Raw genomic sequence first — 115,343 nt, 5'->3', positions numbered from 1 at the left:
CGGATTTGTCCTTGCGGCGCACCGCCTCGCACGCCTTGCCGGTCAGGAGTACGTCCCTGAGTCCGGGCGCGATGGTGGTGGCGAAGTCGATCGCGCCGAGCTTCTTCAGGGCCCGGCCGGCGCCCCCCAGCTTGTAGAACATCTGGAGGTAGTCCAGAAGGGCCAGTTCGGGGTCTATGGCCAGGGCGAACACCTCCCCGCCCCCTGGAGCGACGGCGATCTTCCGCTCCTCATAAGGCAGCGCTTCTGTCTCGAAGAGCTGCGCGATGCCCTGCCTGCCCTCGACCTCGACGAGAAGCGCCCGCTTCCCCTCTGTGGCGAGGGCGAGCGCGAGGGCCGCGGCGACCGTCGTCTTTCCGGTCCCGCCCTTACCGCTGACGACCTGGAGCCTGCTCACGTCTTCGAGCGTAACCAGTCCGCGCCCCGACCAATCGGCAGGCTGTGGATAACCGCGCTCGCGGGCGTCCGTCGGTGCCACCCGCGACAGCGGATACAGTCGGCCCCATGACCAAGTGGGAATACGCAACCGTGCCGCTGCTCGTCCATGCCACGAAGCAGATTCTGGACACCTGGGGCGAGGACGGCTGGGAGCTCGTCCAGGTCGTGCCCGGCCCGAACAACCCCGAGCAGCTGGTGGCCTACCTGAAGCGGGAGAAGCAGGCGTGAGCGCGGTCGAGGCCCGTCTCGCCGAGCTGGGGCTGACCCTGCCGGCGGTCGTCCCGCCGCTGGCCGCGTACCAGCCGGCCGTCCAGTCAGGACCGTACGTCTTCACGGCCGGCCAGCTGCCGATGGTGGACGGCAAGCTGCCGGTCACCGGCAAGGTCGGCGCGGAGGTCACCGCCGAGGAGGCCAAGGAGCTGGCGCGTACGTGCGCGCTGAACGCCCTCGCGGCCGTCAAGTCCGTCGCGGGCGACCTGGACCGTGTCGCGCGCGTGGTGAAGGTCGTGGGCTTCGTCGCCTCCGCGACCGACTTCACGGGCCAGCCGGGCGTGCTGAACGGCGCGAGCGAGCTGCTGGGCGAGGTCCTCGGCGACAAGGGCGTGCACGCGCGCAGCGCGGTCGGCGTGGCGGTGCTGCCGCTGGACGCGCCGGTCGAGGTGGAGATCCAGGTGGAGCTGACGCAGGCGTAAGCGGTCCTTGCACTGGGCCAGGACCCCTGAGCCCCGGACGGATGATCATTGCCCCTCGAACATCCGCTCACTACGGGATAGCCTCGCGCCCATGGCGAATGGGCAGTGGTACCCCGCGGACTGGCCGGACCTCATCCGGGCGCTCGCGGACGGCACGCTCACTCCGGTCACCCCGAAGCGAGCGGCCACCGTGATGCTCCTGAAGGACACCGACACCGGCCCGGCCGTCCACATGCTGCGCAGACGCGCCTCCATGGCCTTCGCCGGAGGCGCGTACGCGTACCCGGGCGGCGGCGTCGACCCCCGCGACGACGACCGCCACGTCCGCTGGGCGGGGCCCACGCGCGCGTGGTGGGCGGACCGGCTCGGCGTCGACGAGACGGCGGCCCAGGCGATCGTCTGCGCGGCCGTACGGGAGACCTACGAGGAGGCCGGCGTCCTGCTCGCCGGGCCCACCCCGGACTCCGTCGTGGGCGACACCACGGGCGAGGACTGGGAGGCCGACCGCGCGGCCGTCGTCGCGCGAGAGACGTCCTTCGCCGAGTTCCTCGACCGCCGAGGCCTGGTCCTGCGCTCCGACCTGCTGGGTGCCTGGACCCGCTGGATCACCCCGGAGTTCGAGCCGCGCCGCTACGACACCTGGTTCTTCGTGGCCGCCCTGCCCGAGGGCCAGCGCACCCGCAACACCTCGACGGAGGCGGACCGCACGGTGTGGATCCGGCCCCAGGACGCGGCCGTCGGCTACGACAAGGGCGAGCTGCTGATGATGCCGCCCACCATCGCCACCCTGCGCCAGCTGAGCGCGTACGGCACGGCCGCCGACGCCCTGGCCGCCGCCCCCGGGCGCGACCTCACCGCCGTGCTGGCCGAGGCCCACATCGAGGACGGCGAGATCGTGCTCACCTGGCCGGGACACGACGAGTTCACCAAGCACATCCCCACGGGCGGAGCCCCCGCATGACGGACGCAGCAGCCCTTCCCGGACAGCCCCGCGGCGGTGTCCTCTCGGGACCGGCCACCGCGCGGGCCGTCAACGTCCTCGCGCCCAACGCCTCCGCGATGACCCTGGACGGCACCAACACCTGGATCCTGTCCGAACCCGGCTCCGAGCTCGCTGTCGTCGTCGACCCGGGCCCCTTGGACGACGGTCACCTCCGCGCGGTCGTCGACACGGCCGAGAAGGCCGGCAAACGCGTCGCCCTGACCCTGCTGACCCACGGCCACCCCGACCACGCCGAGGGCGCCGTACGCTTCGCCGAACTGACCGGTACGAAGGTGCGGGCCCTGGACCCGGCGCTCCGGCTGGGCGACGAGGGCCTCGCGGCCGGGAACGTGATCAGCGTGGGCGGCCTGGAGCTGAGCGTCGTCCCGACACCCGGCCACACCGCGGACTCCCTGTCCTTCCACCTCCCGGCCGACCAGGCGATCCTCACGGGCGACACGATCCTCGGCCGCGGTACGACGGTCGTGGCGCACCCCGACGGCCGTCTGGGCGACTATCTGGACACCCTGCGGCGGCTCAGGTCCCTCACGGTCGACGACGGCGTGCACACGGTCCTCCCTGGCCACGGGCCCGTCCTGGAGGACGCCCAGGGCGCCGTGGAGTACTACCTCGCCCACCGCGCCCACCGCCTCGCCCAGGTTGAGACGGCCGTCGAGGACGGCTACCGCACCCCGTCCGAGGTCGTCGCCCACGTCTACGCCGACGTGGACCGCTCCCTGTGGCCCGCGGCGGAGCTGTCGGTACGGGCCCAGCTGGACTACCTGGAGGAGCACGGGCTCATCTAGGAGCACGGGCTCATCTAGGGCCTGTCGTTTGGATCATCCCGGCGTCGCGGGGTCTGGCACGCACATCTGCCGCGTTGTCGTCGGTTGCCAACTCCCCCACGCTCGGCTTCGCTCGCGCGGGAGGGACCCCCATCGCGTTGACGCCCTCCTCCGCCTTGCAGCTGCACGCACCAGACCCCGCTCGGGTCGGCTGCAAGGCACCGAGCCTTACGGCCGGCCTGATCCAAACGACAGGCCCTAGCTGGGCCGAGGTGCTTTGACACCGTGCACGCGCGCGTACTCCTCGGCGAGCCACGGCCCCAGGTCGTCGACGTAGGACCTGAGCACGTCGGCGTCCCCGGTCGGCTCGTAGCCGCGCACCGCCGCCGCCCGAAGCTGCTCCGCCCGCGCGGGGTAGTACGTGGCGAAGGCGTCGGCCATCTCGCGCAGGTCGCTGGTCCAGCCGTTCCAGCGGGGCATGACGAGCGTGAACGCGGTGCGGACCAGGTGCCGGGACATGAACCGTACGAGCGGCCTCCGTGCCTCCTCGCTGTCCTCGGCGGCGGCGATCCGCTCACGCCAGCGTGGGAGGTACAGCGCGAGGTCGCCGTTGGTCTCCCGGGCAAGCAGGGAGTCCGGTCTGTAGCGCGGCAGGAAGGCGGCCAGGTCCTCACCGAGCAGCGGGGTGCACAGACAGGCGACGAACCAGCCCAGGTCGTGCTTCTCCAGATCGCTGAGCAGCCGCACGCGGCCGAACAGCAGGGCCCCGCCCCCGTCGACCTGCGGGAACTCCTCGTCGACGGCCTCCACCAGCGCGCGGGCGTCGGCCCGGTCGGCGTCGGTCGGCTCCTCGTGCACGGCGATCAGCAGGTCCAGGTCGCTGCGGCCCACGCGCGCGGTGCCGCGCGGTATCGAGCCGTAGAGGTACGCGCTGTGCATGCGCGCACCGAAGACGTCCGCCAGCCGGACCCGCACGGTGGCGACGACGGGGCGGAAGGGGGCGGGGACGCGCGCGACGGAGCCTTCGCGCGCGATGTACCCCTCTGAGTCCAGTCCTGGACGGTTCATGCGTGCGTCGAGTGCCGACAGCCCGCCTGGGCTGGATCCGGATCCGACCTCAGCGCGAGCGCTTCGCCAGGCGCTCCACGTCCAGCAGGATCACCGCACGGGCCTCAAGGCGGAGCCACCCGCGCTGTGCGAAGTCCGCCAGCGCCTTGTTGACCGTCTCGCGCGAGGCGCCGACCAGCTGGGCCAGCTCCTCCTGCGTCAGGTCGTGCACGACATGGATGCCCTCCTCGGACTGCACGCCGAAGCGGCGGGAGAGGTCCAGCAGGGCGCGGGCCACACGACCGGGGACGTCCGAGAAGACGAGGTCGGACATCGCGTCGTTGGTCTTGCGCAGCCGACGGGCGACGGCGCGCAGGAGCGCGGAGGCCACCTCGGGGCGGGCGTTCAGCCAGGGCTGGAGGTCGCCGTGGCCCAGGCCGAGCAGCTTGACCTCGGTGAGCGCGGTCGCCGTCGCCGTACGCGGGCCCGGGTCGAAGAGCGACAGCTCGCCGATGAGCTCGCTGGGGCCGACCACCGCCAGCATGTTCTCCCGGCCGTCCGGGGATGTGCGGTGAAGCTTGACCTTGCCCTCGGTGACGACATAGAGCCGGTCACCTGGGTCGCCCTCGTGGAACAGGGAGTCACCGCGGGCCAGGGTCACCTCACTCATGGAGGCGCGAAGCTCCGCGGCCTGCTCGTCGTCGAGAGCCGCGAAGAGCGGGTTGCGCCGCAGAACGTCGTCCACGAGTTCTCTCCTTGTCGACCTGCTCAGGGGATCTTGCTTCCCCTTGGTACCAGGGGACCCTGGTGCCCATTCTGCCGGACGGTCCAAACAGTGTGATCTGTCACAAGGATGCCGCACAGGTGTCCCGGGGTAAGCGGCAGGGGTCCAATTGGGGGCCGATCTTCAGGGTCCGGGGCGGATGTCGGTGCCTGGCTTTAGGCTGGCCGGGTGTCCAAATCGCCGGTGAGAGCACAGGCCAAGGGGGCTGCGCGGGTGGTTGTACGTCGCGATTCCGCTGTGGGCGAACAAGCCTCCGGCGACAGCAAGAAAACGGCAAAGGTGACGAAGAGGGCTGCGGCTGCGAAGGAGGCCGCTCCCGGAGTTGCGGCTGCGAAGAAGACCGTCGCCCCTGCCAGAAAGCCTCCCAAGGACGAGTCTCGCACCGCCCTCGTGCGCCGCGCACGCCGTATCAACCGCGAGCTCGCCGAGGTCTATCCGTACGCACACCCCGAGCTGGACTTCGAGAACCCCTTCCAGCTGGTCGTCGCCACCGTGCTCTCCGCGCAGACCACGGACCTCAGGGTCAACCAGACGACCCCCGCCCTCTTCGCCAAGTACCCCACCCCCGAGGACCTGGCCGCCGCCAACCCGGAGGAGGTCGAGGAGATCCTGCGCCCGTGCGGGTTCTTCCGGGCCAAGACCAAGTCGGTGATGGGCCTGTCGAAGGCCCTGGTCGAGGACTTCGGCGGCACGGTGCCCGGCCGTCTCGAGGACCTCGTCAAGCTGCCCGGCGTCGGCCGCAAGACCGCCTTCGTCGTCCTCGGCAACGCGTTCGGCCGCCCCGGCATCACCGTGGACACGCACTTCCAGCGGCTGGTGCGGCGGTGGCGGTGGACCGAGGCGACCGAGCCGGACAAGATCGAGGCGGCGATCGGCGAGCTCTTCCCGAAGAGCGACTGGACGATGCTCTCGCACCACGTGATCTTCCACGGCCGCCGTATCTGCCACGCCCGCAAGCCCGCCTGCGGCGCCTGCCCCATCGCCCCGCTCTGCCCGGCGTTCGGCGAGGGCGAGACGGACCCCGAGAAGGCGAAGAAGCTGCTCAAGTACGAAAAGGGCGGCTTCCCCGGCCAGCGCCTGAAGCCCCCGCAGGCGTACCTGGACGCGGGCGGCAAACCGGCGCCGCCGCTGGGGGCCGGATGACGGGACGTGCGGGCCCGGCGAAACGGTCGCGGACGGGACGTTCGGGCCCCGCGGAACGATCTCGGGCAGGTCGGGCGTTGAGTACGGCAGGACGACGGGGGTGGCGATGACACGCGCGAGCAATACACAGGGCGGTCCGGTGACGCTCAGCAAGGACGGGCTCCCTGCCTGGCTGGACCCGGTGGTGCGGGCCGTCGAGACGGTCGAGCCGCTCCAGCTGAGCCGCTTCCTGCCCCCGGCGAACGGCGCCGGACGTCAGTCGGCCGTCCTCATCCTCTTCGGCGAGGGCGAGTACGGCCCCGAGCTGCTGCTCATGGAGCGCGCCGGATCGCTGCGTTCGCACGCCGGTCAGCCCTCGTTCCCCGGCGGTGCCCTCGACCCGGAGGACGGGGACCCCAAGGGTGACGGGCCGCTGCGGGCCGCCCTGCGCGAGGCCGAGGAGGAGACCGGCCTCGACCCGGCCGGTGTCCAGCTCTTCGGTGTGCTGCCCAAGCTGTACATCCCCGTCAGCAGCTTCGTCGTCACCCCGGTGCTGGGCTGGTGGCGCGAGCCCAGCCCCGTCGGAGTCGTCGACCCGAACGAGACCGCCCGAGTCTTCACGGTCCCCGTGGCGGATCTCACGGACCCCGCCAACCGCGCCACCACCGTCCACCCCAGCGGCCACCGAGGACCGGCATTTCTGGTCGAATCAGCCCTTGTGTGGGGCTTCACGGCAGGAGTGATCGACAGACTCCTGCACTACGCGGGCTGGGAACGCCCCTGGGACCGGGACAAGCAGGTCCCGCTCGACTGGCGGTCATGACAGGGTGAGCTCCGTGCTGTGTCGACCCGGGAAGCGCTGTGTCCGATGTGTCGCTGCGCGGCGCGCCGGACCCCCGACCCGACCGGGTGATCGCGAAATGATGAGGCGAGGCTTGAAGCGGTGAACGTGCTGGACATCCTGTTGCTGGTCGCCGCCGTGTGGTTCGCGATCGTCGGCTACCGCCAGGGCTTCGTCGTCGGCATCCTGTCGGTGACCGGTTTCCTGGGCGGCGGTCTCGTCGCCGTCTACGTACTCCCCGTGATCTGGGACGCACTGACCGAGAACGCCGAGGTCAGCACGACCGCCGCCGTCGTCGCGGTCGTCGTCGTGATCGTCTGCGCCTCGGTCGGCCAGGCCCTGACCACCCACCTCGGCAACAAGCTGCGCCGGTACATCACCTGGTCCCCGGCCCGTGCGCTGGACGCCACGGGCGGGGCCCTCGTCAACGTCGTCGCGATGCTGCTCGTCGCCTGGTTGATCGGTTCCGCCCTCGCGGGCACGACCCTGCCGACGCTCGGCAAGGAGGTCCGCAGCTCCAAGGTGCTGCTCGGCGTCTCCCGCGCGCTGCCGAACCAGGCCGACACCTGGTTCGCGGACTTCTCCTCCGTCCTCGCCCAGAACGGCTTCCCGCAGGTCTTCAGCCCGTTCTCCAACGAGCCGATCAAGGACGTCCAGCCGCCCGACCCGGCCCTCGCCAACAGCCCCGTGGCCACCCGCGCCCAGCGTTCCATCGTCAAGGTCATGGGCACCGCCCAGAGCTGCGGCAAGGTCCTGGAGGGCACCGGCTTCGTCTTCGGCGATCGCCGCGTCATGACCAACGCGCACGTCGTGGGCGGCGTCGACGAGCCCACCGTCCAGATAGGCGGTGAGGGCAGGAAGTACGACGCGACCGTCGTCCTCTACGACTGGAAGCGCGACATCGCGGTACTCGACGTACCGAACCTGAAAGCGCCGACCCTGCACTTCACGTCGACGGACGCGGCGAGCGGCGACAGCGCCATCGTGGCCGGCTTCCCGGAGAACGGGTCGTACGACGTCCGCGCCGCGCGCGTGCGTGGCCGCATCACGGCCAACGGACCCGACATCTACCACCGCGGAACCGTCCGCCGTGACGTCTACTCGCTGTACGCGATCGTCCGCCAGGGCAACTCCGGCGGCCCGCTGCTCACGCCCGACGGCAAGGTGTACGGCGTGGTCTTCGCGAAGTCCCTCGACGACGCCGACACCGGCTACGCGCTCACCGCGGACGAGATCCAGCAGGCCATCACCCAGGGGCGTGCCGCGAACCAGCAGGTGGACAGCGACAGCTGTGCCCTCTGAATTCCGTGCCGGGGAAAGGTTCCGTGCCGGGAGAGGAGCGGGGCGTCAGCCTCGAGGGTGACGCAGACGGACCGAGACCCAACGGGCCCGGCGGCGCAGGATGCGCGGGATGCCCACCCTGAGGTCCGTGCCCTCTTGCGGTGCACCGCCTCGCTGGTGGGAGCTCAGGCCTGAGGCCGAGCGGCGATTGCGTGCTGCGTCACTGTAGTCGTGCGTCCAGCCCATACCGGGACGTCTGCCCGGGCCCCAAGGTCGATAACCGCCCGCGCGCCCCCCAATTGGCCTATGCGCCAGGCAATTGGCTGTTCGTAGGACAGGTGTTCAGGTGGTGGATACCGGCCGCATCGATTCGGTCACCGATCGGGTTCGGGATCCTTCAGCCAATTGATCAGTTCGGTGGAGAAAGCGACCGGATCCTCCTCGTGCGGGAAGTGTCCGAGCCCGTCGAACAACCGCCAGCGGTACGGCGCTTCGACGTACTCCCCGGAACCGGCCGCGCTGCGCGTGCGCATCACGGGGTCGAGCGAGCCGTGCAGATGCAGCGTAGGCACCCGCACCGGCCGCTTCATGCGCCGGTTGAACTGGATGCCGTCGGGCCGCGCCAGCGAGCGGACCAGCCAGCGGTACGGCTCGACCGAGCAGTGCGCCGTGGAGGGGATGCAGATGGCCCGCTGGTACGTCTCCACCGCCTCGTCGTCCGGCAGGCGCGGCCCGGACCACTCCCTGATCAGCCGGCCCACCAGCGCGCCGTCGTCGGCGGTGAGCTGCCGCTCGGGGATCCAGGGCCGCTGGAACCCCCAGACGTAGGAACCGGCGCGCGTCTGCTTGACGTCCGCGAGCATCGCCGAGCGCCAGCGCCGGGGGTGCGGCATCGAGGCGACCGCGAGCCGGCGTACGAGCTTGGGGCGCATCGCGGCCGCCGTCCACGCCAGGTATCCGCCCAGGTCGTGGCCGACCAGCGCGGCGTCCGGCTCGCCGAGGGAGCGGATCACGCCGGTGACGTCGAGGGCGAGGTTGGCGGGATCGTAGCCGCGCGGGGTGCGGTCGCTCCCGCCGACGCCCCGCAGATCCATGGCGACGGCGCGGAAGCCCGCGTCGGCGAGCGCCACGAGCTGGTGCCGCCAGGCCCACCAGAACTGCGGGAAGCCGTGCAGGAGCAGCACCAGTGGCCCGTCGCCCGTCTCGGCGATGTGGAAGCGGGCGCCGTTCGCGGCGACTTCCCGGTGCGTCCAGGGGCCGTCCGGGCGTACGACCGAAGCGGGTTGCGCCGAAGGGGCGGCGGGGTCCGTCATGACGACGAGCGTGCCACAGCCTCGATGGCCTCCGGCACGCGGTCCTTGGGAAGCTCCGGACGCGGGTGCGGCTTGGCGTTCTGCAGGACGCCGGCCGACTCCTTCATCGACGCGGCGACCTTCTGCGGACCCTTGCTCTTCTTGGCCTTCTTCGCGAACACCACGCCGATCAGGGCGAGCAGGCCCGCGAGGAGCACGTTGGCGGCGAAGGACAGCAGGAAGCAGACGGCGAGGTTCCAGCCGCTCCAGGTCCGGATGCCGTACGCCAGGGCGAAGTTCAGCATCGGCAGGGAGAAGATCAGGACCGCGCCGGCCAGCGAGAACGCGCCGCCGCTCGTCGCGCCGCGCTTGACGTCCTGCTTGAGCTGCGCCTTCGCCAGCGCGATCTCGTCGTGCACCAGCGCCGACAATTCGGTCGTCGCCGATGCGAACAGCTGGCCGATGCTGCGTTCGGCGCCGACCGGGCTGCCGTCGGGTGCGCTCATCGCGGTGTCTCCCTCTTCCGTCTGAACTCTGCCTGACCCCAGCCCGTCCGACTGCTGTCCGACCGGCCTGTTTGAACGGTCCTGTCCTTTGTACCGTCCCGTCAGATCATGCCGGACCGTCGTTGTCCTCGCCTGCCCCGCCCGGTACTTCGGCAAGCCCGTGGCGTGTCGCAGCCTCCCGCCCGGCCGCCTCGGCGGCCTTCTGCTCGGCGATGCGGCGGTGTTCGGCGGCCTTGCGGTCGTGGATGTCGGCCATCCGCAGGTGGTACGCCGGGTCGTCCTGCTCGTAGATGTCCGGGATGCCGTCGAGGTCCTCGTCGCGCTCCTCGGCCTCGAACAGGCTGCGGTACTTGGCGTTGCGCAGCTTCAGCAGGACCGTCGCGAGGATCGCCGCGATGAGGGAGCCCAGGAGTACGGACGCCTTGACCTCGTCGGTCAGCGCCGCGTCGCCCTCGAAGGCGAGCTCGCCGATGAGCAGCGAGACGGTGAAGCCGATGCCGGCCACGGAGGCGACGGCGAACACGTCGGCCCAGGCGAGGTCGTCGCTGAGCGAGGCACTGGTGAAGCGGGCGGTCAGATACGTCCCGCCGAAGATGCCGATCGTCTTGCCGACGACCAGCCCCAGCACGACTCCGAGGGTCTCCGGCTGGGTGAACACATCGCCGAGCGCGCTGCCGGAGACGGTGACACCCGCGCTGAACAGCGCGAACAGCGGTACGGCGAGGCCTGCGGAGAGGGGGCGCACCAGGTGCTCGATGCGCTCGCCGGGGGAGTGTTCCTCGTTCTCACGGGTCGTGCAGCGCAGCATCAGCCCCATGGCCACGCCCGCGATGGTCGCGTGGATGCCGCTGTTGTACATCAGTCCCCAGATGACCAGGGCGAGGGGGACGTACACGTACCAGCCGCGTACGCCCTTGCGCAGCAGCAGCCAGAAGAGGGTGAGGCCGAGGACCGCGCCGCCCAGCGCGGCGAAGTTCAGGTCGTCGGTGAAGAAGACCGCGATGATCAGGATCGCGAACAGGTCGTCGACGACGGCCAGTGTCAGCAGGAAGGCGCGCAGGGCGCTCGGCAGCGACGTCCCGATGACGGCGAGCACGGCGAGCGCGAAGGCGATGTCCGTGGCGGTCGGCACCGCCCAACCGTCGGTGGAGCCGTGGCCGGTGAGGTTGGTGAGGGTGTAGACGAGCGCCGGCACGGCCATGCCGCACAGGGCGGCCACCACCGGCAGCACGGCGGCCCTGGGGTCTCGGAGGTCGCCGGCGACCAGTTCACGCTTGAGCTCGATGCCGGCGACGAAGAAGAAGACGGCGAGGAAGCCGTCGGCGGCCCAGTGCGCGATCGACAGGTCCAGGCCGAGGGCGGCGGGGCCGAGGTGGTAGTGGCTGACGCTCTCGTAACTGTCGTGCAGTGCCGGTACGTTCGCCCAGACCAGCGCGGCGATCGCGGCGACGAGCAGCAGCACACCACCGACCGTCTCGGTGCGCAGCGCGTCCGCGACATAGGTCCGCTCCGGCAGGGACAGCCGGTCGAGAACCTTGCGGGGGGTGGAGGTGCGGGGCGCGGTCACGGGGGAGACCTCCGGTCGGTGGGCAGGGCGGAACACATGCCGACCAGACTTCCCGGCGCACCTGTTTTGTTAGCTTACCTAACGTGTGCGGTTTCAGGCGCCGGGAGGAATCCGGCGATCCCTACGTTAGGTGCCGAAAGGGCACCCGGCGCACTGGTCGCCGGGTGCCCCTTCCGTCGTATCTCAGTCCTCTCTCAGTCCTCGCTGGGCGCCGCGGGCAGCTTCGCCTGGATGAGGTCCATGACCGTGGAGTCGGTCAGGGTGGTGACGTCCCCGAGCTGGCGGTTCTCGGCGACGTCCCGGAGCAGACGGCGCATGATCTTGCCGGAGCGGGTCTTCGGCAGCTCCGCCACCGGCAGGACCCGCTTCGGCTTGGCGATCGGGCCGAGAGTGGCGCCTACGTGGTCGCGCAGCTGGGCGACGAGCTGCTCGTCCTCGGCGTTCGCCGTGCCGCGCAGGATCACGAAGGCGACGATCGCCTGCCCCGTCGTCTCGTCCGCCGCGCCGACCACGGCCGCCTCGGCGACCGACGGGTGGGACACGAGCGCCGACTCGACCTCGGTGGTGGAGATGTTGTGGCCCGACACGAGCATCACGTCGTCGACGCGCCCGAGCAGCCAGACATCGCCGTCGTCGTCCTTCTTCGCCCCGTCACCGGCGAAGTACTTGCCCTCGAAACGCGACCAGTAGGTGTCGAGGAAGCGCTGGTCGTCGCCCCAGATGGTGCGCAGCATCGACGGCCACGGCTCGGTCAGGACCAGGTAGCCCCCACCGCCGTTGGGCACCTCGTTCGCCTCGTCGTCCACGACGGTCGCGGAGATACCGGGCAGCGGGGTCTGCGCCGAGCCGGGCTTGGTCGCGGTGACGCCGGGCAGCGGCGAGATCATCATCGCGCCGGTCTCCGTCTGCCACCAGGTGTCGACGATCGGGGTCGTGTCCCCGCCGATGTGCTTGCGATACCAGATCCAGGCTTCCGGGTTGATCGGCTCGCCGACCGACCCCAGGACACGGAGGGAGGACAGGTCGAACTTCGCGGGGATGTCGTCGCCCCACTTCATGAACGTACGGATGGCCGTGGGCGCCGTGTACAGGATCGTCACCCCGTACTTCTGCACGATCTCCCAGAACCTGCCCTGGTGCGGGGTGTCCGGCGTGCCCTCGTACATGACCTGGGTCGCGCCGTTGGCCAGCGGCCCGTACACGATGTACGAATGCCCGGTGACCCAGCCGACGTCGGCGGTGCACCAGTACACGTCCGTCTCCGGCTTGAGGTCGAAGACGGCGTGGTGGGTGTACGCGGTCTGCGTGAGGTAGCCGCCGGAGGTGTGCAGGATGCCCTTCGGCTTACCCGTCGTACCGGACGTGTAGAGGATGAACAGCGGGTGCTCGGCGTCGAACGCCTCCGGCGTGTGCTCGGTGGACTGCCGCTCGACGATCTCGTGCCACCACACGTCCCGCCCGTCGTTCCAGGCGACCTCCTGGCCCGTGCGGCGGACCACGAGCACGTGCTCGACGTTGTCGACCTTGGTGATCGCCTCGTCGACGGCCGGCTTCAGCGCGGACGGCTTGCCGCGCCGCCAGCCGCCGTCGGACGTGATGACGACCTTGGCGTCGGCGTCCTGGATGCGCGTGGCGAGCGCGTCCGCCGAGAAGCCGCCGAAGACGACCGAGTGCGCGGCACCGATACGGGCGCAGGCCAGCATCGCGATCGCGGTCTCGGGGATCATCGGCATGTAGACGGCGACCCGGTCGCCCGCCCGAACTCCCAGCTCCAGCAGGGCGTTCGCGGCCTTGGAGACCTCGTCCTTGAGCTCGGCGTAGGTGATGGCGCGGCCGTCACCGGGCTCGCCCTCGAAGTGGATGGCGACCCGGTCGCCGTGCCCGGCCTCGACATGCCGGTCCACGCAGTTGTACGCCACGTTCAGCGTGCCGTCCTTGAACCACTTGGCGAACGGCGGGTTCGACCAGTCCAGCGTCTCGCTCGGCTCCTTGGCCCAGGTCAGCCGGCGGGCCTGCTCGGCCCAGAAGCCGAGCCTGTCAGCCTTGGCCTGTTCATACGCCTCCGCCGTGACGTTGGCGTCCGCGGCCAGCTCGGCGGGGGGCGCGAACCTGCGCTCTTCCTTGAGCAGGTTGGCCAGGCTTTCGTTGCTCACGACATCTCCCTTTCGAAGGGTGTCCGTTGTGTCCCAGGCCACAGCTCATCAGACCCAGGGGCCCAGTGACAAGGGCCGATGGAAAATTGGTTTAGACCTGTGGGCGGGGTTTCGGGTCATCCCTTCCCACGGGCGGTGGCGTCCCACAGTTCATCGCCTGTAACGCCTCTCACATCCCGGCCCAAGGACAGGTGAAGCGCCACCCACGCGACCGTCAAGGAGAGGGGCCGGGGAGCGGACGGATACGCGGCGGGCCGACTGAGGCGGCACGCGACCCACAGCTCTTCGAAGGGTTCCAACGGCGCCATGTTGACGCAGTGACGCGTGTCTCGGGGGTGGCGGCCGTCCCCCGGAAGCCTCCTGGTCCTGACCCGGAGCGCGGCCCCCTCACCCTGGGGGCCGCCTCTCACGGGGACCGGCTCAGGCGGACAGGCCCGCCTCCACCTCTCGCACGTGCTCGAACACTGCCTCGCCCTCCACCTCCGTGAGCAGATACGCCTGCGCCTCGCCCACGTGGAAGTACATCCCGTGGAGCTCCAGCGCCCCCGCGCCCAGGGCGCGGCTCACCGACTCGTGCGCCCGCAGGTGCTCCAACTGCTGGACCACGTTGGTCAGGCACAGCTGCTCGACCGTGTCGGCGGACGCCCGCCCGGTCAGGCGTGCCCACGGTCGTCCGTCGTCGGCCATCCGCTCCAGGCTGGGAACCCCGTGCCGCAGCCACCGCTGGAGCGGGGTCCGGGCACCGCCCGGCTCGGCGTTGAGCAGTGCCTGCATGGCCCCGCACCCGGAGTGGCCGCACACCGTGATGGACCGTACGTGCAGCACGTCCACCGCGTACTCGATCGCGGCCGCCACCGAGTCGTCCCCGCTCTCCTCACCGGGCAGCGGCACGAGGTTGCCCACATTGCGCACCACGAACAGATCGCCGGGACCACTGGAGGTGATCATCGAGGTGACCAGGCGCGAGTCGGCACAGGTGAGGAAGAGCTGGGCCGGCCGCTGCCCCTCCCGGGCCAGCCGGGCCAACTCGCCCCGCACGTGGGGCGCGGTGTTGCGCTGGAAGGCGCTGATGCCGCGGAGGAGTTGGTGGCTGCCGGTGAGGGTGCCGGGGGCGGTGGTGGTGCCGGGGGCTGTGCCGCCGGCACCGATGTCTGTGTTGCTGGTTCCTGTGCTGCTGTCTGCGCCGGGGCTGGTGCCGGTGCCGGGGCCGGTGCCGGTGTCGCGCGGTGCCGTGGTGGCGGTGGTGGGGTGGGCGTCGAGTCGGCCGTTCGTGTCGTCGGCCGCTGGTTCTTTCGCTTGTCTGGTCGCTCGTCCGGTCGCTTGTCCTTCCGGTGAGTCTCCGGGCCGGGCGCCAAGGTGTCCGTCCTGGTCGGGTGTCGCTGCGGACGGTGGACGCTCGCACTGGTGGTTGCGCCAGGCCGTCCAAGGTCGGCAGCGGCACTCGGCGGAGGACGTCGGCCCAGTGGTCCCGTCCTCGGCGTGGAGGTCGGCGAGAATTCCCGGCTCGGCGATCCTGATGCCGGCGCGGCGGCCGGTCAGCTCCACCGAGCCGCCCTGCGCGGTGTGCGTCTTCTGCCAGTCCTGCAGTGACTCGTACGCCGCGTGGTCCATGAAGGACCCGTCCAACTCGACGACGGCACGGGCCCCTTGGGGTACGAGATGCAGGGCCCTGCTGAGCCGGGGCACCGCGAGGAACGTCAGCTGTCCTCGTACATGTACGTGATGGACTCCTTCCTTCTCGTCGTGTGTGATCCGGGTGCGGGTGAGGCGGTGCAGGGCGACGGCGACGGCGGCGGCGATTCCCAGCGCCACGCCCTCCAGGACGCCGAGCAGGACCACCCCGAGTGTGGTGACGGCGTACACCAGTACTTCGCGGTGGCGGGTCACCGTGCGGATGTGGTGCAGGGACACCATCTGGATGCCGACGGCCATCACCAGGGCGGCGAGCGAGGCGAGCGGGATGAGCTCCAGGAGCGGGACCATCAGCAGCGCGGCGACTACTACGAGAACGCCGTGCAACATCGTGGAGTTCCGGCTCACGGCACCGGCTCGTACATTCGCCGAACTCCGCACGGCCACACCGGCGACGGGCAGTCCGCCGAGCGCGCCGGAGACGACGTTGGCGGCGCCCTGTCCGAGGAGTTCGCGGTCGAGGCGGGAGCGTCCGACGCGGGCCGACAGTCCGGGGCGTCCGGCGACCAGCTTGTCCACGGCGACCGCGCCGAGCAGCGACTGCACGCTGCACACCAGGGTGGTGGTGAGGACGGCGGCGACGAGGCCGGCCGTCGGCCCCTCGGGAAGCCCGGCCAGCGCATGGCTGCTCCACGACGGCAGGTCGACCTTGGGCAGTGTCAGCCCGGCCAGTGCGGCGGTCATGGTGGCCGCGGCCACGGCGACGAGCGGGGTCGGCACCGTGCGCAGCACGCGCCCGGCCCGGCCCGGGATCCTGGGCCAGAGCAGCAGCACGCTCAGAGTGAGGGCGCTCGTGACCATGGCCGCCGGGTGCAGGTCGGCCAACTGGGCGGGCAGCGCCTGGACGTTGGCGAGGACAGAGCTCTGCGGTTTGCCGCCGAGGACGATGTGCAACTGCGCGACGGCGATGGTGACGCCGATGCCGGCGAGCATGCCGTGCACGATGGCGGGGCTGACGGCGAGCGCGGCGCGGGCCACACGCAGGCACCCCAGGCCGAGTTGGGCGAGTCCGGCGAGGACGGTGATGGCGCAGGTCGTACGCCATCCGTAGCGGTGAATGAGGTCGGCGGTGACCACGGTGAGCCCGGCGGCCGGTCCGCTGACCTGGAGGGGGCAGCCGCCGAGCCGTCCGGCGACGATGCCGCCGACGGCCGCGGCCACGAGGCCCGCCTGGAGAGGCGCGCCGGTGGCGAGGGCGATGCCGAGGGACAGGGGCAGCGCGATCAGGAAGACCGCGACGGACGCCGACACGTCGGCGCCCTCGACACGGAAACGGCGCCGCTGGGGCGGTGGCGGGCCAGGGGGTCGGCCGACAGGTTCGGTGTGAGTCGAGTCGGTCGGGCAGGTGGGTGCGCAAGCTGACATGTTTCCCGTCTCCTCCGGGGCAGCGCGGTCGCGGAAGTGGTGGTGCCCGCTCGACGGCGGGCGGGTCGCGGCCGTGGGTCACGGCGTACAGCGGCGGGATGATTCAACTCTCGGTAAATGAATCGTAATGCAAAGTAAAGGCCAAGCATGAGCATTACGGGCAAATGGGGTAAGCAATCACCCCGATGAGTGAACTGAGTATTTGATCGGCTTGTCGTACTAATTCCTTCTCGGCTCCGTGCGACCTTGGCGGCGCTGTCCGGTCATTCCGGCACATCACCAGAAAGCGCCCTGGTCGGCGTCGGTCTGAGAGAAGGAAGTAGGTGGGCGGACATGGCCGCCAACCAGAGAATCGCCGCGGGTGCCGTGGTCGCGGCCGTCGCCGTGTCGCTCGCCGGGTGCACGACGGGTGCCGGCGCTTCCCGTGACGCCGAGGAGGGGGCGCTCGGACCGGGGAAGGCGAAGCAGGCCCCGGCGCCCAAGAGCGTGGTCCGGCTCATCGGCGACGGCTCCACCGCCTACACCGGAGCCCAGCCCCACCTGCCCAGACCGGAGCGTCTCAAGGCCGGCGAGAGGCCCCCGCAGTTCGTGGTGTTCTCCTGGGACGGCGCGGGCGAGGACAGCCAGAAGCTGTTCTCCCACTTCCGCAAGGTGGCCAGGGCCAACCACGCCACCATGACGTACTTCCTCAGCGGTGTGTACATGCTGCCGGAGGAGAAGCGCGACCTCTACAAGCCGCCGCAGCACTCACCGGGCCGCTCCGAGATCGGCTTCAACGACGAGCAGGGCATCGCCGACACCGTGAAGCAGCTGCGCCTGGCGTGGTGGGAGGGCAACGAGATCGGTACGCACTTCAACGGCCACTTCTGCGGCGGGAACGGCGGGGTCGGCGAGTGGTCGGTCGAGGAGTGGAAGGAGGAGATCGCCCAGGCGAAGCAGTTCGTGAAGTCCTGGAAGACCAACGCCGGGATGAAGCAGGCGGCCCCGCTCCCCTTCGACTACGACAAGGAGCTCGTCGGCGCCCGCACCCCGTGCCTGGAGGGCCAGAAGAACTTCATGAAGGCCGCCCGCGACCTGGGCTTTCGCTATGACTCCAGCGGAGTGAACGACCAGGTCTGGCCGGAGAAGAAGGACGGCCTGTGGGATCTGTCCATGCAGCTCGTGCCCTTCCCCGGCCACTCCTACGAGCAACTCACCATGGACTACAACTTCATGGTCAACCAGTCCGGCACCACGACCCAGGGCAACCCGGCCAAACGCGCGTTCTGGGGCGACCAGATGCGGGACGGTCTGCTGCGGGGCTTCCGGCGGGCGTACGACGGAAACCGCGCGCCCCTGATCATCGGCAACCACTTCGAGTCCTGGAACGGCGGCACCTACATGCGTGCCGTCCAGGAGGTCGTCGAGTCCGTCTGCACCAAGCCGGAGGTGCGGTGCGTCTCCTTCCGGCAACTTGCCGACTGGCTGGACGCCCAGGACCCGCGGACGCTGGCGCGACTGCGCACGCTGGACGTCGGCGAGTCCCCGAAGCAGGGCTGGGCGGCCTTCCTGTCGGGCCGCCCGGCCCCGGCCCCGAGGGGCGCGCCGGGGGCGCCGGCGGTCAGGAGCCCTCAGACGGAGGGGGTGACGCCTTCAGACCGAGGCGGCGACGCTCTCGCCGAGCGTGAACACGGGGTCGACCTTAGCCGCCAGGTCGACCCCGGTGCGCTCGTTGCCCCAGGGCCGGATCCGAGGAAGGCGATGCACCAAGGGTAGTGGCGCCATAGCTGTATGTGGCAGGCGTGGTGAAGAAGACCACTCCCTCGTGGGGTCGGGTCCCATGGTGCGTAGTGTCGTACTCATGAGTACGACAGGCGCGACCGCCGATCCGCTCGCGGCCCTGGGTTCACTGCCCGGCGTGGCCGAGTCCGTGGAGTCCGTGCGCAAGGCTGTGGACCGGGTCTACGGGCACCGGATCATGCGGCGCCGCAGCACGGCGATCACCTCAGAGGCGGCCCTGCGCGGCGCGCGCGGCTCGGCGGCGCTGTCCGGCGCGGACTGGGCCCTGGAAGAGGTGCGCCGACGCACCGACTTCGGCGCCGACGACGAGGCGCGCGTGGTGGGCTCCGCCCTGCGGCTGACCGCCGAGGCAGGCCAGCTGCTGTCCATCTGGCGGCAATCCCCCCTGCGGGTGCTCGCCCGGCTGCACCTGGTGGCCGCCGCGACCCCCGGTGACGACGTGGGGCGGCCGCGTCAGGCGGGCGAGAGCGTCGACGAGCCGCTGATCGAGCTGCCGCTGCCGAGCGCCGACGAGGTCTCCGGACGCCTGGACGGGCTGTCCGAGCTGGTCATCGCCGGCAGCGCCGCGCCCGCCCTGGTGACGGCCGCCGTCGTGCACGGCGAGCTCCTGGCGCTGCGCCCCTTCACCTCCCACAACGGCCTGGTCGCGCGCACCGCCGAGCGCATCGTGCTGATCGGCAGCGGCCTCGACCCGAAGTCCATCTGTCCTGCGGAGGTCGGACACGCCACACTGGGCCGCGCGGCCTACCTGGGGGCGCTGGAGGGCTATGTCTCCGGCACTCCGGAGGGGATGGCGGCGTGGATCACCCACTGCGGCAGGGCGGTCGAGCTGGGGGCCCGTGAGTCGACCGCGGTGTGCGAGGCGCTGCAGCGCGGGGCGGCGTAACGCGAGGTGGCTCCCACGTGAAAAAGCCCCCGAAGGGGCTTCATAAAGGGTTGCGGCGGTACGAGAGTTCGTACCGCCGCTGGCATGTTCACCGGGTTACCAAGCGTCCTCGATGTATTGCCCATCAGGTCGGGAACTTGGCCCGTCACCTGGTGCGGCTGGCCCGTAATCGACGGGTCGACGTCGCGTGGGTGCTCGATGTCCATGCTCGGTCCGTGGGGCCAAATGCGTTATTAAGGTGATCCTCTCGGATGTCCTTGGTCTCGCGGGCCGTTGAGTCCTTTGTACTCCAGTACCCGGACAACCGGAAGCCCTGGCTGCACTTCTTTACTTTTACTCTCAAACAGACAATAAACGGGCGTTAATGTCGGGGGCTGGTGAAAACGCAGGTCAGGCGACCGTCGCGCGGCGGCGGCTGGCGTACCAGACGAGTCCCGCGGTGGCGGCCGCGGCTCCTATGGCGGCGGCCGCGACGAGCGTCGGCCGGGGCGGCACGGAGAACGTGGGAAGGCGCTTCTTCAGTCGCACCGGCCGGTGGAAGTCCAGGATCGGCCACCCGCGCGCGAGGGCTTCGCGCCGCAGTGCGCGGTCCGGGTTGACGGCGTGCGGGTTCCCGACGGCTCGCAGCATCGGCAGATCCGTCGCCGAGTCGCTGTAGGCGTAGCAGCGGGAGAGGTCGTATCCCTCGGACGCGGCCAGTTCCTCTATCGCCTCGGCCTTGGTCGGGCCGTACGCGTAGTACTCCACCTCTCCGGTGAAGCAGCCGTCGTCGCCCACGACCATCCGGGTGGCCACCACGCGGTCCGCGCCGAGCAGCTCGCCAATCGGCTCGACCACCTCGGCGCCCGATGTGGACACGATCACGACGTCGTGTCCGGCGGCGTGGTGCTCCTCGATCAGGGAGGCCGCCTCGTCGTAGATGATCGGGTCGATCAGGTCGTGCAGGGTCTCGGCGACGAGGTCCTTGACCTGCTGGACGTTCCATCCGCGACACAGGGAGGACAGGTACTCGCGCATCCGCTCCATCTGGTCGTGGTCCAAGCCGCCCACGAGGAAGACGAACTGGGCGTACGCGGTGCGCAAGGCCGCCCTGCGGTTGATCAGTCCGCCTTGGTAGAAGGACTTACTGAAGGTGAGCGTGCTCGACTTCGCAATGACCGTCTTGTCCAGGTCAAAGAAGGCCGCTGTGCGGGGCAAGGAGTGGTTTTCCACGCCCTTGAGCATAGGTGCAGCCCATTCGGCGTAAGGTGGCCGCGTGGGTTTGCCTGAGAGGCCTCTCGGGTACACCATGGAAGTCACGGATCGTTCGCGACCGTGCTAACCCGGCCCGACTCCTCCCCCCCCGAGTCGGCCGTGGAGACGACCCCCGCTCTCCCCCCCGGCGGGGGTCGTCGCATGTCCGGGTGGGTTTTTCCCTTGTTCTCGCGGCCGCGGTGCCGTGTCGAGGCGGCTGCGGCCGCCTCTTTCGCATGTTCACGACCTGTCACGGTAGGTAGCGGTCGGACTGCTCTGCGGAAGTCGCACAGGGGATGGTGCGGGCATCACCGGTTCGGGTGACGGAGATATTCACAGGCCGCTGGTTGTCCACAGTTATCGACCAAGATCCACAACATTTCCGGGATCGCTGCACCGTGATTCCAACGCGTCCCGCTCGCGGCGAGTTCATGGCCGGGTTCGGTTTGTCGGGCGCGTTTGGCCGGTTTCTGTCGGCCGTTCAGAGGAGGCCCGTTGCCGGTTCTCCACAGGTTCGGGAAATCGCGGGGCCGTAGAGGCTGCGCGAGACGCAGTGAAGGGGGATGGAAACCGTGGCCGGAACCATCACGCACGACCCGCCGCCCACGACCGGAGGGCGGCAGGGAAGGCCGCTGATCGTCACCGAGGACACCGACCTCCTCGACGATCTGCTGCGCCTGTGCGCCGCGGCCGGCGCCACACCGGAGGTGCACCACGGGGTGCCGGAGCGCCGGGGCAGCTGGGAGGCAGCACCGCTCGTCCTCGTCGGCGACGACGCCGCGCCACGCGTGCGTGGAGCGGCGCGCCGACGCGGAGTGGTGCTGGTCGGGCGGGATCAGGACGACTCAGGGGTGTGGCGGCGGGCCGTAGAGATCGGCGCCGACCACGTCCTGGTGCTTCCCGACGGGGAGCAGTGGCTGGTCGACCGGATCGCCGACGTCGCCGAGGGGGTCGGCCGGCCCGCGCTCACCGTCGGCGTCATCGGCGGGCGCGGCGGCGGGGGAGCGTCCACGCTCGCGTGCGCCCTCGCCGTCACCTCCGCGCGGGAGGGACTGCGCACCCTGCTCGTGGACGCCGATCCGCTGGGCGGCGGACTCGACGTACTCCTCGGCGGTGAGACCGTCGAGGGCCTGCGCTGGCCCGCTTTCGCCGCCTCGCGCGGGCGGGTCGGCGGCGGCGCCCTGGAGGAGTCGCTGCCGAAGCTGCACGCTCTGCGGGTGCTCAGCTGGGACCGCGGCGACTGCGTCGCCATCCCGCCCCAGGCCGTCCGTGCGGTGCTCGCCGCCGCCCGGCGTCGGGGCGGCACGGTAGTCGTGGATCTTCCCCGCCGAGTCGACGACGGCGTCGCCGAGGCCCTCTCCCAACTCGACCTCGGCCTCCTCGTCGTCCCGGCGGAGCTGCGCGCCGTCGCGGCGGCGGGCCGGGTGGCCTCCGCCGTCGGCATGGTGCTGCGCGACCTGCGCGTGGCGGTACGGGGGCCGTACACGCCCGGACTCGACGACCGCGAGGTCGCCCGACTGCTCCGACTGCCGCTGGCCGGTGAGGTGCCCGTCGAGTCGGGACTGCTGCGCCCGAACGAGGGCAAGTCACCGCCCGGCGCGGCCGCGCGCGGCCCGCTGGCCCGCTTCTGCAAGGAGTTCTGGGAGCGGGCGCTCGTCGAGGCGGGTGGCGTATGAGCGCGCCGGCCGGCGTTGATGCGGCGGGCGTCGGTGGTCTGCTCGACGGTGTGCGGCAGTGGCTCGCCGAGAGCGGGGCCGAGCCCACACCCGCGCGGGTGGCGCAGGCGCTGCGGGAACAGGGGCGGGTCCTCGGCGACGCGGAAGTCCTCGGCGCGGCCGAGCGGTTGCGTTCCGAGCTGGTCGGCAGTGGTCCGCTGGAGCCGTTGCTCACGGATCCCTCGGTGACCGACGTGCTGGTGTCGGCCCCGGACCGGGTCTGGGTGGACCGGGGCGGTGGCCTGGAGCTGACCGAGGTGTCCTTCCCGGACGCGGCGGCCGTACGACGTCTCGCGCAGCGTCTGGCCGCGGTGGCCGGACGGCGCCTGGACGACGCCAGGCCCTGGGTCGACGCCCGGCTGCCCGACGGGACCCGGCTGCACGCCGTGCTGCCCCCGGTCGCCGTCGGCTGCACCTGCCTCTCCCTGCGCGTCGTACGACCGCGCGCGTTCACGCTCGACGAAATGGTGGCGGCGGGCACGGTGCCGCCGGGCGGGGACCGTCTTCTGCGGGCCCTGGTGCGGGCACGGTTGTCGTTCCTCGTGAGCGGAGGCACGGGGAGCGGCAAGACGACCCTGCTGAGCGCGTTGCTCGGATCGGTGGGACCGGGCGAGCGGATCGTGCTGGCGGAGGACTCGGCGGAGCTGCGGCCGGACCACCCGCACGTCGTCCGGCTGGAGACCAGACCCGCCAACCAGGAGGGTGCTGGCCTCGTCACGCTCGAGGACCTGGTGCGCCAGGCGCTGCGCATGCGGCCGGACCGGCTCGTCGTCGGCGAGGTCCGCGGGCCCGAAGTGGTCCATCTGCTGGCCGCGTTGAACACCGGTCACGAGGGCGGCTGCGGGACCGTCCACGCCAACGCGGCCGCGGACGTACCGGCCCGGCTGGAAGCGCTCGGTACGGCGGCCGGGCTGGACCGGGCGGCGCTGCACAGCCAGTTGGCGGCCGCGCTGTCGGTCGTCCTCCACCTGGTGCGCGACCGGACCGGGCGGCGGCGGATCGCCGAGGTGCATGTGCTGGAGCGGGACCCGTCGGGACTGGTACGGACCGTGCCCGCGCTGCGGTGGGGCGCGGAGGCGTTCGCCCACGAGCGCGGGTGGGAGCGGCTGCGGGAGCTGCTGGGGAGCGAAGGAGGTGCCGGGTGACGGGCGAGATCCAGTGGGGGGCGGTCGTGGCTTGTGCCGGGGCGGCGGCCTGGTTGTTCCGTGGGTGGGACTCCGGTGCGCGGCGGGCCCGGTTCCTGCTCGCGGGCGGTGGAGCGGTGGCCACGGGGCCACCCTCCTGGCAACGGCTCGCCCACGAACTGCGGTGGGCCCGGGGCCATTGGCGGGTCGAGTGGTGGTCGTTGGCCGCCGGGCTGGCGCTGGCCGTGCTGGGCGCCTCGGTGCTGCCGGTCGTCGCGGGGGCCGCCGGAGTGCCACTGCTGCGACGGGTACGGCTCGCCAGGGAGGCCCGGCACACGCGGGAGCGCCGAGGGGACGCGGTCATCGCGCTGTGTGCGGCGCTCGCCGGGGAGGTACGCGCCGGACGGCAGCCGGGAGAGGCCCTGCTGCGGGCCGCACGGGACTCCAGGGGGCTCGGCGACGCCCAGGCAGCGGTGCTGGCGGCCGCGCGGTTCGGCGGGGACGTACCCGGAGCCCTGGCGTCCGCGGCACGGCAGCCAGGGGCCGAGGGGCTGCGGGGGCTCGCCGCGTGCTGGCGCGTCGCCGTGGACCAGGGTGCGGGCCTCGCCGCCGGACTCGACCGGCTCGAAGGGGCGTTGCGTACCGAACGCGACCAACGCGCCGATCTACGGGCGCAGTTGGCGGGCGCCCGCTCGACAGCGGTCATGCTCGCCGGTCTGCCGGCCCTGGGCCTCGTGCTCGGCACCGCGATGGGTGCCGACCCGTTGCACGTCCTGCTGCACACCGGGGCGGGACTCGGCTGCCTGCTCGTCGGCGGTCTCTTGGAGGGCGCGGGGCTGTGGTGGGCGCTGCGGATCGTGCGGGGAGCGGAGGTGGCGGCGTGAGCGCGGAAGTTGTCCACAGGCTGTGGGTGGCGGTGGGGGCGGTACTCCTCCTCGGATGGTCGGCGCGGTGGTCGGCGGCGGTCCGACAGCGGCGCAGGGCAAGGCACCGGTTGGCCGCGCTGCTCGCCCTGGAAGCCGTCGTCGCCAAGCCCCGCTTCGAGGTGAGGAGCGCTGCCCGGCGGTGGTTGCCGCCGGCGGGGGTCGCGGTCGCCGGGTGGGTCATGGTCGGAGGCGTGGCCGGTGTCGTGGTGGGGATGGCCGTCGCGGCGGGGCTGTGGCGGTGGCGGCTGAAGCGGCGGACCGCCGGGTTCGCCGGTGAGGCCGAGGGCGGGGACGCGTCCCGGCACCTCCCGCTGGCGGCCGATCTGCTGGCCGCCTGCATCGCCGCCGGCGCCGGACCGGTGATCGCGGCGCAGGCCGTCGGAGAGGCCCTGGGAGGCCCCGTGGGGGAGGGACTGGCGCGCGGGGCGGCGGAGGTCCGGCTCGGGGGCGAACCCGGCGAGGCATGGCGGAGGTTGGCCTCGATACCGGGCGCGGGGGCGCTGGCGCGGCTGCTGGAGAGGGCCGACGTGTCCGGGTTACCGGCGGCCGGACCGGTCGCCCGGCTGGCCGCGGACGCCCGTGCCGACTGGGCCCGCACCGCGACGGTACGGGCACGCCGGGCCGCAGTCATGGTCACCGCGCCGGTCGGGCTGTGCTTCCTGCCCGCCTTCATCGCGGTCGGCGTCCTGCCCGTGGTGATCGGGCTCGCGGGCGAGGCGATGGGAGGAGGCGGCCGGTGACGGTGCGGGGCGCGTGACGACGTACGACACGCGCGGAACAGCAAGCGAGCAGTGGGAACCAAACGGTCGGAACCTTTAGGGGGTTGAGATGTACAAGGCGGTACGGGCGCGGTTGTGTGCCCTGGTGTGCAGGGCGCGGGCGGCGCGGAGGGACGCGGGGATGGTCACCTCCGAGTACGCGATGGGGATCGTCGCGGCGGTGGGGTTCGCGGTGCTTCTCCACAAGGTGGTGACGAGCGGGGAGGTCTCCGCTCAGTTGCAGGCCATCGTGCAGAGGGCGCTCAGTGCGGGGATGTGAGCGGCGGTCGGACAGGGGGTTCGTGACGGCGGAGTCGGCCGTGGTGCTGCCGGTGCTGGTGGGGTTCGCGATGGCTCTGGTGTGGGCGCTGCTCGTGGTGGCCGCACAGATCCAGTGCGTGGACGCGGCCAGGACGGGCGCCCGCGCGGCCGCCCGCCAGGATCCGGCCGACGCGGTGGTCCGAGTGACCCGCGCGGCCGCCCCGCGCGGGGCGAAGGTCACGGTCAGCCGCGAGGAGGACCAGGTCCGCGTGGTGGTCGTGGCGCAGCCGCCGGTGGTCAGTGGGTTGCCCTTCGAGGTACGGGAGGAGGCCGTGGCGTCGGCGGAGGAGACGGTAGGGGTGGGGTCGTGAGGGGCTGTGGGCCGGAGCGTGGGGAGCGGGCCATGAGAGGGCGAAGGCCGGGGCGGGACGGTGGGGTGGTGAGGGGCCGTGGGCCGGAGCGTGGGGAGCGAGCCGTGAGAGGGCGAAGGCCGGGGCGGGACGACGGGGGCGAACGTGGCCGTGGGCCGGAAGGTGAGGGGGCGACGCGAGGGTGTCGGCCGGGCGGCCGGGACGGGCGTCGGACAGGCCGTTGCTCGGACCGGGGATCCGCCACCGTCTGGAGCCTCGGTGTGATCGCCGTGCTGTGCGTGGTGTTCGGCGCGGTGCTCGCCCTGGGGCAGGCCGTCGTGGCCCGGCATCGTGCGGCCGGGGGTGCGGATCTCGCGGCGCTCGCGGCGGCCGACCACTGGGCGGACGGGGAGGAGACGGCGTGCGCCCGGGCGGGCCGGGTGGCGGGGGCCCAGGGCACGCGACTGGTGCGGTGCGTGATGGTGGGCGAGATCTCCGACGTGACGGCGGCCGCCGGAGTGGGGCCGCTGGAGGCCCGGGTCAGGGCGCGGGCCGGTCCTGCCGCGCCGGCTCCGCAGGGCCCTGCGGAGCCGTCAACGGGCCCGCAGGCTACGCCTCCGCTGCCGGCTCCGCAGGCCCTGCCGCCGCCGACGGCCCCTCCTGAGCCGGCGGGCGATTTTTTGGACGCTGAGCCTGCGGGCGATCCTCCGGAAGCTCCGCGGCGCCTCCCCCCGAACGCTCCTCCGCCTGCTTCTCCTCCGGTGCCCCGCGCAGCAGCGCGGTGAGCAGGCGCACGGCGCCTCTCTTGTGCAGCGGGTCGTTGCCGTTGCCGCACTTGGGGGACTGGATGCAGGACGGGCACCCGGCGTCGCACTCGCAGGACGCGATGGCCTGTCGGGTGGCGGTGAGCCAGGCGCGGGCGGTGTGGAAGGCGCGCTCCGCGAAGCCCGCGCCGCCGGGGTGGCCGTCGTAGACGAAGACCGTCGGGAGGAGGGTGTCGGGGTGCAGCGGGATGGACACACCGCCGATGTCCCAGCGGTCGCAGGTCGCGAACAGCGGCAGCATGCCGATGGAGGCGTGCTCGGCGGCGTGCAGGGCGCCGCCGAGGATCTCGGGGTTGATCCGGGCCTCGTCCAGCTGGTCCTCGGTGACCGTCCACCAAACGGCGCGGGTGCGCAGCGTACGGGGAGGGAGGTCGAGCTTCGTCTCGCCGAGGACCTCACCGGTGATGACACGCCGACGCAGGAAGGAGACCACTTGGTTGGTGACCTCGACGGAGCCGTAGCAGAGGCGGCCGTCGCCCCACGGGATCTCGACGTCCGTCTCCAGGACGGAGATCGACGTGGTGTCGCGGGCGACCGTCGCGTAGGACGGGCTGGCCTCCTCGACGAGGGCGACGGAGTCCTCCAGGTCGAGGGAGCGGACGAGGTAGGTGCGGCCCTGGTGGAGGTGGACGGCGCCCTCGTGGACGGTCGTGTGGGCGGCGCCCTCGTCCACCGTGCCGAGCAGCCGTCCCGTGCCCTCCTCGACGATCTGGACCGGTCTTCCGCCCTCGCCGCGGATGTCGGTGAGGTCGGCGGCCCGCTCCCGGCGCGTCCAGTGCCATGCCCTGGCGCGGCGGCGCAGCAGCTTCGCGGCCTCCAGTTGCGGCAGCAGGCCCTCGGTCTCGGGGCCGAACAGCGCCAGGTCCTCGTCCGTCAGGGGCAGTTCGGCGGCGGCCGCGCACAGGTGCGGGGCGAGGACGTAGGGGTTGTCGGGGTCGAGGACGGTGGACTCCACCGGCTGGTCGAACAGGGCCTCCGGGTGGTGGACGAGGAAGGTGTCCAGCGGGTCGTCGCGGGCGACCAGGACGGCGAGTGCGCCCTGACCGGACCGCCCGGCCCGGCCCGCCTGCTGCCACAGCGAGGCGCGGGTGCCCGGGTAGCCGGCGATGAGGACGGCGTCGAGGCCCGACACGTCGACGCCGAGTTCGAGGGCCGTCGTGGCGGCGAGGCCGAGGAGCTCGCCGGAGTGCAGGGCGCGTTCCAGGGCGCGGCGCTCCTCGGGGAGATAGCCGCCGCGGTACGCCGCGACACGCCGGGCCAGCGAGCGGTCGATCTCGGTGAGGCGCTCCTGGGTGATCACCGAGATCAGCTCGGCGCCGCGCCGGGAGCGTACGAAGGCGACCGTGCGTACGCCCTGGAGGGTCAGGTCGGTCAGCAGGTCGGCGGTCTCCGCGGTGGCGGTACGGCGGACGGGGGCGCCCTTCTCGCCCTGCATCTCCGTGAGCGGGGGCTCCCAGAGGGCGAACACCAGTTCCCCACGCGGGGAGGCGTCGTCGGCGACCTCGACCACCGGGAGGCCGGTGAGGCGGCCGGCGGCCACCGAGGGCTCGGCGGCCGTCGCGGAGGCCAGCAGGAACACGGGGGAGGCGCCGTAGCGGGCGCACAGGCGGCGCAGTCGGCGCAGCACCTGGGCGACATGGGAGCCGAAGACACCGCGATAGGTGTGGCACTCGTCGATGACGACGTACTTCAGCGCCTTCAGGAAGGAGGACCAGCGGGGGTGGGACGGGAGTATGCCCCGGTGGAGCATGTCCGGGTTGGTCAGCACGTAGTTCGCGTACTGGCGGATCCACTCTCGTTCCTCGAACGGAGTGTCGCCGTCGTACACCGCGGGGCGCACCGAATGGCCCAACGGTTGTGAAAGTTCCTTCACGGATCGGCACTGGTCCGCGGCAAGGGCCTTGGTGGGGGCCAGGTAGAGGGCCGTGGCGCCGCGGCCGTTGGGGGCCTCGGAACCGTCCAAAAGTGTGGAGAGAACGGGGACGAGATAGGCCAGGGACTTGCCCGACGCGGTGCCCGTGGCGACGATCACAGAATCGCCGTCCAGGGCGTGCGCGGCCGCCTGGGCCTGGTGGGCCCACGGGTGCTCGATGCCCGCGCCCCGCACGGCCGCGACGATCTCGGTTCGGATCCGGTCCGGCCAGCGGGCATGGCGGCCCTCACGTGGGGGCAAGTGCTCCGTATGAGTGATGCGCGATGCCCGGCTCGGCCCCGAGGCGAGCCGGTCCAGGACCGTGCCCGGCGAGGGGCTGGATGCGGTGTCCGTCGAGGGTCGATCGGATCGGTGATTCTTGGCCATCGGCACCGAGTGTGTCACTGGTGTGACGGACAATGGAGTCAAGGCGTCGTGCACGCCTGCCGGTAAGTGATTGAATGCCATCGCGGCTGGCGAACCGTCCTGGGGGCTCCAAGCCGAGGTGTCCCGAGGGGCGACCGCTCGATTAGCAAGGTGCTGGAGGATCCGTGGACCTGTCCCTGTCGACCCGTACCGTCGGCGATCGTACGGTCGTCGAGGTCGGTGGCGAAATCGACGTATATACCGCGCCCAAGCTGCGCGAGCAGCTGGTCGAGCTGGTGAACGATGGCAATTTCCACCTTGTCGTCGACATGGAGGGCGTGGACTTCCTCGACTCCACCGGACTCGGCGTGCTGGTCGGCGGCCTGAAGCGAGTGCGTGCCCATGAGGGCTCGCTGCGCCTGGTGTGCAACCAGGAGCGCATTTTGAAGATCTTCCGCATCACCGGTCTGACCAAGGTGTTCCCGATCCACACCTCGGTCGAAGAAGCGGTGGCGGCCACCGACTGACCCACCGGTCCCGGGCCCAGTGCCCGGGCCGGGCCGAAGTTCGGTGGCAGTGAAGACAGAGCTTCGGCAGAAGTGAAGAAGTGCGGGGGTCCGGGCTTCGGCGGCCCGGCCCCCCGACAGCACGCCCGTAGTTCCGAGGGGGATGCATGGCCATCGTCGAACTCCGCTTCAGCGCGCTGCCCGAGCACGTCAGGACCGCCCGACTGGTGGCGGCAGCGGTGGCGCGCAGGGCCGGAGTGGACGAGGCCGTCCTCGACGAGGTCAGGCTCGCTGTCGGTGAGGCCTGCTCCCGTGCCGTCGGACTGCACCGCAACAGCGGTGTCAGCGAGCCGGTGAAGGTGGTGCTGATCGAGGAGGAGAAACAGTTCTCCATCGAGGTCGGCGACGAGGCGCCGCATGCGGCCCCCGGCGACCGGGCGCCCGGCGACCCGGTCGACGACGTCGAGGCCGAGGAGGACGACATGGGCCTCGCGGTCATCAGTGGTCTCGTCGACGACGTCGAGGTCACCACCGGGGAACACGGCGGACAGATCCGTATGACCTGGCCGACCACTCCGTCGGCCCCCGTGCCCGCCTGACGCCACCCCCCCCCATCACCCGAAAGGCCCTGCTCAGCAGGGCCTTTTCGTGTTTATAAGATCCGCGCGCAGGATTAGTGAAGTAATTCACGATCAGTGCTCGATAATTTGATCAAGCAACAATGTGCGCGTCAATGCCTTCAGGGCGTTACTGCTTTCGGGTTCACTGGTGGGTATGGGAAGGCTAATTCCGTTTACCGCCACCTGTTTTGATCAGGTTCCGGTACCTACAATCCGTCCACATCTTGAGCTCAGCCCAAGCGTCAAGGAGGACGAATGGCGGGGCTTTCTACCCCTCATCAGTTGGATCAGCACACAACCCTCGCAGCAGCAGTACTGACCGACGGCAACCGCGTCCTCGTGATGGTCATCGGCCTGGTCGCGCTGGCAGCGCTGGTCGTCGCGGGCGTTCTGTTGCGCCAGGTGCTCGCGGCCGGCGAGGGCACCGACAGCATGAAGAAGATCGCGGCGGCGATCCAGGAAGGCGCGAACGCCTATCTGACCCGGCAGTTGCGTACGCTCGGCGTATTCGCCGTCGTGGTGTTCTTCCTGCTCCTGCTGCTGCCCGCGGACGACTGGAATCAGCGTGCCGGGCGATCAGCGTTCTTCTTGATCGGCGCGGCGTTCTCGGCGGCCACCGGCTATATCGGCATGTGGCTCGCCGTGCGCAGCAATGTGCGGGTCGCCGCGGCGGCCCGGGAAGCGACTCCGGCGGAGGGCGAGCCGGAAAAGGATCTCACCACCGTCTCGCACAAAGCGATGAAGATCGCCTTCCGCACGGGCGGCGTCGTCGGCATGTTCACGGTGGGGCTCGGTCTGCTGGGCGCCTCCTGTGTGGTGCTGGTGTACGCGGCCGACGCGCCGAAGGTGCTGGAGGGCTTCGGTCTCGGAGCCGCCCTGATCGCCATGTTCATGCGGGTCGGCGGCGGCATCTTCACCAAGGCCGCCGACGTCGGCGCCGACCTGGTCGGCAAGGTCGAGCAGGGCATTCCGGAGGACGATCCGCGCAATGCCGCGACCATCGCCGACAACGTGGGCGACAACGTCGGCGACTGCGCGGGCATGGCGGCCGACCTCTTCGAGTCGTACGCCGTGACCCTGGTCGCCGCGCTGATCCTCGGCAAGGCGGCCTTCGGCGACGCTGGTCTCGCGTTCCCGCTGCTCGTTCCCGCGATCGGCGTGATCACCGCGATGATCGGCATCTTCGCCGTGGCCCCGCGGCGGACGGACCGCAGCGGCATGAGTGCGATCAACCGCGGCTTCTTCATCTCCGCCGTGATCTCGCTCGCGCTGGTCGCGCTGGCCGTCTACGTCTACCTCCCCGGAAAGTACGCCGACCTCGACGGCGTCACCGACACGGCGATCAGCGGCAAGAACGGCGACCCGCGGATCCTCGCGCTGGTCGCGGTGGCGATCGGCATCCTGCTCGCGGCCGTCATCCAGCAGCTGACCGGCTACTTCACCGAGACCACCCGCCGCCCGGTCAGGGACATCGGCAAGACCTCGCTGACCGGCCCGGCCACCGTCGTCCTCGCCGGTATCTCCGTCGGTCTCGAGTCGGCCGTCTACACCGCCCTGCTGATCGGCCTCGGCGTGTACGGGGCGTTCCTGCTCGGCGGTACGTCGATCATGCTGGCGCTGTTCGCCGTGGCCCTCGCCGGCACCGGCCTGCTCACCACGGTCGGTGTGATCGTCGCCATGGACACCTTCGGCCCGGTCTCCGACAACGCGCAGGGCATCGCCGAGATGTCCGGCGACGTCCAGGGCGCCGGCGCGCAGGTGCTCACCAACCTGGACGCCGTCGGCAACACCACCAAGGCCATCACCAAGGGCATCGCCATCGCCACCGCCGTGCTGGCGGCGTCGGCGCTCTTCGGGTCGTACCGTGACGCGATCACGACCGGCGCGCAGGACGTCGGCGAGAAGCTCTCCGGAGCGGGCGCGCCGATGAGTCTGATGATGGACATCTCGCAGCCCAACAACCTCGTCGGTCTCATCGCGGGCGCGGCGGTCGTCTTCCTCTTCTCGGGGCTGGCGATCAACGCGGTGTCGCGGTCGGCGGGGGCCGTGGTGTTCGAGGTGCGGCGGCAGTTCCGCGAGAAGCCCGGGATCATGGACTACAGCGAGACGCCCGAGTACGGCAAGGTCGTCGACATCTGTACCAAGGACGCCCTGCGCGAGCTCGCCACACCAGGTCTGCTCGCCGTCATGGCGCCCATCTTCATCGGCTTCACCCTCGGCGTCGGAGCGCTGGGCGCGTACCTCGCGGGCGCGATCGGCTCGGGCACGCTGATGGCGGTGTTCCTCGCGAACTCCGGTGGTGCGTGGGACAACGCCAAGAAGCTCGTGGAGGACGGTCACCACGGCGGCAAGGGCAGCGAGGCCCATGCCGCGACGGTGATCGGCGACACCGTCGGCGACCCCTTCAAGGACACCGCGGGGCCCGCGATCAACCCGCTGCTGAAGGTCATGAACCTGGTGGCCCTGCTCATCGCGCCCGCGGTGATCAAGTTCAGCTACGGCGACGACAAGAGCATCGGCGTACGGGTCACGGTCGCGATCCTCTCGCTCCTGGTGATCGTCGGCGCGGTCTACGTCTCCAAGCGGCGCGGCATCGCCGTGGGTGACGAGGACAACGCCGATCGGGTCGCCAACTCGGCCGATCCGGCGGTGGTTTCGTAGATCGCCGTCACGAGGCCCAGCTCACGGGGCGGGCGGGAGGCGCGCATGTCGCGTCGTCCGCCCGCCCTGTCCGTGTTCGTGCCTTCATCGTGACCCTTCTCTCGCATGGTGCAAATGGTCGTAAGAACCAACAAATCAGCCATCTGTCACACAGCTGCCACCCCCATGCCGTGTATGTTCCGGGGCCGAGAGCCATGGAAGGGACCGATCCGGTGAACAAGAAGCTCGCGGCCGCACTGTCCGGCGGTGCGGTACTGGTAGTGGCGCTGACGGGATGCAGCAGCGGCGACGACGGCAACAAGGAACTCGACGCCTGGGCCAAGAAGGTCTGTGACGCGCTGCCCGCGCAGGACACGAAGGTCGACGCGGCCAACGAGGCGATCAAGCAGGCCGCCACGGACAACAAGTCGCCCAAGACCGTCCAGGAGACCGACTCGCAGGCCTTCCAGGACATGTCCGACGCCTACAAGGCGCTCGGCACCGCCGTCCAGCAGGCAGGGCCGCCCCCCGGTGTCGATACGGGCGACAAGAAGCAGCAGGACGCCGTCAAGGCGCTGAACGCCCTCTCCACGTCGTACGCCGACCTGAAGAAGCAGGTGGACGCGCTCGACACGAAGGACCAGGGGAAGTTCGCGGACGGCCTGCAGGACGTCGCGACCGAGCTCGGGAAGCTCAGCAAGAGCAGCAACACCGCGCTGAAGAACCTGGAGCAGGGCGACGTGAAGTCGGCGATGGCCAAGCAGCCCAGCTGCCAGAAGGTCGCTGCCTCCGGATCGGCCAAGGCGACCCAGGGCTGATTCCGCCCGCCCGGCCGGTCGCGGGACACAATGGGGGGCGTGAGTAACGCCACCCTGTCCCCCCTGCCCTCCTCCGACCGCCCCGACGTCGCCGCGCGGCTGCGGGACGCCCTGCTCGGGGCCTCCTTCACCGCCGACGGCCTCCTCGAGCTGCTCGGTGCCCCCGCGTACGCGGCCCTCGCCCGCAGTGAGACCGTCCCCGCCCTGCGGGCGACGCGCGGGGACACGCCGTTGGAGGCCCTCGTCCGGCTGTTCCTGCTCCAGCAGCCCGTGCCGCACACGCGCGTGGAGGGCGTTCTGCCCGTCGACGTGTGCGTGGAGAGCGGGTGGCTGGCGCGCGTCGGCGGCGACGAGCTCGCCGCGACCGTGGACGTACGGCCGTACGGCGGGCCCGACGGCGAGGACTGGTTCATCGTGTCCGACCTCGGGTGCGCCGTCGGCGGCGCCGGGGGCATCGGCAGCCGCGCCGAGGGGGTTGTCCTGGGCGTGGGCGGTGCCTCCACCACCCTGGCCGGCATCACCGTGCGGACGCCCGTCTCCTCCGCCCTCGACCTCGGCACCGGCTCCGGGATCCAGGCGCTGCACGCCGTGCAGCACGCCACGCGCGTGACGGCGACCGACCTCAACCCGCGCGCGCTGCACATCACCGCGCTCACGCTGGCGCTGTCCGGCGCGCCGGACGCGGACCTGCGTGAGGGCTCCCTGTTCGAGCCGGTCCGCGACGACGAGACGTTCGACCTGATCGTGTCGAACCCGCCCTTCGTGATCTCGCCGGGCGCCCGACTCACCTACCGCGACGGCGGGATGGGCGGGGACGATCTGTGCCGCACGCTCGTTCAGCAGTCGGGGGAGCGGCTCAACGAGGGCGGGTTCGCGCAGTTCCTCGCCAACTGGCAGCACGTGGAGGGGGAGGACTGGCAGGACAGGCTCAGGGCGTGGGTGCCGCGCGGCTGTGACGCGTGGATCGTGCAGCGCGAGGTGCAGGACGTCACGCAGTACGCCGAACTGTGGCTCAGGGACGCCGGCGACCACCGCGGTGACCAGGCCGAGTACCAGGCGCGGTACGACGCGTGGCTGGACGAGTTCGAGGCGCGCAAGGTGAGGGCCGTCGGCTTCGGCTGGATCACCCTGCGCAGGACGGCCGCCGCCGAGCCCGTCATCACGGTGGAGGAGTGGCCGCACTCGGTCGAACAGCCGCTCGGCGACACCGTCCGGGCGCACTTCGACCGGCTCGACTACCTGCGCGCTCACGACGACGCGGCCCTGCTGGAGGGCCACTTCAGGCTCGCCGCCGAGATCGTGCAGGAACAGGTCGGCCTGCCCGGCGCCGAGGACCCGGAGCACGTCGTGCTGCGCCAGCACCGCGGCATGCGCCGGGCGACCAAGGTGGACACGGTCGGCGCCGGCTTCGCGGGCGTCTGCGACGGATCCCTGAGCGCGGGGCGCATCCTGGACGCGATCGCCCAACTGGTGGGCGAGGACCCGGTGATGCTGCGCGACCGCACGCCCGCGCAGATCCGGCTGCTCGTGGAACAGGGCTATCTGGACCCGGCCTAGCCCTACGGACCTGAGCCGACGGGCCTGAGCCGACGGGCCTGAGCCCTACGGGCCTGAGCCGACGGACCTGAGTTCGGCGGACGTCCGGCCCAGGGCCTGTGGCCGTCACGCCTGGGCCGTGCCGACGCTTCCGTGACCCAAGTGCCCGACCTGACAGGATTTACCCGGAAAAGGGCTCCTGTCAGTGGTGGGTGCGAAGCTACCTTCGAGGGACAAACCTCGCGCGTTCTCGGGGGAGGCGCGCTGTCTCGGGGGAGGCGCGATGGCGGGGGAGACGCCGGACCAGGGTGAGGGCCGGATCATCAACGGGCGGTACCGGCTGCTCAGGACGCTCGGAGCGGGCGGCATGGGCCGCGTCTGGCTCGCGTACGACCAGGAGTTGGCCTGCCAGGTCGCCGTGAAGGAGATCGCGCTGGCGGACGTACCGACGGACGCGGGCGAGCCGGCCCAGAGGATCGCGCGGGCCCGGAGCGAGGCGCGACACGCGGCACGGCTGCGCGCCCATCCGCACGTGACGACGGTCCACGACGTGGTGATGCACGAGGGCCTGCCGTGGATCGTCATGGAGTACGTGCCCGACGCGGTCGACCTCCAGGCGGTCGTACGGCGGTCCGGTCCGCTGCCGCCCGAACAGGTGGCCCGCGTCGGGCTCGCCGTCCTCGACGCGCTCACCGCCGGGCACCGCATCGGCATCCTGCACCGGGACGTGAAGCCCGCCAACATCCTGCTCGCGCCGGACGCTTCGGGCGACGCCTACGCACGCGTGCTGCTCACCGACTACGGCATCGCGCTCCAGCCCGAGTCGCGCGAGCCCCGGCTCACGGCCACCGCCGGCATCCTCGGCACGCCCGGCTACCTCGCCCCGGAGCGGGCCCGCGGTGAGCCGCCCACCCCGGCCGCCGACCTGTTCTCCCTGGGCGCCACCCTGTACTCCGCCGTCGAGGGACGCGGCCCCTTCGACCGCCCCGGCGAGTACGCGACCCTCACCGCCCTGCTCGGCGAGGACCCACCGCCACCGACCCGCGCGGGTGAACTGGCGCCGGTGCTCATGGGAATGCTCGTCAAGGACCCTGTGCGGAGGTTCTCGCCGGAGACGGTGGCCAGGGGGCTGGAGCGGGTCGTGCGGCGCTCCGGGCCCGCAGGGGCGCTCGCGGGCGTCTTCGGCCCGCCACCCGAGGGGTACGGCACGCTCGCCGTGGGGGTGGCGGGGGCGCCGCCAGGACACATCGCGGGGTCACCGCCGGGCGCGCCGGTCGGCTGGAGCGGTGCGCAGACGCCCGGCACGCCGGGCCATGGCCCCTCACCGACACCGGGCGCGTCTCCGACCCCCAACACCCCGCCGACTCCGCACACTCCGGCCGGTGGGCCGGGGCTGTCAGGAGCCGGGGGCGGTGGCGGCCCCGGCCAGGGCGACCCGTACGCGCAGACGGTCGGTCCCTACGCGGCCCCGGTCGGCCAGTCACCCCCTCCGGGGAGCCTGCCGCCGCCGCCCCCGGGCAGCGGGAGCCCGCCGCGGTACGGGGGCAGCGGGGCCCCACTGCCCCCGTACGCGACAGACGATCCCGGCAGCAAGAAGCGGCTCGCTCTCGTCGCTCTCGTCGTGGCGGCCGTGCTCGTGATCGCGGGCGGTACCTGGGCGGCGGTGTCGCTGACCGGGGGAGACGGCGCCGGCGGAAAGGACGCGGCGACGCGGAAGTCGGCTTCCCCGAGCGCGTCGCAGTCGTCGACCGGGCCGGTGTACCCGTACGGCGAGGTGGTGGGGCTCACGGAGCCGCTGGAGACCGGGGACTGCGTGAAGGCGGTCTGGTCGGGGACGCCGTTCAGGTCGTCGCCGAACCTGGGCGTGGTGGACTGCGTCGACGACTGGCCGGACGGGCAGGTGGTGGCGGTCGACACGGCCGCCGACCACGCGGACGCCCGCGCCCGAGGCGCGAAGCGGTGCGAGAGCCAGAGCAGGGACGTCGTGGACGCGTTGCCCGACGCGGGCGGCTTTGCCGTCGTGCCGACGAAGGAGGGCTTCACCGCGGCCAACGGCGGCACGGCCTGTCTCGTCCTCGGACGTCATGCCGCGATCGGCGGCGAGGTGGGCCGCTTCCGTGACGCGGGCACGAGCCTCTGGGTGGGGCAGATGAGCATCGGCGACTGCTGGGTCTACGAGGAACTGGACGAGGGGTACAAGGCAGCGCTCACGGACTGCGCCAAACCGCACACCGACCAAGTGATCGGAACCGTTCAGGCTCCCGACGAAATGAGCTACAAGAAGGGCGCCGACAATGCGACCAAGTTGTGCGGCAACAAGTTCGAGTCGACTTGGGCGCCCGGATCGGAGCGCCTGGTGATCGGTTGGGTGACCGATGCGGACGACTGGAAGGCGGGTTTCACGAAGATCGTGTGCACGGTCAGTCAGGTCGAAAACAAGAAGACGACCGGAAAGATACGCACGCCCGGCACCACCTGAGGGGGCCGGGACACGGGTGGGCCGGGTCCGGTGGTGCCGTCGGCCCCGCGTTCACCTCCGGTTCGCCTGGACGCCGTCCGCGCGTGTCAGCCTCCCGGGGCGAGCGCGCAGGGGGCGGATACAAAAGGGGTGCGGACGATCATGGAGAGCGGACCGGCGATCTTCGCGGGAGTGGTGTTCGCCCTGTTCGGGGGCGGGCTGCTGGTGTGGACCGCGACCCGTGTGCGGCATCGCGAGCCAGTGGCCCTCGGTGTGAACCCCGTCGCATCGGCGACTCTCGCCACCCTGGCCTCGGTGGCTTCGCTGGCGCTCGGAGCGTGGTGCTTCACCCGCCTTTGAGAAACGGGCCGGTGGCCCCGGGAGGGGGTTCTCGAACCGGGAACCGGAGACCGGGTCCGTAATTGAGAGGTCACGCTCCGGATAGGTCGGAAAGACCTGGTGGGCACTCCGGGCGGCAGGAATGGCGGTAGTCGGGTTACCGTTCGAGTGGCCGTTGTGGGCTTTTCCCGTTTGACACGGGGGCGGGATGTACCGTCACACTCCGCAGCGTCACCACGACCCAGCCCCGGGGCGAATCCTGGGGAGCCCCAGCGTCGACCGGAGAGAAGAGCGAAGTTGTCCCCCACCAGCGAGACCGCGAAGGGCGGCCGCCGACTCGTCATCGTCGAGTCGCCTGCCAAGGCGAAGACGATCAAGGGCTACCTCGGCCCCGGCTACATCGTCGAGGCGAGCGTGGGGCACATCCGCGACCTTCCGAACGGCGCCGCGGAGGTGCCCGAGAAGTACACCGGCGAGGTCCGCCGCCTCGGTGTGGACGTCGACCACGACTTCGAGCCCATCTATGTCGTCAACGCCGACAAGCGGGCCCAGGTCAAGAAGCTCAAGGACCTGCTGAAGGACTCCGACGAGCTCTTCCTCGCCACCGATGAGGACCGCGAGGGCGAGGCCATCGCGTGGCACCTTCTCGAGGTCCTGAAGCCCAAGGTGCCGGTCAAGCGGATGGTCTTCCACGAGATCACCAAGGACGCGATCCGCGAGGCCGTCGCCAACCCGCGCGACCTCAACCAGCGCATGGTCGACGCCCAGGAGACCCGCCGCATCCTCGACCGCCTCTACGGCTACGAGGTCTCGCCGGTCCTGTGGAAGAAGGTCATGCCGCGGCTGTCCGCCGGTCGCGTCCAGTCCGTGGCCACCCGGCTCGTGGTCGAGCGGGAACGCGAGCGCATCGCGTTTCGTTCCGCTGAGTACTGGGATCTGACGGGCACCTTCGGCACCGGCCGCGCCGGGGACCCGTCGGACCCCTCGTCCCTTGTCGCCCGCCTCCAGACCGTCGACGGCAGGCGGGTCGCGCAGGGCCGCGACTTCGACTCCCTGGGACAGCTCAAGAGCGCGAACACCCTCCACCTCGACGAGGCGAACGCCCGCGCCCTCGCCGCCGCCCTGGAGAACACCCGGTTCTCGGTGCGGTCCGTCGAGTCGAAGCCGTACCGCCGCTCGCCGTACGCCCCGTTCCGTACGACGACGCTGCAGCAGGAGGCCAGCCGCAAGCTCGGCTTCGGCGCGAAGGCCACCATGCAGGTCGCGCAGAAGCTGTACGAGAACGGCTACATCACGTACATGCGTACGGACTCCACGACGCTGAGCGACACCGCCGTGGCCGCCGCCCGTGCCCAGGTCACGCAGCTGTACGGCGCCGACTACCTGCCGGCCCAGCCCCGCACGTACGCCGGGAAGGTCAAGAACGCGCAGGAGGCCCACGAGGCGATCCGCCCCTCGGGTGATCGTTTCCGCACGCCCGCCGAGACCGGTCTGACCGGCGACCAGTTCAGGCTCTACGAGCTGATCTGGAAGCGGACCGTCGCCTCCCAGATGAAGGACGCGACCGGCAACAGCGTCACGGTGAAGATCGGTGGCACCGCCGCCGACGGCCGGGACGTGGAGTTCAGCGCCTCCGGCAAGACGATCACCTTCCACGGCTTCCTGAAGGCGTACGTCGAGGGTGCCGACGACCCGAACGCCGAGCTCGACGACCGCGAGCGCCGCCTGCCCCAGGTCAACGAGGGCGACGCGCTCAGCGCCGACGAGATCACGGTCGACGGGCACGCCACCAAGCCCCCGGCCCGCTACACCGAGGCCAGCCTGGTCAAGGAGCTCGAAGAGCGCGAGATCGGCCGCCCGTCGACGTACGCGTCGATCATCGGCACGATCCTGGACCGCGGGTACGTCTTCAAGAAGGGCACGGCCCTCGTGCCGTCCTTCCTGAGCTTCGCCGTGGTCAACCTCCTGGAGAAGCACTTCGGGCGGCTCGTCGACTACGACTTCACCGCCAGGATGGAGGACGACCTCGACCGCATCGCCCGCGGTGAGGCGCGGGCCGTGCCGTGGCTCAAGCGCTTCTACTTCGGTGAGGGCACGAGCGAGGGCGGTGCCGCTGACGCCGGCAACGGCGACGGGGACCACCTCGGTGGCCTCAAGGAGCTGGTGACGGATTTGGGCGCGATCGACGCGCGCGAGGTGTCGTCGTTCCCCGTGGGCAACGACATCGTGCTGCGGGTCGGGCGCTACGGCCCGTACATCGAGCGCGGCGAGAAGGACTCCGACGGCCACCAGCGCGCGGACATCCCCGAGGACCTGGCGCCCGACGAGCTGAGCATCGAACTCGCGGAGGAGCTGCTGGCCAAGCCGAGCGGCGACTTCGAACTGGGCGCCGACCCGGAGACCGGCCACCAGATCATCGCCAAGGACGGCCGCTACGGCCCGTACGTCACCGAGGTGCTCCCCGAGGGCACCCCGAAGACGGGCAAGAACGCCGTCAAGCCGCGCACGGCCTCCCTGTTCAAGTCGATGTCCCTGGACACGGTGACGCTCGAGGACGCGCTGAAGCTGATGTCGCTGCCGCGTGTCGTCGGCACGGACGCGGACGGCGTGGAGATCACCGCGCAGAACGGCCGCTACGGCCCGTACCTGAAGAAGGGCACGGACTCGCGGTCCCTGCAGACCGAGGACCAGCTCTTCACGATCACGCTGGAGGAGGCGCAGGCGATCTACGCCCAGCCCAAGCAGCGTGGCCGCGCCGCCGCCAAGCCGCCGCTGAAGGAGCTGGGCGCCGACCCGGTCAGCGGCAAGCCGGTGGTCGTCAAGGACGGTCGCTTCGGGCCGTACGTGACCGACGGGGAGACCAACGCGACCCTGCGCTCCGGCGACAGTGTCGAGGAGATCACTCCGGAGCGCGGCTTCGAGCTGCTCGCCGAGAAGCGGGCCAAGGGCCCCGCGAAGAAGACGGCGAAGAAGGCGCCCGCGAAGAAGGCCCCGGCCAAGAAGGCGACGGCCGCGAAGAAGACCGCGGCGAAGAAGACCACGGCCAAGACGGCGGCGAAGAAGACGACCGCCAAGAAGGCGACGGCCGCGAACTCGGCCGCGGAGGACTGAGCGCACCTTTCCTGCGCGCTTTCTCCACGACGGCTTCGCAAAAAGAACGCCCCGGCATCGCTTTGGTGTCGGGGCGTGCGCACGTCAGGACGGGCTCCGCGCTCTGTCGGTGCTGCCCGATAGGCTGAACGCATGACGCGAGCCGAGCAGCCTACGGCCCACAACCCGGCCCCCGACGACGCCCTGGTGACGGACTCCCGCGAGCGCGCCGTTCGCGCCCTGCTGCGCCAACCTCAGCTCAAGCGGCTGTGGAGCGCCCAACTCGTGGGCGGCATCGGTGACGCCCTCGGGCTGCTGGTGCTGGTCCTCCTCGCCCTCCAGGCGGCCATCGCGGAGGGCTCGTTCGGGGGCGGCTATCGAGGCGTGGCGTTCGCAGTGGCGACGGTCTTCGGGGTGCGCGTCCTCGCCACCCTGCTCTTCGGCGCCGTGCTCCTGGGACCGCTCACCTCGCTCACCTCTCAGGAAGGCCCCCTCGACCGCCGCTGGACCATGGTCGGCGCGGACGGCGTGCGCGCGGTGCTGCTGATCATCGCGCCGCTGTGGATCGACTGGACGCCGGCCGACGCGCTGGCCTTCCTCCTCGTCACCGCCTTCGTGGCCGGTGTCGCCGAACGCTTCGGGACGGTCGCCCGGGAGAGCGCCGCCCCCGCGCTGCTGCCCGCCCCGCCCCCGGAGGGCGCGACGGTGCGGCCGCTGCCGGACCACATGGACGCGCTGCGCCGCCTGTCGCTGCGTACGAGCTTCATGGCGATCCCGCTCGCGGCCGCCGCGCTCGTCGTCGCGGCGCTGATCAACAATCTGCTGGGCGCGGGAATCGACTGGTTCGACCAGCACCAGGCCGCCCTCGGCTCGTACATCGCGGCGGGGCTGTTCGCCGCCTCCCTGTCCGTGCTGACCTTCCTGGAACTGCCCGACGCGCGCACCCCGCGCGCGCGGTCGCCGCTGGAGGGCCTGCGCCGGCCCAAGACGGGCTCGGGCGTCGACAAGGGCCGCACGGGTGCGATCCCGCTGCTGGTGCTCGCCTGCGCGGCCGTCGCCGGGGCGATCGCCGCCGCCGTCGCCGTGTCGGTGCTGCACGCCAAGGACCTGGGCGGCGGCCCGGTGCTGTACGGGCTGCTGGTGCTGGCGCTGACCGGCGGAGTCGTGGTCGGCATCCGTACGGCGCCCGCCGTGCTGCCCGCCCTGTCCCGCCGCCGGCTGCTGGCGCTGGTGATCGCCTTCACCGGTGTCGCCCTGCTGGCCGCCGGACTGGTCCCGGACGTCACCACGGTGCTGCTCATCGACGCCCTGGCCGGCGTCGGCGCGGGCATGGCCGCCAACATCGGGCACACGCTCCTCGACCAGGAGGCCGAGGACTTCCGCCGCCCGCGCACGACCGAGCACCTGCACGCGGTCGTACGGGTCTCCGTGGCGCTCTGCGCGCTCCTGGCGCCCGTGGTGGCGGGGGGCATCGGCCCGCACCGCCTGGAGAACGGCAAGTTCGTCTTCGCGCACGGCGGGGCCGCGTTCACGCTCATGCTGGTCGGCGCGCTGCTGCTGCCCGTGGCCGCGCTGGTGCTGGCCAAGGTCGACGACCGCTCCGGGGTGCCGCTGCGGCACGACCTGCGGGACGCGCTGCTGCGCGGCGACGACCCGGCGCAGGCCCCCGCGGCCTCCGGTTTCTTCATCGCCCTGGAGGGCGGCGACGGCGCCGGCAAGTCCACGCAGGCCGAGGCGCTCGCCGAGTGGATCCGGGGCAAGGGCCACGAGGTCGTGCTCACGCGTGAGCCGGGAGCCACTCCCGTCGGCAAGCGGCTGCGGTCGATCCTGCTGGACGTGTCGAGCGCGGGCCTTTCGCACCGCGCGGAGGCACTGCTGTACGCGGCGGACCGCGCGGAGCACGTCGACACGGTGGTGCGGCCCGCGCTGGAGCGCGGCGCGGTCGTGATCTCCGACCGGTACATCGACTCGTCCGTGGCCTACCAGGGCGCGGGCCGTGACCTGTCCCCGACCGAGATCGCGCGGATCTCGCGCTGGGCGACCAACGGGCTCGTGCCGCATCTGACGGTCCTGCTGGACGTCTCCCCGGAGACGGCCCGCGAGCGGTTCACCGAGGCGCCCGACCGGCTGGAGTCGGAGCCTGCCGAGTTCCACGCGCGCGTGCGGTCCGGTTTCCTGACGCTGGCCGCCGCCGATCCCGGCCGCTACCTGGTCGTCGACGCCGGGCAGGAACCGGAGGCCGTGACGACGGTGGTCCGCCACCGCCTCGACCAGATGCTGCCGCTGTCCGAGGCCGAGGTGAAGGCCCAGGAGGAGGCCCGCCGCAAGGCCGAGGAGGAAGCGCGCCGCAAGGCCGAGGAGGAGGCCGCCCGCAAGGCCGAGGAGGAGCGCCTGGAGCGCGAGCGCCAGGAGCAGCTCGCGCGGCTGCGTGCCGAGGAGGAGGAGCGCAAGCGGCGCGAGCTGGAGGAGGCGCAGCGGCGCGAGGCCGAACGGCAGGCGGAGGAGGCCCGGCAGCGGGCCGAGGAAGCGCGCAGGCGCGCCGAGGAGGAGCGGGCCCGGCTCCTCGCCGAGGAGAAGGCCCGAGCCGAGGAGGAGGCCCGCCGCAAGGCGGACGAGGAGCGGCGCCGCAAGCAGGCCGAGGAGGAGGCCCGGCTGCGGGCCGAGGCCGAGGCGCTGCGCCTGGAGAAGCAGCGGAAGGCCGAGGAGGCGCTGCTGCGCGCCGAGGAGGCACGCCGGGCCGCCGAGCAGGCCTCCGCGGCCGCGCAGGCCGGTCCGCGGCCGGCGGCGCCCGCCGCTTCCACCGCACCGGCCGCGCCCGCGGTTCCGTCGGACGCGGCGACCGTGCCGACGCCGGTCGTGACCCCGAAGAACGCGTCGGGTGGCCCGGCGGAGGACACGGCGGTGCTGCGGCCGGTGCGGGACCGGAAGGGGGCGGACCGCGATCAGGCCCCCGGTGGGCCCGATTCCGAGGTCACCACGGAGCTGCCCCAGCCGCCGGTGCCGGGGGCGGCGGACGAGACGGCGGTGCTGCCGCCCGTGCCGCCGGGGGCGGCGGACGAGACGGCGGTGCTGCCGCCCGTGCCGCCGGGGGCGGCCGATGAGACGGCCGTGTTGCCGCCCGTACGTGGGGATGACCCCGCTGACCGGGTGCCGCCGGGGTTCTTCCGCGACGAGCGGTCCGGGGCGGGACCGGACGGATCCGACGACCGCACGCGGGAGCTGCCGCAGGTCGACGAGGACGGTGCGCCCAGGCGACGGTCCCGGTCCGACTGGGCGGAGGAGACGCCGTTGGACGATCTGCCGACGTTGGCGGACGAGCTGCTCGGCCCGCGTGGGGACGAGGACGGGTTCGGCGGCGACGACCGGGGTGGGCGTGGCCGGGGGCGGGGCCGGCGGGGCTGAGCTCGGTCTGGGGCGCAGCTGCGTCGCAGGAGGTGACCCTGCGTCCCAGGTCGTGGCTCCCGTTGTCAGTCCCTCCCCGCACAATGGATCCCGCAGCGCGAAGTGTGACGAAAGGGCGGGGTGAGGCGGCATGACCGTCTGGGACGACCTGGTGGGGCAGGAGAAGGTGAGCGAGCAGCTCGATGCCGCCGCTCGGGACGCCGATGCCCAGGTCACCGCGGCCGGCGCGAACACCCCACCGCCGGAGACGTCGAAGATGACGCACGCCTGGCTGTTCACGGGACCGCCCGGTGCGGGGCGGACGCAGGTGGCGAGGGCGTTCGCGGCCGCGCTGCAGTGCGTGAGCCCCGACCGCGCGCTCGGCGGTTCCCCGGGCTGCGGCTTCTGCGACGGCTGCCACACGGCGCTCGTGGGCACCCACGCCGACGTCACCACGGTCGCCGCGGTCGGCTCGCAGATCCTCGCCGAGGACATGCGCGACACGGTCCGCAAGTCGTTCACCTCGCCGGCCACCGGCCGCTGGCAGGTCATCCTCGTCGAGGACGCCGAGCGGCTGAACGAGAAGTCCGCCAACGCCGTGCTCAAGGCGGTCGAGGAGCCCGCCCCCCGCACCGTGTGGCTGCTCTGCGCCCCCTCCATCGAGGACGTCCTGCCCACCATCCGCTCCCGCTGCCGCCACCTGAACCTGCGTACGCCCTCCGTCGAGGCCGTCGCCGACATGCTCGTCCGGCGCGAGGGCATCGAGCCCGACGTCGCCGCGTCCGCCGCCCGCGCCACCCAGGGCCACGTCGACCGGGCCCGCCGCCTCGCCACCGACCCGGCCGCCCGCGCGCGCCGCGCCGCCGTGCTGAAGCTGCCGCTGCGCGTCGAGGACGTCGGCGGCTGCCTCAAGGCCGCCCAGGAGCTCGTGGACGCCGCCTCGGAGGACGCCAAGGTGCTCGCCGAGGAGATGGACGGCAAGGAGACCGAGGAGCTCAAGGCGGCCCTGGGCGCGGCCCAGGGCGGCCGGCTGCCGCGCGGTACGGCGGGTGTGATGAAGGACCTGGAGGACAAGCAGAAGCGTCGCCGGACCCGTACCCAGCGCGACAGCCTCGATCTCGCCCTCACCGACCTGACCGCCTTCTACCGGGACGTCCTCGCCCTCCAGCTCGGCTCGCGCGTGGCGATCGCCAACGGCGACGCCGAGGACGCCCTGGAGCGGCTCGCCCGCGGCAGCACCCCCGAGTCCACCCTGCGCCGCATCGAGGCCATCGCCGCCTGCCGCGACGCCCTCGACCGCAATGTGGCCCCGCTGCTGGCGGTGGAGGCGATGACGATGGCGCTGAGAGCGGGCTGAGGGGGAGAGGGGACAGCGGGGCCAAGGAGCCGGGAGAGGGTGGGGACCGGGGGAGCGGCCCGATCACGACACGTTGACGGCGTAACTCATCCGTGGCACTTCGCGCACACAGAGCTTCCATGCGGTCGCTGAGAGTTACGCTCGATGGATGTACCTCAGGCGTTCCCCTCGCAGGTCCCGTCCCGGTGTCGCCCTTCTCGGCGCCGCCGCACTGCTCGTCTCCGCCTGCTCCGCCTCCGGGGCGCAGACGGGTTCCGCCGGTGCGGCCGAGGCGGCGCTGGCCGCGCTGCCGCGTGCCACGCCGTCCGCGCTGTCGCCGTACTACGGGCAACGGCTGAAGTGGAGCGGTTGCGAAGTCCCCGGCTTCGAGTGCGCCACGATGAAGGCGCCGCTCGACTACGCCAGGCCGGACGCGGGGGACGTACGGCTCGCCGTGGCCCGCAAGAAGGCCACGGGGCCGGGTAAGAAGCTCGGCTCGCTGCTGGTGAACCCGGGCGGTCCGGGTGGCTCGGCGGTCGGCTACCTCCAGCAGTACGCCGGCATCGGCTACCCGGCCCAGGTCCGCGCCCGCTACGACATGGTCGCCGTCGACCCGAGGGGTGTGGCCCGCAGCGAGCCCGTGCAGTGTCTCGACGGACCGCGGATGGACACGTACACGCAGGTGGACGTGACGCCCGACGACCGGCGGGAGACCGATGCGCTCGTCGCGTCGTACCGGAGGTTCGCGGAGGGGTGCGGGGCGGACGCGCCCCGTCTCCTGCGTCATGTGTCGACGGTGGAGGCGGCGCGGGACATGGACATCCTCCGGGCGGCGCTGGGGGACAGGAAGCTGACGTACGTCGGGGCGTCGTACGGGACGTTCCTCGGGGCGACGTACGCGGGTCTCTTCCCGGAGCGGGTGGGACGGCTCGTCCTGGACGGCGCGATGGACCCGTCGCTGCCCGCGCGTCGGCTGAACCTGGACCAGACGAAGGGGTTCGAGACGGCGTTCGCTTCGTTCGCGAGGGACTGCGTACGGCAGGCCGACTGCCCGCTCGGCGGCGCGGGCGCGACACCCGACCGGGTCGGCAAGAACCTCAAGGCATTTTTCGGAAAGCTGGACGCGCGCCCCCTCCCCACCAGGGACCCGGGCGGCCGCACCCTCGGCGAGGCCCTGGCCACCACGGGCGTGATCGCGGCGATGTACGACGAGGGTGCCTGGGAGCAGCTGCGCGAGGCGCTGACCTCGGCGATGAAGGAGAACGACGGCGCGGGTCTGCTCGCCCTCGCCGACAGCTACTACGAGCGGGACCCCGACGGCCGCTACGCCAACCTGATGTTCGCCAACGCGGCGGTGAACTGCCTGGACCTGCCCGCCGCCTTCTCCTCACCCGAGCAGGTACGCGACTCCCTCCGCACCTTCGAGAAGGCCTCCCCGGTCTTCGGCGCGAGCCTCGCCTGGTCCACCCTGAACTGCGCGTACTGGCCGGTCGCGCCGACGGGTGGCCCGCACCGCATCGAGGCGAAGGGCGCCGCCCCGATCGTCGTCGTCGGCACCACCCGCGACCCGGCGACCCCGTACCGCTGGGCCCGGTCCCTCGCCGACCAGCTCTCCTCCGGCCGCCTCCTCACCTACGAGGGCGACGGCCACACCGCCTACGGCCGCGGCAGCGCCTGCGTCGACACCGCGATCAACACGTACCTCCTGCGCGGCACTCCACCTCCGGCCAAGGGAAAGCGCTGCTCATAGCCCCTCCCGCCGGCCCCGCAGCGTCGCTCCGGGGGCGTGGTCAGAGCGCCCCCGGAAACTGTGTAGACTTACCGACGTTGCTGATCGCACCATAGTGCGGACAGCGTGCCGCCTTAGCTCAGATGGCCAGAGCAACGCACTCGTAATGCGTAGGTCTCGGGTTCGAATCCCGAAGGCGGCTCCATGGTGAACCCCAGGTCGGGCCTTTGACCTGGGGTTTCTTGTTTTGGGTGACCTTGGAATTCGGGCCAATCGGGCACGAGCGGTCTGTGCATCGCAGTGCGTACCGTTCCGCAACGAGGACCAGTTCGGCGGGGACTGGGGTCAGGCCACAGGGCGCTGTCGAGAAGGCGGAGAAGTCGCCGGCCTGAGGTGCTGGTCGCGGTGGTGCACGCCGGTGGGCGCGTACCACCGCGACAACCACCTCAGCCGGCTTGTGCTCTGACCGGACGGTTGGCCCTCACGCTCCAGCGTCCGTCGACGCGGGTGAGGCGGATGGGGTGGTCGAAGCACTTGCTGACCTGGTCGCTCGTCAGGACCTCATCGGCGGGACCGGAGGCCAGACGGCGCCCGTCACGCAGCAGCATCACGTGGGTCGTCCCTGGAGGAAGCTCCTCCAGATGGTGGGTGACCAGGACGGACGCGAGAGCCGGGTAGGTGTGCTGCAGTGCGTCGATCCGCTCGATGAGCTGTTCGCGGCCGGCGACGTCCAGACCGGTCGCGGGCTCGTCGAGCAGCAGCAGTCGCGGACTTGGCATGAGCGCACGGGCAATGAGCGCACGGCCCCGTTCCCCCTGGGACAGGGTCGGCCACCGCGCCCCGTGGCGATCGCTGAGGCCGAGCAGATCGATGAGACGGTCCGCCATGGCGACCTGTTCGGGTGCCGGGTTCCAGCGCGGAACACGCTCAATGGTGTTGGTCAGCCCGGTCAGTACGACGTCCTGGACCTTGAGGGGTGAGCGCAGATCGTGCCGTGGGTTGACGTGGCCGACGTAGGAGCGCAGTTGGCGCATGTCGACCCTTCCCAGGTGGTGGCCCAGTACCTCCACAGTGCCGCGGGTGGGGTGCGCGAGCGCTCCGAGAAGACTGAGCAGGGTGCTCTTGCCCGCCCCGTTGGCGCCGAGCAATGCCCAGTGCTCGCCGGCTCGTACGGTCAGTGACACTTCGCGCAGAATCCGATTGCCGTCGCGGACGACGTCCACGTCTTCCACGCGGAGTACCGGGATTGCGTTCACGAGGAGGCCCGTCCGGAACGGTTGACGGCGGCCATGACGGCGTGGACCGATGCGGTCAGGACCGAGGTGTCCCAGCCCGCGCCCCAGCAAGTGACGCCGTCCACGCGGCACTCGGCGTAAGCGACTGCGGGACTGCCCGGCCCTGTGGCGGTGGAGTGCTCGGTGTAGCTGAGGATGTCGACGGTGAAACCGACGGTACGGAGGGCATCGGCGAGGGCGGACAGCGGTCCGTTGCCGGTGCCCCGGCAGGAGTGTTCCTGCCCGTCGGCGTGCAGCGTGCAGGTGAACTGGTGCTCGCCCGGTACGGGCTCCGTGGTGTTCCAGGCGGCCAGGGTGACCGGGCCGTCCAGGGCAGGGGTGATGTAGGTGGTGCGGAAGAGTTCCCACAGTTCCTTGTGCGAGAGCTCCTGACCGGTGGCGTCGGTGAGGTGCTGCACCGTTCGGGAGAAGTCCGGGCGCATCGTCCGGGGCAGGTCGAGGCCGTGGTGGGTGCGGAGGAGGTGGGCGATGCCTCCCTTGCCGGACTGGGAGTTGATGCGGATGACTTCCTCGTACGTGCGGCCGATGTCGCCCGGGTCGATGGGCAGATACGGCACCGCCCACGAGGCCTCCGCGGTGGAGACGCCCTTCTCGGCGGCCTGCTTGGCGTGATGGGCCATGCCCTTGGCGATGGCGTCCTGGTGGGTGCCGGAGAAGGCCGTGTGCACGAGGTCGCCGCCGTAGGGGTGGCGCGGGTGGACCGGCAGCCGGTTGCAGTACTCCACCACCTCGCGCACCGCGTCGATGTCGGAGAAGTCGATCATCGGGTTCACACCCTGCGCGTACAGGTTCAGGGCCAGGGTCACCAGGTCGACGTTCCCGGTGCGCTCGCCGTTGCCGAACAGGCAGCCCTCCACGCGCTGCGCCCCTGCCAGGACGGCGAGTTCGGCACAGGCGACGCCGGTGCCACGGTCGTTGTGCGGGTGCACGGAGAGGATCACGGACTCACGGCGCGCCAAGTGGCGGTCCATGTACTCGATCTGATCCGCGTACACGTTGGGGGTGGCGATCTCGACGGTCGCCGGCAGGTTGTGGACGACCGGCCGGTCCGGGCTCGCCTCCCACAACTCGGTCAGGCTGTTGCACACCTCCAGGACGAAGTCCGGCTCCGTGAGGTTGAAGACCTCCGGTGAGAACTCGAACCGGATGTCAGCACTCGGCCGTTCTTCGGCACGACGCATCAGGTAGGTGGCGGCGTCCCGGATGAGTTCGTGAACTTCGGCGCGGGAGCGGCCCAGGACGACGTCCCGCCACGCGGGCGCGGTCGCGGTGTAGAGGTGCACGAGGGTGCGGGGGAGCCCTTCGACGGATGCGACGGTCCGGTCGATCAGGTCCCGGCGGGCCGCGGTGAACACGGAGATGGTCACGTCGTTGGGCACGGTGCCGCTGTCGGCCAGGTGCCGTACGAAGTCGAAATCGGTCTGGCTGGCGGAGGGGTAACCTACCTCGATCTCCTTGAAACCCATGGTGACCAGGAGGTCGAACATCCGGCGCTTGCGCTCGGTGTCCATCGGCTCGGCCAGCGCCTGGTTGCCGTCACGCAGGTCGACCGGCACCCACAGCGGGGCCCGCTCGATCCGGCGCGACGGCCAGGTCCGGTCGGTCAGTGGCAGGGCGACTCGCTGGTGTGCGGGCTGGTAGCGGTGATGCGGCATTGCGCTCGGACGCTGGGGGTTCCAACGCGGAGCATCCACCGGGACATCACCGGAGGGCGTGCGCAGGGTGGGAAACACCGTGTTCTGGAAGGAGGAAGCCATCGTGCGGAACTTCTTTCAGTCGGCCATCCGAATGACCGGCGCAGCCCGGCACCCCGCTGCGGGGTGCCGGTCATGTCAGGCCCCGCAGCGGCAGCCGAGGAGAAGGAGCTCGTGCAGCAGCATGGTGGGTACAGTAACGACAACTCAGCTCCTCAGACAACCTGAGAGGTGTAGGAAGGTGAACCTCACATGTCACTAGGTGCCTTGCGGCCGTCCCCCTTGGTCGAGCAGGCCACTGAACACCTGCGCGAGCAGATCACCGGCGGTGAGTGGGCCGTTGGGGCCAAGCTCCCTGGCGAGACCTCCCTCGCCAAGACCCTCGGCGTGGGGCGCTCCACCGTCCGTGAGGCCCTCCGCGCACTGGCCGGCGCCGGGCTGGTGCAGGCACGCCAGGGATCCGGTGTCTTCGTCATCGCGACCAAGCCCAAGGAGGACTGGTCCACCCAGCTCCGCCAGGCGGTCATCACCGATGTCTACGAAGTCCGGATGCTCGTCGAGGTGGAAGCAGCGCAGTTGGCCGCGCAGCGCCGAACCGAAGAGGACATCGTCGCCCTCCATGAGGCCCTGGCCAGGCGCCGTGACGCCGCGAACGGCGACAACGCCGAGTTCGTCGAGGCCGACATCGCCCTGCACGAGGCCGTGGTCGCCGCGGCGCACAACCCGGTGCTCACCGGCTTGTTCACCGAGTTCGTCCCCGTGCTGCAACGGCGGCTGCTGGATCTGGTCGAGCTGCTCAGCCTCCGCTCCGACGATCCGAACCATGGCGACGAGGGGCACGCCGTACTGGTGAACGCCGTCGTGCAGGGAGACGCCGAGGCGGCCGGACACGCGCTGAGGGAGGAACTCAAGCAGACTCTCGCACTCCTCCACTCCCTCTGACCTGCGTCGTTCTTTTTGGGGTTTTTTGCGTGGGGTGACCTTGGAATCCTGGGCGGGGATATGCCGGTGGGTCACGGGTTCTGCTTCGGCGGGCGGTCGGCGTAGTCCTCGACCAGGTTGCCGATGAGCGCGAGGAGGGCGTCGGCTCGGTGGCGGTCCTCGCGCTGTGCGTGCAGGGCCTGGGCGACCTGTCGGAGCCGGGCCAGGGCGTCCGGCTCGCAGTTCAGCACCTCTTCGAGCAGCGGATCGGAGATCAGGTCCAGGCAGGCGCTGAACAGCCGACGGGTGGCAGGGGACGGCGGGGCGGTGTCGGGGGTGGCGTAGGCGGTGGTCAGACAGCGCGCGGGATCGGTGAGGCGCCAGCCGACGACGGTGCCGTGCTGACCAGGAGCGCCACGTCCGGGGCGATGCCGATACCGGCCTCCAGCGGTTCGTCGAGGACGTCGAGGTCGCGCAGGCAGGTCAGCGCGGCATCCCCGGAAGCGCGACACAGCACCATGCACATCTCCAGACGGAAGTCCCGGACCTCGTCCGCACGGAGCCCGCCCGGCCGTACCGCGGGCACGACGGGAACGCGGGCCGAGGTCTCGGCGTAAGAGGACACGTACGGCATCTGGAACTCGGCCCCCACCAGGTTCCGGCTGTCCGGGTCGAACCGGAGGACGTCAGGGGTGTCCCACAGCCAATCCTGGCTGCCGAAGGTGGCCGCGAGGAACCGCTCACGTTCCCCCGCGTTCGCGTAAGGCGCGATGTCCACGGAGTTGCCTGTGAAGCGGGGTTCTGCTCGGGGCCGACTGGTCCCAGGGCTTGGGAGTCGACGGCCGGTGCCGGGTCGCCGGGCGGGAACGCGCCGGTGGCCCCGGGTGCGTCACCGTCCACGCCGATTGCCCCAGGTCGGATCCACGACCTGGGGTTGGCTGCGTGTCGCCGAGCGCGGGGTGCCCCGCCCGCCATGGCGGTGTCCGGTACTCCGGCCCGGGTCCCGTCGGAACAGGGAGTCGTTCGGGAGTACCGGGGGCTTATCGGGTCAGGACGCCGTCAAGGACCGTCCGGCAGATCGCGTGCAGTTCGGCCTCGAGGTCCAACTGGGCGTCGGGCTGGGCCCAGCGGTAGAGCGTGCCGAGGTACACGTCGCGCAGGATGTGGCCGGCGAGGTGCGGTTCCACGGTGTCGAGGACCTCGCTCCGGCTGCGGCCCGCTTCGATGAACTCGGCGAACATCTGGCTGACGTAGGGCTGCTCGTACAGGGGGAAGCCCGCCTTGACCCAGGCGGCGAGCATGGCCTGCGTCTGGGCGCTGTCGCGCAGACTGATCTCCGCGAGGACGCTCATGCAGTGCAGCAAGGTCTGCCGGGTGCCGTCCCCGGGGGCGAGCCCGGCGAGCCCCAGGCGCAGCTGCTCGCGACGGTTCTCCCCCCAAGCCGCGATGAGGTCTTCCTTGCGCTGGAAGTGGTTGAAGAAGGTGCCGCGCGCCACGTCCGCCGCTTCGGTGATCTCGTCCACAGTGGTCTGGTCGTACCCCTGGAGCGTGAACAGTTCGAGGGCGGCGTCGTAGATGCGGTTCTTCACCTTCAGTTTGTTGCGTTCGCGCCGTCCGGTCGGAGGGGGTGCCGTGGTGGTCTGTGTGTCGCTCATGCCTAACTCCTGTCGCCCACTGTGCGGCGCCTGCCGGTCCCTGAACCCCGGTCGCATCGGCGGTCGACGTCGTGGGACGGGGCAGCGCCCGCGTCGTCCCCGGCTGGGCTGAGGCAGACCGCAAGTGCCTGCATTCCGTACACGTGTATCACGATCTATGAATGAGTGGTAGTTCATCTTTGGTTGGTGCCGAGGGTCGGCCGGAACAGATGTGGAGCAATCCGTTCCGGCCGGGCCTCCGCACGTCAGCTGCTTGCGAGCGCGCCGACCAAGGACGCGGCGAGCGTCTTCACATTCTCCTTCCCGAGGAGTCGGGACAGCGGTATGTCACGGCCCAGCTCGACGCGGACGCGCCCCCGCAGCTGTGCGGCGGAGAGGGAGTCGAATCCGTAGTCCCCGAGTCGTCTTCGTACGTCGATGCGTGCGGCGTCCATGCCCAGCAGTTCCGCCACGATCTCCACGAACCTCGATGCCGGGTCCTGGTCGGTGGCGTCGCCGACGAGCCCACCGACCGGCTCGGACGTCTGGGGCATCGGCGCACGGGGCGCCATCGCCTTCCCCCGTGCCGGTGTCCCTGCCTCCTGCGGCTGCGGCTTCAGGGCTTTGCCGAGCCCGCCCAGGAGTCGCCCGGGTATGTGCGGTATCTGCGATAACAGTGGCGTCCGTGACATCTGTGAGATGCGTGGCATTTGTGCTACCTGTGTCATCTGTGCCATCTGCGTCATCTGTGTCAGGATCGCGCGGACGTACGTACCCGCGGTGCCGCCGGTGCCAGTGTCAGCGCTCAACCGCTCCAGCCGGATGCCGTGGAACTCGGCGATCAGGTGCCCCCGCCGGTCGATGACGGTGGCGTCGACGAGGGCCGCCGCGCCGGCCTCCTGGATGTTCAGGGCGGTGTGCAGCCAGAACTCCTCCGGCAGGTCACCGTGGAAGCTCACCCGGCCGAACGCTGCCGCCCGGTAGGCGGAATCGGCCGGGAGCGAGGCGGGAAGGGCCGCGAAGAGAGACAGCAGCGCGGCCTCCCACCCGGCCTGCGCCGGGACGTCCGGGCGCTGCATGAGAGCCACCGACTCGCCGTCGCGACGCCAGATGTGGCGGACGGCGCGCATCGCGGGGCTCGGCTCGTAGCCGCGGCGGCCCAGTCCTTCGAAGAACACCTCCGGGGTCTGGTGGGTGCCGCACCGGCCCAGCGCCGAGTCGAGCATCTCGCGGCCGGACCGGAGGCGCCTCGGCGCGGTGGTGCGCACGGTTGCCGTCAGGCAGGGGATGTTCGGCAGGTCCGGTACGGCGCCCACGGCGTGGACCTCGGCCGAGGCCACGACGGTCCGCTCACGCGAGTCCTTCGACCCCTCCCTGTCCTCCGGCCCCTCTGTCTCGTCCGGTCCCGCCTTCTCCTCTGTTCGCACGCGAAGCGTCACGCGGCCGTCGTGGGGGATCTCCACCAGCTCGTCCGCGAGGCGGATGTCCTCGATGGTGACGGTGCCGGCACCGGCGGAGGGAACCGCTTCGCGCAGCATGGCGAGTTGGACGGCCGGTGGCACCGGGGTCAGCCCTCGCAGCCGGACGGCCGCCCCGCTCAGGTCGGTGCCGAGGTCGACGGTGCGGTGGCGTGCGGCGGACCGGGCCGGAGGCCTCGTACGGCGCAGCGGCTCCGTCTCCCAGGGGTAGGCGGGCAGCGGGACCCGGCGGGCCGGCCCGCGGAACCAGCGCTGCCAGTCGACGGAGCCGCCGAGGGTGAAGAAGGCGCCGAGGGACCGGGCGAGCGCCAGCGCCTCGTCGGGGCGGCGCCGGTCGGTGGAGGCGACGACGGCCGACGGGCAGCCCGCGTCGGCGAGGGTGTCCTCGATCGCGCCCAGCAGGACGGGGTGCGGGCTGATCTCGACGAAGACGTTCTCGGCCTCCTTCGCCAGATAGCGGACGCTGTCGAGGAACCGTACGGGTTTGCGCAGGTTGTCCATCCAGTACCGGGCATCGAGCTCCGGGCCTTCCAGGAAGGTGCCCAGCACGCTGGAGTGCATCGGAACCGTGCTCGGGGCCGGCTTCAGGTCGGTCAGCTGCTTCAGCAGGTCCTCGCGCAGCGGGTCCATGAAGGGGGAGTGCGAGGCGACGTTGACCTGGACCAGGCGGTGGAAGACGCCCTCGCGCTCCAGCCGCCGCCCGAGGCGTCGCAGGGCCTCCGTCCCGCCCGCCAGGACGGAGGAGGTGGGCGCGTTCTGCGCGGCCACGCACACACCGCCGCCCTCTTCGGCCGCGAGGTCCTGCGCCTGCTCGGCGGAGAGGTCCACCACCATCATCGCGCCCTGTCCGGCGGCGCGTTGCATGAGAGCGCTGCGGCGGCAGATGACCGCGGCGGCATCGGCGTGGGTGAGCCCGCCCGCCACGGCGGCGGCCGCCGTCTCTCCCATGCTGTGGCCCAGGCACACCTCCGGGTCGACGCCCATGTCGCGCCACACCGCCGCCAGTGCCACCTCGGCCGCCCACAGCACGGGTTGGACGGTGCCGACCTGGTCGGGAAACGGGCCGTCGGCCGAGGCCAGGACATCCGTGACGGACCAGCCGGTCTCCTCGCGGACCAGGCTGTCGCACGACGCCAGGGCCTGGGCGTAGGCGGGTGACGCGGCCTTCAGCGACCGTCCCATGCCGGACCACTGCGAGCCCTGTCCCGGGAAGACGAACACCGCTCGGCGCGGGCCGTCGAACCCGGCCTCGCCCAGTCCGCCGTTGTCCGTCGGCCGGTCCCGCGCGAGCGCGCGCAGGGCTTCGCCCAGCTCGTCGTGGTCGGTTCCGGTGACCCACAGCCGGTAGGGGTGGGCCTGGCGGTTCTGTGCCGCGGTGGCACAGACGTCCCAGAGGGGGAGGTCACGGCCCGCGCCGTGCGGCGCGAGGAAGTCCGCGTACGCGTTCGCGAGACGGCGCAGGGCCGCGGCGCTGTGGGCGCTGAGGACCAGCAGGTGGGTGGGGCGGCCCTCGGGCAGTTCCGTACGGCCCCGGGGCGGTTCGGCGCGGCGGGCCGGGGCTGCGGCGACCACGACGTGGGCGTTGGTGCCGGACAGCCCGAAGGAGCTCACGCCGACCACGGCGCCCGTCCGGCCGGGGTCCAACTCCTCGTTGCGGGTGACCACTTCGAGGGGACTGGCCGCGTCGGCGAGCAGGGGTTGCGGGTCGGTCAGGTGCAAGGACGCCGGGATGATCCGGTGCCGGGTGACGAGGACGGCCTTGATGAGCCCGGCGATGCCGGCGGCCGCCTCGGCGTGGCCGATGTTGGACTTCACCGAGCCCACCTTCAGCCGCCCGCGGTTGGGGCGCCGACCCCGCACCATCTCTGCCAGGGCGCGCAGTTCGACCCCGTCGCCCACCGGCGTTCCGGTGCCGTGGGCCTCGACGTAGTCCAGCTCGTCGGGGTCCACTCCGGCGCTGCGCCAGGCCTCACTGATCATCATCTTCTGCCCGTCGACGGCCGGCTTGATCAGGGAGCCGCTGCCCCGGCCGTCGTTGGTGACGGAGCTGCCGGGCAGTAACGCGAGGACCTGGTCGCCGGCCTCCTCGGCGTCACGCAGCCGCTTGAGTACGACGACGCCCACGCCTTCGCTGCGGACGAAGCCGTTGGCCTTGGTGTCGCCGAACGCGCAGCGGCCGTCCGGGGACAGCATGTCCGCGGAGGAGAAGGCGATGGCGTCCTGCGGAGAGAGGATGACGTTGGCCCCGCCGGCGATGGCCAGGTCCGTCTCCCCCGCCAGCAGGCTCTGCCGTGCCATGTGGACGGCCACCAGCGACGAGGAGCACGCGGTGTCGACCATCACGCTCGGGCCGCGCAGATCGAGGTCGTAGGAGATGCGGCCCGCCGCCATGGCCCGGAAGTGGCTGCCGGTGGCGTCCCGCAGCGAGTGCTTGTCCAGTTCGGCGCCGTGCGCGTAGTCGGCGGTGGCCTGGCCGATGAAAACACCCGCGTTGCTGCCCGCGATCGCGGGTGCCGTGATACCCGCCGCGTCCAGGGCCTCGCGCACGACCAGCAGCAGGAGTCGGTGCTGCGGGTCGATGCTGGCGCCCTCGGCCGGTGAGATGCCGAAGAAGGCGGTGTCGAAGGAGAAGGCGTCCGGAAGGAAGCCACCGTGCCGCGACGTCGTACGCCCGGGCGTCTTCGGGGCTGGTGCGTAGTGGGGCGTGATGTCGAACCGCTCCGGCGGCACCGGTGTCACCGAATCGACGTTTCCCACCAGGTTGGACCAGTACTCCTCGACGTTTCCCGCCTGCGGAAACCTGCACCCCATCGCCACGACCGCGATGGGTGTGCCCTCCCCGAGTCCTGCACCCATACGAATGAGACCCCCCTCAGTCCGGGTTCAACGGTTCACTGCGCCAGCGAGCCTAGTCTAAAAATAAACTCGAGAACAAGTATGTTCCGGAGGTGCATCCAAATCCTGAACGCTGGTTCGAATCATGGTCTACGATTTAAAGTCGTACTCTGGACTAAGAAGGTACTGCGATACTAATCTTCTGTCGCGCCCCGGCTTCCGTCGAGGCCGTGTACGAGCTGGAGGGGTGAGCTCTGATGGTTCCGCTGGTTCCGCTGGTTCCGCACAGGTCCGGGGCAGGGCGGTCGACAGGACAGGCGGCCGCCGGGCTGTCGGTGCTGCCCGAGCTGATGCGCCGCGCCGCGCGCATCCCCTCCCTGGCCGCGAAGTACGCGCCTCATGTCGGCGCCGACGACTTACCGGAGCTCACCGCGCTTCCGGTGCTGACCCAGCCGGAACTCGCCCGTGCCACGAAGGAGGTGCTGACACTCGGGCGCGCGAGCGACTCGGCCCAGCTGTGGGCCGACGGCGGGACCCTGGACTCGCCCGCGCTGACCCTGCTGCCGGAGGGGATGTTCGCCCCGCAGATCCGCCGGGTGTGGCGCCCGCTGGGTCCCGCGGACGTCCTCGCCAATCTGCATCCACCCGGGAAGCTGAGGCCGGATCACTACTTCTACAACCGGTTCGCCGCCGAGTCGGGCGCCACCACGCTCGCCTTCGGACGGCTGCCGGACGGAAACCACGACGACTGGCTGGACTTCTTCGCCCGGCACCACGTCACCGCGGTGGCCGCGCCTCCCGAGACGCTCCGTCGGCTGCTGGGCGGTACGACGGCCGGCCGGCCGGTGCCGTGGCTGCGCACCCTGCTGCTGGGCGGGGCGGCGTGCGATCCCACCGCGGACGCGCAGATCGCCGAGTGCTTTCCGTACACGGACGTCTGGCGTCTGTACGGGTCACCGGGCGCCTGGGTGACCGGGCACCGGGGGCCGCAGTGCCTGGCGGACGTGTACCACCCCCTGCCGCACCAGCACGTGGAGATCGTCGACGGCATGCTGCGGGTGACGACGCTCGACGTGTCCAGGAACCCGCCGCTGATCCGCTACCAGACCCAGGACCGCGGCGAGTTCGCCCGCTGCACCTGCGGTCTGTCCGGTCCCGCGGTGCGGGTGTTCGGGCCCGCCTCGCCCTTCTTCCGCTTCCACGGCCGGGCCGTCTCGGCCAGGGAACTGGTCGAGTTGGCCACCGCCGGTGAGGAGGTCACCGCCGCCCAGGTGGCGGTGAGCGGGGAGCAGCGGATCCAGTTGAGGGTCCGGCTGGCTCCCGGCGTGCCCGACGACCACCATACCCACGCCTGGATCAGGTTCCGGGTGCTGGAGAGCCATCTCGCGCTCGCGGCCTGCGTCACCGAACAGCCTGATCTGTTCGAGGTGGTCGCGGTGGACGACGTGGACCCGGCCGCGGCGGTCCTGGTGAGCGAGGAGTACTGAAGCGCGGTCCGAGGCTGAGCCACCTGAGGAAACAACCGTAGGTACGAGAGGATTTGTCATGTCCGAGCAGCTCACTTCCCGACAGGACGCGTTCACCGCACAGGCCGAGGACGAGATCCTCGTCGCGGTGCGTGCGGTGGCACCCGAACTCGACGAGATGATCAAGGCCGAACCGCTCCCGGAGGGCTGGCTGCCGGGATGGGACGTGGCCGGGGTGGTGCTCCGGGGTGCCCCCGAGGGATTCAGCCCGATGCCCGGTGACAGGATCGTGGGTGTGGCGACCGGCAGGCAGTGGTCTTCGTGCATGGCCCTGCCGTCCGAGTACGCCGTGGTCCTTCCCGACCACGTCAGCTTCGAGCAGGCGGCGGCGCTGCGGGTGGCCGTACTGACCGCCCTGCGGCTGGTGCGCGGCGCGGGGCCGTTGACCGGCCGTCGAGTGCTGGTCACCGGTGCGGACCAGGGCATAGGCCGGCTGCTGGTGGAGCTGGCCGCGGCACTGGGCGCCGAGGTGACCGCCGCGGTGCGGGACGAGGCGCGGCGGGCGCAGGTCGACGACCTGGGCGCGGCCCGTGTGGTCGCCGGACTGGAGGGCGTCGGCGAGTCCTTCGACGTCATCTACGAGGCCGCCGCGGGCGACGTGAGCGCGGCCGGGCTGGGGCTGGCGGCGGACTGCGGGACGGTGTTCCTCTACGAGAGCTTCGCCCCGCACGCCGCCGACATCAGCTTCTTCCGGTTCTTCGGCGGCCCGGAGCAGGCCGGTCTGCGCCACTTCGTCTTCCGTACGGCCACCCCCGAGGACCGCGAACTCGCCCAGCTGCTCGACCTGTTGACCACCGGCGAACTCTCGTTGGGCGCCATCGCCGCGACGGCGCCGAGCGCGGCCTGAGGGGCCTGGGGCCTGTCGTTCGGGTCACGCCGCAGACGCGGGGTCTGGCACTGTGCGGGTCCGGGGCGCGCGGCCCGGCACCGCACCCCGCCGCGTCCCCGGCGGGAGCTGATCCGACCGGGGAACGTGGCGCGGGCTCCGACCTGGGCCGTATCCGTGAAGTCCCGCCTGGCCACGTTGCGGACACGGCCCAGGACCCGGAAACGGCGGCGAAATGAAAGAGGGGGTGCGGCCCGTGGGCCGCACCCCCTCTTCGCCGTCTCGCGGCGCCGTGGGTCATCCGGTGGTGGCCACCGGCCCCAGCCACTCGGTCAGTTCGGCACGCAGCAGGTCCAGGTCCCCCTGGTGGCCGTGGGCGGCGATGTGGCCGTCCGGTCTGATCAGGTAGTAGCCCTGCTGCCGGCACCCCGTCTCGGGGCGGGCGGACCCGGCGGACAGGTGCACGGCCCGCACCTCGGGCCACGCCGCGGTCAGCCCGCCGACCTGCTCGCGCCAGGCGGCCCCCTCGCCCCGGCACATCACGGCGAGCGTCCAGCCGGGCGGCTCGGCGCGCGGCCCGGCGAACCCGTTCGGCGTCGCCAGTTCGCGCGGGAAGACCGCGCCGACGCCCAGCCCGCCGGGGAGTCGCGAGCGGAGTCGGCACGCGGAGCGGTCGCCCGGCAGCTGGGTGTCGCGGACGGGCGGATAGGCCAGTCGCCGACCGGCCATGACGGGGGCGTACAGGCGGAACAGGCCGGTGCGTTCGGCGGTACGGAAGGCGGCGTCCCGGGCCTTGACCGCCAGGGAGCCGCGCACCATCCAGCCGCGGGTCTGGAGGTCGGTGTCGCGGACCACGCGCCGCGCCACAGCGGCCCGCTCGGGTCCATACGTGAGCAGCAGCCGGGAAGGAGCCCTGCCTTGCAGCACGGCGGCCATTTTCCAGGCCAGGTTGTGGGCGTCCTGCATGCCCGTGTTGAGCCCCTGGCCGCCCGCGGGGCTGTGTACGTGAGCCGCGTCGCCGGCTATGAAGACCCGCCCGAGCTGGAAGTCGCTGGCGTGCCGGGCATGGATGCGGAACTCCGACTCCCAGACCGGCTTGGTGAGCGTGACCCCACGCGGGCCCCGCTCGTCGACGATCTTCTGCATCTTCTCGACGCTGACCTTCTCGCCCGGGGCCATGCTGGAGAAGAACCGGTAGATGCCGCCCGGCAGGGCGACCACGACCAGCGCGCCCGCCGCCGACTGGTAGTACAGCGCCTGGTCCGGCGGCAGGTAACCCTTGATCTCCGTGTCGACCAGGGCGAACGCGCTCTCGTAGGTGCTGCCGGAGAAGCCGCTGCCCAGTTGGCCGCGCACCGCGCTGCCCGCCCCGTCGGTGCCGATGACGAAGGCCGCCCGGGTGCGTTCCACCCGGCCGTCGGAGTGCTCCAGAACCGCGGTCACCCCGTCGACGCCGTCGATGCGCCCGGAGAAGTCCATGGCGTCGAAGGTGAGCAGCCGTACCCCTCGCTCCACCTTGCCGCCCAGTTCCCGCAACCGGGTGCGCAGGATCCGCTCGGTCTCGTTCTGCGGCAGGCACAGCGGGCTGAGCGACTGCGGGAAGTCGAAGCTGGCCAGCCGCCGCCGCTCGGAGAAATAGCTGAACGCGTTGATCTGGACGCCGGTGCCGCGCAGTTCGGACAGCACGCCGAGGTCTTCGAAGAGGTCGATGCTGCGCGGCCAGACCAGCAGCGCCTTGGGGAAGGGCGAGGGTTCGAGAGCGCGGTCGACGATGCGCACGCGCACCCCGCGGCGCAGCAGTTCGCAGGCCGCCATCATCCCGGTCGGTCCGGCTCCCACGATCAGTACGTCGTACGGGTCCGCCACGGTCTTTTCCGGTGCCGGTCGCGCGGTGTTCGACATGGAGCTCCTCCGTCTCTCATGGACGCTCGTTGACTTGACGCTCATTGACGAGGGCCATCAGATATCTTATTGTCATTCGAGATCTTACATAAGGGCCTCAGCCGAGAACACCGGAAGGAAGAGGGGTCATGACCATCCAGACCGAGACCCGGACGACAGCGCCGGAGCGCCGGGAGGACGCGGGCTCGCTCAGCGTGATGATCGCGGTCGCCCTGGCCAGCGTGCTGCTTCCCCTTGCCATCACCGCCCCCGCGGTGGCCATGCCCGACCTCACCATCGACCTCGACTCCACGGTGGCCGGCGGCCAGTGGGTGCAGAACGCGTACGGGGTGACCTTCGCGGCCTGCATGCTGGCGGCCGGCACGCTCGCCGACCAGTTCGGCCGCCGCCGCATCCTGGCGATCGGCACCGTCGTCTTCATGGCCATGTCGGTCGTCGCCGCGCTGTCCACCGACATCCTGGTGCTGGACATCGCACGAGCCTTACAGGGCATCGGCGCGGCCGGCGTGCTCACCAGCGGCGCCGCCATCCTGGCCGCCTCCTTCACCGGACGCAGGCGCACCCAGGCCTTCGGCGTCCTCGGCACCTCCTTCGGCGCCGGCCTGGCCCTCGGGCCCGTGCTCGGCGGGGCGCTCGTCAGCCTGGCCGGCTGGCGTGGAGTGTTCTGGATCAACGTCCTGGTCGGCGCCGTCGCCCTGGCCCTGATGCCGCGCATCAAGGAGTCGAGGGACCCGAACGCGACCCGGGTGGACTGGCCCGGCCTCGCCACCTTCAGCGCCAGTCTCTTCCTGCTCGCGCTCGGCTTCGTCGAGGGCGGCGAGCGAGGCTGGGCGCACCCGGCGACCCTCGGTTCACTCGCGGGCTTCGCCCTGTTCATGGCCGCGTTCGTGGTGATCGAACAGCGGGTGGCGCGGCCCATGTTCGACCTGTCGCTGTTCCGCAACCCCACCTTCGTGGTCGTGGTCTGCCAGCCGTTCACCATCACCTTCGGCTTCGTGGTGCTGCTGAACTTCCTGCCGCCCTACTTCAAGGGCGTCGGGGGCTACTCCAGCACCGAGTCGGGGCTGCTGCTCATGCCGCTGATGCTGCCGATCTTCGTGCTGCCGCTGCTGATCGGCCGGCTCGTCGCGGACCGCGTCACCCCGCGCATGCTCCTGACCGTCAGCTCGCTGCTGATCGCCGTCGGCTCGCTGTGGATGATCGTCCTGGAGCCCGGGCAGTCCTGGACCACCGTGGTGGCCCCGCTGCTGATCTTCGGCCTCGGTGTCGGCTCGGCGTTCGGGGCGATGGACAACGCCGCCGTCAGCGTCGTACCCGTCGAACGGGCGGGCATGGCCTCCGGCATCTTCAACACGATGCGGATCGCGGGCGAGACCGTGGCCGTCGCCGCTGCGGGCGGGTTCCTCTCTTCCTTCACCCGAGGTGAACTGCTCGATCGGTCACCGCAGTTCGCCGACCAGGCGCCCCGGCTGGCCGGCGAGGCGACCCAGGGCCGGGTGGACGCCGCGCTGGCCACCGTCCCCCCGGCGCGCCGGCCCGAGGCGCTCGACGCCGTGGCCCACAGCCTGACCTCAAGCCTGCACGTGTCGTTCGTCGCGCTGGCCGTGCTCGCGGCGGCCGGCGCCATCACCACCTTCCTCGTCGTCAAGGACAAGGAGCTCGCGGACGCGGCGAACTGACCGCCCGCCCCAAGCCGGGAGCGCCCGGTCCGCCCCCCGTCCCGGGCGCTCCCTCCCCCCCACCCCTCGTCTCCCTTCAGCACCCCCACGCGCAACTCGGCTCAGCCACCTCAACTCAGCTCAGCCACCTCAACCGAAAGCAGGAGAAGATGCGTTACCGCTACCTCGGCGACACCGGCCTGTCCGTCTCCGAACTGTGCTTCGGCGCCATGACCTTCGGCGGCGGGGCCAGCTTCCTGGGAGACGCCGAACGCAACTGGTCGGAGTTCGGCACCGTCGACGACCAGAACGTGCTGCGGATGATGGACCAGGCCCTCGACGCCGGCATCAACTTCTTCGACACCGCCGACGTCTACAAGAACGGCATGGGCGAGGAATTCTTCGGCCGCACCCTGCAGAAGGTGCGCGACCGCGTCATCATCGGCACCAAGGGCCGCTGGCGGATCACCGACGACCCCAACGACATCGGCGCCACCCGCCACCACCTGAACGCGGCGGTCAACGACAGCCTGCGCCGCCTGAACACCGACTACATCGACCTCTACCACATCCACGGCTTCGACCCGCGCACGTCCCTGGACGAGACCCTGCGCGTGCTCGACGACCTGATCCGGGCCGGCAAGATCCGCTACATCGGCGTCTCGAACTTCGCCGGCTGGCAGCTGATGAAGGCGCTCTCCGTCTCCGACCGCCGCAACCTCAGCCGCTTCGTCTGCTACCAGGGCTACTACAACATCGGCGCCCGCGACCTGGAGCGCGAGATCATCCCGCTCGCCGTCGACCAGAACGTCGGCATCACCGCCTGGTCCCCGCTCGCCGGCGGCTTCCTCACCGGCAAGTACCGCCGTGGCGAGGGCCGCCCCGAGGGCAGCCGCCTCGCCCAACGCACGCCCGCCGAGTCCGCTCCGCTCACCGACGAGAACCAGGCGTACGACATCGTCGACGAGATGGCGAGGATCGCCGACGAGCGTGGTGCGACCGTCGCACAGGTCGCCCTGAACTGGGTGCTCGCCAAGCCCGGCATCACCTCCGCCGTGGTCGGCGCGACCAAGCCGCACCAGCTCGACGACAACCTCAAGGCCATGGAGTGGACGCTCTCCGAGGACGAGCTGGCCCGCCTGGACAAGATCAGCGAGACCGAGGCGCCGTACCCGTACTGGCACATCGGCACCGTGGGCGCCGACCGCAAGCTCCCGGGCGACGTCTACCCCGCATGAGCCCCTTCGGGGACGACCGCCCGTAGCGGCCCCCCGGTACAGCAGCGGAGGGACGACGCTCCCATGTCGTCCCTCCGCCCGTCCGTCCTGCCCTGTCACCGCCCGCTCGCCGGCCGATCCCTCTCTCCGCACCGATCACGAGCAGGAACTCACCACCACCACGACAGAAAGCCAGGCCATCCATGACCACTGCACCCCATGCCGCCTCGGCGGTACCGCCGCTGGACTACACGCGCACCGTGGACCGTCTGCTCGTCCACCGGGACGCTCTGGGCGAAGTGTTCCTGACGGACCTGCAGCCCATCGACGAGGACCACTACGCCGCGGGCGCGCAGCTGCCCAGGTCGCACGCCTACTACGGCGACCATCTGCTGCGCCCGGGCTGCTACGACCCGCTGCTGATCCTGGAGGCGTGCCGGCAGGCCGCCCTCGCGGGCGCGCACCGCTTCTTCGGTGTGCCGTCCGACAACAAGTTCATCCTCACCCACCTCAGCCTCCGCCTCGACCACCCGCAGATGGTCGTCGTGGGCACCTCGCCGCTGTCGTTCGCGTTCCGCGTCCGCATCGTCAGCCGCAGAGAACGCGAGGACCGGGTCACGGGCCTGGACTACGAGATGGACCTGATCGCCGACGGGACCGTGATCGGGCAGGCGTCCATCGGGCTCCGCTTCAAGACGCCCACCGGTTATCTGACCCTGCGGCTCAACAACCGCGACGGGTTCGCGCTGCCGTCGTCCGCGACCTACCCGACGAGTACGCCCGGGGCGCCCGTCGCCCCGCATCTGGTCGGCCGCGCCAACCCGGAGAACGTCGTACTGGTCGACGCGGCGGTCACGGACAACACCGCGCAGGCGCTGCTGCGCATACCCGCCCGGCACGCGAGCCTCTTTGACCATCCGCAGGACCATCTGCCCGGCATGGTCATCGCCGAGGGTGCCCGGCAGCTCGCGCTGCTGGCCGCGCTCGACGTCCAGGGGCTGTCGACCTTCAAGACCATCGTCACCGAGATGCACGTGCGCTTCACGCGCTTCGGGGAGCTGGAGGACGACACGGTGCTGACGGCCTGGGTCGACAACCCGCGGGAGACGGCCGGCTCGACGACGCTCTACACGCTCGGCGGCATGCTGCCCGCCGAGCACGAGTCCGGCCCGTCGGCGCGGCTTCCCGTGCGCGTCGAGGCCTCGCAGAAGGGCGAGCCGCTGTGCGTGTTCTCCTTCGTCCTCGCCCGGATGACGGCGTGAGCGGCCAGGCGGCCTCGTACGCCGTCTTCTCGGACGTGGACGAGACGCTGGTCCGCGTCAAGAGCATGTTCCGGTTCCTGGCGTTCTACCTGCGGTCCCGTGGCGAACCCCCGGCCACGTACGACCGGTTGACGGGTGAGCTGCGGGACGCGGCCCTGCGGGGGGCGCCGCGCGGCGAGATCAACCGCAGGTACTACCGCCTGTACCGGGGCGAAGAGGCGACGCGGCTCGCGCGGGCCGGGCGGCGGTGGTTCACCGCCGAATGGCAGGAGCGGGCGGACGGGCTGTACGTGCCCGAGGTCGAGGAGGCGCTGAACACGCACCAGAAGGCGGGACAGCCCCTGGTCCTGGTCTCCGGGTCGTTCTTCGCCTGCCTCGACCCGATCGCCGAGGACGTCCGCGCCGACCAGGTGCTCGGCACCCGTCCGGTCGTCCGGCGGGGCGAGCTCACCGGGGAGGTCCTGGTGCCCATGATCGGCGCGACCAAGGGCCGGGCGGTCCGCGTCGCGGGGGCCCTGCGCGGCTTCGACCTGGCCCGCAGTTCCGCGTACGGCGACCACATCAGCGATGTCCCGATGCTGGAGGCCGTCGGACACCCCGTCGCCGTGGGCGACGACGGGGAACTCACCGCCCACGCCCTGCGCTCGGGCTGGTCCCGGCTCCTGACCGGGGCCCCCAGACGGTGAACGGGGCCCGCTCGACCACGCGGGGCGCCACGGTCACCGACGCGCCGCCGCTCAGGCAGGCCGGGAAGACCGCCGCCGCCCCCGCACCCGGGCCCGGCACGGAAGAGACCGAGGCCCCACCGCCCCGGCGGCGGCCGGCCGTTGCCGTCCGGCCGCTGTGGGAGCGGCCGTCGGTCACCGGGGCAGGAACGTCCGACCGCCCCACGGCGGCCGCAGTCCGGCTGCTCCGCCGGCGGGCGGCGGTGGTCGGGTCGCGGCTGCGGCGGGGTGCGGTCGTCGTCGTCCGGGCGGTCGGGCGTCGGCCGGAAACATCCGTGGGTCGCATCCGGCGGCCCGCCCTGGAAGGGGAGGTTCTCACATGACTCGTATCGGCATTCTGGCCACTGGCTCCTACCTGCCCAGCACGGTCGTCACCAACGAGGAGATCGCGCGCGGGGCGGGCGTGACCGACGAGTGGATCGTGCGCAAGACCGGCATACGGGAACGTCGGCGCGCCGACGACCGTGACGCCACGTCGGATCTGGCCGCCCGCGCCGCCCGCGCCGCGCTGGAGCAGGCCGGCGTCCGGGCCGAGGACGTGGCGTACATCGTGCTCGCCACCTCCACGCCCGACCACCCCCAGCCGGCGACGGCGAGCATCGTCCAGCACCTGATCGGCGCGGTGAACGCCGCGGCCTTCGACATCAACGCGGTGTGCAGTGGTTTCGTGTACGCCCTCACGGTGGGCGAGCGACTGCTGAGAGCGTCCGGCGAGGGACGGTACGCGCTGGTCATCGGCGCCGACATCTACTCCCGCATCCTGGACTACTCCGACCGCAAGACGGCCATCCTGTTCGGGGACGGCGCGGGCGCGGTCCTGCTGGGCGGTGTCCCGGACACCTGTGGGATCCGGGAGACCAGCCTGCTCACCCGCGGCGACCAGTACCGGCTCATCAGCGTTCCGGCCGGCGGCAGCCGGTTGCCCGCCACCGAGCACACGGTCGAGGAGGGGGCGCACTACTTCCGGATGGACGGGCGAGGAGTGCGCTCCTTCGTGCAGGAGAACCTCCCCGAGGCGCTCCACGAGCTGCTCGACCGGGCCGGCGTGAGTCGTGATCACGTGCAGCACTTCGTGCCGCACCAGGCGAACGGCGTGATGCTCGGCGAGGTGTGGCCGGCCCTCGGCCTGCCCGCGGCGACGATGCATCTGGCTCTGGAGCGGTACGGGAACACCGGCTCGGCGTCGGTGCCGGTGACCCTCGACATCGCGCACCGGCGGGGCGAGTTCGCCGACGGGGACACCGTGCTCATGGCCGGTTTCGGCGGCGGGATGACGGTGGGCGCGATCCTGACGCAGTGGGCTCCGACGGCGTTCGCCCGTGACGGCGAGCAGAACGAGCGGCGACTGGTGGCGGCTCGGTGAACGGGGGCGGGGTGAGCATCGACGATCCGGAACTCGAGGAACTCGTCCGCAGGCATGTCGCCGCCCGCCGACGCGCCGATCTGCGCCGGGCGACGGAGCGTTCCCTGCAGTCCTGGCTGCTGGGCGGCGCCCCCGCCGAGTCGGCGCCACCGCGCGACCCCGGCCGACGCGCCTGAGGCCGACACACGAAAGCCGGTGTCCCCCCTGTCGCCGCAGGGGGGACACCGGCTTTCGTGTGTCGGCGTCGCAGGAACGCGTCGACCGACTCAGTAGATGCCGAACATCCGCACCGGGCCCGCGAAACCGCCCTTGTGCTTCATCAGGCCGATGACCGTCATCGCGCCGGACTCCGGGAGCTTGTCCACGTTCGCGGCCCACTCGATGCCGTAGTGGCCCGTGGGCAGCAGGAACTTGTGGGCCCGCGGGTCGAGGTAGTTGTTGGCCCCCGAGTCGAGGCTCGGGCTGTCGGTGGCCACCCCGACGATGTTGCGCTGGGTGACGAGGAACTCGGCGGCGTCCCAGCCGATACCGGGGAAGTGGGGCTTGCCGTCCGCGTCCCGGTTGAAGATCCGGTCCGGGTCGTTGATGCGCGAGGACCAGCCGCAGTCCATGGCGACCACGGCGCCGTCCGGGATACGGCCGTGGCGGCTCTCCCACTGGCGCAGGTCGTCGTAGGTGAGCAGCGCGTCGAGGTCCTTCTGCGCGCGGTCGGCGATACGGACGACCACGAGCGGCGCTATGAGGTTCTCCGCGGGGATCTCGTCGGTGGCGAGCTGGCCGTTGTCGAAGTGCTTCGGGCCGTCCATGTGCGTGCCGCTGTGCTCGTCCATCGTGATCATGAGGGTGTTGTAGCCCTCCTTCTCGACGGACGCGACCTGTGTGAACTTCGGCGGCTCGACGAAGGGGCGGAAGACCGGGAAGTCCTCACCCCAGGCGTGGCTCATGTCCACGATGCGGCGGCCCGTACCGAACAGCTTCTTCGCTCCGGCCGCGGGCGCGGCGGCGGCCGGCTTCGCGTCCAGCAGGCCCATGCCGGCCACCGTGGCGCCCAGTGCCCCGGCGAGACCCAGCATCCGGCGCCGGGAGGGAGCGGCGGCCGCCGCGGCGCGGCGCACCTCACCGGCGGACTGCACGCTCTCCTCGGGGTTGCACGCCTTGTGGGCGTGGATCAGGTCGTGGTCCTCCGTGTACGTGTCGCCGTACACGGCCTTCATCACCCAGGTTCCGCACACGTTGCTCTCCTCTGGCGGGGTTGGCGGGATCGGCTGCGCCGGGTGGGCCCCGGCTGTACGATCCCATGTAACCATAAGAGATCTGATGCATATAAGGCATCGTTGAAATTGGGAGGGCTGCCGTGTCCGACGTCCTTGCCCCGCCGCGCTCCTCACGACCGGCCGTACGCGCCGCGACCAGGGCTTCCCTGGGTTTCGGCCCGGCCTTGGTGACCGCGGTCGCCTATGTCGATCCAGGAAACGTCGCGATCAACTTCAGCGCCGGTTCCGGGTACGGGTACACGCTTCTGTGGGTCGTCATCGCCGCGGGCGCGTCCGCCGGGGTGATCCAGTACCTGTCGGCCAAGCTGGGCGCCTGCACCGGGCGCTCCCTCACCCAGTCCGTGGGAGAGGCACTCGGCCGGCCCGGCCGCCTCGCCTACTGGGCGCAGGCGGAACTGGTGGCGGCGGCCACCGACGTCGCCGAGGTGGTCGGCGGGGCGCTCGCCCTGCACCTGCTGTTCGACCTGCCCCTGTGGATGGGGGCGGTCGCCACCGCCGTGGCCTCGTCGTTCCTGTTACGGCTGCGCACCGCCCGCGGCGGCAACGCGTTCGCCGTGGCCGTCACCGCCGCCCTGGCCCTGATCGCCGTCGGATTCGTCGGATGCATGATCGCCGCGGGGCCCTCGGTGAGCGGCATGGCGTCCGGGCTGCGCCCGTTGCTGCCGGACGGCCAGGCGCTGCTCCTCGCGTCCGGCGTCTTCGGCGCCACCGTGATGCCGCACGCGGTCTACGTCCACTCCGCGCTGAGCCGCGACAGTGCCCGCGCCCTGGGCGGGTCACCGGTCGACCTGGACGGCACCGCGGGACGCGTGCGGGAGACGCTGTCGGCGACCCGCTCCGGAGTGGTCGTCGCGATGCTGGTCGCCGGCACCGTCAACGCCTCCCTGCTGATCATGGCGGCGGCCCTGCCGCGCGGCGGATCCCAGGAGCTGGAGGAGATCCACGGGACGGTCGGCGCGCTGCTCGGTGCCGTTCCCGCGCTGGCCCTGGCGATGGCCCTCCTGGTCTCGGGGCTCGCGTCCACGGCGGTCGGCACGCACGCGGGCGACATCGCCATGTCGGATCTTCTGCACCGCCGCGTACCGGCGTGGGTACGGCGCCTGGTCGCGCTGGCACCCGCGGTGCTCCTGCTCGCCGTCGGCGTGAACACCACGCGGCTGCTCGTGCTCTCCCAGGTGGGCCTGTCCGTCGGCATCCCGTTCGCGCTCGTCCCGCTCATCGTCTTCACCTCCCGGCGGTCCCTGATGGGCTCGGCGGTCAACCACCGCGCCACCACCGTCGCGGCCGCGGCCGTGGCGGCGGCCGCGATCGCCATCAACGGCGTACTGCTGGCACAGCTGGTGGGGTGAGCAGGGGGTACGAACGCCGAGAGGGCGGCGGGCACAGGCCCGCCGCCCTCTCGGCGTTCGTCTCTCACACGGTGGCCGGGTCCGCGACGCGCGTACCGCGCAGCAGCCAGGCGGGACCGTCGGCCCAGTCGCCGACGACCTCGAAGAACCGGGCGAAGTGCTCGCCCTCGCAGTGGGCGTCGAAGGCGGCCTCGTCGTCGTACGCCTCGTACAGATAGAAGCGGTTGGGGTCCTCGGCGTCGGCGATCAGGTCGAACGCGCGGGTGCCCGGCTCCTCGGCGGTCGAGCGGCGCCCGTCCTCCAGTGCGGCGGCGACGAACGCCTCGCGCCGGTCGGCGGGGACGGTGAAGGAGACGGCAACGGTGTACACGGGAGCCCTCTTTCCTGACGGCGTGTCTGAGGTGTCTGAGGTGTCTGACGAAGCGGGGGACCGGTCGTCGGACCGGTCCCCCGATGGTTCGCTGGTGCGGACGGTGGTGCGGCCGCTCAGGCCGCGGACGGGCCCTCGCCGGCCCCCGTGGCCTCGATGGCACCGCGGATCTCGGCGAGGTCCGCGGCCGTCAGCTCCAGGGTGGCCGCGGCGATCCAGCCGTCCACCTGCTCCGGAGTACGGGCGCCGACGATCGCGCCGGTGATGCCCGGCCAGGCCAGCGCCCAGGCGACGGCGACGGCACCGGTGGAGACGCCGTGCCGCTCGGCCACCGGGGCGAGCGCGGCCGCAAGCCGGAGGTTGGCGTCCAGGCCGGTGGTGAAGTCGGGGTGCCCACCACGCCAGTCGTCGGCCCCCAGGGACGCCACGCGCTCCCTGGAGAACGCGCCGGTCAGCAGACCCGACTGCATCGGCGAGTAGACGATGGTGCCCGACCCCTGAGCGTGCGCCAGGGCGATCAGGTCCGCGGCGGAACGGTTGATCGCGGAGAACGGCGGCTGTACGACGTCGACGTGGGCGACCTTCTCGGCGACCGCGAGCTGCTCGGCCGAGTGGTTGGACAGGCCGATGGCACGCACCTTGCCCTCGGCCTTGAGGTCGGCCATGACCTGCCAGTACTCCTCCAGCGGCGTCGCGTTGGGCGAGACCTCGCCCTCCGGGCCGCCGTACTCAAGGGACTCACCGGTGTCCGGCCAGTGCACCTGGTACAGGTCGATCCGCTCGGTGTTGAGGCGGCGCAGCGAGGCCTCGACCTCGCGGCGGACGCTGGCGGGCTTCATGATGCGGTGCGGTGCGGCGGACGGGTCGTTCTCGTCCCAGACCAGGCCGCACTTGGTGAACACGTAGGGCCGCTCGGACTCGGACAGGCCGGCCAGCGCCTTGGCGATGACCTCCTCGGAGTGGCCCAGGCCGTAGACGGCCGCGGTGTCGATCCAGTTGATGCCGGACTCCACGGCGTGCCGGATGGCCGCGACGGAGGCCGCGTCGTCCTGGGCGCCCCAGGCGTAGCGCCAGCCGCCGCCGCCGATGGCCCAGGCGCCGAATCCGGTGCGCGTGATGGACAGCCCGCTGGTGCCGAGCTGGGTCGTGGGCAGTGTCATGGAAGTCGCAGTCCTCTTCGTGTCGGTTGTTCTTGCCGGTGGTTGTGGCTGTTGTCCGGTCGGATGTTCCGACCGGTCGTTCCTGTGGCTTCGGGGCGTGCGGCAGGGCGGCGCGTCAGCCGCGGGCGACGCCGTCGCGGCGGGCCTGCTCGGCGACGGCCTTGGCCACCGCCGGGGCCACGCGGGCGTCGAACGGGCTGGGCACGACGAGGTCGGCGCTCAGGTCGTCGCCCACGACGGCGGCGATGGCGTCCGCGGCGGCGAGCTTCATGCCCTCCGTGACGGTGCCGGCCCGCACGTCGAGCGCGCCGCGGAAGATGCCGGGGAACGCCAGGACGTTGTTGATCTGGTTGGGGTGGTCGCTGCGTCCGGTGGCCACCACGCGCGCGTGCCGCGCGGCGACCGCGGGGTCCACCTCGGGGGTGGGGTTGGAGAGGGCGAAGACGATCGCGTCCTGCGCCATCCCGGCCAGGGCTCCCTCGCTGATGGTCGCCCCGGACAGTCCGATGAACACATCGGCGCCGCGCAGCGCCTCCTCCACGGAGCCGGTGTGCCCGGCGCGGTTGCTGTCCCGTGCCACCGCCGCCTTGTAGGGGTTCAGGTCGTCCCGGCCGGAGTGCAGAAGGCCCTTGCTGTCGCCCACGGCGAGGTCCTTGATGCCCGCCTCCAGCAGGATCCGGCTGACCGCGAGCCCGGAGGCCCCCGCCCCGGCCACCACGGCACGCAGGTCACCCAGGGACCGTCCGGTCAGGCGGGCCGCGTTGCGCAGCGCGGCCAGCACGACGACCGCGGTGCCGTGCTGGTCGTCGTGGAACACGGGGATGTCCAGGGCGGCCCGCAGCCGGTCCTCGATCTCGAAGCACCTCGGAGCGCTGATGTCCTCCAGGTTGATGCCGCCGAAACTGGGGGCGAGCCGTACGACGGTCTCCACCAGGTCGTCCACATCGGTGGCGGCCAGGCAGACCGGTACGGCGTCCACGTCGGCGAACTCCTTGAACAGCAGCGCCTTGCCCTCCATGACCGGCAGGGCGGCGGCCGGGCCGATGTCGCCGAGACCGAGCACGGCGGTGCCGTCGGAGACCACGGCGACCGTGTGCGACCGCCAGGTGTAGAGGTCCGCCAGTTCGGGATGCTCCGCGATGGCCGTGCACACCCTGGCCACGCCGGGTGTGTAGGCCAGCGAGAGCTGGTCTGCGTTGTCCACCGCGACGGTGGATCGCACGGCCAGTTTCCCGCCGCGGTGGAGCACGAAGGCCGGGTCCTGCTCGAGGGAGTTCGGGGTGCTCGCAGACATGGATACCTCGGGGTCGAGTGGGCACGCCCCTGGCGGCGCGCATCCCTGATGAGTATTCGTCATCAGCATTCCATAAGATGTCTTACATCTGCAAGGCGTTGAACCGGTCCCGGAAGGAGCGTCCGGGACTACGGCCTACGTGAGTCGCTACTTGCCGTCCGCGGGCTTCCAGCCCGACAGTGCCTTCGAGCAGCGGTCGAGCTGCGCCTGGAACGTGGCCGCCTCGTCCGGCCCGAAGCAGTCGGCCAGCACCTTCTCGACCTCGGCCACCGCCTCGTCGGCGCGCCGGATCAGCGCACCACCCGAACGGGTCAGGCGGGCTTCGAGGATGTGGCTGTGGATCGGGTGCGGACGACGCTCGACCAGGCCGCGTCCCTCCAGCGTCGACAGCACCGAGGACATGGTCTGCGGTGTGACCATGCCACGCCGGGCCAGTGCGGCCCCGGACAGGCCCGGCTCCAGCATGAGCGCGAGCAGCACGGTGTACTGCGGAACATTGATCTTGAACGGGCGCAGCGCGGCGTGCTTGGCAGCGGTCAACTCCTGCTCAGCACGCTTGATGCGATGTCCCATGCGTTCTTCCACCGACGGCCCCATGTCCCGCAGGTTACCCGCAAATCTCTTATTGGTGTATGGCCTCTGCTGGACATTCGGCGGAAGCGACCGGAATCACTCCTTCCGGCCTGCGGCCGTGGCGGCCCCGACCCGGCGCCAGCAGAGGGAGAGCTCGTCGTCCGAGTCCGGCCGGGCGACCGGAAACAGTACGACGGCGATCAGCGCGTCCCGCACCAGCGCACGGCGCGTCTCGTCGTCGAACTCGTACTCCCACTGGTGCAGGGCGTGCTTGAGCGACACGGGCACGCGATGCGGCAGGTCGTATCCCAGCCGGTCGAGCAGTTCCTGGGCGGCGGCCATCCGGGCGAGCCTGTCCGCCGTCCACATCCGCTCGAGGACGGCCCGGCCGACGCGCTGCTCCAGTTCGGCGGCGGGCACCGGGCACCCGCAGCCCGAAGGGCAGGTGTAGGCCCCGGCCGGGCTCTCCCGGTGGATCAGTGGCTCGCCGCATCCGCCGCACCGGACGGTCCCCGCCAGTACGGCCCCGGCACTCATCGGCGTCGGCGCAGTGCCGCGTCGGCGAGGTGTGGGGGCGTGTAGTCGGCGTCCGACGGGTTGAGGTCGGTGCCGGGCGGGACCAACTCGTCGATACGGTCCAGCACCGCGTCGTCCAGCGTGACGTCCGCGGCGGCCAGCAGGTCGGTCAGCTGCTCCAGGGTGCGCGGTCCGATGATGGCGCTGTCCACCGCCGGGTGGCTGAGCACGAACGCCAGCGCGAGGTGGGTCAGCGGGAGACCGGCGTCGTCGGCGAGCTTGAGGAGCTCCTCCACGACCTCGTACTTGCGGACGTTGCCCGGCAGTGTCTGGTCGAACTTGTGCGAGATCAGGTTCTGCCGGAACTCGTTCAGCTCCAGCGGGCTGTCGCGACGGTAGCGGCCCGTCAGCCAACCGCTCGCCAGTGGGCTCCAGGTGAGAATGCCGACGCCGTGGCGCTGCGCGGTGGGAAGCACCCCGCGCTCCACTCCGCGCATGAGGACGGAGTACGGCGGCTGCTCGGTGTGGAAGGGCACGTGCCCGCGCCGCTCCGCGGTCCAGCGGGCCTCGACGAGCTGCTCGGCGGGGAAGTCCGAGCTGCCGATGGCCATGACCTTGCCCTCCCGCACCAGGTCGGAGAGGACGGAGAGGGTTTCGTCGAGGTCCGTCGTGGGGTCGGGACGGTGGACCTGGTAGAGGTCGATCCGGTCGGTGTCCAGGCGGCGGAGGCTGTCCTCGACGGCCTGGCGGATCCAACGCCGTGAGTTGCCGCGCCGGTTGGCGTCCTCACCCATCGGAAAGTGGACCTTGGTGGCCAGTACGACGTCGTCCCGGCGCCCCTTGAGGGCCTTGCCGACGATGTGTTCGGACTCGCCCGCCGAGTACATGTCCGCCGTGTCGATGAAGTTGACGCCCGCGTCCAGCGCGGTGTGGATGAGGCGTACGGCCTCCTCGTGGTCCGGGTTTCCCCAGGCCCCGAGCATCATCGTGCCGAGTGCCAGCCGGCTGACCGTGATGCCGGTGCGGCCGAGAGTGGTGTGGCGCACGAGGGTTCCCTTCGTCCGGTGCGTGTGGTTGTGCTCCCACTCCATCGTCCGGACCGACGAGGCTTCATCCAGGCTCACTTCGACCCTGGGCGCCGGTTTCCTGGTACTGGCCGTCCTAGGTAAGGTGCTGATGACTATTCGGCGTCTGATGATGCTTAGGGAGCTGATGTATGCCGTCCGACCTGGGAGACTTCCTCCGGACTCGGCGAGCCGCCCTCAGCCCGGCCGACCTCGGCTTCGCGGCCGGCTCGCCCCGGCGGCGCGTGCCGGGTCTGCGGCGCGAAGAGCTCGCCCTCCTCGCGGGCATCAGCGTCGACTACTACGTACGCCTGGAGCAGGGCCGTACGCACAACGTGTCCGACAGCGTTCTCGACGCTGTGGCCGACGCCCTGCGCCTCGATCCGGACGAGCGGGCCTACCTGTACGGCATCGGCCGTCCGCCCCGGCAGGAACCCGACCGGGACACGCCCCAACGCGTCCGTCCCGGGCTGCTGCGGCTGCTGGAAAGCCTGCACCAGGTGCCCGCGCTCGTCCTCGGACGCCGTATGGACGTCCTGGCCTGGAACGCCCGTGCCGCCGCGGTCCTCGTCGACTTCGCCGCGCTGCCGCCCGGCGGCCGCAACTTCGCCAAGCTCGTCTTCCTCGGCCGCGGCACCGGAGGCTTTCCGCACTTCGACCACGCGGCCGCCGAGGAGGTCGTGGGCGCCCTGCGCGCCCACTCCGTGCGGCATCCGGGTGATCCCGGCCTGGCCGAGCTGGTTGACGAACTCAAGCGCGGCAGCGGCCACTTCGGGCGGCTCTGGTCCAGCCAGACGGTCCGCAGACGGCCCCACGGCATCAGGGAGCTGCGGCACCCCGGGAACGGGACCCTCCGGGTCTGCCTCGAAACCCTCGTCCCCGCGGACGACCCCGATCAGATGCTCCTCACCTACACACCGGCGGACACGGCTTTGCCCCTCCCGAAGGAGACAGGTGGCGACATGGCTCCGGAAACGACGGTGGAGACGTACGAGTCGGCGGATGAGCGGAACGACCCCTCCGACCACGACCACGACCACGACCACGATCAGGACCGCGACCACCACCAGGACCGCGACCGCGACCGCGATGCCGACGTCGACGACCCGTCGGAGGCGCACATCGTGCGCGGCACGGACTGACGGGTCCGGTGGATCCAGGCCTCCGGGGGTGCACAGTGGGAGGGAGCAGCGGGGGAGCGGAGGTGGTGGGTGTGAGGGGAGCCGGTGGCTCGGGTGGCTCGGGTGCCGATGGGTACTCCGGTACGCCGCTCGCCAAGAAGATCGGCATCAGGGCGGGGGACCGGGTGCGGCTCCTGGAGGCGCCGGTCGGGTGGGACGTCCCCGGGCTGCCCGAGGGGTGCGAGGTCGTCGAGCGCGGGCCGGGACGGGCCGACGTCACCGTCGCCTTCTTCCGGGAGCAGCGGGAGACGGCCACCGCGGCGCCCGTGCTCGTGCGGGAGCTCGCCGACGAGGCCATGCTCTGGATCGCCTGGCCCAGAAAGGCCGCCGGGCATGTCAGCGACATCACCGAGAACGGGCTGCGGGAGCTGTTCCTGCCGCTCGGGGTCGTCGACGTGAAGGTCGCCGCGCTGGGGGAGGACTGGTCGGGGCTGAAATTCGTTCGGCGCAGGGAAAATCGCCGTAAACCAGGCGCAAAGCGAGCCGGTGTCCAGGACAACCTTCGGACGTGAGGCAACATCTTGGTGAACGACGGGCGTCGCGCGGACAGGCGTGCGCGACGTCGGAAGCCGGATGGGGTGTGAGGGACGTGGTGGAGCCGAGGATCGCTGTCGCCGTGGTGACCATGGGGAACCGGCCTGCCGAGGTCGACGCCCTGCTGGAGTCCGTGGCCAAGCAGGACCTCGCGCCCACCCGCATCGTGATCGTCGGCAACGGGTGCCCGCTGCCCGAGTTCGCGCGCCGGCTCTCCCTGCCGGGGGAGGTCACCGCCATCGAGGTCGACGAGAACCTCGGCTGCCCCGGCGGGCGCAATGTCGCCCTCGCGCGGCTGCGGGAGTTCGGTGACGTCGACGTCGTGGTCGAACTCGACGACGACGGGCTGCTCGTCGACGCCGACGTACTGCGCCGGGTACGGGACCTGTACGCGGCCGACCCGCGCCTCGGCATCGTCGGCTTCCGCATCGCCGACGAGCACGGCGAGACCCAGCGCCGGCACGTGCCCAGGGTCGGGGCGGCCGACCCGATGCAGGGCGGGTACGTCACCGGCTTCCTCGGCGGTGGGCACGCCCTGAGCATGGCCATGCTCGCCGAGACCGGCGACTGGCCCGCCGAGTTCTTCTTCGCGCACGAGGAGACCGACCTGGCGTGGCGGGCCACGGACGCCGGCTGGCGCATCCTCTACGCGCCCGAACTGCTGCTCCAGCACCCCAAGACCTCGCCCGCCCGGCACGCCATCTACTACCGCGTGACCGCCCGCAACCGGGTCTGGCTGGTCCGGCGCAGGCTGCCGCTGCCGTTGATCCCGGTGCACCTGGGGGTGTGGATCCTCGCCACGCTCCTGCGCACCCGGTCGCTGGGCGGACTGCGGGCGTGGTTCGGCGGGTTCGCGGAAGGGGTGCGCGAGTCGGCCGGTGAGCGGCGGCCCATGCGCTGGCGCACGGTGTGGCGACTGACCCGGCTGGGGCGGCCGCCGGTCATCTGACCGGCGACCGGCGACCCGTGCGGAATCGTCGGGAGCACTGAGAACGGGACGAAGGCCCCGGTCGGTCACCTCCGCCGACCGGGGCCTTCTCGCGTCCCCGGATCCGGCCGCGGCGGCGTCACTCCCCCGAGCAACGCGTCGTACGCGCGCACCGTCGGGCCAGATCCGATGTAGTGATCACATCAGGTCACACCAACGAATCGCTAACATGTGGCCAACGGTCCTCCGCGCGGCCGCTGGTCACCTGGCCTGAAGTCGCCGCACGGCTACGGGGAACGGGCGGGAAGTCGGCGGAATCCGGCGGCGGACCGTCAGGAAGTGGGTGGCGGAAATCCGCCCTGAGGTGGGCGGAAACGCGCCAGAAGCGGCGGGGACCGCAGGGAGCGCGGTCGAGCGTGGACACGCGGGAAGGCAGTGAAGCGGCGTGATGCGATGCGCGCTGCGGTTCGGACTGCTGGGGCCGCCGGTCCTGTACGACGACGAGGGCCGGAACGGCGTCGAGAGCGACAGCCGGAGTGGTGCTCACGGCGGCGCCGGGGGCGGCCTCGGTGACGCGGGCCCCGGCGGCCGGTGCGAAGTCCGTACCGTCGGCAGCCCCAAGGTGCGAGCCCTGCTGGCCGTGTTGCTGTTGGAAGCCGGACGCATCGTTCCGGTCGCCTCGCTCAAGGACGCGCTGTGGGGCGGCGCGCCGCCCGCGTCCGCGCAGGCCTCGCTGCACAACCACGTGGCCCGGCTGCGACGTCTCCTCGACGACCCCGAACGGTTGCGGGCGGTGCCGCCCGGATACGTGCTCCGCGTTGAACAGGGCGAGTTGGACGTCCATGTCTTCGAGCGGCACGTCGCCGCGGCGCGCGGTGCGTACGCCGCCCGGAACTGGGAGCGCGTGGTGCGCGAGTGCGCCGCCGCGCTCACGCTGTGGCGGGGTGCACCGCTCAGCGGGCTCCCCGCCGAGCTGGGCGGGTACGCGTTCGTCCAGCGCCTCCACGAGGCGCGGCTGCTCCTGCTGGAGTGGCGGTACGACGCCGAACTGGCCCTCGGCGGCACGCGGCTCGACGGTCTCGTGCCCGAACTGGCGGCGCTGGCCGCCGAACATCCGCTGCGCGAGACGTACCACCGTCAGCTGATGCTCGCCCTGCACCGCACCGGCCGCCAGGCCGAGGCCCTGGCCGTCCACCGCGACCTGCGCGCCCGCCTCGTCGAGGAGCTCGGCATCGAGCCGGGGCCGGCGGTGCGGGAGGCCCACGTGGAGGTGCTGCGGGCGGCTTCGCCCGACAGCGGTGACGTGATCGAGGACGACCTTCACGGGGCGGAAGGAGGTGTTCCCGAGCACGGTGCCGCCCCCGACGGCGACGACACCGGCGCGTCCGAGGCCATCGCCGAGGCCGCTGACTACGCCGCCGGGCCTGTTGCCCCCGTCGGCGACCACCACCTCGTTGCCCCCGGCGCGCCGCCCAACCCCCGCCCCGCCCAGCTCCCGCCACCGCCCGCCCACTTCACCGGCCGTACCGAGGCCCTACGCCTCCTGCACCGGACCTTGGCCACCGATGCCCCGACCACCTCCGTCGCCGTCATCAGCGGCATGGCCGGCGTCGGCAAGAGCGCGCTGGCACTGCGCGGGGCGCACGGCCTGCGGGAACTTTTCCCCGACGGTCAGTTGTACGTCCATCTGCACGGCGCCACCCCCGGCATGACCCCGCTCACTCCTGGGCAGGCCCTCGCCGCCCTGCTGCGTGACCTCGGCGTCGAGCCCCGCCGCGTCCCCGAACACCCGGACGCGGCCGCCGCCCTGCTGCGCTCCCTGCTCGCGCCGACCCGCACGCTCATGGTGCTCGACGACGCCGCGAGCGCCGCGCAGGTACGTCCGCTGCTGCCGGCCGGTGCCGGCTGCGCCGTGATCGTCACCAGCCGCTCGCCGCTGACCGCGCTCGACGGCGTCCGCCGCTTCCCGCTCGCGCCCCTGTCGGACGAGGAGAGCGCGGCGCTGCTGCGCGCGGTCTCGGGCCGGGACGGTCTCGGCGCCGGACACCCGCTCGTCGAACTCACCGGCCGCCTTCCCCTCGCCCTGCGCGTGGTCGCCGCCCGGCTCGCCGCGCGCCGTGCGCTGACCGCCGACGTGCTCGCCGGACAACTGGCGGCCAGCGGCGGACGGCTCCACCACCTCGAGTACGACGACCTCAGCGTGCGCCGCTCCCTCGCCGTCGCCCACGACGCGCTCGCCGCCTCCGACCGCGAGGCCGACCGGGACGCCGCCCTCGTGCTGCGGCGCATGGGCGCGCTCGACCTGCCCGCGTACGGCGCACCCCTGCTGGCCCGCCTCACCGGCACCGACGAGCGCCGCGCCGAGGCAGCCCTCGACCGCCTCGTCGACGTGGCCCTCCTGGAGGAGACGGCGTACGGCCGCTACACCCCCCACGACCTCGTGCGCGACTTCGCCCGCGAGCTGGCGGAGGGGGAGGACGCGGGGAGCGCCGGGTACGCGGGGAGCGCCGGGTACGCCGAGAACGCCGTGCATCCCGATACCGCTGGGGATTCCCGTGCCGTCGCGGGCGCCGAGGACGCAGAAACCGCGGGGGCGGCCGGGACCGTCGCGGGTGCGGCGGGTGCGGCGGGTGCGGCGGGTGCGGCCGGTGCCCCCGGTTCTGCGGGTGCAGCCGATCTCGCTGGTCCCGCCGGTTCCACGGGTGCCGCCGGCACCAGCGAACCCGCCGACACCGCCGAACCCGTCGATCCCGCGCAGCACCCCCACCCCGCCGTCGACGTCACCACAACGACCCTGCGCTGGTACGCCGCCGTCGCCGAACGCGCCCTCACGGCCATCGTCGAGGCCGGACTCGACCAGGACGACCGTCGGCGCCCGACCACCGCGCAACCCGCCGACCACGCGGCGCACGTGCGGGCCGTGCCGCCCTTCGACAGCGCGGAACGGGCCTTCGCCTGGGGCGAGCTGGAGCTGGAGAACATCGTCACCCTCGTCGAGCGCACCGCCGGGACACCCGACGACCGCACCGCCGCGCACGTCTCGACGCTTGTCCGTCTCCTCTTCCCCTACGTCCAGCGCAGTGGCCGCGCCGCCGAGATGGAGACGCTCGGGCGGGCCGCCCTGCGCGTGGCGCGGTGGCTCGGGGACGAGGAGGCCGAGGCGTACGCGCTGGGCGATCTGGCCGGCGTGCACTTTCTGACCGGCCGTCTGAACGACGCCCTCACCCTCAACGACCGGGCGCTGTCGATCTGGCGGCGGTGGGGCCGGCTGACCCGCATCCGGCGCTGCCTCAACAACCGGGGCCTGCTGCTCGAAGGACTCGGACGGTACGAGGAGTCGGGCGAGGCGTTGCTGCAGAGCCTGGAGTACTCGCGCCAGTTGAACGACCCGCACGGCGAGGCCGTCACCCACAGCCACCTGGGCAACCTGTACGAGCACACCGACGCGCGCGCCGCCATCGAGCAGCACCGGCGCTCACTCGCCATCGGCGTGGAGATCGGCGCCGTCATCGTGCGGCACTCCGCGCACTGCAACATCGGCTACGCCCACCTCACCCTGGGCGAACCGGCCGCCGCCCTGCCCCACTTCGAGGAGAGCCTGCGCATCCTCGGCGGCCACGGCGACTGGCACGGCGAGTCCCAGACCAGGCTCGGACTGGTACGCGCCCTGCGCCTGCTCGGCCGAGCCGACCGCGCCCGGCGCGAGTGCGCCGAACTGCTCCGCCGCGCGGACGCCCGGGCCGACCGTTACATGGGCGGCCTGGCCCGGCACCAGCACGGACTCCTGCTGCGCGAGTCGGGGCGGCCCGAGGAGGCGTACGAGGAGTGGCGCGCCGCCCTCGTCGCACTGGACGGGACGGACGAGAAGGCGCTCACGGAGGAACTCCGGGGGCTGGTCAACGAGGCCGACGCCACCTGATCCCCCCTCTCACTTGGCGTCCGCATAGCACTCCACCACCGCCGTGGTGAACGGAAACCGCACCGGTGTCTCCCCGAACGTCAGCCGCCCCGCCAGGTCCGCCGCCTCCCGGATCGCCGCGACCACCGTTTCGGCCTCCTGCTCGGGGCAGTGCACGATCACCTCGTCGTGCTGGAAGAAGACCAGCTCGGCCGCCATGTCCGCACAGGTCCGCCGCAGCGCGGCGAGCAGCAGCAGGGCCCAGTCGGCGGCGCTGCCCTGGACGACGAAGTTGCGGGCGAAGCGGCCGCGGGCGCGGGAGTCGGTGGAGGCGTAGCCGGGAGCCCACTGCCGGGCGTCGGCCTCCGCCCCGGTCCCGGTCCCGGTCCCGGTCCCGGTCCCGGACCCAGTCCCGGTCTCGTCCTCCCCGAGCGGGATGCCCGCCTCCTCCGCGGTGTCCTCCGTCGCCCCGGCCGCCGGCGGGCAGGTCCGCCCGAGCCATGTCCGTACGAGCCGTCCCTCCTCGCCCGCGCGGGCGGCGTCGTCGACGTACGCCACCGCCTTGGGGAAGCGGCGTCTGAGAGCGGCGAGGTTCTTCAGTCCGTCGCCGGAGGTCTGGCCGTAGACGGCGCCGAGCACGGCGAGCTTGGCCTGGGCGCGGTCGCCGGAGAAGGCGCGGTCGGACACCGACTGGTACAGGTCGGTCTCCCGGCCGGCCACCTCCATCAGCCCGGGGTCCCGGGAGATCGCCGCGAGGACGCGGGGTTCCATCTGGTCGGCGTCGGCGACGACCAGCCGCCAGCCGGGGTCGGCGACCACGGCCCGCCGGATGACCTTGGGGATCTGGAGCGCGCCCCCGCCGTTGGTGACCCAGCGGCCGGTGACCGTGCCGCCCGCGAGGAACTCCGGCCGGAAGCGCCCGTCGCGCACCCAGTCCTGCAGCCAGGACCAGCCGTGCGCGACCCAGATGCGGTACAGCTTCTTGTACTCGATCAGCGGCTTCACCGCCGGATGGTCGATGGACTCGATCTCCCAGCGACGGGTCGACCTGATCCTGATGCCGGCCTGCGCGAAGGCCTTGACGACGTCGGCGGGCAGGTCGGGCCGCACCCGGCGCCCGAAGGCGGCCGACACCTCGTCCGCCAGCTCCGCCAGCCGGCGTGGCTCGCCCCCGCCCGCGTACCGCTCGCCGAGCAGTTCGTGCAGCACCTCGCGGTGCACGTCCGCGCTCCACGGCAGCCCCGCCCGGTTCATCTCGGCGGCCACCAGCATCCCCGCCGACTCCGCGGCCGTCAGCAGCCGCATCCGGTCGGGGTGCCCGGCCCGGTCGTGCCGCCGCTGCTGCTCGGCGTAGACCTCGACGAGGTCCGCGAGGGGCAGCCCGATGCCCTCCGGCTCGAAGAGGGAGGACTGGGCGCCCGGTGCGGCCGACCGCTGCGGCGGATCCGGCGGTACGGGACCGCCGCGCAGCCGGGCCAGGGCGGCGGCCGCCGAGCGTGGCTCGCCGTGGCGCCCCTCGTGGCCGAGGAGGAGCGTCTCGGCGTCCTCGACGTCGTAGCACCGCTCGACTCGCACCCCCGTGGCGAGCAGACGCGGATACACATCGGCCGTCGAACGCCACACCCAGCGGCTCACCCGAGGCCGGCTGCGCACCGCCTCGGCGAGGTCCGCCTCCCGCAGCACCGGCCCCGCGGGCAGCCCGTCCGGACCGAGGGGGGCGAGCTCCGCGCCACCGTCCTCGGCCGGAGCGAGCGCCCACCGGTCGGTCATGCTGCGAGTGTGGCAGGGGGGTCTGACAACGGCCTCCGGCCGTGGGAAGCCACAGGTCAGCCGGTTTCTTCCGGTGCTTGTTCGTCCCCCTCCCCCTGCTGCCGGTCCTTGATCACTTCCGCCAGGAGCTCCGTCACGTAGGCCTCGACCCCCGCCTTGTCGATGCCGAGGCCGCTGAGGACGCCCTTGCCGTTCTCGTGCTCCAGCAGGGCCAGCAGGATGTGCTCGGTGCCGATGTAGTTGTGGCCCAGGCGGAGGGCCTCACGGAAGGTGAGTTCCAGGACCTTCTTGGCCGCCGGGCCGTAGGGGATCAGCTCGGGGGCGTCCTCGGCGGCCGGCGGGAGCACGGCGGTCGCCGCCTCACGGACGGCGTCGAGCGAGAGGCCCTGTGCGAGGAACGCCTTCGCGGCGATGCCCTCCGGCTCGGCGAGCAGACCGAGGACCAGGTGCTCGGGGAGCCCTTCGGTGCCGCCCGCGGACTTGGCCTCGTTGTGGGCGGCCACGACGACGTTGCGCGCGCGGGGCGTGTAGCGGCTGAAGCCCTGGTTGGGGTCGAGGTCGGTTGACTCCTTGGGCACGAACCGCTTCTGCGCGGCCTGCCGGGTGACCCCCATGCTCCTGCCGATGTCCGTCCAGGAGGCACCCGACCGGCGGGCCTGGTCGACGAAGTGGCCGATCAGGTGGTCGGCCACCTCGCCGAGGTGCTCACCGGCGATCACCGCGTCCTGGAGCTGTTCCAGGGGCTCGGCGTGGCCGCCCTTGATGGCCGCGATGAGGTCGTCGAGGCGTACGGATGTCGTGATGGTCGTGTTCTTCGCCATGTGTCAACCGTAGGTTGGCACTCAGGGGCTGTCAACCTTGAGTTGACAGTACGTTTCCGCTTGTGCGCCCATGACACGATCGACGGGTGAGCAGCAGTACGCCAAGCACCGTCGACCGCGCCTTCCAGGCCGCCCTCTACGACGCCACCGACACCACCCTCGACACCGGCGCCTCACTCCTCGCCGCCGACCCCGCGGCCGACGCCGAGCTCGCGCGGCGCGGGGAGGAGTTCGTGGCGACGGCGTGGCGGCGTGGCTGGCAGCCCGCGGACGTCGTACGGATCGTGCGCCGCGAACTGGACGACGTCCACGTACGCCTGGTGTCGGCGTCGATCCGCGCGCAGGCGCGGGACGACCGCCCGCGCGGGCGTCGCTGGGCGGCACAACTGGAGGAACTGGCCGCCGAGGCCGGCGACGTGCCGCCCCGCGCCGACCGCTTCTCGCACGCCACCGCGGTCCTGGAGCTGTACCGCCTGCTGCTGCGCCTGCCCACCCTGGAACCCCTCGAAGAGCCCGCCGCCCGGCCCGGGTCCGGCTCCCGCATGCTCACCCGCATCCGCGCGCTGCTCGCCAAGGCGGAGGCGACCGGGTTCCCGGAGGAGGCGGAGGCGCTCACGGCCAAGGCGCAGGAGCTGATGGCCCGGCACAGCGTCGACGAGGCGCTGCTCGCCGCACGGGCGCCGGCTCCGGACGCGCCCGGCGCCTGCCGGATCGGTGTCGAGCCGCCGTACGAGCAGGCCAAGGCGGTGCTGCTGGACGCGGTCGCCGACGCCAACCACTGCCGGGCCGTGTGGAACGAACCCCTCGGCTTCTCCACGGTCGTCGGCTTTGAGGCCGACCTGGAGGTGGTGGAACTCCTCTACACCTCGCTCCTCGTCCAGGCCACGACCGCGATGACGAAGGCGGAAGCCGCCCAGCGCGCGGGCGGCCGCAAACGCACGAAGACCTTCCGGCAGTCCTTCCTCGCCGCGTACGCCCACCGCATCGGCAGCCGCCTCGCGACCGCCGCCGAGGTCGAGGTGAGCGACGACCTGCTGCCCGTCCTCGCCTCCCGCGAGGTCGCGGTCACCTCGGCGACGGACCGCCTCTTTCCTCAGACCGTCACCACCCGCCTGCGCGGAGTCAGCGACGCGGCCGGCTGGACGCAGGGCGCCGAGGCAGCGGACCGGGCCCGAGTCGAATCCCGCCCCCGCCTCCCTTGACCCACCCGCCGGACAGCCCTGGGCCGCGTCCGCAGCGTCCCGCCCGGCCCGCCCGCGCCCGGCTTCGCTCGCGCGGCTTTGCTGACACGGCCTGGCCTGGTCGGCGGACCAAGCCGGAGGAAGGCCCCGGTGCCTCGTCGGCGCAGATGGGCGTTCCGGCCCCCGAGTCTCCGGCATGATCCGCCGCACCGGCCCTACAGGTCGTGTCCTCACAGTCCTGCCCGGCCAGCGACGCCCGGCCCGCGACGCTCGGCGATGCCCGGTCCGGCAGGCGATGCCCGGCCTGGCTCGCCCGACGCCCGGCCTGGCTCACCCGACGGCCTGGCTCGCGATGCCCGGCTCAGCGCCCGACGCCCGGCCCGGCAGGCGATGCCCGGCCTGGCTCGCCCGACGCCCGGCTTCGCTCGCGCGGGAGGGCCCACCGCCGCGTTGGCGGGATCGCCCGCCCACGGCCAGGCCTGTACGCGGTCTCCCCTCCGCCTCGCGAGGCGGAGGCAGCCCTGCCCGTGGGCAGGCGGCGCTACTTTGCAGTCCCGACCTGGGGCCTGGTCCGGCGGATCATGCCGCATACGGACGTGCCAAGCCCCGCCCACCCGCGCGGACGGGGCGCCGTCGCTTCCCTGCGCCCCGACCCGATCCGCCGGACAGGGGCCTTAGTCGCCCGCCTGCTGGAACGCGCTCACCGTTGCGTCCGGGTCGCCGGTACCGGCCTTCAGTGCGATGTCGCCGTACGACCACGGGAAGCTCTTGGTGGCCTTGGCGCCCGGCAGACCGTACTTGACCGTCTTGACGGAGAGGCTCTTCGCGTCGCCGCCCGCGCCCCGGGCGTAGGTGATGGTGAAGGTGGCGGTGCCGTCCTTCGTGAGCGTCAGCTTCTGCGGCTGGCCGGCCTTGTCCTGCGCGACGCTGCTGGAGACGCTGCCGGCGTCGAGGCCGACCGAGGGAAAGCCCTCCAGGGTGCACTCGGCGCCCTTGTTGGTGAGGGTGACGGTGACGTTGCCGGAGTCCCCGGCGGCCGGGGCGGCGTTGACGGGGCCGACCTCCGAGCCCAGCTGGTCGAGGGCGCAGGCGCCGCCGGGGCTCTTCCCCTCGGCACTGGAGCTGCTCTCGGACCCACCGCCGGACTCGTCACCACCGCTGTCGCAGGCGGTGAGCAGGAGGGCGGCGGCTAGAACGGTGACGGTGAGCGGAACGGCGCGCATAGATGGGTCCCCTGAGATCGTGACAGTGCCCACCGATCATCACGCACAAGCCCACCGCCCCGCCGGGCACCCCCACGCTCAGGACCACCCCGCACCACCATGCGCCCCCACCGCACGCCCCACCTGAGCCCCTGGCCCCCTCCGCCCGGGCCGCACGCGTACGTCGTCGGCGTGAACCGCCCGCCTACGACCCGAGGCTCGCCGTCGGCAACCCGGTGGGCAGCTTCCCGCCCTGCGACCTGGTGTAGGTCTCCGCGCCGGTGCCGCCCTCCCAGGTGACCTTCATGCTCGTCCTGCTCACGGAGTCGACCATCCCCGTCGCCCGGTCCTTCTTGCCGTCCGTGCACTTGAGGTGGATCATCTGCATGCCCGCCTCCTCGCCCGCGGTCCCGGTGCACACGGACCCGCCCGTGGCGAACAGCGCGGCCTCCTTGCCGTTGATCACCAGCGCGACGGCGTGACCGTCGGCGGTGGTCAGCCAGCTGCCCTGGATGCCGCCCGACGGCGCCGAGCCGCCCGAGCCGCCCGAGCCGCCACCGGTGTCGGCGCTCGTGCTCGCGGCCGGGCTGGACGGGGAGTCGTCCGCGGAGTCGCCCCCGTCGCTGCACGCGGTCAGCGCGAGCGCACCCGCCAGTCCCAGGGCCGCGGCCGCGACCCGTGCCCGCCGACGCGACGCGCCACGCGAGGGGCGCGAGGAGGTAGCCGAAGTCACTGCAAACTCCCAAGCTGTAGCCGGTCGGCCCGCGGGCCGGAAGGTTCGCAGCAAGCTACCAGGACGACTTGCGCACCCCCGGCAGATACCCCGCGTGCGCCTGCTCCCGCAGACTCACCCGGGACAGGCCGAACGTCCGGAAGTAGCCACGCGGCCGCCCGTCCACCTGGTCGCGGTTGCGGACCCGCGTGGCACTGGCGTCGCGCGGCTGCCCGCGCAGTTCCCGCTGGGCGGCGGCCCGTTCGGCCTCCGGCGACGACGGCCGCCGGATGATCTCCTTCAGCTCGGCGCGCCGTACGGCGTACCGCCCGACGACCTCCTGCCGCCTGTCGTTCTTCGCGATCTTGCTCTTCTTCGCCATCAGACCCTCACTCCCCGGGCGCGGATCCGGGCCACGGCCGCCTCCACGCCGATGGCGTCGACCGTCTTGATGCCCCTGGCGCCGAGCCGCAGCCGTACGTACCGGCCCTCGCCGGGCAGCCAGTACCGCCTGGTCTGGATGTTCGGGTCGAAGCGGCGTGAGGTGCGCCGGTGGGAGTGGGAGACGCGGTTGCCGAAGCCGGGCCGGGCGCCGGTCAGCATGCAGTGCGCGGACACGAGTGACGTACCTCTCCTCGAGCAGTAGTGCAAATGGGATTCGTTTTCATTAAGATACCAGCATGGCACGCAACGAACTCCGCCCGGTCATCAAACTCCGGTCCACGGCCGGAACCGGCTTCACGTACGTCACCCGCAAGAACCGCCGCAACGACCCGGACCGTATGACGCTGCGCAAGTACGACCCGGCCGCCGGCCGCCACGTCGACTTCCGAGAGGAGCGCTGACACACCATGCGCAAGGGAATCCACCCGTCCTACGGCCCCGTCGTCTTCCGTGACCGTGCCGCCGACTACGTCTTCCTGACCCGCTCGACGCTTTCCGCGACGGCGAGCGAGAAGACGATCGAGTGGGAGGACGGCCACACCTACCCGGTCGTGGACGTCGAGATCTCCGACGTCAGCCACCCCTTCTACACCGGTACCGCCCGCGTCCTGGACACGGCCGGACGCGTGGAGCGCTTCGAGCGCCGGTACGGGAAGCAGGGCTAGCCAGGTGGACGAACTCTCCGTCGTCATCGTCGGCGGGCTGCACGCCGACGCGCGCCGCGCCGCGGTCGCGCGCCTGCTCGCCGACGTGCCCGGAAGCGTCGTACTCCACCACGACCTGGCGACGGCCGCGGCGGGCACGGTCGTACGGACGGTGCGGGACGCCGGCGGAATCCTCTCCGCCGGCGAGGCCCCCCTGGTCAACGACTGTGCCTGCTGTGCTCTGCGCGAGGACCTGGTGCCCGAGCTGAAGCGGCTCGCCGAGGCCGGGGGCACCCGGCTCGCCGTCGTCGAACTGTGGGACTCCGTCGAGCCCAAGGCCATGGCCGAGGTGGTCGCGGCCGGTGGCCTCACGGTCACCGGCGTGATCACCGCCGTCGACCCGGCGCTGGTCCTGCCGTACCTCGGCAACGGCGACGACCTCGCCGAACGCGGTCTCGCCGCGGCCGCCACCGACCGGCGCACGGTCGCCGACACCTTCGCCCGCCAGGTGGAGTACGCCCCCGTCCTCGCCGTCGCCGACTCCGAGGAGGCCGACGACGAGGACCGCGAACTGCTCGCCCAGCTGCACCCGACGGCCCGTCACATCCCGATCGGTGCCGGGGACAGGGCGGGGGCACCGTCACTCTTCGCGTCACCCCTCGCCCGAGCCGCCCTGGCCGGCTTCGACGTCGAAGCGGCGGCGGCCGCCCAGCACCCCGCCTGCGCGCTGCTCCCCGCGGAGGCCGACGCCTGCGGGGTCGCCACCTTCGTCTGGCACCAGTGCCGGCCCTTCCACCCGGAGCGGCTGTACGCGGCCCTGGAGGACCTGACCTGCGCCGCCGCCCGCAGCCGGGGCCGGTTCTGGCTCGCCGACCGGCCCGACACGCTGCTCCACTGGGACGCGGCCGGCGGGGCGCTGTGTGTGGAGAACGCGGGGCCGTGGCTCGCCTCGCTGCCCGACGCGGCCTGGGAGATGGTTCCGCCGCTGCGTCGTGCCGCCGCCGCGCTGGACTGGCACCCCGAACACGGCGACCGCTGCCAGCACCTGGTCTTCACGTCCCCCGGCCTCGACCGCGAAGGGCTCGGGCGGCTGCTGGAGTCCTGCCTGCTCACCGACGCCGAGTACGCCGCCGGGCGCGACGCCTGGAAGCGGCTGCCGCCCGCCTTCGACACCCTTCTGGAGGTCTGACCCCGCCATGCCCCGCAAGACCGACCGCAAGCCCGCCAAGAGCCGCCCCAATCCGCTGGACCAGGCCGGGATCACGTACATCGACTACAAGGACACCGACCTGCTGCGGAAGTTCATCTCGGACCGGGGCAAGATCCGCAGCCGGCGCGTCACCCGGATCTCGGCCCAGCAACAGCGGCAGTTGGCGCGCGCGATCAAGAACGCACGGGAGACGGCGCTGCTGCCGTACTCCAGTCGCTGAGGTCAGGCTCGCCCCCCTGCGGTCGCCGGCCGGCCACCCTTCGCTCCGCCCGCACGCACCAACCGGGCGGAGCTGGTCGCGTTTTGCCCTACCCCGAGGTGGAACAGAAGGGGCCCCATACGCGTCTGTTTCTAGTACAGGGCGAAACAATGCGAAGCATTTACCGATCGAACCGATCACGCACGGCATGCGTCGAAGCTGTAACCGCAGGAACACCCCACGTGCACGTGCATCTGCGTCTGCATCTGCACATGAACGGGGTTATGATCCGGGTCAATTGACCATGGCACCAATGGCCACTCGAGCCAGTGCACCACCGGGGAGCTACCTGTGGACCAGGACGTTGACGGGGGGTACGACGTGTACAACGGCATGACGGCGACACAGCTGCACGGGGTGGCCTGGCAGAAGAGCCGGCACAGCAACTCGCAGGGGTCCTGCGTGGAGTTCGCGAGGCTGCCCGGCGGAGACGTGGCCGTGCGCAACTCGCGGTTCCCCGACGGACCGGCGCTCGTCTACACGCGGGCCGAGATCGAGGCCATGCTGCTCGGAATCAAGGACGGCGAGTTCGACCACCTGGTCGCGGGCTGATCCCCATCCGCCTCAGGACAACGGTGTCGCACGGAAGAGTGCTGTCACAGGCGCGGTGACGCGCGTAGAACCGCGGCGCCCGTGTGCGCCGCGGTGGTTCATTCGGCGGGGGAGCGCAGCTGGAACAGCGCCCACACGACCTTGCCGCTGAGCGTGCCGGCCAGCGGGTGCCAGCCCCAGCTGTCGCTGAAGGAGTCGACCAGGAACAGACCGCGCCCCGACTCCGCCGAGAAGTCGTCCGTGGCCCGCGCGACGGGACTGTCGTGACTGGGGTCGCGCACCGCGCACACCAGCCGCTCGGTCCAGCGCATCAGATGCAGCCGCACCGGCGGGCACTGCTCGGGCATCAGTGAGGCGGGCGCCGGCAGCGCGTGTCGCAGCGCGTTGGTGACGAGTTCGGACACGACCAGGCACACGTCGTCGAAGCGGTCGCCGAGGTCCCACTGGTCGAGGGTCCTGCGCGTGAACTGCCGCGCGTCGCGCACCGCTTCGTAGCGGGCGGGCAGGGCGCACGAGGCGGCGCTGGACACGGCCGCGGGATCCAGCGGCGGAAGGCCCTGCCGTAACGGCTCGAGCATGGTCGATCCATTCGTCCCCATGCGAGGCACTCCCGGGAATTCGCGGTCGTTGCGAGCAGCGGTGGCGCGGGACCATGGTTTCGGATGCGCACAGCAGATGCAAGGGCAGATGCACGTGCACGTGACCGAAATGGACCTTCCCGTACCGCTTCTTGGCCATTTTTTCCGCCATCTTCACGTCTCCTGCTCGCCCGTTCCTTTCCCTCTCCTCTCCCTCTCCGCGCTTCCTTCCGCCCCGTACCTTTGGTTTTCTCCTGTCTCTGTAATCGGACGAGTACTGCTCGGAGTGTTTTAGTGGCAGACTGCGGCCCCTAAGACGGTTGGGGAGGCTGGCGAACGTGAGCGCGGGAGAGCCCGGATCGGTGGTGCGGCGCATGCTGCTCGGCTCGCAACTCAGGCGACTGCGTGAGGCACGGGGCATCACGCGTGAGGCCGCGGGTTACTCGATCCGCGCCTCGGAGTCGAAGATCAGCCGGATGGAGTTGGGCCGGGTGAGCTTCAAAACGCGAGACGTGGAAGACCTGCTGACGCTGTACGGCATCACGGACGAGGCGGAGCGCGCGGCACTCGTCGGCCTCGCCCGCGAGGCCAACGTGGCGGGCTGGTGGCACAGCTACTCGGACGTCCTGCCGAACTGGTTCCCCACCTATGTCGGCCTGGAGGGCGCGGCCTCGCTGATCCGCGCCTACGAGGTGCAGTTCGTGCACGGACTGCTGCAGACCGAGGCGTACGCCCACGCGGTCGTCAAGCGTGGCATGAAGGGCGCGAGCGCCGCCGACATCGACCGGCGGGTGGCGCTGCGCCTGGAGCGGCAGAAGTACCTCGTCTCCGAGAACGCCCCCGAGGTCCACGTCGTCCTGGACGAGGCCGCCCTGCGCCGGCCGTACGGCGACCGCGAGGTGATGCGCGGCCAGCTCCAGCACCTGATCGACTTCTCCCAGCGTCCCAACGTACGGCTGCAGATCATGCCGTTCAGCTTCGGCGGGCACTCTGGGGAGAGCGGCGCCTTCACCATCCTGAGCTTCCCGGAGTCCGACCTGTCGGACGTCGTCTATCTGGAGCAGCTCACCAGCGCGCTCTACCTCGACAAGCGCGAGGACGTCGGCCAGTACGAACAGGCGCTCAAGGAGCTCCAGCAGGACAGTCCCGGTCCGGACGAGAGCCGGGACCTGTTGCGCGGGCTCCTGCAACTGTCGTAGGGCCTGTCGTAGACGCCGTAGGGATAACCCTCGGTTTTCCTGTGTGCGTGTTGCGTTTCCCGAGGTGACGCCTCCAACTCGCATAAAACGTAAGTACGATGACGTGTGATCAGTATCTCGGGGCAAGGGATTGAGGGATCACATGTCGTCCTGCTTCACCGACCTGGCCCAGCAGTTCATCGACGGTGAGTGGCGCCCGGGCACCGGTTCCTGGGACATCATCGACTTCAATCCCTACGACGGCGAGAAGCTCGCCTCGATCACCATCGCCACCATCGACGAGGTGGACGAGGCGTACAAGTGCGCCGCCCGGAGCCAGAAGCACTGGTCCACGACCAATCCCTACACCCGCCGTGACATCTTCGACCGTGCCCTGCGGCTGCTCGAGGAACGCGAGCAGGAGGTCCTCGACGCGATCATCGCCGAGCTCGGCGGTACGCATGTGAAGGCCCGCTTCGAGATCAACCTCGCCAAGGAGTTCCTGCGCGAGGCCGCCCAGCTGACGCTGCGCTCCGAGGGCCGGATCCTGCCCTCCCCGGTCGAGGGCAAGGAGAACCGCCTCTACCGCGTGCCCGTCGGTGTCGTCGGCGTCATCAGCCCCTTCAACTCGCCGTTCCTGCTGTCGATCAAGCCCGTCGCCGCCGCCCTCGCCCTCGGCAACGCCGTCGTCCTCAAGCCGCACGAGGACAGCCCGATCGTCGGCGGCACCCTGATCGCGAAGCTCTTCGAGGACGCGGGCCTGCCGGCCGGTCTGCTCAACGTGGTCGTCACCGACATCGCCGAGATAGGCGACGCCTTCATCGAGCACCCGATCCCCAAGGTCATCACCTTCACCGGCTCCGACAAGGTCGGCCGGCACATCGCCACGGTCTGCGCCGCGCAGCTCAAGCGCACCGTCCTCGAACTGGGCGGCAACAGCGCGCTGGTGGTCCTCGACGACGCCGACATCGACTACGCGGTCGACGCGGCCGTCTTCAGCCGCTACGTCGACCAGGGCCAGGTCTGCATGGCCGCCAACCGGGTCCTGGTGGACCGTTCGGTGGCGGCCGAGTTCACCGAGAAGTTCGTCGCCAAGGTCAGAACCCTCAAGACCGGCGACCCGCGCGACCCGCAGACGGTGATCGGCCCGGTCATCAACTCCCTCCAGGCCAACGCCATCTCCGCCGCCGTCGACCAGGCGGTCGCCGAGGGCGCCACCGTCCTGGTGCGCGGCACGACGACCGACAACATGGTGGAGCCGTCCGTCCTCACGGACGTACCGTCCGACTCCTCCCTGCTGCACAAGGAGATCTTCGGCCCCGTCGCCCTGCTCGTCCCCTTCGACGGCGAGGAGGAGGCGATCCGCATCGTCAACGACACCCCCTACGGCCTCAGCGGCGCCGTCCACACGGCCGACGTCGAGCGGGGGGTCGCCTTCGCCCAGCAGGTCGACACCGGCATGTTCCACGTGAACGACGGCACCATCCACGACGAGCCGCTGATCCCCTTCGGCGGCGAGAAGAACTCCGGGATCGGCCGGCTGAACGGCGAGACCACGCTGGACGCGTTCACCACACTGCGGTGGATCTCGGTGCAGCACGGGCGCAGCGCGTTTCCCTTCTGAAGTCCCCGGGGTGCTTGAGGACAGCACCTGACCGCAAGGGTCCGTAACGTCATCGGTGGCAGGCGGCAGCAGCCGTAACACCCGACGAAAGGCGGCCGGTCATGGTCACTCACGTGCGAGCCGAGGCCCAGGGCGACGAGCGCGGAGCGCTGCTGTCCTTCCTTGCCGAGCAGCGCGGCGGCATCCGGCGGTCGGTGCTCGGCCTCACGGACGAGCAGGCCTCCTCGCGCCCCAGCGCCAGCGAGCTCTCCCTGGCCGGGCTGGTCAAGCACGTCGCCGAGGTCGAGCAGAGCTGGGTGGCCCGCGCCAAGGGCGAGGAGCCGGCCGTGCACCGGGAGGCGTCGAACTGGCACGAGTGCTTCGCGCTGGTCGACGGCGAGACGCTCGCGTCGCAGCTGGACTACTGGGAGAAGGTGGCGGCGGAGACGGAGGCGTTCGCCCGCTCCGTACCCAGCCTCGACGACAGCTTCCCGCTCCCGAAGGCTCCCTGGTTCCCGGAGGAGTCCGTCTCCGTGCGCTGGGTGCTCCTGCACCTGATCCGGGAGACCGCCCGGCACGCCGGCCACGCCGACATCATCCGGGAGGCGCTGGACGGGAAGACGGCGTTCGAGTTGGTCGCCCTCGCCGAAAAAAGCTGAGGCCATAATCTGGACCGCATGTCAACGATCCGTCTCCTCGTGCTGGGCGCGGTGCGCCAGCACGGGCGGGCCCATGGCTACCAGGTGCGCAACGACCTGGAGTACTGGGGCGCGCACGAGTGGTCCAACGCCAAGCCCGGCTCGATCTACCACGCCCTGAAGCAGATGGCGAAGCAGGGCCTGCTGCACGCCCATGAGACCGCCCCGTCCCCGGCCGGCGGTCCGCCGCGCACCGAGTACGAGATCACCGACAAGGGCACCGAGGAGTACTTCGCGCTGCTGCGCGAGGCGCTGACCTCGTACGACCAGAAGATGGACGTCAAGTCGGCGGCCATCGGCTTCATCGTCGACCTGCCGCGCGGCGAGGCGGTCGCCCTCCTGAAGGAGCGGACCCGGCGGATCGGTGAGTGGCGCTCGGCCGTCACCCAGCACTACGTCCCCGAGGACGGCCCCGAGCAGCTCGGCCACATCGGGGAGATCATGAACCTCTGGATCCACTCGGCCGACACCGAGTCCGAGTGGATCCAGGGGCTGATCGAGCGCATCGAGGGCGGGGCCTACACCTTCGCCGGTGAGGGCGAGCAGTTCGTCGGCATCCTCGCGGACGACCAGCGCAATCCGTACGCGACGGATGAAGTGCACCCCGAGGACGCTCACTAATCAAGTTTGACCAATCTCCGTGAGGGGGTTACGTTGAGAAGGTAGTCAAACTTGACTAGCTTGGATGGGGGAGGAGAGTGGGGCAAGTGACCGACACGGCGATCACCGTCGAAGGCGCACGCAAGACGTACGGCACCACACACGCACTGGACGGGCTGGACCTCGCGGTCGCGCGCGGCACGGTGCACGGAGTGCTCGGCCCCAACGGGGCGGGCAAGACCACCCTGGTCCGCGTCCTGTCCACCCTGCTGCGGCCCGACGCCGGCCGGATCGAGGTGGCCGGGCACGACGTACTGACCAGGGCCCGCGAGGTCCGCTTCCGCATCGGCCTGCTCGGCCAGCACGCGGCACTCGACGAGGAACTCGGCGGCCGCCAGAACCTGGAGCTGTTCGGCCGCCTCTACCACCTGGGCGCCCGCCACGCGCGCGTGCGCGCCGACGAACTCCTGGAGCGCTTCGGCCTGTCCGACACCGGCCGCAAGCCGGTGCGCTCCTACAGCGGAGGCATGCGGCGCCGCCTCGACCTCGCCGCCTCCCTGATCACCGAGCCGGAGGTGCTGTTCCTGGACGAGCCGACGACCGGCCTCGACCCGCGCGGCCGCGCCGAGGTGTGGGAGTCGGTCCGCTCCCTGGTCGGCGGCGGCACCACGGTCCTGCTCACCACGCAGTACCTGGAGGAGGCCGACCAACTCGCCGACCGCATCTCGGTCGTCGACCACGGCCGGGTCGTCGCCGACGGCACGGCGGACGAGCTCAAGGCGCTGACCGGCGGGGACCGCATCGACGTCGTCCTGCGCGACCCGGGCCACCTGGGCGCGGCCGTCGCCCTGCTGCCGCTCCCGGCGTCGGACGTCTCGGTGGACACCGACCGCCGGCTGCTCAGCGCCCGCGTCACCGACCGCATGGCCGCGCTCACCGGCGTCGTACGCGCCCTGGAGGAGGCCGGCATCGAGGCGGAGGACATCGCCCTGCGCCGCCCGACGCTGGACGAGGTGTTCCTGCACCTCACCGGCGAAGACCACCGAGGGGACCACCGAGTGAAGGAGACAGCGTGAGCACGTACGCCCTGACCGACTCCTGGACCATGACCCGCCGCGAACTCGCCCACTGGGCACGCCAGCCCGTCCGGGTGGTCGTCGGCCTGGTCTTCTCCGTGATGCTGCTGCTGATGTTCGCCTACCTGATCGGCGGCGGCCGGGGCGTCACCGGCGACTACCTCGACTACCTCCTGCCCGGCATGCTTGCGCTCACCATGGCCTTCGGTCTGGAGAGCACGATGCTTGCCGTCACCCAGGACCTCAACAAGGGCGTCATCGACCGCTTCCGCTCGATGCCCATGGCCGACGGCGCGGTCCTGGTGGGCCGCGCGGCCGCCGACATGCTCCAGTCACTCCTGGGACTGGTCCTGCTGATCGGCGTCGCCTTCGGCCTCGGCTGGCGCACCCACGCCGGGCTCGGTGGCCTGCTCGGTGCCGTCGGCCTCCTGCTGCTGTTCCGGTTCGCGATGCTGTGGATCGGCATCCACCTGGGTCTGGTGGCGGGGAAGCCGGAGCTGGTGCAGGCCGTCCAGATCCTCGTCTGGCCGGTCGGCTTCCTGTCCAACGCCCTCGCCGCCCCCGAGTCCATGCCCGCCTGGCTGGGCACCGTCGTCGAGTGGAACCCGATGTCCCAGACCGCGACGGCCGTACGCGACCTCCTGGGCAGCCCCGGCGGAGAGCCGGGGCACCTGTGGGCGGCGGTCGTATGGCCGTTGGCGCTGCTCGCGGTGTTCTTCCCGCTGGCGGTGCGGAGGTTCGCGCGCCTCGGGACATGACGCGGGTCAGTGATGGAACCCCGTCGCCGCGTCCTTGTCCCGCGTCAGCGGATGCGGCTGCCGGCGCAGCTCCGGCACCAGTCCGGTCAAGTCGTCCATGAACAGGTCGGCGAGGTCGGCCGAGAAGCCGTTGCGGCACACCACCCGCAGCACGGACAGGTCCTCGCGGTTCGGCGGGAAGGTGTACGCGGGCACCAGCCAGCCCTTCTCGCGCAGCCGCCGGGACACGTCGAAGACGTCGTACGCCGTCACGTCGTCCGCGGTCGTGAAGGCGAACACGGGCAGCTGGTCGCCCCGGGTCAGGAGCCGGAAGTCGCCGAGTGCCTCCACGCGCTCGGCGACGCTCCGGGCCACGTCCCGCGTCGACTGCTGCACGGCCCGGTAGCCCTCGCGGCCCAGCCGCAGGAACGTGTAGTACTGCGCGACGACCTGCGCGCCCGGCCGGGAGAAGTTCAGCGCGAAGGTCGGCATGTCACCGCCCAGGTAGTTGACGCGGAAGACGAGTTCCTCGGGCAGGGCGTCCCCGTCACGCCACAGCGCCCAGCCGACCCCGGGGTAGACCAGCCCGTACTTGTGCCCCGAGGTGTTGATGGAGGCCACCCGCGGGAGGCGGAAGTCCCACACCAGGTCCTCGTCCAGGAAGGGCGCGACCATCGCGCCGGACGCGCCGTCGACATGCACCGGGATGTCGAGCCCGGTCCGCTCCTGGAGGACGTCGAGGGCCGCACAGAGGTCCGCGACCGGCTCGTACGACCCGTCGAAGGTGGAGCCGAGGACGCCGACGACCCCGATGGTGTTCTCGTCGCACAACTCGGCGGCGGCCTGCGGGTCGAGGTGGAACCGGTCGCCCTCCATGGGCACCAGCCGGGCCTCCACCTCCCAGAAGGTGCAGAACTTCTCCCAGCAGACCTGGACGTTGACGCCCATGACGAGGTTCGGGCGCGCCCCCGGGTAGCGGTCGGCGTTCCTCTTCGCCCAGCGCCGCTTCAGTGCCATCCCGGCGAGCATGCACGCCTCGCTCGACCCGGTCGTCGAACAGCCCACGGCGGCCGAGGGGTCGGGCGCGTGCCAGAGGTCGGCGAGCATCGCCACACAGCGCCGCTCCAGTTCGGCCGTGCGCGGGTACTCGTCCTTGTCGATCATGTTCTTGTCGCGGCACTCGGCCATGAGGATCCCGGCCTGGGGCTCCATCCAGGTGGTGACGAACGTGGCCAGGTTCAGCCGGGAGTTGCCGTCCAGCATCAGCTCGTCGTGCACGACCTGGTACGCCGTCGAGGGCGGGAGCGGGCCGTCGGGCAGCCGGTGTTTGGGCGGCGCCTCGACCATGTCGCCGACCGGGTTAGCCTCCAGGTGGAAGGGGTTGACGGACAGGGGGCGCTCGTCGGACTTCTGGATGCCTTCGTGCAGGGCCACGGTGTCTCTCCTCGGGGGTGTCGGAATTTCAGGTGACCGGTGTTCCGTCGTCGCGCAACTGCATCTGCGGCCGCCCCGTCACCAGCAGCCAGGCCGGCAGCGAGGCGATGCAGAGCAGGGCGACGATGGCGGGTGTGTCGGCCAGTACGGCGGCCGTGAACAGGCTCACCCAGCCCTGCCGGGTGATCGCGAGGAGCACGCCGAGCACCCCGCAGGCCACGCCCAGCGCGGGCTGCACGGCGGGCACGAGGGCGTGCGCGCACAGACCGAGGGCGGTACCGACGAAGACGGAGGGGAAGATCCGTCCGCCCCGGAAGCCGCAGGACGCGGCGACGAGCAGCGCCGCGAGCTTCACCACCGTCATCGTCGCGAACTGCCCCGCCGACCAGCCCTCGGGATCGCGCGCCAGCTCCGCGACCTCGTCCAGCCCCTTGAAGAGCGTCAGATGGCCGCCCAGCGCCCCCAGCAGCCCCAGCACGAGCCCACCGGCCGGGAGCGCCAGCATCGGGTGGCGCAGCCGCGCGAAGGCGCCGTGGACGTAGGGGAAGGCGCGCACGGCGCCCATGGCGAGCAGGGCGGCCACGCAGGCCACCACGAGGGCCGCCGGCAGGTCGCTCCAGCCCGGCCGGCCGAAGGCGGGCAGGTGCAGGTCGAACGAGGGATGCGCGAGCAGGTCGGCCGTGAGGGCGCCGGCGGCCGCGGCGGTGAGCGGCGCGAAGACGTTGTCCCACAGCGCCCCTCGCACCGGTCGCCCGACCAGCGCCTCGGAGATGACCAGCGCCGCCGCCACCGGCGTCCCGAACAGCGCACCGATCGTCGCGGCCTCCGCGAGCGCCACCCACAGCTCTCCCGGCGCCCGCGGCACCAACCTGCGGCCCGCCCAGAACGCGAGCCCCACGTTCACGGCGATGACCGGGTTCTCCGGACCGAGGCTCGGCCCGCCCGCCAGCATCAGCGCGGTCGCCAGCAGCAGGCCCGGCAGCACGGCGGGCGGGAGCACGGGAGCGTTCAGGCCGGTGGTGGCCGGGTCCGGACCGGCGTGTCCCGGCACCTTCCACACCACCAGGCCCACCAGGACGCCGGTCGAGGTGAGCACCACGAGCATCCACAGCACGGAGTACCGGCCGACGCCCAGCGCGTCCGGCAGATCCTCCCAGAGCACGTCCTGGAGCTCCTCGGCCCCCGCGCTCACGCCGACGAGGATCAGGCTCGCGGCCACGCCCACCGCGAGGGCGGGGAGGATCAACGGCAGCAGGGTGCGCGCCGGGGTCGCCGGGGCGGTGGGCGCCTGCCGCGCGATGTCCTGAGCCACGGGCTCACGATAAGCGGACAAAGAGGATGAAACCGGGTGCAACATTCGCAAGGACATCGGCTTGCACCTCACGTCACGTGAGGCGCCACCGTGGAGCGCGTACCGAGAAAGGAGCGGAAGTGAGCTACTCCGTGGGACAGGTCGCCGGTTTCGCCGGGGTCACGGTGCGCACGCTGCACCACTACGACGACATCGGCCTGCTCGTCCCGAGCGAGCGCAGCCACGCGGGCCACCGGCGCTACAGCGACGCCGACCTCGACCGGCTGCAGCAGATCCTGTTCTACCGGGAGCTCGGCTTCCCCCTCGACGAGGTCGCCGCCCTGCTCGACGATCCGGACACGGACCCGCGGGAGCACCTGCGCCGGCAGCACGACCTGCTGACCGCCCGGATCGAGAGGCTGCAGAAGATGGCGGCGGCCGTGGAGCAGGCCATGGAGGCACGCAGCATGGGCATCAACCTCACACCCGAGGAGCGTTTCGAGGTCTTCGGGGACAAGGACCCCGAGCAGTACGCCGAGGAGGCGGAGGCACGCTGGGGCGGCACCGAGGTGTACGCCGAGTCGCAGCGCCGCGCCGCCACCTACACCAAGGAGGACTGGACGCGGATCAAGGCCGAGGTCGAGGACTGGGAGCAGCGCTACGTCGCCCTGATGACCGCCGGCGAACCGGCGACCGGCGAGCACGCCATGGACCTGGCCGAGGAACACCGCCGGCACATCGGCGCGTGGTACTTCGAGTGCCCCTACGAGATGCACCGGTGCTTCGGGGAGATGTACGTCGCCGACGAGCGTTTCAAGGCGTACTACGACTCCATGCGGCAAGGTCTCGCCGAGCACCTGAAAGAAGCGATCATGGCGAACGCCGCCCGGCACGGCGCCTGAGCGGTCGTGACCCGGGAGTGGGCTATTCCCGGGTCACGACCACCGCCGTGCCGTACGCGCACACCTCCGTGCCGACGTCCGCCGCCTCCGTCACGTCGAAGCGGAACGCCAGCACGGCGTTGGCGCCACGCGCGCGTGCCTGCTCGATGAGCCGGAACATGGCCTGGTTGCGGGTCTCGACGAGCGTCTTGGTGAGCCCCTTGAGCTCACCGCCGATCATCGACTTCAGACCGGCACCGATCTGGCTGCCGAGGTGCCGTGAGCGCACGGTCAGTCCGAAGACCTCGCCGAGGACCTCCTGAACGCGGTGGCCGGGTACGTCGTTCGTGGTGACGACGAGCACGTCGGGCTGAGGGCCCTGGCCGCCGCCGTATTCTTCGATGCCCATGGTTCACAGCTTTGCCCCAGGAACCGCACAGTGCATCCTGGGGAGCCCCTTGGAACCTGGGCCCCGACGGCTGCGTTGATACGTTTGGGCAGCCAGCCCCAGCCCGCACCCCCACAGCAGGAGCCACAACCCCGTGACCACGCTTGCGCTCGGCCCCGAGTGGATCAGTCCGGACTATCTGATCTCGACCTTCAGCCTGCCCGGCATCCTGCTGATCGTCTTCGCCGAGTCCGGGCTCTTCGCGTTCCTGCCCGGCGACTCCCTGCTGTTCACGGCGGGCCTCTTCGTGGCCCAGGGGCAGTACATCAGCCAGCCGTTGTGGCTGGTGTGCGCGCTGATCGTGTTCGCCGCCGTCCTCGGCGACCAAGTGGGCTACATGATCGGCAAGTTCTTCGGCCCCAGGCTCTTCAGCCGTCCCAACTCCAAGCTCTTCAAGCAGGAGAACCTGGACAAGGCCCACGAGTTCATGGAGCGGTTCGGCCCCAAGGCCATCGTGCTGGCCCGCTTCGTCCCCATCGTGCGCACCTTCGCCCCCATCGTGGCGGGCGCCGGCCGCATGAAGTACCGCACCTTCCTCGTCTACAACGTCATCGGTGGCGTCGCCTGGGGCACCGGCGTCACCCTTGCGGGCTACTGGCTCGGCCAGATCGAGCTCATCCGGAAGAACGTCGAGGCGATCCTCGTCCTGATCGTCGTGGTCTCCGTGGTGCCGATCGCCATCGAGTACCTGCGCGAGCGCTCCAAGAAGAAGAAGGCCGCCGCCGAGGCCCCCGCCACCCCGTCCCGCCCCCAGGCCATGGACGACGCCACGACCCAGCTCCGCCGCATCCCCCCGGCCCACGAGGACCAGCAGCACTACGGCGACAACCAGGGCAACGCCCAGTACGGCCAGCAGGGCCAGCAGGGCCAGTACGGCCAGTACGACGAGTACTACGGCCAGCAGCCCCAGCAACAGCAGCCGTACGCCCAGCAGTACCCCCAGAACTACCCCCAACAGCCCTACGGCGGCCAGCAGGGCCACCAGGGCCAGCAGCAGTACCCGTACGACAACCGGGGCTACTGAGTCAACGCCCCGCGCCCCTTCAGGGGCGCTGGGCGCCCGGCGTTAGAACCCTCGCGTCCGCTTCGCGGCCCGCCGCTTCTCCGTAGACCCGATCCGCAGGAACAACCGAGAGATCTCCGACCCCAGGTTCACCCCGATGGCGATCGCCATCGCCAGCGCCGCCGCCTTCGACAGCGACACCAACCCCTCGTCGACCTGGTTCTGAGCGATCGACAGCAAGCCGAAGTACGTCGCCGAACCGGGCAGCAGCGGCCCGATCGCCGCCGTCGTGTACGGCAGGGCGGACGCGAACCGGTACCGCGCCAGCAACTGCCCGAACAGCCCGACCAGGCCCGCCGCGACGGCCGTGGAGGCGACCGGCGACAGATCGCCCGCGTAGTACATCGCCCCGTAAACCGCCCAGGCGACACCCCCGTTGAGGGTCACCGCCAGCACGGTGGATCGTTCCTGCTGCAACAGCACCGCGAAGGTCAGCGACAGCAGCATCGACGCGCCGAGCTGCCAGTACGGCTGCTCGGGGATGTGCAGCGCCGCGTCCGGGTTGAGCTTGGCGCCCAGCTGCACGCCGAAGTACAGCACCACGAGCACCCCGACGACGATGCCCACGAAGAAGTACAGGACCTCCAGCAGCCGTGCGGAGGCGGTGATGTAGAAGCCGGTCAGACCGTCCTGCACGCCCGCGACCAGCGCCCGCCCGGGCAGCAGCGCGAAGAGCCCACCGGTGATGACCGCGGACGCCTTCACGTCGACGTGCGCCACGGTCAGCGCGACCCCGATCGCGGCCGGCGGCATCGCGGCGACCGTGAACTGGTAGAACTCCGGCAGTCCGCGCCCGGCACACAGCCACGCCAGCCGGTCGCCGAGCATCGCGCCCAGCGCCGCGGCCACGAACACGATCAGGTCACCGCCGACGAGCACGGAGGCCGAGCCCGCGAGCAGCCCGCTCGCCATGGTCAGCGCCCAGCCGGGATACGGGTGCCGGTTGCGGCGGATCTCCGCGAGCCGCCGGTAGGCCTCCTCCAGGGAGAGGTGGGTCTCCGTGTCGCTCAGGTCGTCGACGAGCTGGTAGACCGCGGCGAGGCGTGTGTAGTCGGTCCCGCGCCGGCGCACGGTCCGCGACGCCGTCACCGGGTCCTCCACCAGGGACGGCTGGTACGAGATCGACAGCAGCGTGAAGGTGACGTTCGGCTCGCAGCGGTCCAGGCCGTACGACCGGCAGACGGCGAACATCGCCGCCTCCACGTCCTCCGCGTTCTCCCCGCCCGCCAGCAGCAGCTCGCCGATACGCAGGGTCAGGTCGAGCACGCGCGGGACGGCGGGACCGACCTCCTCCGGCTTCTGAACCAGCTCGAGCGCCGGCCGCTCCGCCACCGGCATGCGCAGCATCGTGCGCATCCGGTCCTGCCAGGGGAGGTCCTTGGTCAGGCTGACGATGGGAACGCCGCCCGGCGGTGTGAACGCGGGAGGGGCGTGCCGGGCGCTGTAGGTCCGCGGCGGACTGAACGCCGATCCCTCCGGCTCCACGGCGGGCGCCTGCGGTACGTCGAGCCCGTCCGGCAGGGCGAACTCGGAGGTGGTCTCGGGCTCACCCCCGGCCCTGGGGACGGCGAGCCCGTCCGGAAGGGCGAACTCCGATGTGATCTCGGAGTCGAACGTGCTCCTCGCCTCGTCCGACTGCGGCTTGCGGTACTCCGTCTCCGTCACTCCGCAACGCTCCCTGTACGACACGTCCAGCAGGCCTCAGTATGCGCACGTCTACCCACTGACACACGAACAGGCCGCACGCGCACGCGTACGGCCTGTTTCCAGTGCGACGAGCTGCGGGTGCTCAGTGACCGCCGTGGTCCTTGAACCGCTTGTACGACCGCTCGATCTCGGCCTCGGCCTCCGTACGGCCCACCCAGTCGGCGCCCTCGACCGACTTGCCGGGCTCCAGGTCCTTGTAGACCTCGAAGAAGTGCTGGATCTCCAGGCGGTCGAACTCGGACACGTGGTGGATGTCACGCAGGTGCTCCACACGCGGGTCCGTCGCCGGGACGCACAGCAGCTTGTCGTCGCCGCCGGCCTCGTCGGTCATCCGGAACATGCCGATCGCGCGGCACTTGATGAGACAGCCGGGGAAGGTCGGCTCGTCCAGGATGACCAGCGCGTCGAGCGGGTCGCCGTCCTCGCCGAGGGTGTTCTCGACGAAGCCGTAGTCGGTCGGGTAGGCGGTCGAGGTGAAGAGGCGACGGTCCAGGCGGATCCGACCGGTCTCGTGGTCCACCTCGTACTTGTTCCGCGAACCCTTCGGGATCTCGATCGTGACGTCGAACTCCACCGGTGGCTCCTCCATGATCAACACATAGTTCTGGTGGTTAAGTGTCCCTCACGCAGGTGTGTGATCGCGAAAGGGGCTGGTGTTCGTGCCAGAGCTGAGGCCTTGGCGGGCCGCGAGACCGCACGTGGTGCGGGTCGCGACCGCCGTACGACCGCGTCTCGCGCGGGCCGCCGCGGCCGCCGGGCCGCGGGTCGCGCGGCTCACGCGGGCCGCGAAACCGCAGCTCGCGCGGCTCACGTTGCCGAAGACCGTCAGGACCTGGCAGTACTCCGCGGGTGCCGCCACCGCCGGACTGGCGCTGGCCGCCGGAGTGGTGACCGCGGCCGGTCCCTGGGACGCCTCGGGTCAGCGTACGGCCGAGCGGGACCGGGCCGCCGCCCTGGGGCACACGGGTGGCGCAGATCACGGTCGCACCTCCGGCAGTTCCGAATCCGTCGCCGGAGCCCCGAGGCCCGCCCCCAGCGCGAGGTCCGTCCTCACGGCCCTCGGCGGCTCCACGAGCCTCGCGAAGTCGGCACCGAACGGAAAGCCCCTCAGCGCCGTCCTGGGCCCCCTCCTCGACACCGGAGCCCTCGGCACCCGCCACACCGCCGCCGTCGTCGACGTGGCCACCGGCAGGCGCCTGTACGGGGCCGGCGCCGACGACGCCCTCACCCCCGCCTCCACGACGAAGATCGCCACGGCTGTCGCGGCCCTCTCCGCGATGGGCGCCGACCACCGCCTCACCACCCGCACGGCCCTGGAGCCCGACACCGGGGAACTCGTCCTGGTCGGCGGCGGCGACCCCACGCTGACGGCCCGCCAGGACGCCGAGGGCTGGGCGAGCCTGCGCACCCTGGCGGACCGGACCGCCGCGGCCCTGCGGAAGCACGGCGTCACGCAGGTCACGCTTTCCTACGACACCACCCTGTACGCCGGTTCCGAGGTCCACCCCATCGGGGCCGACCGCAACCTCGCCCCCGTCACCGCCCTGATGGCCGACGAGGCCCGCACGAACGACTCGACCAGCGGACCGGCGCCCCGCGTCGCCGACCCGGCCGCGGCGGCGACACGCACCTTCGCCGCGTTCCTCCAGGACCACGGCATCAAGACCACGTCCCCGGGCCCCTCCAAGGCGACGAACCGCGCGAAGACCCTCGCCACGGTCTCCTCACCCCCGCTCTCCACCGTCATCGAACGCATGCTGACCAACAGCGACAACGACATCGCCGAGGCCCTCGCCCGCCAGACCGCCCTCGCCACCGGAGAACGCGCCGACTTCGCCGGCGCCGGCAAGGCCATCGGCGCCCGGCTCAGGAAACTCGGCCTGCCCCTGTCCGGCACCGCCTTCGAGGACGGCAGCGGCCTCGACCGCGCCGACCGCATCACCGCAGACCTCCTGACATCCCTCCTCGCCAAGGCCGCCGACCCCCACCACCCCGAGCTCCGAACCGCCCTCACCGGCCTCCCCGTGGCCGGCTTCACCGGCACGCTGTCCACCCGCTACACGGACGGCGCGGCAGGCGTCGTACGCGCCAAGACCGGCACCCTCACGGGCGTCAACGCCCTCGCGGGAACAGTCGTCACCCAGGACGGCCGCCTCCTGGCCTTCGCCTTCCTGGCCTCGAACACGACCAGCCCGACAGCGGCGCAGTCGGCGCTGGACCACGCGGCAACGGCACTGGCGGCGTGCGGCTGCAAGTAGTCCGTCCCGTCCCGGCCGTGGGCGCGAACGCTCACCCCCGCCAAGCTCCGCGCCCTGCCCCCAGCGGCAGCGCTCACGTACGGTTGACGCATGACGAGCATCGGTGGTGCCGCATCTTCCGGGATGGTCGACTGGAATCTCGCGGTGGCGACCGCGACCCGGCTCGTGAGGCCGGGCCCCGAGGTGAGCCGCGACGAGGCCCGCGCCGTCGTCGCGGAACTGCGCCGCCACGCCAAGGCCTCCGAGCAACACGTCCGCGGCTTCACCCGAATGGGCACCGAGGAGACCCACGACACCCCTGTCCTCGTCGTCGACCGCCCCGGCTGGGTCAGGGCGAACGTCGCCGGGTTCCGGGAGATCCTCCGCCCCCTGCTGGAGAAGATGGAGGAGCGACGCGGCAACAGCCCGGGCGGCGCCCTCCTCGGCACCGTCGGCGGCAAGGTCACCGGCGTGGAACTCGGCATGCTGCTGTCCTTCCTCGCCTCCCGCGTCCTCGGCCAGTACGAGACCTTCGCCCCGCCCACGCGCGAGCTGCCGGCCGGCGAGGGCGGCGGCGGCCGACTGCTGCTCGTCGCGCCGAACGTCGTCCACGTGGAGCGCGAACTCGACGTGGACCCGCACGACTTCCGCCTGTGGGTGTGCCTGCACGAGGAGACGCACCGCACGCAGTTCACCGCGGTGCCCTGGCTGCGTGACCATCTGGAGGGTGAGATCCAGTCGTTCCTGGGGGAGACGGACGTCGACCCCATGACCGTCCTGGAGCGCATCCGGGAGGCCGCCCAGTCCCTCGCCGGGGGGCGCCCCGAGGCCGAGGAGGACGACGGCGGTCACTCGTTCGTGGAACTGGTGCAGACGCCCGCCCAGCGCGAGATCCTCGGTCGCCTCACCGCCGTCATGTCCCTGCTGGAGGGCCACGCCGACTTCGTGATGGACGGGGTCGGCCCCCAGGTCGTACCGACCGTCGCGGAGATCCGCGAGAAGTTCCAGCAGCGCCGCGCGAAGGGCGCCTCCCGCCTGGACCTCGCCCTGCGCAAGCTGCTGGGCCTGGACGCCAAGCTCCGGCAGTACCGCGACGGCGAACGCTTCGTGCGGGCCGTCGTCGACCAGGTCGGCATGGACGGCTTCAACCGTGTGTGGACCTCCCCGAACACGCTCCCGACCAAGGCGGAGATCGCCAAACCGGCGGACTGGGTCGCGCGGGTGCACCGCCGGGCCGAGTCGTGAAAAGGCGTGGAGAGGTCGTGAACCTCATACGGCCGACGGCAGGCGAACGCCCCCGCAATCACCCGTCCGAGGGACCGTGAGCCCCGCGTAGGCGTGCAATGCTCGGGGAACCGCCCGTTTCTGTCACCATCTACACACTCTGAGTGACCGGACCTCGGGCTCACCCCCCGAAAACTTCATGAAGGGATACCGGACATGGGTCCCCATCCTGCGGTCGCGGCGATACGCCTGGCGGTCCGCCGCGTCCTCCACGACCTCCTCACCGAGCACACCCACGAAGCGACCCCCCACGAGCGCCCCCCGTCGCCGCTCGTGCTCGTGGCCTGCTCCGGCGGCGCCGACTCCATGGCGCTCGCCTCCGCCCTCGCCTTCGAAGCCCCGAGGCTCGGCATCCGCGCGGGCGGCGTCACCATCGACCACGGCCTCCAGGACGGCTCCGACCTGCGCGCCTCGGAAGTCGTCCTGCGCCTGCGCGAACTCGGCCTCGGCCCGGTCGAGTCCGCCGCCGTGACCGTCGGCCGCGGCGGCGGCCCCGAGGCCGCCGCCCGGGACGCCCGCTACGCCGCCCTCGACGCCGCCGCCGAACGCCATGGCGCCGCCGCGATCCTGCTCGGCCACACCCGCGACGACCAGGCCGAGACCGTCCTGCTCGGACTCGCCCGCGGGTCCGGCATCCGCTCCCTGTCCGGGATGGCCGCGGTCACCGGGGCCGGCGGCCGCTACCGGCGCCCCTTCCTCCACCTCGACCGGCAGACCGCCCGCAAGGCCTGCATGGTCCAGTCCCTGCCCGTCTGGGACGACCCCCACAACGCCGACCCGGCGTACACCCGGTCCCGGCTGCGCCACGAGGGACTGCCCGCCCTGGAGAAGGCGCTCGGCAAGGGCGTCGTCGAAGCCCTCGCCCGTACGGCCCAGCTCTCCCGCGACGACGCCGACGCCCTCGACTCCTGGGCCCGCCAGGCCGAGGCCTCCGTACGGGACGCGGCAGGCCTCCTGGAGTGCGCCAAGCTGTACGCCCTGCCGCCCGCCGTGCGCCGCCGCATCCTGCGCCGCGCCGCCATCGAGGCGGGCGCCCCGGCCGGATCCCTGTTCGCCCGGCACATCGAGGAAGTCGACCGGCTGATCACCGGCTGGCGCGGTCAGGGAGCCATCAATCTCCCCGGCAAGGTCGTCGCACAGCGGCAGGGTGGCAGACTGGTCATTCGGCAAGGCTGAAACCGGACCTCCCACCGGCCCGCAGACGTGGGCCGCGGAGCCCGGGCGGCCGGTGGGACGACCGAAAGTGATGCGGGTGGACGCGAAAGACATGGGTGCCGACCTCAAGCAGGTGCTCATCACCAAGGAAGAGATCGACGCGAAGCTGGCGGAGCTGGCCGCGAAGATCGACGCGGAGTACGCGGGCAAGGATCTGCTGATCGTCGGCGTCCTCAAGGGCGCGGTGATGGTCATGGCGGACCTCGCCCGGGCGCTGTCCACCCCAGTCACCATGGACTGGATGGCCGTGTCCTCCTACGGCGCGGGCACCCAGTCCTCCGGCGTCGTGCGGATCCTCAAGGACCTCGACACCGACATCAAGGGCAAGCACGTCCTCATCGTCGAGGACATCATCGACTCGGGCCTGACCCTGTCGTGGCTGCTCTCCAACCTCGGCTCGCGCGAGCCCGCCTCCCTCAAGGTGTGCACGCTGCTGCGCAAGCCCGACGCCGCCAAGGTCGCCATCGACGTCGAGTGGGTCGGCTTCGACATCCCGAACGAGTTCGTCGTCGGCTACGGTCTGGACTACGCCGAGAAGTACCGCAATCTCCCGTTCGTGGGTACGCTCGCGCCCCACGTCTACGGCGGCTGAGGCCGACTCCGTAAGACGATCGGGAACCCCAGCGGGTTTCGCGCCGTTGGAGCATGCAGAGACGGGAACGCAGCAATCCTGTGCGGCTTCGGGCGACAATGCTGGGGTACCGTCAGAAGAACTGTCTTATCAAACTCACTATGGCAGGAGGGACGGGGCGGCACCGCTCCGTATGGATGGACGTGAAGCGATACTTCCGTGGGCCGGTCATGTGGATCGTGCTGGCCGTCCTTGCCGTGGTCGTGTTGATGCAGGTCGTCGGCTCGTCCGGCGGCTACAAGACGGTGGACACCGGCCAGGTCGTCCAGGCGATCAATGACAACAAGGTCGAGTCGGCCAAGCTGACCACAGGCGACGAGCAGATCATCAAGATCCAGCTCAAGGACGGCGAAAAGGTCAAGGGCAGCTCGAAGGTCCAGGCGAGCTACATCGGCGACCAGGGCGTGACCATTGCCAACACGCTGCAGACCAAGTACCAGGACAAGCAGATTCCGGACGGCTACACCGTTTCGCCGTCCAAGCAGAACCCGTTCGTGGGGATCCTGCTCTCCCTGCTTCCCTTCGTCCTCATCGTCGTCGTGTTCCTGTTCCTGATGAATCAGATGCAGGGCGGCGGCTCCCGGGTCATGAACTTCGGCAAGTCCAAGGCGAAGCTCATCACCAAGGACACCCCGAAGACGACGTTCTCCGACGTCGCGGGCTGTGACGAGGCCGTCGAGGAGCTCCAGGAGATCAAGGAGTTCCTCCAGGAGCCGGCGAAGTTCCAGGCCGTCGGCGCCAAGATCCCCAAGGGCGTACTCCTGTACGGCCGTCCCGGTACCGGCAAGACGCTGCTCGCGCGTGCCGTCGCCGGCGAGGCCGGAGTGCCCTTCTACTCGATCTCCGGTTCCGACTTCGTCGAGATGTTCGTCGGTGTCGGTGCCTCCCGGGTCCGCGACCTGTTCGAGCAGGCCAAGGCGAACGCCCCGGCGATCGTCTTCGTCGACGAGATCGACGCGGTCGGCCGCCACCGCGGCGCCGGCCTCGGCGGCGGTCACGACGAGCGCGAGCAGACGCTGAACCAGCTGCTCGTCGAGATGGACGGCTTCGACGTCAAGGGCGGTGTGATCCTCATCGCCGCGACGAACCGACCGGACATCCTCGACCCGGCGCTGCTGCGTCCCGGCCGATTCGACCGCCAGATCGCGGTCGACCCGCCGGACCTGCAGGGCCGTCTGGAGATCCTCAAGGTCCACCAGAAGGGCAAGCCGGTCGCGCCGGACGTCGACCTCACGGCCGTCGCCCGCCGTACGCCGGGCTTCACCGGTGCCGACCTGAGCAACGTCCTCAACGAGGCCGCGCTGCTCACGGCCCGCAGCGACAAGAAGCTCATCGACAACCACATGCTCGACGAGGCGATCGACCGCGTGGTCGCCGGTCCGCAGAAGCGGACCCGGATCATGTCGGACAAGGAAAAGAAGATCACCGCGTACCACGAGGGCGGTCACGCCCTGGTCGCGGCGGCCTCTCCCAACTCCGACCCGGTCCACAAGATCACGATCCTGTCGAGAGGCCGCGCCCTCGGCTACACGATGGTCCTCCCCGACGAGGACAAGTACTCCACCACTCGCAACGAGATGCTGGACCAGCTGGCCTACATGCTGGGCGGCCGAGCGGCGGAGGAACTCGTTTTCCACGACCCGACCACGGGCGCGGCGAACGACATCGAGAAGGCCACGGCCACGGCCCGCGCGATGGTCACGCAGTACGGCATGACCGAGCGTCTGGGCGCGATCAAGTTCGGCGGCGACAACACCGAGCCCTTCCTCGGACGTGAGATGGCTCACCAGCGCGACTACTCGGAAGAGGTCGCCGCGCTGGTCGACGAAGAGGTCAAGAAGCTCATCGAGAACGCGCACAACGAGGCCTGGGAGATCCTGGTCGAGAACCGCGACGTCCTCGACAACCTCGTCCTGGCGCTGCTCGAGAAGGAGACGCTCGGCAAGGAGGAGATCGCCGAGATCTTCTCCCAGATCGTCAAGCGCCCTGCGCGGCCCGCCTGGACCGGTTCCTCGCGCCGCACGCCGTCCACCCGCCCGCCGGTGCTCTCCCCGAAGGAGCTCGCGCTGACGAACGGGGCCAACGGTGCGAGCCCGGCCATCAGCACGGCCAAGTCCACCGCCACGGAGTCGACCCCGGTGACGGAGTCGGCCCCGGAGGACCGCCCCGAGAGCTGACGCTCGGCCCGGAATGAATGCCGCGCCCCCCAGGTTCTAGCCTGGGGGGCGCGGCATGTTCGTAGAGCCGCAGATGAAGCGCGTGGCCCACACGCGCGACCCGCACAGGAACGAGGCACCAATGACCGACCCCGTGACGCTGGACGGCGAGGGAACGCTCGGCGAGTTCGACGAAAAGCGCGCCGAGAACGCCGTCCGCGAGCTCCTGATCGCGGTCGGCGAGGACCCGGACCGCGAGGGCCTCAAGGAGACACCGGCACGGGTGGCGCGGGCGTATCGGGAGATATTCGCGGGGTTGTGGCAGAAGCCCGAGGACGTGCTGACGACGACGTTCGACCTGGGCCACGACGAGATGGTGCTCGTGAAGGACATCGAAGTGCTCAGTTCGTGTGAACACCATCTCGTGCCGTTCGTCGGGGTGGCCCACGTCGGGTACATCCCGTCCACCGACGGCAAGATCACGGGACTGTCGAAGCTGGCCCGGCTCGTGGATGTCTACGCCCGTCGGCCGCAGGTGCAGGAACGCCTCACCACGCAGATCGCCGACTCGCTGATGCAGATCCTGGAACCGCGTGGCGTGATCGTCGTCGTCGAGTGCGAGCACATGTGCATGTCGATGCGGGGGGTCCGCAAGCCGGGAGCCAAGACCATCACGTCGGCGGTGCGCGGTCAGCTGCGTGATTCAGCCACCCGTAACGAAGCGATGAGCCTGATCATGGCCCGCTAGTCCCTGTCTGTAGGACAGGTCCTAGACCGCGGACGCCGCCCCCGTGTTGTGGTCGTCGTCCTCCGGGAGTCTGCACACGCGTTCCAGGAAGATGCCGGCCGCTATGACGCCGATGCCGGCGACGACGGAGAAGCCGGCGTAGATGGCCTGGTCGCGGCGGGCGGGGATGTCGAGGGATTCCAGGAGGAAGACGCCGGTGCCGCCGTACATGCCGGCGACGAGGGCGGCGACCAGGGCGCTGGCCTGGCCGAAGACGACCGCGCGGGCCGCCATGAGGGGGTCGACGCCCTTGGCCTCGGGGCGGCGTTCGCGCTGGGCCTTGAGGCGGGCACGCAGGGAGAGGGCCGTGGCCAGCAGGATCACGGCGATCACCGCGAGGACGATCGGGGCGGCCAGGGGGACGCTGGGGAGGGTCCCGATGGAGTTCCAGAGGCGGGCGCCCGCCCAGGACAGGATTCCGGCGACGACGAACACGCCGACCAGCACCCGGATGCGCAGCTCTCTCACGGTGTCCCTTCACGTTCCGCCGGGTCTTCCGGACGGTTGCCGTCTTGACCTTAACGACTACTCGGGCAGCCGGAGTTCCAGGTCCTTGCGCGGCGCCACACCCTCCCGGGTGACGGTGTCGAGGAGGTCGGCGACGGGGCCGCGGCCGGGCAGCTGGGCGCCGGGGTCCACGTCGTGCCAGGGGGCGAGGACGAAGGCGCGTTCGTGGGCGCGCGGGTGGGGGAGGGTGAGCTGCGGGTCGTCGGAGACCACGTCCGCGTAGGCGACGATGTCGACGTCGAGGGTGCGGGCTCCCCAGCGCTCGTCGCGGACCCGGTGGAAGGCCTCCTCGACGGCGTGCGCCCGCTCCAGGAGGGAGGACGGGGGCAGGGTGGTCTTCAGGAGGATCACCGCGTTGAAGTACGACGGCTGGCTGCCGGGCTCGACGCCCCACGGCTCCGTCTCGTACACGGGGGAGACGTGCTTGATGCGCACGCCCGGGGTGTCCTCGAGGGCGTCGACGGCCCCCTGGAGGGTCTCCAGACGGTTGCCGAGGTTCGAGCCGAGGGAGATCACGGCGAGTTTGGGGTTGGAGAGGGTCGTGTCGGCGGCGTCCACCTGCTGCACGACGGAGGCGGGTACCGGCTGTACGGTCGGGTCGCTGTGACCTTCGGTGAAGGACGCGGTCATACTCGGCTCCGGGTGATGGTGACGGTCACGTCGTCGAAGGGGACGGTGATGGGCGCGTCCGGTTTGTGGACGCAGACCTCGATCTCGCGGACCCCCTCGTGCTTCAGACAGACCTGGGCGATGCGCTCGGCGAGCGTTTCGATGAGGTTGACGGGCTCGCCCGCCACGACGGCCACGACCTCCTCCGCCACGATGCCGTAGTGCACGGTCTTCGCCAGGTCGTCGTCGGCCGCGGCCGGACGGGTGTCCAGGCCGAGGACGAGGTCCACGATGAAGGTCTGGCCCTCCTCGCGCTCCTTGGGGAACACACCGTGGTGCCCGCGGGCCTTGAGGCCGCGCAGCGCGACACGATCCACGCGAATCACTCCTGCAATCGTCGGTGACGGCCGGTCCGTACCGTGGGGGGCGGCACCCCGGCCATGAACGGACCGGCCACGAACGAATCTACCTGCGGACACTGACAGTGCCCGGCCGCGGGGGCGCGGGCCTGCGGCCCGCAACCGAGGGTTCATCGGGTGTTTCCCCTGGAGAATCCGGCGACTCACGGGTTGGTAGCCGCTTCTACCCCAGGGCCCGTGATTCCAACCACTTCCCGGGCGGCCCCGTAGGGCACCTACCCCGTCAGGCGGGTGTGTCGTCGTCCTCGGACTCGTCGTTTTCGGCCAGAACCGGGGAGGCGTGGTGCGACCACAGCTTCCAGCCGTCCGGTGTGCGACGGAACACGTTGGTGGCGACCACCAGCTGGCCCACGAGCGGGCCGAGCTCCTCGCCGCCCTCGGGCGGCGGGCCACCGCTGAGGATGTTCTCGGTGCAGGTCACCAGGGCGGTGTCGCCGGTGACGGAGACGTGCACGTCGGTGAGGAAGAACTGGATGTAGTCGGTGCTCGCCATGATCAGCGCGTACGACCTGAGGACCTCGCCGCGGCCGGTGAGCACGGGCCAGCCGGGGTGCACGCAGGAGACCACGCCCACGTCCGCCGGGTCGTGGTACTCCTCGTCGACGCCGAGGTCGGCGGGGGTGAGCCAGAGGCTGGACAGCTCTTCGAAGTCGCCCCGCTCCAGCGCCTCGTAGAAGGCGGTGTTGGCGGCCTCCACCTGCTCGACATCGGTGTGAGGGGCGCTCACCGGGCTTCTTCCCCCTGGCGTGCTCCTTCCACCGCGCGCGCCACGCGCACCGCGTCCGCCGTCGCGCGCACCTCGTGCACGCGCACCGCCCAGGCGCCGGCGTGCGCGGCGAGCGCGGAGACGGCGGCCGTGGCGGCGTCGCGCTCGCGAGCGGGCGGCGGCGCGCCCTCGGGGCCGGCGAGGACGCGGCCGAGGAACCGCTTGCGGGACGCGGCCACCAGCAGGGGGTGGCCCAGGGCGCGCAGCCGGTCGAGGTGGGCGAGGAGGACCAGGTCGTGCTCGGCCTCCTTGGAGAAGCCGAGGCCGGGGTCGACGACGATCCGGTCGGGGGAGACACCACCGTCCAGAAGAGCGTCCACGCGTGCGTGCAGCTCGTCGACGACTTCGGCCACGACGTCGTCGTACACGCCCTTGACGTTGCCGCCCTCCAGGAAGCCGCGCCAGTGCATGACGACGAAGGGGGCGCCCGTGTGTGCGACGACCGGGATCATCGCGGGGTCGGCGAGGCCGCCGCTGACGTCGTTGACGAGGGCGGCGCCGGCGGCGAGGGCCTGTTCGGCGACGGAGGCGCGCATCGTGTCGACGGAGACGACGACGCCCTCGGAGGCCAGGCCGCGGACCACGGGGACGACGCGTCGCAGTTCCTCGTCCTCGTCGACGCGGGTGGCGCCCGGACGCGTGGACTCGCCGCCGACGTCGACGAGGTCGGCGCCCTCGGTGACGAGTTCGAGGCCGTGCTTGACGGCGGCCGTCGTGTCGAACCAGCGGCCGCCGTCGGAGAAGGAATCGGGGGTGACGTTCACGACTCCCATGACCGCGCAGCGGTCCCACTCCGGAAGCCCCGCGACGCGCCCGCGTCCGCTCTGCTTGCTCATACGTTCAGCGTAGGCCCAGCAACGGGCCGCGACGTCGCGGCCCGCACCGGCTGGGCGCCCGCCTCATGCCGCGCGGACGTCTCTTTCCGCGAGACCGTGGACGCATGCGCGTGGGGTGGCTTTGCGGCGGCGCAGGAAGCGGGGCATGGGGAGGGCGAGGTTGACGAAGCCTTCGGCCTGCATGGCGGCGAAGCCG

At 71.4% G+C, this 115,343-nt stretch carries 102 protein-coding genes, 1 tRNA gene and 1 pseudogene (1 of these 104 running past the window's edge); 62 read left to right on the top strand and 42 right to left on the bottom strand.

Annotation, left to right across the window (positions count from 1 at the left end):
* Positions 1-397: the start of an ArsA-related P-loop ATPase gene (locus ACGFNV_RS22925; RefSeq protein WP_393624825.1), read on the bottom strand. It extends 581 nt beyond the left edge of the window; 397 of the gene's 978 nt are visible here — the first part of the coding sequence; its start codon is at positions 395-397; its stop codon lies beyond the left edge, outside the window.
* 107 nt (positions 398-504) lie between these two features.
* Between ACGFNV_RS22925 and ACGFNV_RS22920 the strand changes: the two genes are divergently transcribed.
* The 4 genes from ACGFNV_RS22920 (at position 505) to ACGFNV_RS22905 (ending at position 2,918) form a co-directional block, all read left to right on the top strand.
* Positions 505-666 (top strand): DUF4177 domain-containing protein, encoded by a 162-nt coding sequence (locus tag ACGFNV_RS22920; protein ID WP_003975360.1) that lies wholly within the window; start codon positions 505-507, stop codon positions 664-666.
* The gene (locus ACGFNV_RS22915; protein WP_393624824.1) at positions 663-1,130 is read left to right on the top strand and encodes a RidA family protein; all 468 of its coding nucleotides are present in this window, start codon (positions 663-665) and stop codon (positions 1,128-1,130) included. The genes ACGFNV_RS22920 and ACGFNV_RS22915 overlap by 4 nt, the downstream gene beginning before the upstream one ends.
* A 91-nt stretch (positions 1,131-1,221) precedes the next feature.
* Positions 1,222-2,091 (top strand): NUDIX hydrolase, encoded by an 870-nt coding sequence (locus ACGFNV_RS22910; protein ID WP_393624823.1) that lies wholly within the window; start codon positions 1,222-1,224, stop codon positions 2,089-2,091.
* A complete protein-coding gene (locus ACGFNV_RS22905) occupies positions 2,088-2,918 on the top strand; it encodes an MBL fold metallo-hydrolase (RefSeq protein ID WP_393624822.1) in 831 nt (276 codons plus the stop codon). The genes ACGFNV_RS22910 and ACGFNV_RS22905 overlap by 4 nt, the downstream gene beginning before the upstream one ends.
* Before the next feature lie 237 nt (positions 2,919-3,155).
* Here the strand turns inward: ACGFNV_RS22905 and ACGFNV_RS22900 are convergent, their stop codons facing one another.
* A complete protein-coding gene (locus tag ACGFNV_RS22900) occupies positions 3,156-3,965 on the bottom strand; it encodes a nucleotidyltransferase domain-containing protein (protein WP_393624821.1) in 810 nt (269 codons plus the stop codon).
* Positions 3,966-4,014: 49 nt separating this feature from the next.
* Entirely contained in the window at positions 4,015-4,689 is a 675-nt protein-coding gene (locus tag ACGFNV_RS22895) for a Crp/Fnr family transcriptional regulator (RefSeq protein WP_133928442.1), read from the bottom strand.
* A 318-nt stretch (positions 4,690-5,007) separates the two neighbouring features.
* On the opposite strand from ACGFNV_RS22895, the gene nth reads away from it, so the two are divergent.
* The 3 genes from nth (at position 5,008) to ACGFNV_RS22880 (ending at position 7,993) form a co-directional block, all read left to right on the top strand.
* Positions 5,008-5,871, top strand: coding sequence for an endonuclease III (nth, locus tag ACGFNV_RS22890; protein WP_393624820.1), 864 nt, complete (start codon positions 5,008-5,010; stop codon positions 5,869-5,871).
* A 106-nt stretch (positions 5,872-5,977) separates the two neighbouring features.
* Complete coding sequence (locus ACGFNV_RS22885; RefSeq protein WP_393625180.1) at positions 5,978-6,673, top strand: NUDIX hydrolase; 696 nt, start codon at positions 5,978-5,980, stop codon at positions 6,671-6,673.
* 120 nt (positions 6,674-6,793) lie between these two features.
* Positions 6,794-7,993, top strand: coding sequence for a MarP family serine protease (locus ACGFNV_RS22880; RefSeq protein WP_393624819.1), 1,200 nt, complete (start codon positions 6,794-6,796; stop codon positions 7,991-7,993).
* A 45-nt stretch (positions 7,994-8,038) separates the two neighbouring features.
* Here the strand turns inward: ACGFNV_RS22880 and ACGFNV_RS22875 are convergent, their stop codons facing one another.
* The 6 genes from ACGFNV_RS22875 to ACGFNV_RS22850 all read right to left on the bottom strand — a co-directional run bounded on the left by ACGFNV_RS22875 (position 8,039) and on the right by ACGFNV_RS22850 (position 16,547).
* Positions 8,039-8,218, bottom strand: coding sequence for a hypothetical protein (locus ACGFNV_RS22875; RefSeq protein ID WP_133928446.1), 180 nt, complete (start codon positions 8,216-8,218; stop codon positions 8,039-8,041).
* Positions 8,219-8,346: 128 nt separating this feature from the next.
* The gene (locus ACGFNV_RS22870) at positions 8,347-9,285 is read right to left on the bottom strand and encodes an alpha/beta fold hydrolase (protein ID WP_393624818.1); all 939 of its coding nucleotides are present in this window, start codon (positions 9,283-9,285) and stop codon (positions 8,347-8,349) included.
* Complete coding sequence (locus tag ACGFNV_RS22865) at positions 9,282-9,770, bottom strand: phage holin family protein (protein ID WP_133928448.1); 489 nt, start codon at positions 9,768-9,770, stop codon at positions 9,282-9,284. Before ACGFNV_RS22865 ends, ACGFNV_RS22870 begins: the two co-directional genes overlap by 4 nt.
* 106 nt (positions 9,771-9,876) lie before the next feature.
* Positions 9,877-11,337: a Na+/H+ antiporter NhaA gene (nhaA, locus tag ACGFNV_RS22860; RefSeq protein WP_393624817.1), complete on the bottom strand. Its 1,461-nt coding sequence runs from the start codon at positions 11,335-11,337 to the stop codon at positions 9,877-9,879.
* A gap of 194 nt (positions 11,338-11,531) precedes the next feature.
* Positions 11,532-13,490 carry an acetate--CoA ligase gene (acs, locus tag ACGFNV_RS22855; RefSeq protein ID WP_393624816.1) on the bottom strand — a complete coding sequence of 653 codons (1,959 nt, stop codon included), beginning with the start codon at positions 13,488-13,490 and terminating at the stop codon, positions 11,532-11,534.
* A gap of 420 nt (positions 13,491-13,910) precedes the next feature.
* On the bottom strand, positions 13,911-16,547 hold the full coding sequence (locus ACGFNV_RS22850) for a bifunctional SulP family inorganic anion transporter/carbonic anhydrase (protein WP_393624815.1): 2,637 nt from the start codon (positions 16,545-16,547) through the stop codon (positions 13,911-13,913).
* A gap of 333 nt (positions 16,548-16,880) precedes the next feature.
* Between ACGFNV_RS22850 and ACGFNV_RS22845 the strand changes: the two genes are divergently transcribed.
* Positions 16,881-18,302 carry a hypothetical protein gene (locus ACGFNV_RS22845; protein ID WP_393624814.1) on the top strand — a complete coding sequence of 474 codons (1,422 nt, stop codon included), beginning with the start codon at positions 16,881-16,883 and terminating at the stop codon, positions 18,300-18,302.
* An 85-nt stretch (positions 18,303-18,387) separates the two neighbouring features.
* Positions 18,388-19,212 carry an oxidoreductase gene (locus ACGFNV_RS22840; protein ID WP_393624813.1) on the top strand — a complete coding sequence of 275 codons (825 nt, stop codon included), beginning with the start codon at positions 18,388-18,390 and terminating at the stop codon, positions 19,210-19,212.
* 390 nt (positions 19,213-19,602) lie between these two features.
* On the opposite strand, the gene ACGFNV_RS22835 is transcribed toward ACGFNV_RS22840, so the two are convergent.
* On the bottom strand, positions 19,603-20,436 hold the full coding sequence (locus ACGFNV_RS22835; RefSeq protein ID WP_393624812.1) for an HAD family hydrolase: 834 nt from the start codon (positions 20,434-20,436) through the stop codon (positions 19,603-19,605).
* 572 nt (positions 20,437-21,008) lie between these two features.
* Here ACGFNV_RS22835 and ssd point away from each other — a divergent pair.
* The 7 genes and pseudogenes from ssd to ACGFNV_RS22800 form a co-directional block, all read left to right on the top strand.
* Positions 21,009-22,121 (top strand): septum site-determining protein Ssd, encoded by a 1,113-nt coding sequence (gene ssd / locus ACGFNV_RS22830; RefSeq protein ID WP_393624811.1) that lies wholly within the window; start codon positions 21,009-21,011, stop codon positions 22,119-22,121.
* Entirely contained in the window at positions 22,118-23,305 is a 1,188-nt protein-coding gene (locus ACGFNV_RS22825) for a TadA family conjugal transfer-associated ATPase (protein WP_393624810.1), read from the top strand. Before ssd ends, ACGFNV_RS22825 begins: the two co-directional genes overlap by 4 nt.
* Positions 23,302-24,168, top strand: coding sequence for a type II secretion system F family protein (locus ACGFNV_RS22820; protein WP_393624809.1), 867 nt, complete (start codon positions 23,302-23,304; stop codon positions 24,166-24,168). Before ACGFNV_RS22825 ends, ACGFNV_RS22820 begins: the two co-directional genes overlap by 4 nt.
* Positions 24,165-24,950 (top strand): type II secretion system F family protein, encoded by a 786-nt coding sequence (locus ACGFNV_RS22815; RefSeq protein WP_393624808.1) that lies wholly within the window; start codon positions 24,165-24,167, stop codon positions 24,948-24,950. Before ACGFNV_RS22820 ends, ACGFNV_RS22815 begins: the two co-directional genes overlap by 4 nt.
* 88 nt (positions 24,951-25,038) lie before the next feature.
* On the top strand, positions 25,039-25,248 hold the full coding sequence (locus ACGFNV_RS22810; RefSeq protein WP_393624807.1) for a DUF4244 domain-containing protein: 210 nt from the start codon (positions 25,039-25,041) through the stop codon (positions 25,246-25,248).
* Positions 25,235-25,600 carry a TadE family type IV pilus minor pilin gene (locus ACGFNV_RS22805; protein WP_393624806.1) on the top strand — a complete coding sequence of 122 codons (366 nt, stop codon included), beginning with the start codon at positions 25,235-25,237 and terminating at the stop codon, positions 25,598-25,600. Before ACGFNV_RS22810 ends, ACGFNV_RS22805 begins: the two co-directional genes overlap by 14 nt.
* A gap of 104 nt (positions 25,601-25,704) precedes the next feature.
* Positions 25,705-26,196: pseudogene (locus ACGFNV_RS22800) on the top strand (Rv3654c family TadE-like protein); the annotation flags it as partial.
* Here the strand turns inward: ACGFNV_RS22800 and ACGFNV_RS22795 are convergent.
* On the bottom strand, positions 26,189-28,783 hold the full coding sequence (locus ACGFNV_RS22795; protein ID WP_393624805.1) for a DEAD/DEAH box helicase: 2,595 nt from the start codon (positions 28,781-28,783) through the stop codon (positions 26,189-26,191). The pseudogene ACGFNV_RS22800 and the gene ACGFNV_RS22795 sit on opposite strands and share 8 nt — an antisense overlap.
* 83 nt (positions 28,784-28,866) lie before the next feature.
* Here ACGFNV_RS22795 and bldG point away from each other — a divergent pair, with 83 nt between their 5' ends.
* From bldG to ACGFNV_RS22735, 12 genes are all read left to right on the top strand, one after another.
* Positions 28,867-29,208 carry an anti-sigma factor antagonist BldG gene (gene bldG / locus ACGFNV_RS22790; RefSeq protein WP_010986038.1) on the top strand — a complete coding sequence of 114 codons (342 nt, stop codon included), beginning with the start codon at positions 28,867-28,869 and terminating at the stop codon, positions 29,206-29,208.
* A gap of 146 nt (positions 29,209-29,354) precedes the next feature.
* Positions 29,355-29,786, top strand: coding sequence for an ATP-binding protein (locus ACGFNV_RS22785; RefSeq protein WP_393624804.1), 432 nt, complete (start codon positions 29,355-29,357; stop codon positions 29,784-29,786).
* A 276-nt stretch (positions 29,787-30,062) separates the two neighbouring features.
* A complete protein-coding gene (locus tag ACGFNV_RS22780; RefSeq protein WP_393624803.1) occupies positions 30,063-32,468 on the top strand; it encodes a sodium-translocating pyrophosphatase in 2,406 nt (801 codons plus the stop codon).
* Positions 32,469-32,662: 194 nt separating this feature from the next.
* Positions 32,663-33,265 (top strand): small secreted protein, encoded by a 603-nt coding sequence (locus ACGFNV_RS22775; protein ID WP_393624802.1) that lies wholly within the window; start codon positions 32,663-32,665, stop codon positions 33,263-33,265.
* Positions 33,266-33,295: 30 nt separating this feature from the next.
* The gene (locus tag ACGFNV_RS22770) at positions 33,296-34,822 is read left to right on the top strand and encodes a methyltransferase (RefSeq protein WP_393624801.1); all 1,527 of its coding nucleotides are present in this window, start codon (positions 33,296-33,298) and stop codon (positions 34,820-34,822) included.
* 262 nt (positions 34,823-35,084) lie between these two features.
* A complete protein-coding gene (locus ACGFNV_RS22765) occupies positions 35,085-37,280 on the top strand; it encodes a serine/threonine-protein kinase (protein WP_393624800.1) in 2,196 nt (731 codons plus the stop codon).
* A gap of 141 nt (positions 37,281-37,421) precedes the next feature.
* Entirely contained in the window at positions 37,422-37,619 is a 198-nt protein-coding gene (locus ACGFNV_RS22760; RefSeq protein ID WP_393624799.1) for a hypothetical protein, read from the top strand.
* Between the two features lie 276 nt (positions 37,620-37,895).
* A complete protein-coding gene (topA, locus tag ACGFNV_RS22755; protein WP_393624798.1) occupies positions 37,896-40,709 on the top strand; it encodes a type I DNA topoisomerase in 2,814 nt (937 codons plus the stop codon).
* A gap of 132 nt (positions 40,710-40,841) precedes the next feature.
* Entirely contained in the window at positions 40,842-44,090 is a 3,249-nt protein-coding gene (gene tmk, locus ACGFNV_RS22750; protein WP_393624797.1) for a dTMP kinase, read from the top strand.
* Positions 44,091-44,220: 130 nt separating this feature from the next.
* Entirely contained in the window at positions 44,221-45,426 is a 1,206-nt protein-coding gene (locus ACGFNV_RS22745) for a DNA polymerase III subunit delta' (RefSeq protein ID WP_393624796.1), read from the top strand.
* 148 nt (positions 45,427-45,574) lie between these two features.
* A complete protein-coding gene (locus tag ACGFNV_RS22740; protein ID WP_393624795.1) occupies positions 45,575-47,155 on the top strand; it encodes an alpha/beta hydrolase in 1,581 nt (526 codons plus the stop codon).
* Positions 47,156-47,262: 107 nt separating this feature from the next.
* Positions 47,263-47,339, top strand: a tRNA-Thr gene (locus ACGFNV_RS22735).
* 241 nt (positions 47,340-47,580) lie between these two features.
* Here the strand turns inward: ACGFNV_RS22735 and ACGFNV_RS22730 are convergent.
* Entirely contained in the window at positions 47,581-48,366 is a 786-nt protein-coding gene (locus ACGFNV_RS22730) for an ABC transporter ATP-binding protein (RefSeq protein WP_393624794.1), read from the bottom strand.
* A 20-nt stretch (positions 48,367-48,386) separates the two neighbouring features.
* Positions 48,387-50,186 carry a 2-isopropylmalate synthase gene (gene leuA, locus ACGFNV_RS22725; RefSeq protein ID WP_393624793.1) on the bottom strand — a complete coding sequence of 600 codons (1,800 nt, stop codon included), beginning with the start codon at positions 50,184-50,186 and terminating at the stop codon, positions 48,387-48,389.
* A 189-nt stretch (positions 50,187-50,375) separates the two neighbouring features.
* Between leuA and ACGFNV_RS22720 the strand changes: the two genes are divergently transcribed.
* Positions 50,376-51,065: a FadR/GntR family transcriptional regulator gene (locus tag ACGFNV_RS22720; RefSeq protein WP_393624792.1), complete on the top strand. Its 690-nt coding sequence runs from the start codon at positions 50,376-50,378 to the stop codon at positions 51,063-51,065.
* Between the two features lie 71 nt (positions 51,066-51,136).
* On the opposite strand, the gene ACGFNV_RS22715 is transcribed toward ACGFNV_RS22720, so the two are convergent.
* The 4 genes from ACGFNV_RS22715 to ACGFNV_RS22700 form a co-directional block, all read right to left on the bottom strand.
* Positions 51,137-51,295, bottom strand: a complete 159-nt coding sequence (locus ACGFNV_RS22715) for a hypothetical protein (protein ID WP_393624791.1) — start codon at positions 51,293-51,295, stop codon at positions 51,137-51,139.
* A gap of 101 nt (positions 51,296-51,396) precedes the next feature.
* A complete protein-coding gene (locus ACGFNV_RS22710) occupies positions 51,397-51,822 on the bottom strand; it encodes a hypothetical protein (RefSeq protein WP_393624790.1) in 426 nt (141 codons plus the stop codon).
* A gap of 262 nt (positions 51,823-52,084) precedes the next feature.
* Positions 52,085-52,699, bottom strand: coding sequence for a TetR/AcrR family transcriptional regulator (locus ACGFNV_RS22705; RefSeq protein WP_393624789.1), 615 nt, complete (start codon positions 52,697-52,699; stop codon positions 52,085-52,087).
* A 245-nt stretch (positions 52,700-52,944) separates the two neighbouring features.
* On the bottom strand, positions 52,945-57,012 hold the full coding sequence (locus tag ACGFNV_RS22700) for a type I polyketide synthase (RefSeq protein WP_393624788.1): 4,068 nt from the start codon (positions 57,010-57,012) through the stop codon (positions 52,945-52,947).
* Positions 57,013-57,248: 236 nt separating this feature from the next.
* On the opposite strand from ACGFNV_RS22700, the gene ACGFNV_RS22695 reads away from it, so the two are divergent.
* Together ACGFNV_RS22695 and ACGFNV_RS22690 are read left to right on the top strand one after the other, a co-directional pair.
* Complete coding sequence (locus ACGFNV_RS22695) at positions 57,249-58,478, top strand: AMP-binding protein (RefSeq protein WP_393624787.1); 1,230 nt, start codon at positions 57,249-57,251, stop codon at positions 58,476-58,478.
* 58 nt (positions 58,479-58,536) lie between these two features.
* Positions 58,537-59,364, top strand: coding sequence for a zinc-binding dehydrogenase (locus ACGFNV_RS22690; protein ID WP_393624786.1), 828 nt, complete (start codon positions 58,537-58,539; stop codon positions 59,362-59,364).
* A 276-nt stretch (positions 59,365-59,640) separates the two neighbouring features.
* Here the strand turns inward: ACGFNV_RS22690 and ACGFNV_RS22685 are convergent, their stop codons facing one another.
* Positions 59,641-61,245: an FAD-dependent monooxygenase gene (locus tag ACGFNV_RS22685; protein ID WP_393624785.1), complete on the bottom strand. Its 1,605-nt coding sequence runs from the start codon at positions 61,243-61,245 to the stop codon at positions 59,641-59,643.
* A 128-nt stretch (positions 61,246-61,373) separates the two neighbouring features.
* On the opposite strand from ACGFNV_RS22685, the gene ACGFNV_RS22680 reads away from it, so the two are divergent.
* From ACGFNV_RS22680 to ACGFNV_RS22655, 6 genes are all read left to right on the top strand, one after another.
* Positions 61,374-62,924: an MFS transporter gene (locus tag ACGFNV_RS22680; protein ID WP_393624784.1), complete on the top strand. Its 1,551-nt coding sequence runs from the start codon at positions 61,374-61,376 to the stop codon at positions 62,922-62,924.
* A gap of 149 nt (positions 62,925-63,073) precedes the next feature.
* The gene (locus tag ACGFNV_RS22675) at positions 63,074-64,141 is read left to right on the top strand and encodes an aldo/keto reductase (protein WP_393624783.1); all 1,068 of its coding nucleotides are present in this window, start codon (positions 63,074-63,076) and stop codon (positions 64,139-64,141) included.
* A 182-nt stretch (positions 64,142-64,323) separates the two neighbouring features.
* Complete coding sequence (locus tag ACGFNV_RS22670; protein ID WP_393624782.1) at positions 64,324-65,382, top strand: ScbA/BarX family gamma-butyrolactone biosynthesis protein; 1,059 nt, start codon at positions 64,324-64,326, stop codon at positions 65,380-65,382.
* Entirely contained in the window at positions 65,379-66,068 is a 690-nt protein-coding gene (locus ACGFNV_RS22665; RefSeq protein WP_393624781.1) for an HAD family hydrolase, read from the top strand. Before ACGFNV_RS22670 ends, ACGFNV_RS22665 begins: the two co-directional genes overlap by 4 nt.
* A gap of 358 nt (positions 66,069-66,426) precedes the next feature.
* The gene (locus ACGFNV_RS22660) at positions 66,427-67,470 is read left to right on the top strand and encodes a 3-oxoacyl-ACP synthase III family protein (protein ID WP_393624780.1); all 1,044 of its coding nucleotides are present in this window, start codon (positions 66,427-66,429) and stop codon (positions 67,468-67,470) included.
* An 11-nt stretch (positions 67,471-67,481) separates the two neighbouring features.
* The gene (locus tag ACGFNV_RS22655; RefSeq protein ID WP_393624779.1) at positions 67,482-67,646 is read left to right on the top strand and encodes a hypothetical protein; all 165 of its coding nucleotides are present in this window, start codon (positions 67,482-67,484) and stop codon (positions 67,644-67,646) included.
* A 90-nt stretch (positions 67,647-67,736) separates the two neighbouring features.
* Here the strand turns inward: ACGFNV_RS22655 and ACGFNV_RS22650 are convergent, their stop codons facing one another.
* Entirely contained in the window at positions 67,737-68,702 is a 966-nt protein-coding gene (locus ACGFNV_RS22650; RefSeq protein ID WP_393624778.1) for a cyclase family protein, read from the bottom strand.
* Positions 68,703-68,824: 122 nt separating this feature from the next.
* On the opposite strand from ACGFNV_RS22650, the gene ACGFNV_RS22645 reads away from it, so the two are divergent.
* On the top strand, positions 68,825-70,093 hold the full coding sequence (locus tag ACGFNV_RS22645; protein WP_393624777.1) for an Nramp family divalent metal transporter: 1,269 nt from the start codon (positions 68,825-68,827) through the stop codon (positions 70,091-70,093).
* A gap of 64 nt (positions 70,094-70,157) precedes the next feature.
* On the opposite strand, the gene ACGFNV_RS22640 is transcribed toward ACGFNV_RS22645, so the two are convergent.
* From ACGFNV_RS22640 to ACGFNV_RS22615, 6 genes are all read right to left on the bottom strand, one after another.
* Positions 70,158-70,463, bottom strand: a complete 306-nt coding sequence (locus ACGFNV_RS22640; RefSeq protein WP_393624776.1) for a putative quinol monooxygenase — start codon at positions 70,461-70,463, stop codon at positions 70,158-70,160.
* A gap of 116 nt (positions 70,464-70,579) precedes the next feature.
* Complete coding sequence (locus ACGFNV_RS22635) at positions 70,580-71,623, bottom strand: aldo/keto reductase (RefSeq protein WP_393624775.1); 1,044 nt, start codon at positions 71,621-71,623, stop codon at positions 70,580-70,582.
* A gap of 115 nt (positions 71,624-71,738) precedes the next feature.
* Positions 71,739-72,917 carry an NADP-dependent malic enzyme gene (locus ACGFNV_RS22630; RefSeq protein ID WP_393624774.1) on the bottom strand — a complete coding sequence of 393 codons (1,179 nt, stop codon included), beginning with the start codon at positions 72,915-72,917 and terminating at the stop codon, positions 71,739-71,741.
* A gap of 147 nt (positions 72,918-73,064) precedes the next feature.
* Positions 73,065-73,490 (bottom strand): MarR family winged helix-turn-helix transcriptional regulator, encoded by a 426-nt coding sequence (locus tag ACGFNV_RS22625; protein WP_393624773.1) that lies wholly within the window; start codon positions 73,488-73,490, stop codon positions 73,065-73,067.
* Positions 73,491-73,586: 96 nt separating this feature from the next.
* Complete coding sequence (locus tag ACGFNV_RS22620) at positions 73,587-73,910, bottom strand: hypothetical protein (RefSeq protein WP_393624772.1); 324 nt, start codon at positions 73,908-73,910, stop codon at positions 73,587-73,589.
* A gap of 113 nt (positions 73,911-74,023) precedes the next feature.
* Complete coding sequence (locus ACGFNV_RS22615; RefSeq protein WP_393624771.1) at positions 74,024-75,052, bottom strand: aldo/keto reductase; 1,029 nt, start codon at positions 75,050-75,052, stop codon at positions 74,024-74,026.
* A gap of 170 nt (positions 75,053-75,222) precedes the next feature.
* On the opposite strand from ACGFNV_RS22615, the gene ACGFNV_RS22610 reads away from it, so the two are divergent.
* From ACGFNV_RS22610 to ACGFNV_RS22595, 4 genes are all read left to right on the top strand, one after another.
* Positions 75,223-76,212 (top strand): helix-turn-helix domain-containing protein, encoded by a 990-nt coding sequence (locus ACGFNV_RS22610; protein WP_393624770.1) that lies wholly within the window; start codon positions 75,223-75,225, stop codon positions 76,210-76,212.
* 71 nt (positions 76,213-76,283) lie between these two features.
* Positions 76,284-76,763, top strand: coding sequence for a DUF3052 domain-containing protein (locus tag ACGFNV_RS22605; protein WP_393624769.1), 480 nt, complete (start codon positions 76,284-76,286; stop codon positions 76,761-76,763).
* A 77-nt stretch (positions 76,764-76,840) separates the two neighbouring features.
* A complete protein-coding gene (locus tag ACGFNV_RS22600; protein WP_393624768.1) occupies positions 76,841-77,734 on the top strand; it encodes a glycosyltransferase family 2 protein in 894 nt (297 codons plus the stop codon).
* Between the two features lie 427 nt (positions 77,735-78,161).
* Positions 78,162-81,632, top strand: coding sequence for a BTAD domain-containing putative transcriptional regulator (locus tag ACGFNV_RS22595; RefSeq protein WP_393625179.1), 3,471 nt, complete (start codon positions 78,162-78,164; stop codon positions 81,630-81,632).
* 9 nt (positions 81,633-81,641) lie between these two features.
* Here the strand turns inward: ACGFNV_RS22595 and ACGFNV_RS22590 are convergent, their stop codons facing one another.
* Positions 81,642-83,381 (bottom strand): bifunctional 3'-5' exonuclease/DNA polymerase, encoded by a 1,740-nt coding sequence (locus ACGFNV_RS22590; protein ID WP_393624767.1) that lies wholly within the window; start codon positions 83,379-83,381, stop codon positions 81,642-81,644.
* 56 nt (positions 83,382-83,437) lie between these two features.
* Positions 83,438-84,202 (bottom strand): Clp protease N-terminal domain-containing protein, encoded by a 765-nt coding sequence (locus ACGFNV_RS22585; protein ID WP_393624766.1) that lies wholly within the window; start codon positions 84,200-84,202, stop codon positions 83,438-83,440.
* A gap of 86 nt (positions 84,203-84,288) precedes the next feature.
* Here ACGFNV_RS22585 and ACGFNV_RS22580 point away from each other — a divergent pair, with 86 nt between their 5' ends.
* The gene (locus ACGFNV_RS22580) at positions 84,289-85,404 is read left to right on the top strand and encodes a DUF2786 domain-containing protein (protein WP_393624765.1); all 1,116 of its coding nucleotides are present in this window, start codon (positions 84,289-84,291) and stop codon (positions 85,402-85,404) included.
* A 653-nt stretch (positions 85,405-86,057) separates the two neighbouring features.
* On the opposite strand, the gene ACGFNV_RS22575 is transcribed toward ACGFNV_RS22580, so the two are convergent.
* The 4 genes from ACGFNV_RS22575 to rpmB form a co-directional block, all read right to left on the bottom strand.
* Complete coding sequence (locus ACGFNV_RS22575; RefSeq protein ID WP_393624764.1) at positions 86,058-86,606, bottom strand: DUF4232 domain-containing protein; 549 nt, start codon at positions 86,604-86,606, stop codon at positions 86,058-86,060.
* Between the two features lie 184 nt (positions 86,607-86,790).
* Positions 86,791-87,318: a hypothetical protein gene (locus ACGFNV_RS22570; protein ID WP_393624763.1), complete on the bottom strand. Its 528-nt coding sequence runs from the start codon at positions 87,316-87,318 to the stop codon at positions 86,791-86,793.
* 55 nt (positions 87,319-87,373) lie between these two features.
* A complete protein-coding gene (gene rpsN, locus ACGFNV_RS22565) occupies positions 87,374-87,679 on the bottom strand; it encodes a 30S ribosomal protein S14 (RefSeq protein WP_393624762.1) in 306 nt (101 codons plus the stop codon).
* Complete coding sequence (gene rpmB / locus ACGFNV_RS22560) at positions 87,679-87,915, bottom strand: 50S ribosomal protein L28 (RefSeq protein ID WP_393624761.1); 237 nt, start codon at positions 87,913-87,915, stop codon at positions 87,679-87,681. The genes rpsN and rpmB overlap by 1 nt, the downstream gene beginning before the upstream one ends.
* A gap of 62 nt (positions 87,916-87,977) precedes the next feature.
* Between rpmB and rpmG the strand changes: the two genes are divergently transcribed.
* The 5 genes from rpmG to ACGFNV_RS22535 all read left to right on the top strand — a co-directional run bounded on the left by rpmG (position 87,978) and on the right by ACGFNV_RS22535 (position 90,406).
* Positions 87,978-88,142 carry a 50S ribosomal protein L33 gene (rpmG, locus tag ACGFNV_RS22555; protein ID WP_327430580.1) on the top strand — a complete coding sequence of 55 codons (165 nt, stop codon included), beginning with the start codon at positions 87,978-87,980 and terminating at the stop codon, positions 88,140-88,142.
* A 6-nt stretch (positions 88,143-88,148) separates the two neighbouring features.
* Positions 88,149-88,406, top strand: coding sequence for a type B 50S ribosomal protein L31 (locus tag ACGFNV_RS22550; RefSeq protein ID WP_393624760.1), 258 nt, complete (start codon positions 88,149-88,151; stop codon positions 88,404-88,406).
* Between the two features lie 4 nt (positions 88,407-88,410).
* The gene (locus tag ACGFNV_RS22545) at positions 88,411-89,574 is read left to right on the top strand and encodes a CobW family GTP-binding protein (protein WP_393624759.1); all 1,164 of its coding nucleotides are present in this window, start codon (positions 88,411-88,413) and stop codon (positions 89,572-89,574) included.
* Between the two features lie 7 nt (positions 89,575-89,581).
* On the top strand, positions 89,582-89,815 hold the full coding sequence (rpsR, locus tag ACGFNV_RS22540) for a 30S ribosomal protein S18 (RefSeq protein WP_393624758.1): 234 nt from the start codon (positions 89,582-89,584) through the stop codon (positions 89,813-89,815).
* Positions 89,816-90,187: 372 nt separating this feature from the next.
* Positions 90,188-90,406, top strand: coding sequence for a DUF397 domain-containing protein (locus ACGFNV_RS22535; RefSeq protein ID WP_393625178.1), 219 nt, complete (start codon positions 90,188-90,190; stop codon positions 90,404-90,406).
* A gap of 98 nt (positions 90,407-90,504) precedes the next feature.
* Here ACGFNV_RS22535 and ACGFNV_RS22530 read toward each other — a convergent pair whose 3' ends face one another.
* Positions 90,505-90,984 carry an ATP-binding protein gene (locus tag ACGFNV_RS22530; RefSeq protein ID WP_393624757.1) on the bottom strand — a complete coding sequence of 160 codons (480 nt, stop codon included), beginning with the start codon at positions 90,982-90,984 and terminating at the stop codon, positions 90,505-90,507.
* 374 nt (positions 90,985-91,358) lie between these two features.
* On the opposite strand from ACGFNV_RS22530, the gene ACGFNV_RS22525 reads away from it, so the two are divergent.
* The 6 genes from ACGFNV_RS22525 (at position 91,359) to ACGFNV_RS22500 (ending at position 96,897) form a co-directional block, all read left to right on the top strand.
* Positions 91,359-92,183, top strand: coding sequence for a helix-turn-helix domain-containing protein (locus ACGFNV_RS22525; protein WP_393625177.1), 825 nt, complete (start codon positions 91,359-91,361; stop codon positions 92,181-92,183).
* Positions 92,184-92,325: 142 nt separating this feature from the next.
* On the top strand, positions 92,326-93,786 hold the full coding sequence (locus tag ACGFNV_RS22520; RefSeq protein ID WP_393624756.1) for an aldehyde dehydrogenase family protein: 1,461 nt from the start codon (positions 92,326-92,328) through the stop codon (positions 93,784-93,786).
* Between the two features lie 101 nt (positions 93,787-93,887).
* A complete protein-coding gene (locus ACGFNV_RS22515; RefSeq protein ID WP_393624755.1) occupies positions 93,888-94,424 on the top strand; it encodes a DinB family protein in 537 nt (178 codons plus the stop codon).
* A gap of 18 nt (positions 94,425-94,442) precedes the next feature.
* Positions 94,443-95,084, top strand: coding sequence for a PadR family transcriptional regulator (locus ACGFNV_RS22510; RefSeq protein WP_393624754.1), 642 nt, complete (start codon positions 94,443-94,445; stop codon positions 95,082-95,084).
* A gap of 86 nt (positions 95,085-95,170) precedes the next feature.
* Positions 95,171-96,139, top strand: coding sequence for an ATP-binding cassette domain-containing protein (locus tag ACGFNV_RS22505; RefSeq protein ID WP_393624753.1), 969 nt, complete (start codon positions 95,171-95,173; stop codon positions 96,137-96,139).
* Positions 96,136-96,897, top strand: coding sequence for an ABC transporter permease (locus ACGFNV_RS22500; protein ID WP_393624752.1), 762 nt, complete (start codon positions 96,136-96,138; stop codon positions 96,895-96,897). The genes ACGFNV_RS22505 and ACGFNV_RS22500 overlap by 4 nt, the downstream gene beginning before the upstream one ends.
* A 6-nt stretch (positions 96,898-96,903) precedes the next feature.
* Here ACGFNV_RS22500 and ACGFNV_RS22495 read toward each other — a convergent pair whose 3' ends face one another.
* Together ACGFNV_RS22495 and ACGFNV_RS22490 are read right to left on the bottom strand one after the other, a co-directional pair.
* Entirely contained in the window at positions 96,904-98,310 is a 1,407-nt protein-coding gene (locus ACGFNV_RS22495; RefSeq protein ID WP_393624751.1) for a glutamate decarboxylase, read from the bottom strand.
* A 28-nt stretch (positions 98,311-98,338) separates the two neighbouring features.
* Positions 98,339-99,622 carry an ion channel protein gene (locus tag ACGFNV_RS22490; RefSeq protein ID WP_393624750.1) on the bottom strand — a complete coding sequence of 428 codons (1,284 nt, stop codon included), beginning with the start codon at positions 99,620-99,622 and terminating at the stop codon, positions 98,339-98,341.
* A gap of 119 nt (positions 99,623-99,741) precedes the next feature.
* Between ACGFNV_RS22490 and ACGFNV_RS22485 the strand changes: the two genes are divergently transcribed.
* Positions 99,742-100,503, top strand: coding sequence for a MerR family transcriptional regulator (locus tag ACGFNV_RS22485; protein WP_393624749.1), 762 nt, complete (start codon positions 99,742-99,744; stop codon positions 100,501-100,503).
* A 22-nt stretch (positions 100,504-100,525) separates the two neighbouring features.
* Here ACGFNV_RS22485 and ACGFNV_RS22480 read toward each other — a convergent pair whose 3' ends face one another.
* Entirely contained in the window at positions 100,526-100,891 is a 366-nt protein-coding gene (locus ACGFNV_RS22480; protein ID WP_393624748.1) for a YbjQ family protein, read from the bottom strand.
* A 133-nt stretch (positions 100,892-101,024) separates the two neighbouring features.
* Here ACGFNV_RS22480 and ACGFNV_RS22475 point away from each other — a divergent pair, with 133 nt between their 5' ends.
* Complete coding sequence (locus tag ACGFNV_RS22475) at positions 101,025-101,954, top strand: DedA family protein (RefSeq protein WP_393624747.1); 930 nt, start codon at positions 101,025-101,027, stop codon at positions 101,952-101,954.
* Between the two features lie 42 nt (positions 101,955-101,996).
* Here ACGFNV_RS22475 and ACGFNV_RS22470 read toward each other — a convergent pair whose 3' ends face one another.
* Together ACGFNV_RS22470 and ACGFNV_RS22465 are read right to left on the bottom strand one after the other, a co-directional pair.
* Complete coding sequence (locus ACGFNV_RS22470) at positions 101,997-103,658, bottom strand: threonine/serine exporter ThrE family protein (protein ID WP_393624746.1); 1,662 nt, start codon at positions 103,656-103,658, stop codon at positions 101,997-101,999.
* Between the two features lie 124 nt (positions 103,659-103,782).
* Positions 103,783-104,274 (bottom strand): inorganic diphosphatase, encoded by a 492-nt coding sequence (locus tag ACGFNV_RS22465; protein WP_133928512.1) that lies wholly within the window; start codon positions 104,272-104,274, stop codon positions 103,783-103,785.
* 79 nt (positions 104,275-104,353) lie between these two features.
* On the opposite strand from ACGFNV_RS22465, the gene dacB reads away from it, so the two are divergent.
* The 6 genes from dacB to folE all read left to right on the top strand — a co-directional run bounded on the left by dacB (position 104,354) and on the right by folE (position 111,971).
* Positions 104,354-105,958 (top strand): D-alanyl-D-alanine carboxypeptidase/D-alanyl-D-alanine-endopeptidase, encoded by a 1,605-nt coding sequence (dacB, locus tag ACGFNV_RS22460; protein WP_393624745.1) that lies wholly within the window; start codon positions 104,354-104,356, stop codon positions 105,956-105,958.
* 90 nt (positions 105,959-106,048) lie between these two features.
* Positions 106,049-107,182 (top strand): zinc-dependent metalloprotease, encoded by a 1,134-nt coding sequence (locus ACGFNV_RS22455; RefSeq protein ID WP_393624744.1) that lies wholly within the window; start codon positions 106,049-106,051, stop codon positions 107,180-107,182.
* 195 nt (positions 107,183-107,377) lie between these two features.
* Positions 107,378-108,397, top strand: coding sequence for a tRNA lysidine(34) synthetase TilS (gene tilS, locus ACGFNV_RS22450; protein ID WP_393624743.1), 1,020 nt, complete (start codon positions 107,378-107,380; stop codon positions 108,395-108,397).
* A 70-nt stretch (positions 108,398-108,467) separates the two neighbouring features.
* Positions 108,468-109,028, top strand: a complete 561-nt coding sequence (hpt, locus tag ACGFNV_RS22445; RefSeq protein ID WP_393625176.1) for a hypoxanthine phosphoribosyltransferase — start codon at positions 108,468-108,470, stop codon at positions 109,026-109,028.
* 176 nt (positions 109,029-109,204) lie between these two features.
* Entirely contained in the window at positions 109,205-111,244 is a 2,040-nt protein-coding gene (gene ftsH / locus ACGFNV_RS22440; RefSeq protein WP_393625175.1) for an ATP-dependent zinc metalloprotease FtsH, read from the top strand.
* Positions 111,245-111,365: 121 nt separating this feature from the next.
* Positions 111,366-111,971, top strand: a complete 606-nt coding sequence (gene folE / locus ACGFNV_RS22435) for a GTP cyclohydrolase I FolE (RefSeq protein ID WP_133928517.1) — start codon at positions 111,366-111,368, stop codon at positions 111,969-111,971.
* 21 nt (positions 111,972-111,992) lie between these two features.
* Here the strand turns inward: folE and ACGFNV_RS22430 are convergent, their stop codons facing one another.
* The 5 genes from ACGFNV_RS22430 to folP form a co-directional block, all read right to left on the bottom strand.
* Positions 111,993-112,478, bottom strand: coding sequence for a DUF3180 domain-containing protein (locus tag ACGFNV_RS22430; RefSeq protein WP_393624742.1), 486 nt, complete (start codon positions 112,476-112,478; stop codon positions 111,993-111,995).
* Positions 112,479-112,535: 57 nt separating this feature from the next.
* Positions 112,536-113,147, bottom strand: a complete 612-nt coding sequence (folK, locus tag ACGFNV_RS22425; protein ID WP_393624741.1) for a 2-amino-4-hydroxy-6-hydroxymethyldihydropteridine diphosphokinase — start codon at positions 113,145-113,147, stop codon at positions 112,536-112,538.
* Entirely contained in the window at positions 113,144-113,503 is a 360-nt protein-coding gene (gene folB / locus ACGFNV_RS22420) for a dihydroneopterin aldolase (RefSeq protein ID WP_393624740.1), read from the bottom strand. The genes folK and folB overlap by 4 nt, the downstream gene beginning before the upstream one ends.
* Before the next feature lie 265 nt (positions 113,504-113,768).
* The gene (locus tag ACGFNV_RS22415; protein WP_133928521.1) at positions 113,769-114,272 is read right to left on the bottom strand and encodes a nuclear transport factor 2 family protein; all 504 of its coding nucleotides are present in this window, start codon (positions 114,270-114,272) and stop codon (positions 113,769-113,771) included.
* Positions 114,269-115,147 (bottom strand): dihydropteroate synthase, encoded by an 879-nt coding sequence (folP, locus tag ACGFNV_RS22410; RefSeq protein ID WP_393624739.1) that lies wholly within the window; start codon positions 115,145-115,147, stop codon positions 114,269-114,271. Before folP ends, ACGFNV_RS22415 begins: the two co-directional genes overlap by 4 nt.
* Between the last annotated feature and the right edge of the window lie 196 nt (positions 115,148-115,343).

Origin of the sequence: Streptomyces sp. NPDC048751, assembly GCF_043198595.1 — a bacterium.
GTDB lineage: Bacteria > Actinomycetota > Actinomycetes > Streptomycetales > Streptomycetaceae > Streptomyces.
This window is presented reverse-complemented; position numbering and strand designations above follow the sequence as displayed.

Bases quoted from the DNA above. Each gene is read 5' to 3' on its own strand.
- ACGFNV_RS22920 (WP_003975360.1), top strand. From the start codon at position 505: ATGACCAAGTGGGAATACGCAACCGTGCCGCTGCTCGTCCATGCCACG.
- ACGFNV_RS22910 (WP_393624823.1), top strand. From the start codon at position 1,222: ATGGCGAATGGGCAGTGGTACCCCGCGGACTGGCCGGACCTCATCCGG.
- ACGFNV_RS22905 (WP_393624822.1), top strand. From the start codon at position 2,088: ATGACGGACGCAGCAGCCCTTCCCGGACAGCCCCGCGGCGGTGTCCTC.
- ACGFNV_RS22900 (WP_393624821.1), bottom strand. From the start codon at position 3,965: ATGAACCGTCCAGGACTGGACTCAGAGGGGTACATCGCGCGCGAAGGC.
- ACGFNV_RS22885 (WP_393625180.1), top strand. From the start codon at position 5,978: ATGACACGCGCGAGCAATACACAGGGCGGTCCGGTGACGCTCAGCAAG.
- ACGFNV_RS22875 (WP_133928446.1), bottom strand. From the start codon at position 8,218: ATGGGCTGGACGCACGACTACAGTGACGCAGCACGCAATCGCCGCTCG.
- ACGFNV_RS22870 (WP_393624818.1), bottom strand. From the start codon at position 9,285: ATGACGGACCCCGCCGCCCCTTCGGCGCAACCCGCTTCGGTCGTACGC.
- ACGFNV_RS22865 (WP_133928448.1), bottom strand. From the start codon at position 9,770: ATGAGCGCACCCGACGGCAGCCCGGTCGGCGCCGAACGCAGCATCGGC.
- ACGFNV_RS22850 (WP_393624815.1), bottom strand. From the start codon at position 16,547: ATGTCAGCTTGCGCACCCACCTGCCCGACCGACTCGACTCACACCGAA.
- ACGFNV_RS22845 (WP_393624814.1), top strand. From the start codon at position 16,881: ATGGCCGCCAACCAGAGAATCGCCGCGGGTGCCGTGGTCGCGGCCGTC.
- ACGFNV_RS22840 (WP_393624813.1), top strand. From the start codon at position 18,388: ATGAGTACGACAGGCGCGACCGCCGATCCGCTCGCGGCCCTGGGTTCA.
- ACGFNV_RS22835 (WP_393624812.1), bottom strand. From the start codon at position 20,436: ATGCTCAAGGGCGTGGAAAACCACTCCTTGCCCCGCACAGCGGCCTTC.
- ssd (WP_393624811.1), top strand. From the start codon at position 21,009: ATGGAAACCGTGGCCGGAACCATCACGCACGACCCGCCGCCCACGACC.
- ACGFNV_RS22825 (WP_393624810.1), top strand. From the start codon at position 22,118: ATGAGCGCGCCGGCCGGCGTTGATGCGGCGGGCGTCGGTGGTCTGCTC.
- ACGFNV_RS22810 (WP_393624807.1), top strand. From the start codon at position 25,039: ATGTACAAGGCGGTACGGGCGCGGTTGTGTGCCCTGGTGTGCAGGGCG.
- ACGFNV_RS22795 (WP_393624805.1), bottom strand. From the start codon at position 28,783: ATGGCATTCAATCACTTACCGGCAGGCGTGCACGACGCCTTGACTCCA.
- ACGFNV_RS22785 (WP_393624804.1), top strand. From the start codon at position 29,355: ATGGCCATCGTCGAACTCCGCTTCAGCGCGCTGCCCGAGCACGTCAGG.
- ACGFNV_RS22780 (WP_393624803.1), top strand. From the start codon at position 30,063: ATGGCGGGGCTTTCTACCCCTCATCAGTTGGATCAGCACACAACCCTC.
- ACGFNV_RS22775 (WP_393624802.1), top strand. From the start codon at position 32,663: ATGGAAGGGACCGATCCGGTGAACAAGAAGCTCGCGGCCGCACTGTCC.
- ACGFNV_RS22770 (WP_393624801.1), top strand. From the start codon at position 33,296: ATGGGGGGCGTGAGTAACGCCACCCTGTCCCCCCTGCCCTCCTCCGAC.
- ACGFNV_RS22765 (WP_393624800.1), top strand. From the start codon at position 35,085: ATGGCGGGGGAGACGCCGGACCAGGGTGAGGGCCGGATCATCAACGGG.
- ACGFNV_RS22760 (WP_393624799.1), top strand. From the start codon at position 37,422: ATGGAGAGCGGACCGGCGATCTTCGCGGGAGTGGTGTTCGCCCTGTTC.
- tmk (WP_393624797.1), top strand. From the start codon at position 40,842: ATGACGCGAGCCGAGCAGCCTACGGCCCACAACCCGGCCCCCGACGAC.
- ACGFNV_RS22745 (WP_393624796.1), top strand. From the start codon at position 44,221: ATGACCGTCTGGGACGACCTGGTGGGGCAGGAGAAGGTGAGCGAGCAG.
- ACGFNV_RS22740 (WP_393624795.1), top strand. From the start codon at position 45,575: ATGTACCTCAGGCGTTCCCCTCGCAGGTCCCGTCCCGGTGTCGCCCTT.
- leuA (WP_393624793.1), bottom strand. From the start codon at position 50,186: ATGGCTTCCTCCTTCCAGAACACGGTGTTTCCCACCCTGCGCACGCCC.
- ACGFNV_RS22720 (WP_393624792.1), top strand. From the start codon at position 50,376: ATGTCACTAGGTGCCTTGCGGCCGTCCCCCTTGGTCGAGCAGGCCACT.
- ACGFNV_RS22705 (WP_393624789.1), bottom strand. From the start codon at position 52,699: ATGAGCGACACACAGACCACCACGGCACCCCCTCCGACCGGACGGCGC.
- ACGFNV_RS22700 (WP_393624788.1), bottom strand. From the start codon at position 57,012: ATGGGTGCAGGACTCGGGGAGGGCACACCCATCGCGGTCGTGGCGATG.
- ACGFNV_RS22695 (WP_393624787.1), top strand. From the start codon at position 57,249: ATGGTTCCGCTGGTTCCGCTGGTTCCGCACAGGTCCGGGGCAGGGCGG.
- ACGFNV_RS22690 (WP_393624786.1), top strand. From the start codon at position 58,537: ATGTCCGAGCAGCTCACTTCCCGACAGGACGCGTTCACCGCACAGGCC.
- ACGFNV_RS22685 (WP_393624785.1), bottom strand. From the start codon at position 61,245: ATGTCGAACACCGCGCGACCGGCACCGGAAAAGACCGTGGCGGACCCG.
- ACGFNV_RS22680 (WP_393624784.1), top strand. From the start codon at position 61,374: ATGACCATCCAGACCGAGACCCGGACGACAGCGCCGGAGCGCCGGGAG.
- ACGFNV_RS22675 (WP_393624783.1), top strand. From the start codon at position 63,074: ATGCGTTACCGCTACCTCGGCGACACCGGCCTGTCCGTCTCCGAACTG.
- ACGFNV_RS22670 (WP_393624782.1), top strand. From the start codon at position 64,324: ATGACCACTGCACCCCATGCCGCCTCGGCGGTACCGCCGCTGGACTAC.
- ACGFNV_RS22660 (WP_393624780.1), top strand. From the start codon at position 66,427: ATGACTCGTATCGGCATTCTGGCCACTGGCTCCTACCTGCCCAGCACG.
- ACGFNV_RS22635 (WP_393624775.1), bottom strand. From the start codon at position 71,623: ATGACACTGCCCACGACCCAGCTCGGCACCAGCGGGCTGTCCATCACG.
- ACGFNV_RS22630 (WP_393624774.1), bottom strand. From the start codon at position 72,917: ATGTCTGCGAGCACCCCGAACTCCCTCGAGCAGGACCCGGCCTTCGTG.
- ACGFNV_RS22625 (WP_393624773.1), bottom strand. From the start codon at position 73,490: ATGGGACATCGCATCAAGCGTGCTGAGCAGGAGTTGACCGCTGCCAAG.
- ACGFNV_RS22610 (WP_393624770.1), top strand. From the start codon at position 75,223: ATGCCGTCCGACCTGGGAGACTTCCTCCGGACTCGGCGAGCCGCCCTC.
- ACGFNV_RS22595 (WP_393625179.1), top strand. From the start codon at position 78,162: ATGCGATGCGCGCTGCGGTTCGGACTGCTGGGGCCGCCGGTCCTGTAC.
- ACGFNV_RS22590 (WP_393624767.1), bottom strand. From the start codon at position 83,381: ATGACCGACCGGTGGGCGCTCGCTCCGGCCGAGGACGGTGGCGCGGAG.
- ACGFNV_RS22585 (WP_393624766.1), bottom strand. From the start codon at position 84,202: ATGGCGAAGAACACGACCATCACGACATCCGTACGCCTCGACGACCTC.
- ACGFNV_RS22575 (WP_393624764.1), bottom strand. From the start codon at position 86,606: ATGCGCGCCGTTCCGCTCACCGTCACCGTTCTAGCCGCCGCCCTCCTG.
- rpsN (WP_393624762.1), bottom strand. From the start codon at position 87,679: ATGGCGAAGAAGAGCAAGATCGCGAAGAACGACAGGCGGCAGGAGGTC.
- rpmG (WP_327430580.1), top strand. From the start codon at position 87,978: ATGGCACGCAACGAACTCCGCCCGGTCATCAAACTCCGGTCCACGGCC.
- ACGFNV_RS22550 (WP_393624760.1), top strand. From the start codon at position 88,149: ATGCGCAAGGGAATCCACCCGTCCTACGGCCCCGTCGTCTTCCGTGAC.
- rpsR (WP_393624758.1), top strand. From the start codon at position 89,582: ATGCCCCGCAAGACCGACCGCAAGCCCGCCAAGAGCCGCCCCAATCCG.
- ACGFNV_RS22535 (WP_393625178.1), top strand. From the start codon at position 90,188: ATGACGGCGACACAGCTGCACGGGGTGGCCTGGCAGAAGAGCCGGCAC.
- ACGFNV_RS22530 (WP_393624757.1), bottom strand. From the start codon at position 90,984: ATGCTCGAGCCGTTACGGCAGGGCCTTCCGCCGCTGGATCCCGCGGCC.
- ACGFNV_RS22525 (WP_393625177.1), top strand. From the start codon at position 91,359: ATGCTGCTCGGCTCGCAACTCAGGCGACTGCGTGAGGCACGGGGCATC.
- ACGFNV_RS22520 (WP_393624756.1), top strand. From the start codon at position 92,326: ATGTCGTCCTGCTTCACCGACCTGGCCCAGCAGTTCATCGACGGTGAG.
- ACGFNV_RS22515 (WP_393624755.1), top strand. From the start codon at position 93,888: ATGGTCACTCACGTGCGAGCCGAGGCCCAGGGCGACGAGCGCGGAGCG.
- ACGFNV_RS22510 (WP_393624754.1), top strand. From the start codon at position 94,443: ATGTCAACGATCCGTCTCCTCGTGCTGGGCGCGGTGCGCCAGCACGGG.
- ACGFNV_RS22480 (WP_393624748.1), bottom strand. From the start codon at position 100,891: ATGGGCATCGAAGAATACGGCGGCGGCCAGGGCCCTCAGCCCGACGTG.
- ACGFNV_RS22455 (WP_393624744.1), top strand. From the start codon at position 106,049: ATGACGAGCATCGGTGGTGCCGCATCTTCCGGGATGGTCGACTGGAAT.
- tilS (WP_393624743.1), top strand. From the start codon at position 107,378: ATGGGTCCCCATCCTGCGGTCGCGGCGATACGCCTGGCGGTCCGCCGC.
- hpt (WP_393625176.1), top strand. From the start codon at position 108,468: ATGCGGGTGGACGCGAAAGACATGGGTGCCGACCTCAAGCAGGTGCTC.
- ftsH (WP_393625175.1), top strand. From the start codon at position 109,205: ATGGACGTGAAGCGATACTTCCGTGGGCCGGTCATGTGGATCGTGCTG.
- folE (WP_133928517.1), top strand. From the start codon at position 111,366: ATGACCGACCCCGTGACGCTGGACGGCGAGGGAACGCTCGGCGAGTTC.
- folK (WP_393624741.1), bottom strand. From the start codon at position 113,147: ATGACCGCGTCCTTCACCGAAGGTCACAGCGACCCGACCGTACAGCCG.
- folP (WP_393624739.1), bottom strand. From the start codon at position 115,147: ATGAGCAAGCAGAGCGGACGCGGGCGCGTCGCGGGGCTTCCGGAGTGG.